Here is a 112,804-nt window from a genome sequence, read left to right as displayed (position 1 = left end):
GACGTGATCCGGGTGGACCACGGCGACTCGATCCCGGACATGGTGCGCAAGGGCCGCGACATCGAGAAGGTGGTGCTGGCGCGTGGTCTGCGGTGGCACCTGGAGGACCGGGTGCTGGTGCACGGCAACCGGACCGTCATCTTCTAGCGCCGGACCACCCGGACGTCCGCCACCTCCAGCAGGCCGTCCAGCGGCACCCGGCCGGTGGTCTGGCGCGGGTCGACGGTGAGTCCGCCGCGGCGCACCGCGTCCAGCAGGTGCTCGGCCAGCGGCAGCACCATGTTGCGGCCCCAGCAGCGCTCGCGGACGTGGCCGAACGGGAGGTAGCCGGGCGCGTGGTCGGGGTCGAGCCCGCGCCAGCGCTCCGGCCGGAACCCGTCCGGGTCGTCCCACAGCGCCGGGTCGCGGTGGCTGAGCAGCGGCAGCAGCAGCACGTCGTCGGCCGCCCCGATCCGCCGGTCCACCGCGCCGAACTCCGGTGACGCGACGCGCAGGATGTTCCAGGACGGTGGCAGCAGGCGCAGCGCCTCGTCGATCAGGTGCCGGTTCGGGGTGTCGTCGTCGAACGGCGCACCGAGCCACAACGCGTTGGTGACGAGCGCCGCGACCGTGAAGCACACCGGCGCGGCAACCCGGCGGTACAGGTACATCGCGAACCGCCGGTCGGGGAAGTTGTCCGCGTCGAGCACCAGCGACGCGAGGTGGGACGTCGGGCCGGAGCCCGGTCGCCACAGCATCGCCGCGCCCGTGGTGACCGCGGCCCAGGTGATCTTCGGGGTGAGTTCGAGCCGGCGGTCCACGAGGACCCGGAACCGGCGGTGCTCCCGGCCGAACACCAGGTCCCGCAGGTAGTTGTGGGCCACGCCCGGCCACCGGCCGACCAGCGCGGCCGGGTCCGGTGTGGGCGGTGTGCCCAGCGCGGCGCGGACGTCGGCGCCGACGGCGCGCATGAGCGCGGCCGACTCGGCACGCGTGACGTGGCGGCCCAGCACGGGTTTGAACGTGGGCCGCTCCTCGGCGTTGGCGGGCCGGGCGCGCAGGAGCGCGTCCATCAGGTCGGGCCCCGCGACGCCGATGGTGTCCGGTTCGAGGCGGAACAGCGGTTCGCCCCGGTGCGCCCGGAAAAGCTCCGCGATGCGCGGCGCGAACACCGTCCGCCGGGTTTTCTCCCCGGTGCGTGCCATTTCGTCCCCCGTCCGGCCGGCCCGCGCCGCCGGTTTCCGCCGGCGGCGCGGGGATTCGGTGGAGATGTCCGTCAGAGCCAGCCGTACCAGGCGTACGCCTTCAGGCTCCGCCGCGGCATGACGCGCTTGACCAGACGCACGAGCGACATGGCCTTCCCCTTTCCTCGAACGGGCGGGAATGGTGCTCTCCCAGTGTTAGTTCCGGGCCGACGACGCGGTCAAGGAACCCGTCCCGTTCGGGCAACGGACCCGTCCCGATCCCCGCACGGCACACCGCATCCCCGCCACACCACCGGAACCTCGACCACACCCGCGATCAACGCGCCCGGCCGGGAGCGCCGCCCGAACACCCCCGCAGCGCGCCGCCGGCCCAGCGCGAGCACCGCCGAAGCACCGCCCACAGCGCCCCGAAGCCTCCGACCGGTGCCGCCGGAGCGCTGCGCGAGCGCCCCCGGAGCACCGCCGAAGCACCGACCGCGTCGACGTAGGCTTCGCCCGTGCGCACCGAGATCACGGACCCGGAGCAGTTCCGCGCCGCCACCGACCTGCGTGGCGCGGTCCTCGTCGGACTCGACCTGAGCGGCGAGGAGTTGCGGGTGCCGTTGGACGGCGCGGTGTTCCTCGGGTGCGCCCTCTCGGCCACCGGGCAGCGCCGCGCGGACGCGGCGGGCGCGTTGGTGTTCCCCAACATCCCCGACGTCCCCTACCGGGTGTACCGGTCGTCGCTCTACACCCCGGCGGAGCTGTTCGCGGGGTTCGACCCCGCCCGGCCCGCGTCGTACGCGGACACCCCGGACGCCCGGATCTACCGGCACACCAGGCAGCAGGGCCACCACCCGGACCCGCTGCACGCGCTGGCCGAGCGGCTGCACGACCACGCGATCACCGAAGCCCTGGCCGAGGTGCTGACCGGCACGCCGGTCGCCGTCATGGGCGGGCACGCGCTGGGCCGCGACACCGCGGGCTACCGGCGGGCCGTCGAGCTGGGCGCGGCCCTGGGCGACGCGGGGTTCACCGTGCTCACCGGCGGCGGTCCGGGTGCGATGGAGGCGGTGCCGCTGGGCGTGCGGGTCGGGGTGGACCGGGAGGTGCTGCGCGACGTCGCGCGGGTGCCCGCGTTCGGCCACGACGCCGAGTCCGTCGGCCGGTGGCTCGCGGCGTTCCCCGCCGACCTGCCCGGTTTCGACAAGCCGCGCACGATCGGCATCCCCACCTGGTTCTACGGCCACGAGCCGCCGAACCCGGCGTGCGAGCGGCACGCCAAGTATTTCGCCAACTCGGTCCGCGAGGACGGCCTGCTCACCGTCGCCACGGGCGGCATCGTCTACACGCCGGGCAGCGCGGGCACCGTGCAGGAGGTGTTCCAGGACTACACCCAGAACCACTACGGCTCGGTCGGTCCGGCCGCGCCGATGGTGTTCCTGGGCACCGACTTCTGGGTGGACGAGGTGCCCGCCGCGCCGCTGGTGCGCCGCCTGGCGCGTGGCCGCGAGGCGGAGCGCTGGATCCTGGTCACCGACGACGTCGCCGAGGCCGTGGCGTTCCTCGGCGACTACGCGCGCACGACGGCCTGATCAGCCGATCGCGCGGCCGAGGCCGTCGAGCACCTCCGCGCCGGGCAGCTTCGCCAGCACGGCGCCGGGCACCAGCAGCTTGCTGCCCCGGACACCGCTGCCGATCACCAGCTCCGGCGCGGCGGCGACCTCGGGCGCGAGCAGCACCGGCCAGTCGGCGGGCAGCCCGATCGGCGTGATGCCGCCGTACTCCATGCCGGTGCGGGCGACGGCCTCGTCCATCGGCGCGAACGACGCGCGCCGCGCCTCCAGCCGCTTGCGCACCACGCCGTTCACGTCGGCGCGGGTGGTGGCCAGCACGACGCACGCCGCGTACCGCACCGCGTCACCCCGCTTGCCGGCGACGATCACGCAGTTCGCGGACGCCTCCACCGGCACGCCGTAATGCGCGCAGAACTCCGCCGTGTCGGCGAGCGCGGCGTCGATCTCCACGACGGAGACCCGGTCGGCGTCGGTGAGGGCGCCCAGCGCGGCGGCGACCGGTGGGGGCACCAGGTCGAGCCGGTCGGCGGCGGGCACGGGGCGCAGGGTTCCGGCGATGGTCCACACGCCGCACATCCTGCCGGCTCGCCTTGACGTTGACGTCACGTCAACCCCTAGCGTGGTCGGCACGAGGAGGTGACGGGGCATGGCCTGGTCGATCGCGCAGGTCGCGCGGATGTCCAAGGTGACGTCGCGGACGCTGCGGCACTACGACGCCATCGGCCTGCTGCCGCCCGCGTGGATCGGCGGCAACGGCTACCGCTACTACGAGCGGGAGCAGCTGTTGCGGCTCCAGCGGATCCTGCTGCTGCGCGACCTCGGCCTGGACCTGGACACGGTGGCCCGCGTCCTGGACGGCCGGCGGCGCGAGGTGGACGTGCTGCGCAACCACGAGCGGTGGCTGCGGGCGGAGCGGGAGCGGCTGGACGTGCTGGCGGAAACCGTCGCCCGGACCGTTCGGGAACTGGAGGGAGGTGAGCAGGGGATGCGGGTCGAGGAGTTGTTCGACGGCTTCGACGCCGACCGGCAGGCGCGGTACGAGGACGAACTCGTGCAGCGCTACGGCGAGGGCGTGCGTGAGCACGTCGCGGAGAGCAAGCGCCGGATGAGCGGGTGGACGAAGCCGGACGCCGAGGAGTTCATGGCGGAGTGGCACGCGGTCGCCGAGGCGATGGGCGCGTTGTTCGACGCGGGTGTCGCGCCGGGCGCGCCGGAGGCGCTGGACGTGACCGAGCGGCACTACCGGTGGATCTGCCGGAGCTGGACCCCAGACCGCGAGTCGTACACGGGCCTGGGCCGGCTGTACGTGGACGCACCGGACTTCAAGGTGCAGTTCGACGCCCACGCCGAGGGCTTGGCGGAGTGGGTTCGCGACGCCATCGCGGCCTACGCGGACGCGCGGCTGTGAAACCCGCGGGGAGGTGCACATCCCCGCGGGCCCACCCGGGCTACAGCCCGAACGCCTTGAGCGCCTCGCGGTTGAACGCGGGCAGGTCGTCGGGGTTGCGGCTGGTCACCAGGGTCCAACCGTGGTGGTCGCAGGTGCGCACCTCCACGTCCGCCCAGTCGCCGCCCGCGTTGCGGATGTCGGTGGCGAGGCTCGGGAACGAGGTCAGCATCTTGCCCCGCACCACGTCGGCCTCCACCAGCAGCCACGGGCCGTGGCAGATGGAGGCGACCGGCTTGCCGGCCGCGACGTGCGCCTTCACGAACGCCACCGCGTCGCGGTCCATGCGCAGGAAGTCGGCGTTCGCCACACCGCCCGGGATGACGATCCCGTCGTAGTCGGCCGGGTCCGCGTGCGCGAACGGCACGTCCACGTCGAACTTGTCGGCGGGTGTCAGGTGGTCGAACCCCTGCACCTGCCCGAGCTTCGGCGCGAGCAGCCTGGGGACCGCGCCCGCCTTCTCGACGTGCTGCCAGGGGTCGGTCAGCTCGACCTGCTCGATCCCCTCCGTGTCGACCAGGAATGCGATCTTCTTCTGTTCGGCCATGCACCTCGGCTACCCGCCGAGGAAATCGCCCAACCACCGACGCACGTCACCCCGATGGGTCAACCAGGACGGCACCAGCTCCAGCCGGCCCGCGGGCAGCGCGGCAGCCGCGGCCTCGGCCACCTCGCGCGGGTGCAGCGGGTCCCGCGTCGCGCCCACCACCAGCACCGGCACGCGCACGGCCCGGAGCAGCGCCCGGTCGGGCACCGCGACCTGGCCGGGCAGCTCGGCGAGCGCGCCACCCAACCGGTCGAACGCCCGCCGCCGCTGCTCCTGGTACTCGGGCGGGCCGCCGACGACGTTGATCGCGTACTCGCGGGCGAGCAGCCGGCGCGGCTCGTCCAGCACGGCCGGCAGCAGCAGGGCGACCCGCTCGAACGCGTCCGGCTCCTCGGCGAGCAGCGCCAGCAGCGCGCCCGCCGTCAGCGACACGCCGACGGCCTGCGTCGCGCCCACCTCGCGGGCGACCCGGCGCAGGTCGGCGGCGATCCGGCGGTAGGTCCAGTACCCGGCGGGCGCGTCCGGCTCGTCGCCGTGCGACGGCAGCGTGACGACGACCTTGGTGCCGCGCAGGCCGGTGGTCGGCAGGCGCATCTCGCCGGGTGTCGCGCCCAGGCCGTGCCCGACGAGGGTGACCGGTGTGCCCGAGCCGTAGGCCCGGTGCGTCACCAACGCGGGCCGCGCTGCACTTCGATCAGCCGCGGGCGCACGTCCACCAGGTAGACCAGCACGGCGACCAGGCCGGCCAACCAGAACATCGCGCCGGGGCCGTTGAGGCTGAACAGCAGCAGCGCGAACGCGCCGCCGCCGGTGATGCCGAGCCACGCGGGCTTGGTGAGCCGTTCGGCCGCGGTGTAGGCGTCCGCGCGCTGGGTGAGGGCGTGGACGAACGCGAAAACGCCCAGGATCAGCCCGGCGTAGTACGCCAGGAGCATGATCCACGCGTCGAGGAAGATCAGGTCCAGGGCCGGGAACTGGAAGGGGGACACGCGCCCAGCCTACGTGCGGTGCGCGCCCGGGGTACAGCCGAAACGGGACGTCCCGGGCAGGACGCCCCGTGGCGGTGCGCTCACTCGGCGGGGTCGGCCGGCTTCTTCGCGGCCGTCGGCCGCGGTGCGGCGGGCTTGCGCGTGGTCGGCGCGGACCGGGCCGCCGACGTGCGGTTCGCGGCCTTGCGGCTGGTGCTGCGGACCTCGTGCGCCACGTCGTCGCCGGCCTCGGAGACGGTCTCGGCCAGCCGGTCGCTCGCCCGGTCCACCTCGTGCGCGACCTTCTCGCCCACCGAGCGGGTGCGGCGGCTCACCTTGCCGAGCACGTCGTCGGCGAGGTCGCGGGCGTCCGAGGCGGCGGCCTCGGTGCGCTTCTGCGCGGTCTCGACGGCCTCCTCCACCTGGCTGAGCGCCTTCTGGAGCTGCGGCTGGCTCTTGAGCCGGTCCAACGCCTCCTGGCCGTGCTCGGCGAGGTACTGGTAGAGGTTCAGCGCGGACTGGGTGTAGGCGTCCACGACCTTGCGCAGCTCGGCCGGGTCGAACCGCTCCTTGAGGTCCTTGAGGTCGGTCGACTCGGCGGCGGTCCGGGCCGCCTCCGCGCGCTCCCTGGTCTTGTTCAGCGCGTCGACCACGGCCTTCGCGGCCAGGTCGCCCGCGCCGAGGGCGGCGAGCAGCGGCGTGCGCGCGGCGGCGACGACCTGCTCGCCCGCCTTGCGCAGCTCTTCGGTGCTGGGGAGGTTCGGCATGTGGCTCACTCCTCGGGCTTGGTTGTGGTGGCGGCGTTCTCCCGCCGGAACGACTCGTAGACGTCGAGCAGCACCTGCTTCTGCCGCTCGGTGAGGTCCGGTGCGGTGGCGATGGCGCCCGCCAGGGCGCCGCCCTCCCGCTGCTCCAAAATCCCGGCCTCGACGTACAGCGCCTCGGCCGAGATCCGCAGCCCCTTGGCGATCTGTTGCAGGATCTCCGCGCTGGGCTTGCGCAGACCGCGTTCGATCTGGCTCAGGTAGGGGTTGGACACCCCCGCGAGCTTCGCGAGCTGGCGCAGCGAGATCTTGGCCGTGCTGCGTTGCTGGCGGATGTACTCGCCGATGTCGCGACCGAGGTCGGCCACCGCCCGGTCGAGCGATTTCCGCCCGCCGGTCTCCTGCTCCGCCGGCTCGTCCACCACCGCGACACCTCCTCGGTCACCACCGACCGTACGCGCGGGTGCTAGCTCCTGCAAGCGCTCTGCTAGCAGTCCGGACGTGGGCTCGCGCACAGGTCTACCGTGGGGTGGTGGTGTACCACGCCGACCGCGCCGCGCACCTCCGCGAGGACCTGGTGGCCACGCTGGTGCAGGCCGGCGTGCTCGCCGAAGGGCCGTGGGCGGAGGCGTTTCGGCAGGTGCCGCGCCACGTCTTCGTGCCCCGGCTGTTCGTGCCCGCCCCGCGGGGCGGCTGGGTGGCGGTGGGTGCCGACCACCCGGACTTCCTGTCGCTGGTCTACCGCGACGACGTGTGCGTGACCCAGCTCAACGGCTCCGAGGCCGCCTGGGAGCAAGCAGCCGCGGACGGTGTCGTGCACGGGGTGCCCACCAGTTCGTCCAGTATGCCGACGATCATGGCCGTGATGCTCGCCGCGCTGGACGCCCGGCCGGGCGACACCGTCCTGGAGATCGGCACCGGCACCGGCTACAACGCGGCGCTGCTCGCCCACGTGCTCGGCGACGGCGCGGTGACCTCCGTCGACGTGGACCCCGACGTGCACGCCCGCGCCGTGCGGGCGCTGGCCGAGGTGGGCCGCCACCCGCGCTGCGTGGTCGGCGACGGCGAGCGCGGCGTGCCGGAGCACGCGCCGTACCGCCGGGTCCTGGGCACGTGCGCGGTGTCCCGCCTCCCGCCCGCGTGGCCGGCGCAGGCCGAGCCGGGCGGTGTCGTGGTGACCACGCTCAACCGCCCGCTCGGCGCGGGGTTGCTGCGGCTGGTGGTGCGGGACGGCGCGGCGACCGGCCGGGTGCTGCGGGAGGACGGCCGGTTCATGCCGCTGCGCGCGCACCGGCAGGCGTGGGCGGACGAGGCGTTGCACCGGGCCCGGCGCGCGCCCGCCGCGATCACGCGACCCACCCCGCTGCCCGCGCGCACCGCGTTGGACCCGCTGTCCGGGTTCGAGTTCTTCGCCGGTCTCGCGTTGCCGGGCGTGGCCGTGGGCCTGGACCCGGTGCGGCTGGTCCACCCGGACGGCTCGTGGGTGCGGCACCGGGGCGCGGTGGTGGACGAGGGCGGGCCGCGCCGGCTGTGGGCGCTCGCCGAGGACGCCCACCGCCGGTGGCGCTCGCTGGGCCGCCCGCGCCGGCACCGGTTCGCGTTCACCGCCACGGCCGCGCGCCAGTGGTTCGCCCTGGACGGCTCGGAGCTGACGTGGGACCTGTGACCGGTCAGTCGAACAGCTCCTCCAGGAAGCTGCGTCGGCGGCGGTGCGGCGGGTACGGCTGTTGCGGGTAGGACTGCGGCGGGTACGGCTGCGGGTACGTCCCGGTGCCGGGCGGCGGCTGGTAGGGCGGCGGCGAACCCGGGTGGGCCGGCTCGTGCGGCCCCGTGTGCGGCACCGCGTGCGGTCCGGTGTGCGGCGTGGACGGTGACGCGGGCGGCGGCTGGTACGGCGGCGGCGCACCGGACTCCGCGGCGGGCGGCGCGTACGGCTGCGGCGCGCCCGGCTCCGCCGCGGGCGGTGCGTACGGCGGCGAACCCGGCTCCGCGACCGGCGGTGCGTACGGGGCGGCTGGTTGCGCGTAGTGCGCGTGCTCGGCCGCGATGATCTGTTCCAGCTCGCCGCCGTCCAGGAACACGCCCTTGCAGTTGTCGCACTGCTCGATGTGGACCGCGCCGCGGGTGATGGTGCGCATCAGGTCCTGGCACTTGGGGCAGATCACGTACCCGAGCGTACGCACGACACAAGGGTGACCATGCCAGCACCAACGGTGACTGGTGGGTCATGATGCCTCCGTGTCCCGATTTCGCCAGCGCGCCGTGCTCCTCGGCTGTGTCCTGACCGCCCTCCTCGCGGCGGCCGGGTTGTTCGTCACGGACTACGGCATCGAGCCCGCCCTGTGGCTGTCCGCGCTCGCGGTGGGCTTCCTCGCCTACCTCGCCGCGTTCGACCCCTGGTTGCAGCGCAAGCGCGCCGCCGGCCTCGCCACGGACGCCGCCCTCGACGCGGCCGTGCGCGAGCTGGCCACGTCGTTGCGCGCGCAGTGGGTGGACGAGTGCCGCGCCCGCGGCCTCGACGACGGCGCGCTGGCCGTGCACTGGAGTTCCGAGCAGGGCAGACCGGGTCGCGGCGACGCCGTCGTGGGCGCGTTCGAGCGACACCCGCGCATGGTGTTCCTCGGCGAGCCGGGCGCGGGCAAGAGCACCATCGCGATGCTGCTCACCCTCGGCCTGCTGGACCGGCACGAGAACGGCCCGGTGCCGCTGCTGCTGTCGCTGTCCACGTGGGACCCGGACCGCGAGGACGTCCGCACGTGGCTGACCCGCCGGCTGTACGAGGAGCACCCGGCGCTGCGCAACACCGAGCTGTACGGCAGCTACGCCGGTGAGCTGCTGGTCGAGCAGCGCCGCGTGCTGCCCGTGCTGGACGGGCTGGACCGCATCGCCGCCACCAAGCGCGCGGACGCGCTGGGCGGGATCAACCGCGCGTTCCCGGTGTCCGCGCAGCTGGTGCTGACCAGCCGCTCGGACGCGTTCGCCGACGCGGGCGTCCCGGTCGCGGGCGCGGACGTGGTGACGCTGCACCCGCTGGACCACGAGGAGGTCGCGGGCTACCTGCGCGCGCACAGCGACCCGGTGACCGCGGCCCGCTGGGAGCCGATCTTCCTGCACCTGCGTGCGGAACCGGACGACCGGCTGGCCGAGGCGCTGTCCACACCGCTCGCCGTGGGCCTCGCGAGCGTGGTGTACGCGGACGGCGAGCCGAGCGAACTGCTCGACCGCGCCCGGTTCCCGGACCGGGCGTCGATCGAGGCGCACCTGGTGGACGCCCTGGTCGCGGGCGCGTTCGGCGACCGCGAGGCGGCGCGGATGGCTCGCGCGAGCCAGGTGTGGCCGAGCGACCGCGCCCGGCGGTGGCTGGTGTTCCTGGCGACGGAGCTGCGGTCGCGCGGCGTCACCGACCTGGCGTGGTGGGAGCTGCGGCGGTCGGTGAACAGCCGGTGGCTCGCGGTGCTCGGCGCGCTCGCCCTCGGCGTGGTCGGCGGTTTCGGCGTCGGCTGGCTGATGGCGTACGCCGGCACGCCGAAGCTCGCGCCCACCACCGGCCTCGTGGCGGGCGTCGCGATCGCCGCCGCCGCCCTGCACGCGGCCCGGGACCGCGCGCCCCGGCCGAAGCTCGGCGCGTGGCGCAGCCTGGTGCTGGTCAGCGGCGTGCTGGGCACGGCGGTCGGCCTGGTGTTCGGCGCGTTGTACGGGTTGGCCGCGGGCCTGGTGGTCGGGCTCGGCCTGGCCGTCGCGGTCGCGTTGCGGTTCGCGCTGGGCAGCAGCGCCGAGCTGAGCCGCCCCACCAGTCCGAAGTGGACGATGGCGCGGGACCGGATCGCGGTGTGGACGGGCTCGCTGGTGCCGGGTGTGGTGTTCGGCGCGGCGGCGGGCCTGGTGTTCGGGCCGAACCGGACCGGCATGGTCGGGCTCGGCCTCGCCTGCGGGCTGATGGTCGGCTTCGCGCTGTCCGCGCTGCACCTGCGCTGGTGGTGGTTCACCGTGGCGCGGGTGTGGCTGGCGCTGCGCGGCAAGCTGCCGTGGGAGCTGACGGTGTTCCTGGAGGACGCCCGCCGGCTCGGCGTGCTGCGGCAGGCGGGCGCGAGCTACCAGTTCCGGCACGTGCTGGTGCAGGAGCGGCTGGCGGGCACGCCGGTCGCGGTGCGGTCAGACGCGTAGCCCCCGCAGCCGGCGGACCGCCTCGTCCAGCACCTCGTCCCGCTTGCAGAACGCGAACCGCACCAGGTGCCGCCACTGGTCGGGGTGGTCGGTGAACACCTGCACGGGCACGCCCGCCACCCCGATCCGCCCCGGCAGCTCCCGGCACAGCTCCGCGCCGTCGGTGAAGCCGAGCGGGCGGACGTCGGCGGTGATGAAGTACGTGCCCTCGCTCGGCCGCACCGCGAACCCGGCGTCGGTCAGCCCCTCCGCCAGCCGCGACCGCTTGTCCTGCAACGACGACCGCAGCCGGGCCACCCAGTCCAGCTCGTGCCGCAGGGCGTGCGCCACGGCCGGCTGGAACGGCGCGCCGCCGACGAACGTGAGGAACTGCTTGGCCGCCCGCACCGCCGACACCAGCCCGGCGGGCCCGCACGCCCAACCGATCTTCCAGCCGGTGCAGTTGAACGTCTTGCCCGCGCCGGAGATCGTCACGGTCCGCTCGGCCATGCCGGGCAGCGTCGCCAGCGGCACGTGCTCGTGGTCGTCGAACACCAGGTGCTCGTACACCTCGTCGGTGATGGCGACCAGGTCGTGCTCGACGCACAGCCGGGCGACCTCGGTCAGCTCGGCGCGGTTGAGCACGGTGCCGGTCGGGTTGTGGGGCGAGTTCAGCAGCAGCGCCCTGGTCCGCGGGCCGACCGCCGCCCGCAGCGCCGCCACGTCCAGGCCGAGCCGGCCGGTGCCGGGCTCCTCGACCAGGCCCACCGCGCGGCGCGTCGCGCCGGCCAGCGCCACGGACGCCGCGTACGAGTCGTAGTAGGGCTCGATCAGCACCACCTCGTCGCCCGGCTCGACCAGGGCCAGCAGGCTCGCCGCGATCGCCTCCGTGGCGCCGACCGTGACCAGGACCTCGGTCTCCGGGTCGTAGCGGGTCCCGAACCGGGCGCGGTGCTCGGCGATCGCCTCCCGCAGGACCGGCATCCCCGGACCCGGCGGGTACTGGTTCAGGCCGCCGTCGATGGACTCCTTGGCGACCGCGAGCATCCCGGCGGGCCCGTCCGTGTCGGGGAAGCCCTGGCCGAGGTTCACCGCCCCGGTGCGGGTCGCCAACGCGGTCATCTCCGCGAAGATCGTCGAGGTGAACGGCCGCATCCTGGTGACAAGCGCTGGTTCCCGCACAAGGTCGAATCTTCACGGACAATGGCGCCGTGGAGCAACTGACCGCGGCCGACCAGCTCAAGCGCCGGGACCTGCGCCGGATGAAGCTCGTCGCGACCGGCTTCTTCCTGGCCGCCACCGCCGTCTTCCTGGTGGCGCTGCTGTTCGAGGCACGCGGACCGGCCTGGATCGGGTACGTGCGCGCGGCGGCCGAGGCGGGCATGGTGGGCGCGCTCGCCGACTGGTTCGCCGTGACGGCCCTGTTCCGCAGGCCGTTGGGGCTGCCCATCCCGCACACAGCGATCATCCCGACCCGCAAGAACACGTTCGGCGACGCCCTCGGGTCGTTCGTCGGGACGAACTTCCTGTCCCAGGAGGTGGTGCGGGACAAGCTGCGGCGGGTCGGCGTGGCGCGGCGGGTCGGCGCGTGGATCGCCGAACCGGAGCACGCCGAACGGGTGACGGCGGAGCTGTCGAACGTGGTGAAGGGCGCGATCAGGGTCCTTCGGGATGACGATGTGCAGGCCATCGTGGAGCAGGCCGTGGTGCGGCGGCTGACCGAGCAGCCGTGGGGCCCGCCGCTGGGCAGGCTGCTCGGGCGCGTGCTCACCGACGGCGCGCACCACAAGCTGGTGGACCTGATGTGCGACCGGGCCTACGACTGGGTGCGCGACAACTACGACCGCGTGAGCGGCCTGGTCACCGAGCGCTCGCCGGTGTGGTCCCCGCGGTTCGTGGACTCCATGCTCGGCGACAAGGTCTACAACGAGCTGCTGAACTTCGCGTGGGCGGTGAAGACCGACGTCAACCACCCGATGCGGCAGGCCGTCGACCACTTCCTGATCGAGTTCGCGGGCGACCTCCAGCACGACCCGGCCACCATGGAGCGCGCCGAGGCCGTCAAGCAGCAGGTGGTGGACCACCCCGACGTGCAGCGGCTGATCGGGTCCGCCTGGGGCACGGCCAAGGGGATGCTGCTGGCCGCCGCCGAGGACCCGTCGTCCGAGCTGCGCAAGCGCATCCGCGAGGGACTGATGTCGTTCGGCGCGCGGTTGGTGTCCGACGAGTCGCTGCGCGCCAAGGTGGACGGGTGGCTGGAGGACGCCGCGGGCCACGTCGTCGGCAACTACCGCGACGAGATCACCACGCTGATCACCGACACCGTGGAGCGCTGGGACGCCGAGGAGACGTCCCGCAAGATCGAACTCCAGGTCGGCCGCGACCTCCAGTTCATCCGCATCAACGGCACGGTGGTGGGCGCGCTGGCCGGCCTGGTGATCTACTCGATCGGGCAGTGGGTGGTGTGACCCGCCCCGGGCGGGGCGGGTCACACCCTCAGGACACGCTCAGCGCCCGGCGCTCGCGGAAGTTGCGCGCCTTCTCGCGGTTGCCGCACACCTGCATGGAGCACCAGGTGCGCGACCGGTTGCGGGACCGGTCGAAGAACGCCCAGAGGCAGCCGTCCGCCTGGCAGATCTTGAACCGCTCCCACGTCCCGAGCACCGCGAGCCGCGCCGCCGCGCCCAGCACCGCGCCCAACGCGTCCTCGCTGGACATCGTCGGCACGCCGCGGCTGAGGTCGACGCGGATCAGGCCCGCGGCCGGGGTGGGATCGGGTCCGTCGTGCCGTTCACCCAGGGTCGCCCGCAACGAGGTGCGGACGGCACGGGCCTCGTCCAGGTCACCCACGGCGCCTAGGCCGCGTTCGGTGACCCACGCGCGCCAAGCGGCCACGTCGTCCAGGACGTCCGTGCCGAGTTCGAGGTCCCGGGTGTTCAGGAAAGCGAGCAGCAGCTCCACATCGTGTTCCGCATCGCCGGCTCGACCCTGCGCGAGAGCCGCGTGGTCCCAGCCGGCCGCCAGACCAGTCACCCCACCACTGTAGGCGTCGCCGGGACGTGATGTGGCGAAGTAACCGTCAACTGATTTTCGTCGGTTAGCCTGCTTGCCCGTTCGGGCGACGGCCGATCGGGCTATGAACCCGGTGTATACACGCTGTGTATAGTCCTGCCCATGTCGATTGGACACACCCTGTTGGGCCTGCTCGAAAAGGGTCCGCGCCACGGGTACGACCTGAAGAGGGCCTACGACGAGCGCTTCGGCCAGGACCGGCCGCTGCACTACGGGCAGGTCTACACCACCCTGTCCCGACTGCTGCGCAACGGCCTGGTGGAGGAGGCGGGCGTCGAGTCGGGTGACGGTCCGGAGCGCAAGCGGTACGCCATCACCGACGCGGGCGTGACCGACGTCGAGCAGTGGCTGGGCACCCCGGAGAAGCCGGAGCCCTACCTCCAGAACACCCTGTACGCGAAGGTCGTGCTGGCCCTGCTGTCCGGGCGGAACGCGGACGACGTGCTGGACGTCCAGCGGGCCGCGCACCTGGGCACGATGCGCGCGCTGACCAAGCGCAAGGCCGACGGCGACCTCGCCGACCAGCTCATCTGCGACCACGCCCTGTTCCACCTGGAGGCCGACCTCCGGTGGCTGGAGCTGACCGCGGCCCGCCTCGGGCAGCTCTCCGCCCAGCTCGCGGGGGTGGGCCGGTGACCGCGCTGCTGGAAGCCGTCGACCTGCGCAAGTCCTTCGGCCCGACCCCGGCGCTGGACGGCGCGGGCCTGAGCGTCCGCGCGGGCGAGGTGGTGGCCGTGATGGGCCCATCCGGTTCGGGCAAGTCGACGCTGCTGCACTGCATGGCCGGCATCCTCACGCCGGACTCCGGCGTGGTCCGCTACCGCGACGTCGAGCTGAGCGCCATGCCCGACGGGCGGCGCAGCGAGCTGCGCCGCACCGACTTCGGCTTCGTGTTCCAGTTCGGCCAGCTCGTGCCCGAGCTGAGCTGCCTGGAGAACGTGGCGCTGCCGCTGCGCCTGGGCGGCCTGAAGCGGCGGCCGGCCGAGGCGCGGGCGCGGGAGTGGCTGGACCGCCTGGAGGTGGCGGACGTGGCGGACAAGCGCCCCGGCGAGACCTCCGGCGGCCAGGGTCAGCGCGTGGCCGTGGCCCGCGCCCTGGTGACCGGCCCGCGCGTGGTGTTCGCCGACGAGCCGACCGGCGCCCTGGACTCCCTGAACGGCGAGCGCGTGATGCAGCTGCTCACCACCGCGGCGAAGGAGACCAACGCGGCCGTGGTGCTGGTCACCCACGAGGCCAGGGTGGCGGCCTACTCCGACCGCGAGGTGGTCGTCCGCGACGGCCGTTCCCGCGAGGTGGAGCCGGCCCGATGACCCACCTGCTCAACTCGGTGGCCCGCTGGGCCCGGCACGCGGTCGCCGCCCGCGCGACCCGCCCCCTGCCCGCCCGTCGCGGCCCGGTCGGGGGACGACGATGAAGAACTGGTTCCCCGACCTGGCGCTGGGCGTCCGCCTGGCGCTCGGCGGCGGTCGCACGTCGTGGGTGCGGCTGGCGCTCACCGCGGTCGGCATCGGCATCGGTGTCGTCGTGCTGCTCGCCGCGTCGTCCGTGCCGACGATGCTCGCCGAGCGCAACGACCGCACCGCGCTCAACCACAAGCAGTACGTCGGCCGCGGCAACGCCGTGACCGGCGACGTGCTGTACCTCAAGACCTGGGGTACGCAGTTCGAGAGCCGCCCGATCTCCGGCAGCTTCGTGCTGCCGAGCGGTCCGGGCGCACCGGTGCCGCCGGGCGTGTCGAGGGTGCCCGGCGTCGGCGAGATCGCCGTGTCACCCGCGCTCGCCGAACTGCTCGACTCCCCGGAGGGCGAGCGGCTGCGCGAGCGCTTCCCGCAACGCCGGGTCGGGGTGATCGGGCAGGACGGCCTCAACGCGCCGAACGACCTGTCGTTCATCGCGGGCGACCGGACCGTGCAGCAGGACGCGAGCACCGCGGTCCGGGGCTTCGGCGGCGACGTGACGCGCCGCACGTTCGACCCGGTCCTGTCGCTGCTGGTCATGGTCGGCCTGGTCGCGCTGCTGTTCCCGGTGCTGGTGTTCGTCGGCATCACCACCCGCCTGGCGGGCGCGGAGCGGGACCGGAGGCTGGCCGCGTTGCGGCTGGTCGGCGCGGGCGCGCAACGCGTGCGGCGGATCGCCGCGGGCGAGGCGTTGCTCGGCGCGCTGGCGGGTCTCGTCCTGGGCGCGGTGGCGTTCGCGGGGGCGCGCCAGTTCACCGAGCAGGTCGAGGTGATGGGCATCAGCGTGTTCGTCGGCGACGCGATGCCGTCGCCGCTGCTTGCGCTGCTCATCGCCGTCCTGGTGCCCTTGCTGGCCGTGGTCACGTCGCAGGTCTCCATGCGGCGCACGGTGATCGAGCCGCTGGGCGTGGTGCGGCGGGCGAAGCCCGTGCGCCGCGTGATGTGGTGGCGGCTCATCCCGGCCGTGCTCGGCGCGGCGGCGTTGATCAGCCAGGCCGGCGAGATGGGCGAGCGCGGCGGTGACGTGTCCGAGACGCTGGTGATCGGCGGCATCCTGCTGCTGATGCTGAGCATCCCGCTGCTGCTGCCGTGGCTGGTGGAGCGCGTCGTCGGGCGGCTGCACGGCGGCGCGCCGTCGTGGCAGCTCGCCGTGCGCCGGCTCCAGTTGGAGTCCGGCACGGCGGCGCGGGTCGTCGGCGGCGTGGCGGTGGTCCTCGCGGGCGGCATCGCGCTCCAGTCGGTGATGGTGAGCGCGGAGACCAAGCTCGTGGACCGGCCGACGAGCAGCACCGACCACTCGCGGATGGTGGTGAGCCTCGACGGCGAAGCACCGCGCGGCACCGCCGACGAGGCCGCCCGCCTGCTGAAGGACTCGCCCCTCGTGCACAAGGTGGACGTGCTCTCGTGGGTGTCGTTCAAGTACGGGGAGGACGACTACACCTCGGCCATGGTCGCGACCTGCGACACGCTCCGCACCCAGGCGAAGCTGGACTCCTGTCAGGACGGTGACTCCTTCTACCTGCGCAACGGCGCGTACACCAACCACGAGCCGGACGCGCCGCCGGGCACCGAGGTGACGGTGATCTGGAACTCCGACGGCGAGCAGGTGACCGGTCCCAAGTGGACGGTTCCGGAGTACCGCGAGGTCGGGCCGCCCGAGGAGTTCGCGCGGCACGCGACCTCGGGGATGCTGCTGACGCCGGGTGCGCTCGCCGGCCTGGACGTGCCGGTCCGCGGCTCGTCGATCATGGTGCGCGTCGACCCGGACCGGTCGGGCGTCGCGGAGGACGTGCGCAACCTGATCGGCCCGATGACGTGGCGCGCCTACGCGTACTACGCCGATGAGAACAACCAGGAAGACCAGGCCAAGCAGTTCCTGAGCATCCGCCGGGCGCTGCTGGCGGGTTCGCTGGCCACGCTGCTGCTGGCCGGGGCGAGCCTGCTGATCCTGGCCCTGGAGCAGGTCCGCGAGCGCAGGCGACCGCTGGCGGTCCTGGCCGCGAGCGGCGTGCCGCGAGGCGCCCTAGCCCGGTCGATGCTGTGGCAGAACGCCCTGCCGCTCCTGCTGTCCGTGCTGGTGGCGGTGGCCGTCGGCGCCGGTCTGGCGGTCCTGCTGCTGCGCGTCGTGGAGCAGCCGATCGTCATCGACTGGGCCGGGGTCGGCCTGCTCAGCGGTGCGGCGGCCCTGCTGGTCGTGGTGGTGACCCTGCTGTCGCTGCCGGCGTTGCGGCGGGCGACGGGCGCGCTGGGCCTGCGCTCGGAATGACGGCAATCCGAACCGCGCGGGCCACGGAAAGGGGTCCTGAACCGTCTCTAAGTACGTGAAGCGCGTGCGATGGGCCACCCCAGGACGTATCCCGGTGCGGACGGGGTGGCTCACGGACCTGGTCCTCGGGGTCCGGCTGGCCGTCGGGGGCAGCCGGACCTCGTGGGCCAGGCTGGCGCTCACCGCGGCGGGCGTCGGGCTGGGCGTGGTGGTGCTGCTGCTCGCCGCGTCGGTCGGGCCCGCCCGCGAGGCCAAGTCGGAGCGGGTGCGTGCCGCCACCCTCGACCTGACCGGGGCCGGGCCGCTGCGGGCGCGTGAGGTCGTGGTGTCGTGGCAGGGCCGCCGCATCACCGGCCTCGAACTGGCCGCCACCGGTCCGGACAAGCCCGCGCCGCCCGGTGTGGCGCGGCTGCCCGAGCCGGGCGAGGTGGTGGTGTCACCCGAACTGCTGAACTTGATCCAGACCGACGACTCGGTGCGCGCCCGCTTCCCGGAGCGGGTCATCGGGGTCATCGCCGACGCGGGGCTGCCGCGTCCCAAGTCGTTGGTGTTCTACGCGGGCCTGGCGCCCGTGCACGCCGACGGCGCGCACCCGGCCGCCGGTTTCGGCGGCGAGCGGCCCCGGTCGGTGCTGCCGCCGGTGTACCGGCTGCTGGTGGCCGCCGCGATCGGGGCGCTGCTCGTGCCGCTGGGCATCTTCGTGCTGGTCGCCACCCGGCTCGGCGCGACCGGCCGCGCCCGGCGGCTGGCCGCGATCCGGGTCGTCGGCGGCAGCCGTGCCCAAGTGCGCCGCATCGCGAGCGGCGAGACGCTGGCGGGCGCTGTGCTGGGCCTGCTGGTCGGCGTGGCGTTGTTCTTCGCGACCCGGCCGCTGGCCAGGTTCATCGAGGTCGAGGGCGTCGGGTTCTTCCCGACCGACCTGCTGCCCGATCCCCTGCTCGGCGTGCTGATCGCGCTCGGCGTGCCGGTGGTCGCGGTGGTGGCGGCACTGGTGGGCCTGCGCTCGGTCGACGTCGGGCCGCTCGGCCACAACACCGCCGCCTCGGTGCCGCCGCGGCGGACGTGGTGGCGGTTCGCGTTGCTGGGCGCGGGTTCGGTGGTGCTGGTCGTGGTGTCCGTCGTGGGCAGCACGGGTCGGGCGATGTTCGACTCGACCACCGCGGGCGCGTTGGGCGTCGGCATCGCGTTGGTGCTCGCCGGCACGGGCGCGGTGCTGCCGTGGCTGGTGGGGCGGGTCGCGGACGGGTTGCGCCCGGAGGGCGTCGCGCCGTTGCTCGCCGTGCGCGCCTTGCGGTCCGACGTGGCCGTGCCACGCGTGGTGTCCGGGGTCGTCGTGGTGCTCGCCGGTTCGCTGGCGCTCCAGGTGCTGCTCGGCGCCGCCGCCCGGTCGGCCGCCGAGACGGCGCTCGACCCCGACGCCGACCGGTGGGTGCTCGCGTTGTCCGACCGCACGCCCGTCCGGTCGTTGGAGGAGGCGATCGCGTTGGTCGGCGGCGTGCGGCGGGTCAGCGAGGTGCGCACGTACGCGCCGCGTGGCGACGTGCGGGCGCTGGTGGTGAGCACCGACTGCGCGGAGATCGCCGAACGGCTGCGGGTGACCGACTGCGTGCCGGGTGTCGCGTACCGGACGGCGGGCGGCGCGGACGTGCCCGCGGCGGGGACGAGCCTGGTCGTCGGGGGGCACCCGTGGGTCGTGCCGCCGCACCGGACGGTGCCGGGCGAGGCGGCCGGCCTGTTCGTGGCGGCCGGGGCGGACCCGGTGCTGGACGCCGTGCCGCCCGCGCAGCTGGTCGTCGTGGGCGACCCGGACCAGGGTTTCGGCGACCGGCTGCTGGCCGCGACGGGGCGCGTGGACCGGGCCGTGACGCTGCCGACGACGGTCGAGGCCGGGCAGGTCGAGTTGTTCACGTCGTTGCGCAGCGGCGTCATCGGCGGGTCCGTGCTGCTGACCCTGCTGGCCGTGGTGGGCCTCGCGGCGGCAGCCGTCGACCAGGTCTGGGAACGCCGCCGCCACACGGCCGTGCTGGTGGCCAACGGCGTGCCGCCGAGGGTGCTGACCGCGGCGGCCCTGTGGCAGTCCGCCATCCCCGCCGCGCTGGGCATCGCCCTGGCCGTGCCGGTCGGGTTGGGCGTGGCGTGGCTGGTGTCGCCGCCGGACCGGTTCCGGGTCACGTGGGTGGAGCTGACGACGACGGCCGCACCGGCGGCGATCGTGGTGCTGGTGGTGGCCCTGTGCACCCTCCCCGCCCTCCGCCAGGCCATCCGCCCCGACGGTCTGCGCACCGAGTAGGCCGCTCCCCACCCCGCGCGGCGGCCGTAGACGTGGCGCGGGGGCGGCCGGTTCCCGAAACCACACCTTCAGGCGGCAACGGGATCCGGCGGAGTCGACGGTTCCTCACAACCGACATGCGAGATCACACCACCGCCGACCTGCTGATCCGCGCCCGCGAGGGCGACCACGCCGCCTGGGAGGAGATCGTCCGCCGGCACGTGCGCCTGGTGTGGGCGGTGGCCCGCTCCCACGGCCTGAGCCACGACGACGCGGCCGACGTCAACCAGACCGTCTGGCTGCTCCTCGCCGAGCACGCCGCCACCATCCGCCGCCCCGACCGGCTGAGCGCGTGGCTCACCACCGCCGCCCGCCGCGAGTCGCTGACCACGCTGAGGCTCCGCGGTCGCGAGCGCCCGGTCGACCTGTGGGACTCGGTCGACGAGGCGCCCACCCCGGAGGACATCGCGATCGCCGACGACACCCGACGCCGGCTGTGGCGCGCCTACCACACCCTCCCCGACCGCTGCCGCCGCCTGCTGCGCCTGCTCGCGTTCGCGCCGGAACTGACGTTCCAGCAGGTCGCGGAGGCCACCGGCATCCCGCCGAACAGCCTCGGCCCCACCCGCGGCCGGTGCCTGGAGGCCCTGCGCCGACGCCTGGCGACGACGGAGGCCGTCCGATGACGCTGCTCGCCGCGCTGGCCGACGTGCTCGACCGCCTCGACCCGCCACCCGCCCGCCTCGTCACGCACGCCCGCGACGCCCTCGCCACCCGCCTCCACGCCGACCCGCTCGACCTGCTCACCGACTCGGCCCGCACCACGCCAGGCGGGATGCGTGGCACCGGCCACCGCACCATGCGCTTCACCGACCTCGACCTGCGCCTGGAACCCACCGCCACCGGCCTGCGCCTGACCGGCCACGCCCCGGCCGGGCACGCCACCGCGCACTGGCCGGGCGGCACGCGGACCACCGCCGTCGACCCGGACGGCTGGTTCCACCTCGACCACGTCCCACCCGGCCCGCTGCGCGTCGTGCTCGACGGCGCCCGCGCCACGCCCTGGTTCGTCGCGTGACCCCGCACGCGCAGGCCCTCGACCTGGTCGAACGGGGCCGCCTGCGAGCCGCCGCCCACGTGCTGGCCGACGCCGACGACCCGGCGGCCCGGCTCACCGCGGCGTGGATCGCGCTGGACCGCGGCGACACCGCGGCGTTCGCCCGGCACCTGGCCACCACCACGTTCACCGGCGCGGACCGGCACCGCGCGGACTGCCTGCGCGGCCTGGCCCAGTGCCGCCGGGGCACACCGGTACCGGCGATCGCGACCCTCACCCGCGCCATCCGGGGACTGCGCGCGACCGGCGACGACCGGTGGCTGGCGAACGCCCTCGTCGGTCGCGGCATCGCCCGCACCCAGGCGCTCCACCTCGGCCGGGCGGACGCCGACCTCACCGCCGCGCACGCCGCGCTGACCGCGCTCGGCGAGCCCGAGCGAGCCGCGACCTGCCTGCACAACAGGGGTTTCACGGCGCTGGTCGCGGGCGACCCGGCAGCCGCGTTGCGCCACTTCGAGGAGGCGACGCGTGCCGGTCTGCGCACCACCCGCCGCCCGGAGGCCCTGGTGGACCGCGCCCACGCGTTGCTGCGCCTCGACCTGGTCCGCGAGGCGCGAGACGTGCTGCACCGCGCCGCGGACCTGCTCGACCGCGGCGACCGGGGCGCCCACCTGCCCGACGCCCTGCTGCTGGCCGCCCGTTGCGCGCTCCGCGACCGCGACCGCCGGACCGCCCGCGCGCTCGCCGAACGCGCGGAATCCCTGTTCCGCGACCAGCACCGGTCCGGCCACGTCCCGGCGGCCCGCGCCGTGGCGATCCGCGCGGGCCGGCCCGGTTCCCGCACGGCCACCGCCGCCGCGTGCGCCCGGCGCGGCCACCACGACGACGCGGCGGAACTCCGCCTGCCCGTCGCGCCGCGCGACGTCCCGCGCGACACCGGCACCCCGCGTGCCCGTGCGATCGGCTGGCTCGCCCGCGCCCGCACCGCACCCACGAGACGCGCGGCCGTGGCGGCGTGCCGGGCGGGGCTGCGGCTGCACCAACCCACCACGTGGCCGGGCACCGAACTGGCGGCGACCGCCCTGGCACACGCCCTGACCGGCGGTGACGCCCGTGCCGCCGTCCGCTGGGCCGAGCGCCGGTCGCACTGCCCCGCGCCCGCCGACACCGCCGCCGCGCTGGCCGGACTCCGCCGCACCACCGACCACCACCGCACCACCGCCCTGGAACGCGAGGTCCGCCGCCTCTCCCTGGCCGCCGGCACCACCACCCCGCCGCCGCTCGACCTCGCGGACCTCACGGACGCGTTGGGTGACAAGGCGATGCTCGTGTTCCTCCGCCACCGCGGCCGGCTGCTCGGCGTGGCGGTGACCGCCGGCCGCTGCGCGCTCCACGACCTCGGCCCGGCCGCCGACGCCGCGCGGCACGCGAAAACCCTGGAGCTGAAGGAAACCCGACCAGCTCTGTCCTACCTGGACGCACTGCTGGCATCGGCGGGCGACCGCCCACTGGTGATCGTCCCCGGTCCCGAACTCGACCAGGTGCCGTGGGCCGCGCTGCCGTCCCTGCACGGGCGTCCGGTCACCACCGCGCCGTCCGCGGGCACGTGGCTGGCCGCGACCCGGCGAAGGCCCTCGTACCGCGAAAAGCTGTGGATTCGCGGACCGGGCCTCCGTCACGCCGATCGGGAAATCAATGCACTCCACCGCGTCCACGGTGGACAAATCGCACACACCGCCGATGCGGCACTGGCTGGAATGGAAAGTGCGGATGTCGTGCACATCGCGGCACACGGCGTTCGACGGACCGACGTTCCGCTGTTGTCCCATTTGCGACTCGCGGACGGCCCGCTCTACGGGTACGACTTCGACCGGTTGGCGAAAGCGCCGTCGCTGGTGGTGTTGTCGGCGTGCGATTCCGGTTTGGCGAACGCGTTGGTGCGGCGGGGCGCGCGGACCGTGATCGCGAGCGTGCGGGCCGTGCCCGACGACCGCGTGGTGGACCTGGCGATCGCCCTGCACGCCCGTCCCGGACCGCCGGCGCGAGCGCTGGCCGAGGCCCAGGCCCGGCACGGCGACCTGGGCTTCGTGTGCGTCGGGGCCGGTTAGGTCGGCTGGAGGGCGGTGACCCGGCGGACGGCCTCGGCCGCGGGCACCCCCTCGTGCCGCAGCCGCGCGAGGTCGGCCGCGACCCGCGGCGCGGCGAACGACGTGCCGCTCCACCGCGCGTAGCCGTACTCGCGTGACTCGGTGAGGCGGACGAAGCTGCTGGTCACGTCCACGCCCGGCGCGATCGCGTCCACCCACGGGCCGCGGTTGGAGAAGTCGGCGTCCGCGCCGACCGCCACCACGGACGGCAACGCGGCCGGCCACACCGGGCGCGTCGTGCCACCGTTGCCCGCCGCCGCCACGACGATGCCGCCGAGCCGTGCCACCTCGTGCCGCAGCACGGGCGGGCACTCGTCGTCGGCGGTGTGGCAGCCGGAGGTGAGCACGACGACGTCCGCGTCGCGTGACGCCCGTAGTCCGCGTGCGACGGTCACGTCGTCGGTGAGACCGAGCGACGACAGCACGCGCTTCGGTCGCACTTGGACACCGGGCGCGTGTTGCAAGAGGACACCCGTGACGAACGTGCCGTGCCCGGCCTGCCGGTCCTGGCCGGGGCGGCCGTCGGCGTCGAGCACCTCCGGCACGCCGGCGTCGAACCACGGCCGGGCGGCGAACCAGGGGTGCGGGTCCAGGCCGGTGTCGAGCACCGCGACCACCACCGGCCACCGCTCGTCGGCGGGCGTGGCCGGCTCGTCCGCGGGCGCGGGCAGCGGTCGGGCCGTGCCGAGCATGATCGGGCTGCCGACGTGCACGTGGTTCGGCGCGACGGCCGGTCCGCCGTCCGCGGCGACCGCCACCGGCTCCGCACCCGGCCGCAGGCGGACGCGCGTGACGCCCCCGGCCGGCTCCTCGACCCGGTCCACCCAACGGCGCAACCGCTCCAGCTCCACCCGGGTGCCGCCCGAGTAGACCAGCACTTCACCCGAACGGAGCAAACACTCCTGCGGACCGCCGGGGTCGTGCACGACCAGCGAGGGCTGTTCCGCCCGCCACCGCTCGGCGAGTTCCACCAGGGAGATGAGGTCGGTTGAGGCCACAAAGGACACCATGCCCGCCGTCCACAGCGGACGCCCGCCGACATCACCCGATCCGCTGAACACGACGGACGGTGTTCACGGACCGGCACGACAGCCCCGGACAGCCGCACCGCACCGCCCTTCCGAGTGGGTTCCGCGCCAGAACGTACGAAAATGCGGTCACCAGTGCTAGACATAGCAGAACGTCGACCTCGAACGGTCCCGTCCCGTTCGCCGTGACCGGAACGGTGGTGATCCACGGTGGCAGTCTCCGACGCGGCGCGCCGCAGCGGATCGCTGCTGCTCCGGGCCCTCGCCGTGGGCGGTCTGGCCACGGCGGCGTGGCTCCTCTGCGGCGGCGCGGCCAACGCCGAAGACCACCCGGAAGCGCCACGAAAGCCGCTCGACCTGGTGAACCTGGTGGTGAACCCGGCCACCGCCCTCCCGGCCGCCGCGCCCGACCCCGTCGCGGTGCCCGACCCCGTCGCGGTGCCCGACCTCGTCGCCGTGCCCGACCCCGTCGCCGTGCCCGCGACCGACCCGGCCACCGCGTCCTTCCCGGCCCCGGCGGTACCCCTCCCGCAGCCGGCCGCGGTGCCCGTACCGGCGCTCCCCCTCCTGGTGACAGCGCCCGCGTCCCCAGCGCCATCGTCCACACCGGACGAGCCCTGGACCACCCAGACCACGGCCGACCCGCTCTGGCCCGCCGACGAGCCGTCCACCGATTTCGACGTCGACCTCGACCCGCCCGTCACCGTCCCCAGCCCCGACCCGGACCCGGTGTCGGACCCTGAATCGGACAGCCTCACCGGCGACTCCGAGGCCACCGGTGCCACTGGTTCCACCGCGGGCTCGGACAGCAGGTCGTCCCGGACGGGCACGGTGTCGAACACCCTGCCGGCCGAGCAGTACGAGGCGAAGGTGGCGGCGAAGAACGTGCTCCGCCCGAGCGCGCCACCGGACTCGGCGACGCCCCCGGACCAGCAGGCCACCGAGCCCCAGCTCCAATCGCGCGCGGTGCCCGAGGCGAAACCGCCGCTCCACCAGGCCCCCGCACCCAGCACGCCCACCCAGCTCCCGCCGCCCGCGGCCGACGACCAACCGGCCAACACGGCAGTGACTTGGGAAAACCCCGAGGCGCCCACGCCGTCCCCCGCGCCCAAGCAGGCACCGGCCGCGCCGACCACGGCGTCGTCGTCCAGCGGCTGCGGTGACAGTTCGAGCGGCCACCGAGGCGGCGTAACCGCGTCCGCGGCGGGGCAGGACGGGTTGACCCCGCCCACCGCGTGGACGGTGGAGCAGCGCGAGGACGCGCCATCACCGGGCAGCATCCCGGGTCTGCCCAGCACGTCACCCGACTGAACAAGACGGCACCGGTCTGCCCGAAACGCACGCCACCCGCCGTCCCAGTCTCTTTCACCCTTTTTCATCCGTATGCACACACCCCCGCCCACCTGGGTGACCCCCATGACTCCCCGTCCCGCCGACCGCGCCCCGGCGGGAACGGGCACGATCCCGTCCGCACACTGCCCCTGTGCCCACGGGATCCCACGGGAACCTGCGGCCGGGGACGCCATCCCTGGAGCGTCCCCGCCGCAGGTCCACGGCCCGCCCATCGGGGCTCCGGCTCAACGAGGGGCTGCGCCGGAGCCCCGATGAGTGGAAATCGAAAACCACCCACCAAGTGCCCCGAGTAACCATTCACCACCCATCCGAGCGAACCTCAACAATCCACACCGGATTCGGGAACTTACGAGATACAGATTTCGTTGCCGGACGAGAGGAAGGCGGCACCCCCGGCGCAGCGCCCACCCCGCAAATCCCCATCCACAAGGCCAGCCACGCCCACCACTCCAACCCCGCAAAATCGCACCCCACCCCGCAGCCCCCACCCCACCGCTCGCACCACAGCCCGCGCCCCGCCCCCACGACGCCACGCTCCCTGCGCCACACCGCAGCCGACCGCGTGTGCCCGCACCGCAAGCGCTCGTGTGCACCGCAAGCCTCGTGCCCACCGCGAGCCGAGGCCCCCCGGTCTCACCGCAAGCCCTCGTGAGCTTGCACCCGCGCACCGACCTCGCGCCGCCCGCTCGCCCCTTCGCCCATACCCGCCCGTCGCCCTGCCAGCGGAACCCGACCAGGAAGCAGCGCCCGTCCCGGGCAGCGCCGACCTCAGGGAGTGCCGGGCCTGGGGAGTGCCGGGCCAGGCGGGCGGTACGGCGATGCCAGCCGAACGGCAGTCCCGCTCCCGCGGGGCGTGCGCGGCACTGCGGCTACCAGCCCGGTCCGCCGGGGTTGATTGAGCGGCGGGGCCGTTAGCCGCCGGAGCTGCGTGGGCGGCAGGCAGCGGGCGGCGAGCGGTCCGCGCGGCAGCGGGCCTGATCGGGCGCGGAGCTGATCGGGGTGCGGGATGGGGCTGGCGGCGCGGAACGAGTCGGGTGCGGAGGCGTGGAGTGCGCCAGGGGGTAGCGCGCTGGTGGGCGGGCGCGCTGGTGGGCGGGCGCGGAGGGGCGAGGCTCGGAAGGGCGAGGGGTGGGTGGCTTAGGCGACGGGCATGGTGGCGTCGGTTTCCGTGGTCACGGCGGTGCCGGCGACGGATTCGGCGACCAGGCCCAGCCGGCGCACGGCCTCCTTCAGCACCTCCGCCGGCAGCACGTACGGCAGCCGCAGCCAACGCTCGAACCCGCCGTGCGCGCCGAACCTCGACCCGGGCGCCAACCGCACCCCGTGGTTCTGCGCCACCACGGCCACCCGCGTGCTGATCGGCGCGTCCAACTCGCACCACACGCTCAACCCACCCGCGGGCCGGCGGAAGTCCCACCGGGGGCAGTGCTCGCGCAGCCCCGCCATCAACACGTCCCGCTGCGCCGCCAGCAGGGCCCGCCGCTCGGCCAGCACCGCGTCGGGGTCCGCCATCAGGTCCGCCAACACCATCTGCTCGAACACCGCCGACCCGAGGTCGAGCGCCGTCCGGGTCGACACGAGCCGGTGCACGACCTCGGTCGACGCCCGGATCCAGCCGATCCGCAACCCACCCCAGTACGCCTTGCTCGCCGAACCCAGCGTAATCACCAGGTCCTCCGCGAACGACGCCATCGGCGGCGGCCCGTCGAGGGGGTCCCCGTCCAAGTCCAGCTCCACCACGGTCTCGTCCACGACCAACGGCGTGCGGGCACGGCGGGCCAGGTCGGCGAGTTCCGCCCGCCCCTCGGCGGCCAACCGGTGGGCGGTCGGGTTCTGGAAGTCCAGCACCAGGTACGCCATGCGCGGCGCGGCCTGGCGGAACGCCGCGGCCATCCCGGGCAGGTCCCAGCCGGTCTCGGTCATGGCCACGGGCACGGGTATGGCGGACACCGCCTTGATCGCGTCCAGCGCGTTGGGGTAACTGGGCTGCTCCACCAGCACCCGGTCGCCGGGCCCGGTGAGCAACCGCAACGCCAACGCCAACGCGTGCTGCGCCCCGCTGGTCACCACGATCTGGTCGGGCGACGTGGGCAACCCACGCGCCTCGTACCGGGCGGCGATGCGTCGCCGCAGGTCGGGCAACCCGTGCTCGTAGTAACCGTGGTTGGCGAGCTGCTCCGGCAACCGCCGCCGCACGCGGTCGAACGCGGCGGGCACCCCGGGCACGGCGGGCGGCGCGGCGCGGGCGAAGTCGACCATGCTGTGCCCGACCAGCGGGGTGTCCGGCACGATCCCGAGCGACCCGCCGGCGGGCAGGCTGATCCACGTCCCGGCGCCCCGCTTGCTGGCCACCAGCCCCTCGGCCCGCAACTGGTCGAGCGCCGCCGTGATCATGGTCCGGCTCACGGGCAACGCCTCGGCCAGCTCGCGCTCGGCGGGCAGGCGGGTGCCGGCGGGCAGGCGGCCGTCGAGGACGAGCATCCGGATGGCGGCGGCCAGGTCCGCCGAGCCCTGGCGGGCGCCGCGACGACGCCACTCGCCGAGGAGGCGGGCGAGCCGGAATCCGGATATACGTCCACCTGGTGGGACGTCGTGGTTCATGAGGCCAATTATTGAACTTTGGCTCTGGAAAACAAAGCCAATGAAATCCGACGATGGCCACATGCTCGCCGCCCTCACCACCGTCCCGGTCTCCGTCGCACCCGCCCGCAGGCTGCCGCAGCTCTTCGCCGGCCTGTTGCTGTACGGCGTGAGTATGGGCCTCCAGATCCGCGCGACGCTCGGCCTGGACCCGTGGGACGTGCTGCACGAGGGCCTGACCAAGCGCACCGGCCTGAGCTTCGGCACGATCACGATCGCCGTGGGCGCGCTGGTGCTGCTGTGCTGGATCCCGCTGCGCCAACGGCCGGGTGTGGGCACGGTCAGCAACGTGGTGCTGATCGGCGTGGCCGTGGACGTGACGCTCGCCGTCCTGCCCGCGCCGACGGACCTGGCACCGCGGATCGGGTTCCTGGTGGCGGGCATCGTGCTGAACGGGCTGGCCGCCGCCGTCTACATCGGAGCACGGCTGGGCCCCGGCCCGCGCGACGGCCTGACGACCGGCTTCTGCGCGCGGACCGGGACCTCGCTGCGGTTGGTGCGCACCGCGGTGGAGCTGACCGTGCTGGCGGGCGGCTGGCTGCTCGGCGGCACGGTCGGCATCGGCACCGTCCTCTACGCCCTGGCCATCGGACCGCTGACCCAGGCGTTCCTGCCGCTGGTCACCTGGTCGAACTCGCGACCCGCCGCCTGACCTCCGGGTAGTCCACGCCGCGGGCGGCGAGGACCTCGACCACCACACCCCGCCCGGACAACAGCGCCAGCACCAGGTGCTCCTTGCCGAGGCTGCCGTGACCGAGGTCGCGGGCCTCGACGATGCTCCGCGTCAGCGCCTGCTTGGCGGCGTCGTTGAACGGCACCCCACCGAACCACCGCCTGCGCTTCACGGGCCGGTCGAGCGCGCCCTCCCCGAACGTCCGCTCGACCGACGCCACGACCTGGTCCACGTCGATGCCGAGCCCGCGCAGGGCGGCGGCGTCGGCGTCGGTGAGCCCGCCCTGGCGGCGGGCGGCGCGGAACGCCTGCTCGACCTCGTCACGCGCCAGGTCGAACGACGCCAGCACCGGCGTGTCGAGCAACGCGAGCAACAGGTGCTCGGGCCCGATCTCGGGTGCCTCGGCGCGCTGCGCCTCCTCGGCCGCCGCGTGGACCGCCATGCGCGCGTCCCTGGTGAACCGCTCGCCGATCATCGACCACCACCCCCGTGCTTCTTGTGGACGGCCTGCCGGGTGACGCCCAGCTCGGCCGCGATCTCCTGCCACGACCACCCCCGCGCGCGGGCGTTGCGCACCTGGACCGCTTCGAGCTGCTCCAGCAGCCGGCGCAGTGCGCCGACCGCCCTCAGCCCGACCCTGGGGTCCTGGTCGCCCGCCGCCGAGGCGAGTTCCGTTGCCTCTGTCATGCCGTCAACTTTGGTTGACAAGAGCCCGTTTGTCAACCCAGGTTGACACATAGGCTCGGCGTCATGCCGGAGATCACCACCGCCGAGCGCGCCGGTGTCGGCGCGGACGGCAGGCCCCGCCCCACCGAGGACCGGGTCGTCGTGCTGCCCAACGCCGTCGTGCTGCTGGACGGGGCCACGTCCCCGACACCCCGCGTCCGGGACGGCGGCTGGCACTCCGCCCGGCTGGCCGCCGAGCTGACGCCCCCGGACGGGGACCTGGACGGGGACCTGGCCGACGAACTGGCCGCCGCGATCAAGCGCCTGGCCGACGCGCACGGCCTGACGCCGGGAGACTCGCCGTCCAGCACCGTCGCGATCGCCCGGTGGACCGACGAGGCCGTGGACGTGCTGGTGCTCGCCGACAGCCCCGTGGCGGTGTTCGGCGAGCACGGGGTGGACGTGGTGGCCGACGACCGGCTGCGCGACCTGCGCGGGAAGGTGAGCAGGGTCACGGACTGGCGCAACCGCGAGGGCGGCTTCTGGGTGGCCGAGGCGGACCCGGCCGCCGCGTACCGGGCGGTGCGGCGGACGTGGCGGCGTGACGCGGTCCACGCGATCGTGCTGGCGACGGACGGCGTCGCGTGCGGCGTGGACGACTACGGCTTGTTCGCGGATTGGCAGGAGGTGTTGGACGTCACTTCCGCGAATGGCCCGGAATCGGTGTTGGACGCGATCCGGGAAGCGGAACGGGGTGATGTCGACCACCGCCGTTGGCCGCGCTCGAAAACACACGACGACCAGGCTTTGGCAGTGGTGCGGTTCCCGTGAGAAAAGCAGAAAACCCCACCCGGGAACCGGATGGGGTTTTCCACTCGAAGTGGTGGCCAGGGGCGGGGTCGAACCGCCGACCTACCGCTTTTCAGGCGGTCGCTCGTACCAACTGAGCTACCTGGCCGGTAGCGGATCGGCCGTGTAGCCGAACTGCCTTGCGACCCAGACGGGACTCGAACCCGCGACCTTCGCCGTGACAGGGCGACGCGCTAACCAACTGCGCCACTGGGCCTTGCTGTACTACGTGCCCCCAACGGGATTCGAACCCGCGCTACCGCCTTGAAAGGGCGGGGTCCTAGGCCGCTAGACGATGGGGACCCGATTCCTCCGGCAGCCTCTTGGGCCGCCTTCGTTCCCAGGCCCTCCACGCTGTCCGGTGGAAGCACGATAAGCATAGGGCACAGTCGCGCGTACTCCAAAACGGGGGTGGCACAACGCGTTGACCTGCGTTTTCCACCCCCGTTCGGGTCACCCGAGCGCCTCCAGCCCAGCGGCGAACGCCTCCCGGTCCCCCGCACCGAGGACGCCCAGCGCCTCCTCGAACCGCTCGTCGGTCAGCCGCTCCGCCTCCCGCCACCGCGCGGCGAGGTCGGCCCGGCCCTCGACGGCGGCCACGAGGGCGTCCACCTCGTCGGGGTGCCAGCCCGTGCGCCGCAGCCGCCCGCGACCGCCGCCGGGGTCCAGCGCGACGGCCTGCGCGACGGTGAGGCCCACGGCGCGCAACGCGGCGAAGTGCAGGCCGCCACGCAGCTCGCGCAACAGCATCAGGGCGTGCCCGAGGCGGGCCGCCGCGTCGTCGGGCCGGTTCGCGCCGCGCCAGCCCTGGAACAGCGGCAGCGCGGACGGGTCGGCCGCGTCGGCGACCGCGAAGCCCAGGTCGGCGAGCCGGCCCGGCCGGTCGGCGGCGGAGAAGGCGTCCCGCGCCCAGTCCCAGCACGCGCCCAGGTACGCCTCGATCGCGCGGGTCGCCGGGAAACCACGGACGAGTGACTTCTCCACCACCCGGGTGGGGAAGATGCCGAGCACGGCGGCGACGACGTCGGCGGGCGGGTCGCCGAGCACGGCCGTGCGACCGCGGAAGTAGAGCGTCCGGGGCGGCAGGCCCACGCCCTGCTCGCGGGCGGCGAGTTCGGTGGAGACCATGAACCGGCCGCCCAGTTCGACCAGGGGCCGCCTGGTCCGTTCCGCCAGAGGAGCCATTTTGTGACAGTGTCACAAAACAGCGGGCCGGGCAATCGCCTCGGCACACCACTCGTCGGTCGCGATACCGGGCAGGACGAACCGCCACATCTCGCGCACCCGGTCCGGGTAGTCGGCGCAGCGCGTGGTGGCGGTGGCGATCAGGCGCGCGCCCAGGACGGCGGCGGTGAGGGTCCGCGCCGCGCCCCGCGGGTCGACGCCGCGCCGCAGCTGGCCCGCCGCGCGGGCCGCGTCCAGCAGGTCGACGAGCACCGCCTCCCAACGCAGGTGCGACGTGGCGAGGCCGACGTGGCCGAACTCCCGGTCGGCGGTGATCCGCACGCCGGCCCGCAGCACGACGTCGTCGGACAGCCGCGCCGCGGCTTCCTCCAGCAGGCCGACCAGGGTGCGCAGGGGGTCGAGCCCGCGGTCCCGCCACGCGCGGGTGAGAACGGGCCAGACGTCGTCCTGCGCGCGGGCGATGGCCGACGCCAACGCCGCCTTGGACGGGAAGTGGAAGTAGAACGCGCCCTTGGTGACCCCGCTGCGGTCCAGGATGGCGCTCAGCGGCGCACCCGCGTAACCCAGGCGGTCGAACTCCTCGGCCGCCGCCCGGAGGATCGCCTGCCGGGTGGCGTGCGCGCGCGGTTGCTGCGGCGTCCGGTGCGGCATCGCGGCTCCGAGCTGTGTGCGGTCGGTGCGCCGCCCAGCCTTCGCCCCCCGGCCGCCACGCGCAAGCGCGGTCCACCAAGCGGACCGCCCGGCCGGGGCGCGTGCCCCGGCCGGGTCCGCGTGCTAGCGCTGCACGGGTGGTGCGCCACCGTCCTCACCCGGTGACAGCCCGAGCATGTCGAGCAGCAGCCGGCAGTCCTCGGCGCTGGTCGCGCCGCGGGCGACGGACAGCCGCGCGCGGTGCACCTGCTCGTCCGAGATCCGCGATGGTTCACCGGTTCGCTGCGCGGGCACCCCACCGCCCGGCCTCGACATGATGTCGTCCTGGTTCCACAGGAACTGACGTACTTCTAGGGACCCGCTCATGACGCCTCCCCGACTTGAGGTTGGCGCGAGGCTAAGCGAGCCCGTCGAACCGCCGCAGCCCCCCGCAGAGTGATTCCAAGGCAACGGAGTGTCACTTTCCGTGCAGACGAGCAGGTGTCAAGCAGGCCGTGATCTGCTTGGCGCGAACAACGAGAGGGTGGACCCATGACCGATCCGGACTCCCGTCCGCAGCCCGACTCCGCTCCGCACCGACCCGCGAACCCCGACGCGGACCGGACCGACCCGGCACCGGCCGCGCCGACCCCGACCGACCCTGCCCAGATCGGGCAGGCACCGATCGGGCAGGCGCCGATCGGGCAGGCACCGGCCGACCCGGCGCCGATCGGGCAGGCACCGACCGAGCCCACCCCGAGCGCCGCGGCGCCCACCGCCGACACCGCTCCCGGCGCCGACCGGCCGACCGCCGACGCGGGACCGGCCACGCCGCCGTTCGACCCGCAGGCGTTGTTCAACACCCTGTCGCTGGCCGAGATCGAAGCCGATATCGAACGGGTGATGAACGACAAGATGACCGAGCTGGACGGGATGCTGGCCGGCCTGGAGGAGCTGGTCGTGCGGCTGGAGGGCGAGATCACGGCCCTGGAGACCCCGCCGGACGATAGCCCTACCCCCTAGGGGTATGGTGGGTGGTGCCAGGACGATCGGAATGAGGGGTCCCATGTCCGTCACCACCACGTACACCGTCAACGGCATGACCTGCGGGCACTGCGTCAGCTCCGTCACCGAGGAGCTGACCGCCGTCGCCGGCGTCACCGGCGTCGACGTGCGGCTCGCCACCGGCGCCGTGACCGTGACCAGCACGCGCGAGCTGTCCCGGGACGAGGTGCGCGCCGCCGTCACCGAGGCCGGTTACGAGCTGGTCGGCTGATGACCGCCGCGGGGACCACGCACCGCGTCGAGCTGGCCATCACCGGCATGACGTGCGCGTCGTGCGCGAACCGGGTCGAGCGCAAGCTCAACAAGCTCGACGGCGTGACCGCCTCGGTGAACTACGCGACCGAGAAGGCGAGCGTCGAGTTCCCGGCGGGCACGGCCGTGGCGGACCTGGTCTCCGCGGTGGAGGCCGCCGGGTACGGGGCGAGCCCGGAGCGACCGGCCGAGGAGCCCCCGGCCGGGCTGGGCGACCGGCTCGCCGTGGCGGCGCTGCTGGGCGCGCCGGTGATCGCGCTGGGCATGGTCCCGGCGTGGCAGTTCCCCGGCTGGCAGTGGGTGTCGCTGGCGCTCGCCACGACGGTCGTGTGGGTGTGCGGCTGGCCGTTCCACCGCGCGGCGGCGGTCAACGCCCGGCACGGCGCGAGCACCATGGACACCCTCGTGTCGATGGGCGTGGCCGTGTCGTACCTGTGGTCGCTGTACGCGCTGGTGTTCGGCGACGCGGGCGAACTGGGGATGCGGCACGGGTTCAGCTTCGTGCCGCGCCCGGCCACCACGGGTGACGTCTACCTGGAAGTCGCGGTGGGCGTCACGGTGTTCCTGCTGCTCGGCCGGTGGCTGGAGGCGCGGTCGAAGCGCCGGGCGGGCGCCGCGCTGCGGGCGATGCTGGAGCTGGGCGCGAAGGACGTGGCGGTGCTGCGGGACGGCGTGGAGGCACGCGTCCCGGTGGCGGCGCTGGCGGTCGGCGACCGGTTCGTGGTGCGGCCGGGCGAGCGGATCGCCACGGACGGCGTGGTGGTCGAGGGCGCGTCGGCGGTGGACCGGTCGGTGGTGACCGGCGAGTCCGTGCCGGAGGAGGTCGGACCGGGCGACCGGGTGGTCGGCGGCACGGTCAACGCGGGCGGGCGGCTGGTCGTGGCGGCGGAACGGGTCGGCGCCGACACGCAGCTGGCCCGGATGGCGCGGCTGGTGGAGCAGGCGCAGTCCGGCAAGGCGGCCGTGCAGCGGCTGGCGGACCGGGTGTCGGCGGTGTTCGTGCCGGTGGTGCTGGGCATCGCGGTGGTGACGCTGGTCGGGTGGCTGCTCGCGGGTCGGCCGCTGGAGTTCGCGGTGACGGCGGCGGTGGCGGTGCTGGTGATCGCGTGCCCGTGCGCGCTGGGCCTGGCGACGCCGACGGCGCTGCTGGTCGGCACGGGTCGGGGCGCGCAGCTCGGCATCCTGGTGAAGGGCCCGGAGGTGCTGGAGTCGACGCGCCGCGTGGACACGGTCGTGCTGGACAAGACGGGCACGGTGACCACGGGTCGGCTGGAGCTGGTGGCGGTGCTGCCCGTGCCGGGCGTGCCGCGTGAGCGGCTGCTGGCGCTGGCGGGCGCGGCGGAGCGGGGCTCGGAGCACCCGATCGCGGCGGCCGTCGTGCGTAGCGCGGAGGCGGAGGTGCCGGCGCTGCCCGCGGTCTCGGGTTTCGCGAACCGCGCGGGCCTGGGCGTGACGGCCGTGGTGGACGGCCACGAGGTGACCGTCGGCAGGCCGGACGACCTGCGGTCCGACCCCCTGGTGGACCAGGAGCGGCACAAGGGGCGCACGGTGGTCGCGGTGGCGGTGGACGGCGAGCCGATCGGCCTGCTGTCGGTGACCGACTCGGTCAAGCCGACCAGCGCCGAGGCCGTGCGCCGGCTGCGTGAACTGGGGTTGCGGCCGGTGCTGCTGACCGGTGACCACCGGGTGGTGGCCGAGGCGGTGGCGGCCGAGGTCGGCGTGACCGAGGTGGTCGCCGGCGTGCTGCCCGCCGAGAAGGTGGCGGTGGTGCGGCGGCTCCAGGCGGAGGGCAGGGTGGTGGCGATGGTGGGCGACGGCGTCAACGACGCGCCCGCGCTGGCCGCCGCGGACCTCGGGCTGGCCATGGGCACGGGCGCGGACGTGGCGATCGAAGCGGGCGACCTGACGTTGGTGCGGGGCGACCTGCGGGTGGCCGCGGACGCCATCCGGTTGTCCCGCCGGACCCTCCGGACCGTTCGGGGAAATCTTTTCTGGGCGTTCGCCTACAACGTGATGGGTTTGCCGCTCGCGGCCCTCGGATTGCTGAACCCCATGCTCGCGGGGGCCGCGATGGCGTTCTCCAGTGTCTTCGTGGTGACCAACAGCCTGCGCCTGCGCGGGTTCCGCCCGGTGAGCGGCTGAAAGATTTCGGCCCAACCCACTCCCCAGGCCCACGTGCACGTGCAACAATCCGAATTGCTGACACACCCCCGGTCAGCGCCTGTGGAGATCCCCTCCGGCCCCCGCGTTCCTCCCCCTGGCGCGGGGGCCTCTCCATGCACACCGTTGTGACGCAGGCCACAGTTCGGGCCGTTCCGCAACTCAACCGTTATCGTTGCGCGGTGGCTCTTTCCCTTGGACGCTCGAAGTCCGGCCGGCACCGCCCCCCGCTCAAGGAGCAGGAGGGGATGCAGCCCGACGACGAACTGACCTCCTACCTGGCGGCGCTGGCCCCGCAGGCGGACGTGGAGACCACCGCCTCCGGCAGCTTCGGCAACGCGCAGGTCTACCAGCTCCGCCTCCAACTGGTGGCGAACGAGCAGTTGAAGGAACTCGCCGCCGAGCGGCAGACGTCGCCGCAGGCGCTGGCCACCGAGTGGGTCATGCAGCGCCTGGAGTGGGAGGCGCGTCAGCGCGGGATGTAGTCCCCGGAAGCCGAACAGGCCCCGCGCTCCGGGTGGAGCGCGGGGCCTGCGTCACGACTGGGGTCAGACCTTGCGCACGTTCTGGGCCTGCGGACCCTTGGTGCCCTGACCGATCTCGAACTCGACGCGCTGGTTCTCCTCCAGGGTGCGGAACCCCTGCCCCTGGATCTCCGAGTAGTGGACGAACACGTCCGGTCCGCCGTTCTCCTGGGCGATGAAGCCGAAGCCCTTCTCGGAGTTGAACCACTTGACAGTGCCCAGTGCCATGTACCTGCCTCCATCGCAGGAAAGCTTGGGGCTGCACCATGCAGCCCCGGCCGTCCCGGGGCGTTTCCCCCACCGCCTGCGGTGGGGGACGCACGCCCGCGTGTCGTTCCGCGAGCGTGAGACACGAACACAGAAACCACGGCCTGCGCTGGTGAGCGTATCGGGTCGACCACGCTCCGCACTACCACCGGATGAAGCCCGGTCCGCTACTTCTCGGTGACCTCCGGCGGGTCGGGCAGCCGCACGCCCGAGTTCCCGATGTTGCGCTCCAGCGCGGACCGCCACTCGCCGGTCGCCACCATCCGCTCGATCGCCGCGCTCACGTCCGACCGGCCCTTCGGGTCCGACTTCGACAGCCCGACGCCGTACCGCTCGGTGGTGAACGGCTCGCCGACCAGCTTGAGCAGCTCGGGGTTCTCCGCGACGTAGCCCGCGAGGATCGCCTCGTCGGTCGTCACCGCGTCCACGTTGCCCGCCAGCAGGCCCGTGACGCAGTCCGAATACTGCCCGTACTCGACGAGCTGGACCTCTTTCGCGAACTCGGACTCCACCTTCCGCGCCGACGTGGAATTGGCGACCGAGCACAGCCGCTTGCCGTTCAACGCGGCGGGCCCGGTGATCTCGGTGTCGGTGAACCGCACCAGCAGGCCCTGCCCGGTCTGGAAGTACGGCCCGGCGAACGCCACCCGCTCCTTGCGCTGCTCGGTGATCGAGTAGGTGGCGACGACGAAGTCCACCCCGCCCTCGGCGATCAGCCGCTCCCGGTCGGCGGACCGGGCCTCCCGCCAGGTGATGCCGGACTCCGGCACGCCGAGCTGTCCCGCCACGTACTTCGCCACGTCGACGTCGAACCCGACGTACTTGCCGTCGAGCCGCCGCTGGGCCATGCCCGGCTGGTCGAACCGGATGCCGATGGTGAGCCGCCCGTCGCGGGCCTTGCCCTCCAGGGTGTCGTCGGGTGCGCCGCCGCAGGCCGCGGTGAACGCCAGGGCGGCCACCGCCGCGGTCGCGGGCAGCAGTCGTCGGAACAGCATCAGCTGCGCACCTCTCGGTGTCGGGGTTGGCGGTGCGGATCACGCACCAGACCCGCACATGCTAGGCACGGCGGTACCGGAAGCGCTGCGATGAAGGTCTCACCGCGATGACCGCCCGGCACGCCACGACCGCCCGGCACGCGGTGCCGGCGGCCGGGTCGGGCGGAGTACCGTGCCGCGGTGGTGTGGTGGCGGCCGGTTGAGACGGCGTGGAACCCGCGCCGCGTAACACCTTTTGCCGGTTGAACGATTCCACGTGACCACCGTGGTGCGTCGTCGGGGGCGGGTGCAGAGGGATGGGCAGGAGCAGGAGAGTCGCGCTCGCCGGCACGGCCGGCGTGCTGGCCGCGACCGGCTTGCTCGCCATGGTGGTCACGGCCGGCGAGCCGAGACCCGTGGACGTGCGCCGGGTTGATCTGAGCCCGGGGCAACCGGGTGTGCTCAGCGCGACGTTCACCACCACCGTGCGGGTGCTGCCGTCGCTCACGGCCGTGCTGGTCGCGCCGCCACCGCGGAAACCCGAGCCGACGCCGGTGACCACGACCACCCAGCCCCCGCCGCCACCGCCGCCCACCGCGACGACCGAGCCCGCGCCGCCGACCACCACGACGACCCCGAAACCCACGCCGTCACGCGGCAAACCGCCGGTCCGGTGCGACGAGGACGACCCCTTCGACCGCGACTGCCCACCATGGGTGTTCCCGCCGCCGTGGGGCGACTGGTGCGACTGGCCGCGCCTGCACGGCACCGGACACCCCGGCCGACCGCCGTGGGGCGACTACGACTGCCTGCACGAGGACGAGGACCGCTAGGGCGTGTCCTCAGAGCGGGTGTGGTCGTTCGCCCCCGAAACTTTCAGGAAGCCTGCCTGAAAGCTAGTGCCACACGAAACTTTCAGGGAGCCTGCCTGAAAGATACGGCCCAGCCCGACCACCGCCTCCCCCGCGCTGGCGGGGGCGGCCCTGGAAGCCATCGCCCCGCGAAACTTTCAGGAAGCCTGCCTGAAAATTAGCGCCCAGCCCGACCACCGCCTCCCCCGCACCGCCGGGGGCGGTCCCGGAGGCCGCCGCCCCGCGAAACTTTCAGGAAGCCTGCCTGATAGTTAGCGCCCCCGCCCCGACCACCACCTCCCCCGCGCCGGCGGTCCCGGGCGGCGCGGGGCAGGTGCTAGCGGTCGGCGAGGCGGTCGATCGCGCCGCCCACCCGGTCCGCGAGCAGGCCCACCGCGCCCACCGCCCGGCTCACCGGGTCGTCCTCCGCGCCACCGAGCGCCTGCGCCCGCCGGTAAGCCGCCTTGACCCGCTCCCACCGCGCCGCCTGCTCGGGCGTGAGCGCACCACGCAGCTCGGCCAGCTTCAACAGGTTCGCCTCCGCACCGGAGGTCAGGGTCTGCGCCTCGCCCGCGTAGTGGTCGTCGACGACGGCCGACAGCTCGGCGTCGTTCATCACCGGCACGACCTTCTCCGCCAGCTTGTTCATGTTGCGGTAGGAGCCCTGGAGCAGGAACGGCGGCTCGGTGCGCGCCGCGTCGGACTGGGCGGCCGACGCGATGTACGCCTGGTTGTTGGCCAGCACGACGTCCCGCACCCGCAACAGCTTCCGCAGCACCCCGAGCACCTGCTCCAGCTCGACCGTCGAGTACGGGTGGGCGAGCTGGTCGGCCCGCACCTCCTCCCCGCGCGCCATCCGCACCAGCAGCTCCACGTCGGCGCGGTCCCGCGTCGACAGCGGCGCGAGCACCGGGTTGGAGGTGAGCGCGTTCTCCACGTAGCTCAACGCGAACAGCTCTTCGCGGCCGGACAGCACGTCGCCGAGGTTCCACACGTCGGCGCGGTTGGCGAGCATGTCGGGGATGCGGAACCGCTGCCCCGACTCGGTGTACGGGTTGCCCGACATGCACACCGCGAACCGCTTGCCGCGCAGGTCGTACGTGCGGGTCTGCCCGTCCCACACGCCTTCCATGCGGCGTTGCGCGTCGCACAGCGAGATGAACTTCTGGAGCAGTTCCGGCGAGGTGTGCTGGATGTCGTCCAGGTAGAGCAGCACGTTGTTGCCGGTCTCCAGCGCGAACGAGATCTTCTCCACCTCGCGCCGCGCGGTGGCGTTCGGCGCGTCCGCCGGGTCGACGCTGGTCACGTCGTGCCCCAGCGCCGGGCCGTTGACCTTCACGAACACCAGGCCGAGCCGGTTGGCGACGTATTCCACGAGGGTCGTCTTGCCGTAGCCGGGCGGTGAGATGAGCAGCAGCAGGCCCATCTGGTCGGTGCGCTTCGCGTCACCCGCCGCGCCGAGCTGCTTGGCCAGGTTGTCGCCGATCAACGGCAGGTACACCTCGTCCAGCAGGCGGTTGCGGACGAACGCGCTCATCACCTTGGGCCGGTACTCGTCCAGCCGCAGGCGCTCCTTCTCACGCGCCACGAGTTCGTTGCGGCGCTGCTGGTAGGCGCGGAACGCGGGCACGCGCTCGGCGCGGAACCGCCGGGTGCGGGCGAGCAGCTCGTCCAGGCGGACGTGCAGCCGCCGCCCCGTGATCCGCGGGTGCGCGCCGAGCAGACCGTCCACAACGGACTCCAGCCGCGCGGGCGCGTCGTACCGCGGCAGGTCCCGGCACAGCTCCAGGGCGATCGCCTCGGGCAGGTCGGGTTCGACCCGGTCGCCGAGGAACGCCTCGTACCAGCCCGCCACCAGCGCGTGGCGCTCGTCCGGGTCGGCGAGCGCCCGCAGGTCGTCCGCGAAGTCCTCGCGGTCGCCCAGGGCGCGGTGGAACTCGTCCACGAGCGCCCGCGCGGCGGCGCTCGTGGCGAAGCCCGCGGGCGTGACGCACAGCTCCTCGAACAGGTACTCGCCGGCGAGCGGGTCACCGGCGTGCTCCGCGATCTCCACGCACAACGCGTCGATCGCGGCGGTGTGGCCGAATGCGGCCCGCGCGCGGCCGAGCGACGCGGCCCGCCGCGCCCACCCCGCGCGGGTGTCCTCGTCGGTCCGCGCCCACAGCAGTTGCGCGGCGGCACGTGCGGACGGCGGGTAACGCAGCACGCCCGCGTCGGCGTGCAGGCGCAACAGCTCGGCGAGGATTTCGGCCCCGTCGTGGTCGTGCACGCCGCGCTCGTAACCCTCGTCCAGGCGGGATTCCGCGACCTGGCGGACGAGGTCGGGCAGCCCGCCCTCGGCGGCGACGGCGTGCAGCCGGTCGACGGGGTGCTCGGCGAGGACGGAAGCGGCCAGGTGCTCCGCCCGGTACACCTCGGCGGTCTCCGAGACCACGAGCTGGTCCCAGAACGGCCGGGTGGCCGCGAAACCGGCGTCGCGGACCGGCGCGCGGAAGTCGGTCCCGGTGATGGCGAACGCCATCCCGTCGCCCTGCGGCACCAGGGTGAGGTCCAGCGGCTGGGTGTTCACCGCGAACCGGTGGCGCCCCAACCGGATGGCCTCGCCGTCGAACAGGTCCAGCCGGTCGCGCAACGCGCGGCCCGCCTCCTGCCGCGCGGCGAGCACCCGGCCGGCCAGCTCCTCGGCCCGCACCGGGTCGCCCAGCTCACGCAGCTCCTCGGCGACACCGCGGACCTTGGCCACCATCGGGTCGGACGCGAAGTAGGTGTTGACCTCGTCCAGCGACCCGAGCGACGCGACGCGCCGGGCGATGCTGCCCAGGACGCGGTCCGCAGACTCGGCCAGCCGGTCGGCGCGGCGGGCCCGCTCGTCCAGCAGCGCCTGCTTGCGCGAGGAGAACGCCTCGTAGACGTCGGTCCGCTTCGCGCCCAGCTGGGCCAGGAAGTCGTCGAACTCGCCGAACCGGGATTCCAGGTTCTCCAGTTGGAGCAGCAGGACGCCCAGCTGCTCGTCGCACCGCTGCGGCGTGTCGGCGACCGCCAACGCGCCGGTGACGGACTGCCCGAGCAACGCGAACTCGGCGGCGAACGCGGCCCGGCCCTCGGTGGCGAGCAGGTCGCGGCGGCGACCGTCCACAGTGGCCCGTGCGCGGTTGAGCCCGCCAAGGACTTCGCCGATGCGCTCCAGGATCGCCGTGCGCACCGTGGCGTCGGCGATGTCGAGCGTGCCGACCACCTCGGTCAGCACCTCCAGGCCGCGTTGCCGCTCGGCCAGCTCGTCGGTGACGGGCCGCGCCTCGGCGACGGTCCGGATCGACTCCGCCTTCGCCACCAGGTCGTCCACCTGGGCGCGGTAGGCGTCGAACGCGTCGGCGCGGGACAGGTGCTCGACGGCGCGTTGCGCCGCCGAGTCCAGCTCGGCGGTCAGCTCGGCGGCCAGGCCGTCGACGCGGGCGAGGTCGGCGTAACGCAGTTCCCGCAACGTCACCAGGTGCCCCTGGGCGGCACGGAGGTCGGCGAGCTGCCGCACCCACGCGTCCGCGCCGCCGGGCACCTCGCCGCGTGCCCGGCGCACCAGCGACGCCACCTGCTCGGCCGCCTCGTCCACCGCGCGTGCCGCCTGGCCGGTCAACGCCTGCACGGCCTCGAACTCGTCCAGCACCTGCTCGGCCGTGGCGCGGACGTCGGCCAGCGGCGCGCGCAGGTCGCCCAGCTCCGGGTCGCCGAGCCAGTGGTAGGTGTCGAAAACCCTGGTGCACGCGGCGATCAGGTCCTCGAACACGGCCTCGGACGGCGCCATCTCCGCCACCAGCCGGCTGACCGACAGGCAGTCGGAGATGCCACGCACCAGGTCCGCGTTGCCGACCTTCTCCAGCGCGCCGGTGCCGACCGGTTGGGCGGCGGCGTAGGCGTCGGACAGGTACGGCGTCTGCCACACCTGCATCGGGTGCACGCGCGTCGGTTCGTCCGACGTGGCGCGGAAAACGACCAGCGTGCCGTCGTCGAACAACGAGAACCCGTGACACACCAACGGGTTCGCCACTTCCTTGCGGATCACGTTGTACGGCAGGAGGAGTGAGCGGCCCTCACGGCGCGCGTGGAACACGTACAGCACGTCTTCGCCGTTGGTGGAGCGGATGACGCGCTCGAACTCCAGCTCGTCCACCTCGGTGTCGAACGTCTTGCCGACGCCCGTGGTGAGGTGGTAGCCGCCGGGGAAGATCAGGCCCTGGTCCTCCGGGAGCCGTTGGCACGCCTGGCCGATGCCGTCGAGCCGCACCACGCTCTTGGTGCGGGTGTTGAAGACCAGGTGCCGCCACGCGGTTTCGTTGTAGGGGCGGATGCGGAGCAGGACCAGCGTGCCCACGCGCGCGTACTCGACGTCGGCGTCGGCCAGCGACTGCAACGGCTCGTCCACCGGCTCGTGGTAGATGCCCTCGCCGGTCTCGGTGTTGTTCTCCACCTTGATGGTGAGGTCGCCGCCGACGGTCTCCACGAAGACCTCGTCCTCGATGGAGATGTGCGGGTGGCGGCCGAGCACGTGCTGCTCGCGGGTGGTCGGCGTCCACTCGAAGTCGTGCGACGGCGGGAAGACGTGGTCGCGCTCGCCGCGGTTGTCCAGGTACTCGACGGTGCCGTCGAGGCCGATCCGCCAGCGCAGCACGCGGATGTCCGACGTGCGCGCGCCGGTCTGGAACACCGCGAGCAGCCTGCCCTCGAACCGGCGCAGCTGCACCAGCCGCGTGTCCCGGTAGTACCGGTACAGCTCGGCGAAGTCCCGCTCGAACCGGGGGTCGCGGAGCAGGCCGGGCAGCTCGTCGCGGGCGTCCTCGAACCGGAACGCGTCGCCGTCGCGGGTGAACCGGTGCAGCGAGAACACGTCGTCGACCGTGGTCTCCGGCTTCAACCCGATGAACACGTTGTAGCCGAACAACATCAGGCCCGACGCGTGCTCGCCGTCGGTGTCGGCGACGGACACCGACACGCAGTCGCGGGGCACGCAGTTGTTCTCCGTGCGGATGCGCTCCGTGCCGAGCAGGGCGAGTTCGGCGCCGCCGAACACCTCCAGCCGCCGCCCGTTCAACGCCTCCGCCCGGCTCGCGAGCCCGGCCGCCTGCTCGGCGAGCCGGGCCTTGAGCACCTCGTAGGTGCCCGCGTCGAGGGTCGCGGTCACGGGCGGGGTCACGCCCGGCCGGCGAGCGCGGCCACCGGGCGCTCGGCGACGCCGAGCCGCTGCGCGGCGGCCAGCAGCTCACGCAGCTTGTCCTCGTCCGGCCCGCCGTTGCCGATCATCTTCAGCAGCACCGCGGACACGGTGAGGTTCTTCAGGTCACCCGTGCCGAACGACGACAGGATCTGCCCGATGTCCTTGGTGAAATCGGCGGAGCCGTTGAGCCACGGACCGGCCAGCGTCTGCGCGACGTCGGAGTGCTCCACGAACCCGTCGATGCTCTTGCCGATGGAGATCGCGCCCACCACGCGGTCGAAGAACATGGCGTCGCCGCCCACGATGTCGATGTCGGCGCTCTCCAGCCCGGCCGCGAGCACCTTCGCCTGCGCCTCGGCCACCTGCCGCTGCACGTCGATCCCGGCGAGCCGGATGTCCTTCTCCGTCTCCAGGCGCAGCCGGTACTCCTCGTGCTCGCGCGTCGCGTCGTCCAGCGCGGCCATCGCGCCCGCCTTGTCGGCCAGACCTTCCGCCTCGCCCTTGAGCTTCTCGCGGATCGCCACGGCCTCCACGAGCGCCTTCTCCCGCGCCACCGCGGCTTCCGCGCGGCCGACCTTCTCGATGGCCTCGGCGTCGCGCTCACGCACCTGCACGTCCGCCAGGCCGTCCGCGGCGGCGTCCGCCTGCTTGCCCTCGGCGAGCCGGATCATGGCCCGCGCGTCGAGTTCGGCGGCCTGCTGGCGCGCCTCGGCGAGCAGCAGCTCCTCGCGTGCCTTGAACTTCGCCGCGGCCTCCGCGGCCTCCGCCGCCTTGATGTCCTTGACCAGGTTCTCCTGCGCCTGCGCCTCGGCCTGGATGACCACCGTCTGCCGCAGCCGCTCGGCCTCCTCGACCGCACGCAGCCGCTTGATGTTCTCCTCCTGCTCGGCCACGGTCTTCTCCACCGCGATGCGCTCGCGCACGACCTCCGCGATGACGCGCTTCTCGCCCTCGACCTCCTTGTCCTTGGCGATGCGCGACAGCTCGGTCTCCCGCTCGCGGCCGATGACCTCGAGCTGGCGGTCCTTCTCGATCCGCTCGGTCTCGATCGCGATCACGCGCTCGCGGTTCTTCTCCGCCACGGCGATCTCGCGGGCCTTGTTCTCGTGCTGGATGCCGAGCTGCTCGTCGGTGCGGATGCCCGCGGTGTTGGCCTTCAACCGCTCCTCGGCCTGCACCTTGGCGATCTCGGCCTCCTCGCGGGCGCGCATGGTCTCCACCTCGCGCCGCTGCTTGATCTCCGCGTCCGCCTGGCGGCGCTCCAGCTCCAGGATCGCCTCGCGCGCCTCGACGTTCTGGCGGGTGATCTCCTTCTGCTCGCCGCGCTGGTACTCGTTGGTGCGCACGTGCTCGATGGCGGTCAGCTCGGTGATCTTGCGGATGCCCTGCGCGTCCAGGATGTTCGACGGGTTGAGCTGCGCCATCGGCGTCTGCTCCAGGAAGTCGATCGCCGCGTCCTCCAGGCTGTAGCCGTTGAGGTCGGTGCCGATCACCTCGATGATCTGGTCGCGGAACTCGTTGCGCTTGGTGTAGAGGTCGACGAAGTCGAGCTGCTTGCCGACGGTCTTGAGCGCCTCGGAGAACTTGGCGTTGAACAGCTCCTGGAGGGTCTGCTCGTCGCTGGCGCGCGCGGTGCCGATCGCCTGCGCCACCTTGATGACGTCCTCGACGGTCTTGTTGACCCGCACGAAGAACGTGATCCGGATGTCCGCGCGGATGTTGTCGCGGCAGATCAGGCCCTCGGTGCCGGCACGCCGGATCTCGATGGTCTTCACCGAGATGTCCATGACCTCGGCGCGGTGCAGCACCGGCAGCACGATCGCGCCGGTGAACGTCACGTCCACCTTGCGCACCTTGGAGATGATCAGGGCCTTGCCCTGCTCGATCTTCCGGAAGAGCCGGCTGACCAGGATCAGCACCGCGATCACGACGACGAGGGCGACGGCGACCAATATGCCGAAACCGGTGGTGATGACGTCCATCAGTGCTCCCCCAGTGGAAGAGTAGGGATCGGGGCGACCCAGAAGAACTCCCCGTCCTGGTCGTAGTCGAAGATCAGCGCTTGGACGCCGGCACGCAGGTCGTCGTTCCCCGGTTGTCGAACTTGGACGATCGCGGACGAGCCGTCGTCGGCGGTGACCTCCGCCTGGCCGAAGGTCGCGGTGACCGTGCCGGTGCGGATCACGCACACGCGACCGACGAAGTCGTTGCGGGACGCGGATTCCACCGTCGGGTACAGGCGGCGCAGCGGTATCACCGCGACCCGCGCGGCGAAGTAGCCGACCACCAGCGCACCGCCGAGCACCGCGTAGTCGTAGCCGTCGACCAGCGCCGCGCCGGTGAGGCACGCGAACCACGCGGACGGCACGAGGAGGGAGAACACCACGCTCGTCGGCACGCCACCCAGCCCGTAGGCCAGTTCGACGCCGCCGTCGAGGTCGACGCCGAACGCGACCAGCAGCCAGAAGAGCAGGACGGCGGCGAGCGGCACGGTGAGGACGACGGTCGGGAAGGCGAGCGCGACTGCGAAGAAGTCCCCCATGCACCCCCCTCGTCGTTCCCGGGACTCTAACCCGGAACATGCCGCCGCACCCCGGAAATGACGGAATGCGTTGGCACGACTACGGGAGCGCGCCGCGCAGGACGGTGCTGATCGCGTCGGCGGGTGCGAAATCGGCGCGCGGGTTGGCGAGCTGGTTGGTGAGCAACCCGTCCACGACGGCCAGCAGCAGCCGCAGGTCCCGTTCCGGGTCGGTCGAACCGAGCGCCGCCACCAGCGGACCGGCCCACTCGGCGATCCGCCGGTGCGCCTCCGCGATGCGCCGCCCCAACTCCGGCCGGACGCCCGCCTCGACGAACACGGCGTGCCGGGCGAGCGTGATCAGCCGTTCGCGCGCCAGCTCGGTCACCACACCGCCGACCGCGGCGGCGAACCCGTCCGGGGTGGCGACGTCGCCCGCGAGCCGTCCCCAGATCTCGGTCTCCCGTTCCAGCAGGCGGTCCACCACGCCGCCGATGAGCGCGTCGCGGGTGCGGAAGAGGTTCGACGTGGAGCCCTGCGACAGGCCGGCCTCGACGTCGACGGCGCGGTGCGTGAGCCCGCGCGGACCGGCCGTGCCGAGCACCCGGATGGCCGCGTCGAGCACCTGGTCGCGCCTGGTCACGTGGACACACTACACCCGTAGTAAATTGCACTACACCTTTAGTACGGTCGTGGTCATGAGAGCAGCGGTCATCGGCGGTGGCATAGGTGGGCTCACCGCGGCCATCGGCCTGCGCCACGCCGGTTGGGACGTCGAGGTCTTCGAGCGTGCGGACGGCCCGCCCACCACCGGCACCGGGCTGGGCATCTGGCCCGACGCCGTCGACGCCCTGGACGGGCTCGGCCTGGGCGACCGGGTTCGGCAGGCGGGTCGGGCGCAGCCGGACGGCGCGTTGCGCCGCCCGGACGGCACGTTGATCGGCGTGCTGAAGGCCGACGTGCGCCTGGTGACCCGGCCCGCGTTGCTCGCGCTGCTGGCGGAGGCCGCGCCGCCGGTGCGGTACGGCACGACCGCGACGTGGCGGGACTGCGACCAGGACCTCGTGGTGGCGGCGGACGGCGTCAACAGCGCCACCCGGCGCGACCTGTTCGGCGTCGACGTGCGGCCGTCCGGTGCGGTCGGCTGGCGCGGCACCGCGGACGTGCCGGTCGCGGCGGGTGGCGAGACGTGGGGCCGGGGCGTGAAGTTCGGCCTGACACCGCAGGCCGACGGCCGCACGAACTGGTACGCGATGACGCCGCCGGGCGTCGACCCGCGCGTGGTGTGCCGGGACTGGCACGACCCGATCCCCGAGGTGCTGGCCGGTGCGGCGGACCCGCTGCGCCACTCCCTGGACTACCTCCCGCCGCTGCCGGCGTACCACCGGGGCAACGTGGTGCTGATCGGCGACGCGGCGCACGCCATGACGCCGGACCTCGGCCAGGGCGCGTGCCAGGCGGTGATCGACGCCGTCACGTTGGCCGGGTGCGCGCGTGCCGGCGTGCCCGCGGCACTGGCCGCCTACGACCGCGTTCGGCGGAAGCGGACGCAGCGCATGGTCCGGCAGTCGTTGGCGCTCAACAGGTTGGCGCGCGTGAGCCGGTTCACCGGCGCTCGCGACGCGGTGCTGAAGGTCGCGTTGACGCTGCTCTAGCGGCGTGGCCGGGACGGCGGCGGCACGACGGGGCCGATCGCGCCGTCCGGCGCGGTGTCCAGGTCCACGACCACGGGCGCGTGGTCGCTGGGACCGGTGCCCTTGCGGGCGTGCCGGTCGACCCATGCGGCGACCACCCGGTCCGCCGCGGCCGGCGAGGCCAGCACCAGGTCGATCCGCATCCCGAGGTCCTGGTGGAACATCCCGGCCCGGTAGTCCCAGTAGGTGAAGACGCGTTCGTCGGGCCAGCGGTCGCGGACGACGTCCCGGAGGGGGAGGTCCAGCAGTCGGCCGAGCGCGGCCCGTTCGGGGGCGGTGACGTGCGTGTGCCCGGCGTAGGCCGCGGGGTCGTACACGTCGGCGTCGGCCGGGGCGATGTTGACGTCACCGCAGACCACCAGCGGACCGTCCTCACCGGCGAGCCGCGACCGCAGCGCCGCCAGCCAGGCGAGCTTGTAGTGGTAGTGCGCGGAATCCGGCGTGCGGCCGTTGGGCACGTAGACGGAGTACACCCGCAGCCCGCCGCAGGTGGCGGCCACCACGCGTGCCTCCTGGTGCGGGAACCCCGGCCCGTCGGGCATCCCGGGCACGACGTCCGCCAGCCCGACCCGCGAGAGCACGGCGACCCCGTTCCACCGGGATTCCCCGTGCGCGGCGAACTCGTAGCCCCGTGCGGTCAGCGGCTCGGCGAGGAGAGCGGTGAACGCGTCGTCGGCGAGCTTCGTCTCCTGGAGGCACACGACGTCCGGTCGGCGCTCGTCCAGCCACGGCAGCAGCCGGGGCAACCGCTGCTTGACCGAGTTGACGTTCCACGTGGCCACCCGCACGCGCCCACGCTAGCCCGGATCATCACCACTCGCCCGCGGCCGGCAGCTCGACGGAGGCGACCCAGTATTCGACGAACTTCCCGTCCGCGACGCGCAGGATGTCGTTGCCGACGAACTCCACGGCCTCGTCGTCCCGCCACCCCCGCCCCCGCCACCGCCCCGCGACCAGCGGCCCTTGCGCGATCGGCCCGACCTCGACCGCGAACGACAGGGGACCCAGCATCGAGTGCGTGGACGAGATCAGCCCGACCAGCTCCCCGCGCCCCCGAACCGTCCGCGCCGGCCAGTACCCGACGAACCCGTCCGCCACCACCTCCTCCGCCACCCCGACCGCACCACACCACAGCTCCTCGATCCACCGGCGGTAAAGGTCAACGGAATCCATGCCCCCGATGCTGCCGGCGCACCGTTCCCCCGGCACGACGATCACCGGTTCGGTCCCGGGGATTCATCAAACCCGGCACGCCTCGCCCGCAAAAACGACCTCGTGCAGCCCGTGGGCCGAAAAATGCCATAATTGCACACACGGCACCGTCGTATCAGATTCGGACCGCTTACTGTGCTAAAATCCACCGCGAACTCGGGAGGGCGCGTTGGACGACCGGCTGGCGGCGATCAAGGAAGAACTGGGGAAACCCTACTTCGAGAACAGCAACGTGCTGCTCTACCAGGGCGACTGCGCAGACCTCATGTCACGCCTGAGCCAACCGGTGTTCGACCTCGTCGTCACCAGCCCCCCGTACAACATCGGGAAGGCGTACGAGAAAATCCTCCCCCTCCCGGAGTACATCGCCTGGTGCGGCAAGTGGATGACGCACATCCACGAGGTAACGCTCCAACAGGGCTCTTTCTGGCTCAACGTGGGCTACGTCGCCGTCCCCGACCGCGGCAAAGCAGTACCGCTGCCGTACCTGCTCTGGGACCAGAGCCCGTTCTTCCTGGTGCAGGAGGTCATCTGGAACTACGGTGCCGGCGTAGCCGCCAAACGTTCCTTCTCGCCGCGCAACGAGAAGTTCCTGTGGTACGCGAAAGACCCCGACGCGTACTACTTCGACCTGGACCCCGTGCGTGACTCGAACGTGAAGTACCCGAACCAGAAGAAAAACGGAAAGATCAAGGTGAACCCGCTGGGGAAGAACCCCACGGACGTCTGGCAGTTCCCCAAGGTCACCTCCGGCGCCAGCCGTTCCAGCAAGGAGCGGACCGCCCACCCGGCGCAGTTCCCGGTGGCCGTGATCGACCGCATCATCAAGTCGTGCAGTCCGCCGTCGGGCCTGGTGCTGGACCCGTTCGTCGGTTCGGGGACGACCTGCGCGGCAGCCCGGCAGAACGGCCGCCTGAGCGTCGGTTTCGACCTGAAGAGCGAATACCTGGACATAGCCGCCGCCCGCCTGGAAGCGTCAGAACAACACCTCTTCTGACCGCTCCCGCCCTGCTTCGTAAATGGTCAGCAGCTGCCGGTTGTCCGCCTCCGCGGCGATGGCCGACTGCTGGCCCGTCTCCGACTTCTGCGCCACCCAGTCGGTGCGGTCGAGCCAGCCGAACCGGATCAACTTGACCTCGGGCCGCCTGCCGGATTCGACCGGCGGCCACTTCTCGAAGTTGACCGCGACGTAGTACCCGTCCTTGGCCTTCTTCCCCCTGCCCGGGTTGTCGACGCCGTAGCTGCGGTTGCCGAAGACCTGGCTGGGATGCGAAGAGGTCTTGATCTCCAGCGAGTACCGGTCGTCGGGGATGTGCACGAGGTCCTTATCCGCGGCCGTGATCTCGGCTCGCCAATCCCCGCTGCCCCTGGCCAGCTCAAGCGGGATCAGCGAGTGCAGGAAGAACCCCATGACCTGGGGTGCGGGCTTGATCTCCTGTCCGATGTAGAACCCACTACCCAGCCGAGACTCGAAGATGGCGGACCAACTACGAAGCACGACATCCACCAGCACCGGCCCGGAGAGAGGATGCTCGGCAAGCAGCGACCGGGTGATATCGACCCACTTGTCAAGCGGCTGCTCGTAGTACGGAGACCCCTCCAACTTGGGCCGCCCGGCCACCTTGCTGGTTCGACCACCCACCCGGGCTTCCCGAACCCAGTCGGGCCAGTCACGAGACGACATGGCACAGGGTTACTACAGTCGGACCAGTCGATCAAGCACTGATTCGCTCCCACGCTCTCAAGCCGCTGCTAATCGCACCCTGCAAAACACGCAGCAGCGAAGCCGTGGCCGCAAGCCCTTCCCGCACCGGCCGTCCGCACGCCGGCAGTGGCGGTGAGCCGGGCGCAAAAGCACAAGCCCGATCCTGAGACACACCAGCCCCAGGCCGGTGACCTGGGGCTGTGGTGGGCCGCCAGGGGCTCAAACCCTGAACCCGCGGATCGCGCATCTTGCTTCAGCAACGCCTGCCGTAGCTTGTCGACATCACCCACTACCTGCATGGTCCCCGATCGCGAACGCCCCTAGTGGATGGTTCGGCGTGGTGGTTTGTCGTCGTTTGTCGGGGGTAAGTCGGGGATTGATCTTGTCACGCGCTCGCCCCGACCACCCCTCTGTGGCGCTACCGCCAGCTTGCCTGCGCCGTGACCAACTCTCGCAACTCCACCGGGGTAAGCCACTGCTTGCCGCGGTGGATCATCCGGTGACAGTTGGCACACAGAACCGCCAGGTCGCTAGTCCGGTTCTTGACCGGCCCGGAGACGTGCAACGGCAGCACGTGGTGCACCTCCGCGTAGCCGGAGCCCCGTTCCCCGTACACCTGCTGGAAGTCGAAACCGCAGACCTCGCAAGCCAGCCTCCGGTGCAGTGCCAGCACTTCCTCGATCTTCTTACGGCGCAACTTCGGGTTCCGCTCACGGGCAAGGTGGCGACGGTAGAGCAGACTGCCCTCGAACAGCTCCTCCTGTTCGTCCGGTTCCGAAGCAGGCACCACGGCGTATCCCTCGCTGGCCCATCGCCCGTCACGGAGCGCCCGGGCCATGAGCCCCATCCCTTCGGGGTCGGCCAGAAACGCCTCCAGCACCTCCCGGTCACGCTTGCCGCCGTTGGTCGGCTTGCTGGCATAGCTCGGATGCCACGCCCGGATGTTCTCAGCCTTGCGAGCGACCGACCCAGGACTCCGGAACCGCTCGTCACGCGACTCCACAGGGTGCACAGGCAGGCTCCGCAGAAGCCGCGACAACTCCACGGCCTCCCGGTGCTCCTCAAGCAGCCGAGTCCACCCCCTGGCTGCCAACACGTCACACACCAAGAGCAACTCGTCCCAAGCCCAGTCAGGGTTACGCATCTTGCGCAGACCGCCCTCCCGCACCCGTGGTCCATCGTCCGACAGCCTACGGATGAGGACCGACGACACAGGCTCCAACACGAAGCCGATCGCACCGATGTTCTCCTGTAACCCCCACCCGGCGAGCGATCGTTAACTTCACCGGCGGCAGTGTCGACGCGTGAGCTTTTGACAGGGACGGCGAACTAGACAGTGCGGAGCAGCACTACCTACAAAACACCGCCTGGCAGTTTTGACTTAGATCACTCCCATTAGCTTCTTTGCTGCATCGACGAGCACCGACGCCCGCTCCGCTACAAAAATATCGAAGTCGTCATCGAACAAGCTCGCAGGGCATAGGGTACGTTCAATAATTTTGGGAGTGGCAGCGCTGTCCATACGACTCCTATAGACACTCGGGGCGACCCCTCCAAGAGTCTTGTTGTCAGCACTCGACATGAAAACAAAGTTTGCGAGCATTCCGATTTCATGGGTGGCACGACCCTGATCACGGAGGAACTTCTTCGGGTAGAGATGATGAAACTCGTTCCGGTTGTAGGCTTGCAGGACCGTCCCGAGACTAATGGGGGTACCCGACACAAAACTGAGCGGCCCCGACTGCGCGATCAAAAGGACGAACACCTTCGTATGAACTGTCGCAACGTTGAATGTCTGCTCGGTGAAAAACCCTGAATCAACCTCGGCAACAACATCAGCCAAAGCCGACCGTTCTCCTCTGCGTAGCTTCGCCGCCTCTTTAATGTCCCGATTCAGGTTCCGAATTACACCCGCACTAAATCGCCGCGAGAAGCACGCGCGCCAGAACCATGTAACCAACGTTCGACGCTGAGCCGCAGTAACCTTCACCTCTTTCCCATCAGGCGCGGCAAAGAACACCGTTAGCGGCACCAGGAGAGCCGGATAAGGAAGATTCCCGAGTGCCTGAATACCTATGTTTGACCGCAGAAAGTCGATCGCCCCTTTGACTCCATTGACCATGTTCGGAAAGTTGTCTCGCACCTTCCCGCCATTGAGTTCAACCAAGGCGCCGGGCGACACGTCACCCTTCACCAGCGCAGCACAACAGCGCAGAAGCAGGTTGGAATCATCACCCATACGATGGAAACCGAAGGGGCGTAGTTCTTCTGCGAAATCCTCGAATTTTTCCTGGAGGTCGAAGTCCTCACTCCACGTCCAGGCGGATAGAAGTTGGAGGATGTCCAACTCCATACCCATACGATTCACACGCTCGAAAACAATTGCAACCTTCGCACGATCATCGGTTTCTACCAGCTGGACTGGAATCGACGCCTGCTGAAAAACGGCCTGCACGGCCCCGATGCGATCCGCGAGTTCGTCATCGAATTCTTTCGTGGCGGTCCTGTATCCGGCAACGTTGAAAAACGCGCCAATCGGAAAGTGTCGAGCAGGGTCAACCTTTTCAGGCGATAGGCAAACAAATTGCGAGTCCTGCAGGTCCTTCTCGGCGTGCAAATCAAAATAGATACTCGTCCAGGGCGCCTCTTCTAAAGCTTCAATATCAGATTGAAAAACACCAAAAATAGACGTCAGACGCTGCTGGCCGTCAAGCACGTAGTCGATGGGTAGATCCGGATCGTGGTCCGGCAACTCGAACGGGCCGAGTTGCCGTTCGGACTTCAATTGTTCTTTTGTGCGCCATAGGATAACGGCACCGAATGGATAACCTTTGTATATGCTGTCCATCAGGAAAGCGACACGATCGGCGTCCCACACGAAGCCCCGTTGAAAAGAAGGGATTCTCAGCCGCCCGCTCGTTACGCGTTCGATCACCTCGCGAATCGAAAGACTGCTCATTTTGACCCTTTCCACTCTGTAGCTGTCCATCCTAGGGCCACAGCCCGCAAGCTTGGCTAGCGACGCGCGGTCATCACAGCAGATGTTGGAACGTTGCGGGGGCCAGCCAACTGATGGATCACCGGCCTACCGGCAACGACGAGCTCTCGACGGACCAGACGTGGACGCTTCTCCGGTAGATGGCGATGTATGCGCGAGGGCCACCTTTGACGACGACCGATGTGAGTGCAGCCAGCGCTACACGTTGGCAAGGCTGTGGGCTGGTCGATGCAGTCAAGGCGTCGAGCTGTCCACAGGCGCGGCAGCCGAGCGCCATGACCAGCCCTGCCAAACCAACACCTCGGCGCTCGTCACGGCTCGGACGCCGGAAGCAGCTCCACAGCACAAGCGCAGCCTGGCCACGCGGTTCCCTGCGGGGGTCGCTGGCCGTGGCCTCACGCCGTTGTGGGACGGCCTCCGGTACCTCGCGTATCGCGCCCGTGGGCCGCCAGGCCCACGTTGGCGCGACCGAGGGCACCGCCGGAGGCCGTCTCACAACGGCTTAAAGGACACGAACTGCCAGCGGCCCCGGAGGGGGCTGTCTTGAAGAAGAAAAGAAACTTTGAACACGGCTACTGCGCGCTGTCACGGCCGCGGTTTGACTGATGTGGAGCGGTGGCTACTGCCTCGTTAGCTTTTGTCGGGCTGCTAGTGCTGGGATGGCGGCGATTTTGCCGGCGGGTAGGTCGTCCCAGTGCAGGCCCTGGGGGCGGCGTGGTGTGTGGCAGTGGACGATGGTGTCGGGTGTGATGATCAGGTCGACGCTGAAGTCGTGTCGGGTCTCGGGTAGCTCGTCGTCTACGACCTGGAGATCGTGCACGGTTGTGGCGATGACGGTGCTAGTGTTGATCAAGCCTGCCTCTTGGAGCAGTGCCATTTCGATATCGGAGTAACCGGCTCCCTTGCCTAGCCGTACGCCACGTCGGTTGACCGCGACGCTGCCGCACACGATCAGGTCGACGGCTCGCATGGCGTCGACCTCGACCGGCTGGCCGATGCGGGTGGCGGTATGGCGGTTGGCGGCTTCCTCCGGTGAGACATCGAGCTGGGCGGGGTCGAGGAGGATGAAGGGTTGTTCACCGGCGAGCCTTGGCACCGCCATGTACAGCAGCTTGCCCTCGCGCAACGCACGGGCGCGGACGGGTTCCTGGGCGGTGTCGGGGACTGCTTTGACCACCTGGGCGTCGCGCCATTGCGGCAGACCCCCCAACCGGTCCGCGGCCTGCTGGGCTCCGTGGAAGAACGGGATGCGTCCATGGACACCGGGTGGCACGGCGTGTTCGTGTTCCAGTAGTGCCCAGACGCATTCGCGGGCGGCCTGTTTGGCCTGGTCAACGTCCGCCATGCTGCCTCCTACCGCGTTGCCATCAGCGACATCATCCGGTCGTAGACATTCTGCACCTCCGGTTGCTGCCGCCATGGCTGCATTTCGCGGCAGGCGTCGAACACGATGTTCAACCCGCCGCCACCCCAGGTCAGCTCGATGACGTCCATCGCTTGGTGCAGCGCCCGGCGGCCTCGTCCACCTTGCCTTGGCGCAGGCGGGCCAGGCTGAGGTTGCCCAGCAGGATGGCTTCGGACTTCGAACGGTCCCGTAGTTGGGCCGCGGTGGTTTCGAGGATGTGCTCGGCCTTCCTCACTTCACCCAGGAACAGGTAGCAGGAACCGGCCAAGCGGCCCTGTTGGGTGGGTGAGAACAGGTCCAGCGCGGCATCGTCGTCATCGATGCGGTCGAAGTGGCTGCCGGCCGCGGTGAGTGCCCTAGGACGCGAGGGAACTGGAGATGTCCGGCAACGTGATCCGGGCTCGGGGCAAGGGTCGAATCGTCAACCGCGGCAAGACCGACAACGCGGTTCGGCCGATCCCGCTCCCCGACTGGTGCGTGGCCATGCTGGTGGACCGCCGGACCAAGGCCGCGAACCTCGACGGCCCGATCTTCCCCAGTACGACCGGCACCATCCGGGAGGCCACGAACGTCCGCAACCGCGCGTGGAAGCCATTCCTGAAGCGCGCGGGCTATGAGTGGGTGACCTTTCGGACCTTCCGGCGCACGGTGGCCACCTTGCTCGACCAAGCCGGCCTCACCGCCCGCGAGATCGCGGACATCCTCGGCCACTCCCGGCCGTCGATGACCCAGGACGTCTACATGGGGCGGCGCTCGCCGGGCCGCGCGGGTGCGGATGCACTGGACACCGTGATCAGCGACAACTCCGCGAAAAACGGGGATAAACCGGGGACCCGATCTTGAGACGCGACAGCCCCAGGCCGGTGACCTGGGGCTGTGGTGGGCCGCCAGGGGCTCGAACCCTGAACCCGCGGATTAAAAGTCCGCTGCTCTGCCAGTTGAGCTAGCGGCCCGCCGTCAAGGCTAGTGGAAGGTGGGCGTCGGGTTCGACACTGGTGACAGACGTGGTGCGGGACACAGTTGTGGCGGCCGGGTGACGGTGTGGTTGCGCCGAGTGCGGCCTGGCAAGGCTTTCGGCGTCGCCATATGTCCTCATTAGACAGCACTTGAACTGCATGAACCCACCGGAAATGGCCATCGGGCCGAATCCGGGAGGTGGTCGCCCTGGACACCCGACCACCGACCGGCAACCAGGCCGCAGCGACCACCCGCGGCACGACCTGCGACTTCCCCGTGACGGCTACGCTGGGTGGCGTGGCGATACCGACTCCCCCGCTGAAGATCGGCCCGTACGCGGTCGACCCGCCGGTGGTGCTCGCACCGATGGCGGGCATCACGAACGTGGCGTTCCGGCAGCTGTGCCGGGAGTTCGGCAGTCCCACCTCGCTGTACGTGTGCGAGATGATCACCGCCCGCGCCATCGTCGAGCGCGACGCCAAGACGATGGAGATGATCACGTTCGGCGAGGACGAGCACCCGCGCTCGCTCCAGCTCTACGGCGTCGACCCGGTCTCCATGCGCGAAGCCGCGAAGATCGTCGTCGGCGAGAACCGGGCCGACCACATCGACATGAACTTCGGCTGCCCCGTACCCAAGGTCACCCGCAAGGGCGGCGGGGCGGCGTTGCCGTACAAGCGGAAGTTGTTCCGGGAGATCGTGCGGGCCGCGGTGCGCGCCGCGGACGGCGTGCCGGTCACCGTCAAGTTCCGGATCGGGATCGACGACGACCACCACACCTTCCTCGACGCCGGGCGGATCGCCGCGGACGAGGGGGCGCAAGCGGTTGCGCTGCACGCGCGCACCGCCGCCCAGCGGTACTCCGGGCAGGCCGACTGGAGCGCCATCGCCCGGTTGAAGGAGGCCGTGCCGGACGTCCCCGTGCTCGGCAACGGCGACATCTTCAGCGCCGCGGACGCCTTGCGGATGGTGGACGAGACGGGCTGCGACGGGGTCGTGGTGGGGCGCGGCTGCCTCGGCCGCCCGTGGCTGTTCGCCGAACTCCAGGCCGCGTTCCGGGGCGAACCCGCGCCGGTCGCGCCGTCGCTGGGCGGGGTCGCCGCGATCCTGGCCCGCCACGCCCGCCTGCTCGCGGCCCACCTCGGTGAGGACAAGGGCGTGCGCGACCTGCGCAAACACATGGCCTGGTACCTGAAGGGGTTCCCGGTGGGCGCGGACCTGCGGCGTTCGCTGGCCATGGTGTCGACCCTGGCCGAGCTGGACGACCTGCTGGGCGCGCTCGACCCGGACGCCCCGTTCCCGGCGGACGCCGAGGGGCCGCGTGGCCGGCAGGGCTCACCGGCGAAGGTCGTGCTGCCCGAGGGCTGGCTGGACGACCCGGAGGACGCGATGACCCCGTCCGCCGAAGACATGCACTCGGGCGGCTGACCCCGTGACGCGCGTCGTGGCGGCGGTCCTCTGCGTCCTCGCGCTGGCGGCCTGCGGAGCGCGGGTGACCGGCACGGCGCGCCCGCTCCAGCTCACCGACGCGGACCGCGAGCAGGTCGGCGGCTACTTCACCGCGCTCAACGAGGCCGGCGCGCAGGGCGTGGCGAAGCAGCGGGAGCTGCTGGCCGACACGCAGCACCCCGACTACCCGCAGGACGGCTGCGAACTGCCCCGCGGCACCATCCGGGTGGAACCCACCATGTCCACCCTGCGTCTCGACCCGAACTGGACGCCGCCGGGCGACGACGAGCACCCGCGGGGAGTGGTCCTGGTGGTGGCCGTCACACTGACCGTGGTCCAGGACGGCACGGAAATCGGTACCCAGATCGGCTCACAGCACATCGTGTTGCTCAACGGCAAGGCGTACGGATTCGCCCCGTGCGCGAACTGACCGCGCAGCACTCTCCGACTTGTTGATCACCGAAAGTCACTAGTTCGGAGCAGTGCGCGGTCAACCAGTCGAGGGAAATCCCCCCTTGACGCGTCCCGCCGGCTCAAGCGCCGCCTCCTACGGGACGACACCTTGGCAAGTAGGGAGGTGAGCGCGATGACCGCACTGCGACCCGAAGTCGCGGACTGCGACCGCGACAGCGGCTCCGTACCGGGCCGGGCGCCGGAGGGCACCGGCCTGGTCCAGCTGCACGAGTCGATCGCCGCGCTGCTCGCCTCCCGGGGGCAGTGGCGGCAGGCGTACCAGCACCTGCGCTCGGCGTTCGACCTGGTCTACGCGGACCAGGACGTGCAGCCGCAGGTCCCCGAGCAGCTCCGCCGCGAGGTGGACCGCCTGCGCCGCGAGCACGCCGAGGCGCGGGAGCAGAGCCTCCGCGACAGCCTGACCGACAGCTACAACCGCCGCTACCTCGACCAGCGGTTGCTGGACATGGTCGCCGACCACGGCTCCACCGCCGACGGGCTGGCCATCGCGTTGATCGACCTGGACTGGTTCAAGCAGGTCAATGACACGTTCGGGCACCTGTTGGGCGACCGGGTGTTGCAGCGCGTGGTCGAACTGCTCCAGGACGGCCTGCCGGAGGACGGGTTCTGCGCGCGTTACGGCGGTGAGGAGTTCGTCCTCGTGCTGCCCGGCGTGACGGCGGTCACGGGCGTGGAGATCGCCGAGGCGGCCCGGATGCGTGTCGAGCGTCACGCCTGGGCCGCGTTGGCACCCGGTTTGCGGGTGACGGTGAGCATCGGGTTGGCTTACGAGCCTCCCGCCGGGGATTCGCCGACGCGTCCCCCGGTCGCTCCCGATCAGCAACTGCTGCGGGCGGACAGCCTGCTCTACACCGCCAAGCAGTCAGGACGGAACGCCGTCGCCTACCGGGAGAACGGCCGGGTGCGCTTGGCGGGCGCCGCCGCGGGGCGGCGGGCGATCGCAGAACCGCGGGTTGCCGGTTACTGAGGTCTAACGGTTACTAGTCCGTTCGGGCGTAAGCCGTTGCGCGCAATCGAGTACCCACACCCCCGGTATCACCGGGAGTGGTCGTCAGGGCTGGCGGTCATCCGTAGTATCGCCGTGGCAAGTGACACGCCGTTGGTGCAACCAATGTGTCCTTGATGTCGTCAACTCGTGATGACGACCCGCTACTGACCGATTGCTGAAGGGAGACCGGGTGCCCGACGAGCCCCGCCGTGGCGGCCCCGGACCCCGAGGTGACCAGGCACCGCACGACGACCAGCCGACCGGCCGCAGGCGTCGTTCGCTGGAGGGCAGCGGTGGTCTGAGCGTCTCCGAGCTGCTGGAACAGCACAGCCGCACGAACCTCCCGCGGCCCGTGCCACCGGACGAGCGCAGACCCGAGCCCCCGGGCGCACCGCAGTCGTCCGGCAGGCGTGCCGCGCCCGACGAGCGCCCGCCGGCCGAAGACCCCACCTCCGCCGGCCGCCGGGCACGTCCCGAAGCCACCGGCCGCCGCGCGAGGCCCGACACCCCGCACGCGCCGGAGAACACGGGCCTCGAACCCACCGGCCGCCGCGCCGCACCGGGCCCGGCCGAGAGCACCGGCCGACGTGCCCGGCCGGACGACGCACCCGGCCGCCGCGCCGCGCCCGTCGACCCGCCCGGCCACGGCGAGCCCACCGGGCGGCGTGCCGTGAACGACGCCGGTCGCCGCGCCGCGCCGGGTCCGGCCGAGAGCACCGGCCGACGTGCCCGGCCGGACGACCACACCGGACGGCGGCCCCACCCCGGCAGCCCGGAGGACGCGGTCCGCCGGCAGGAGCCCGGCACCGGTCGGCGGGCACGTCCCGGCGTGCCGCCACCGCCCAACGGGGACGTCCGTCCCGACATGCGCCGACTGGGCGGCGAGGAAGCCCCCCGCAACGGCGTTCCGCCACGCGACAACGGTTTCGCGCCCGAGGACACCGGACGGCGGGCCGCGTTCCCGCCGGGGGACGTCCGACGTGGACCGGACGAGGCCGAGGGCACCGGCCGCCGGCCGCACCCGGCTCCGGGGCGGCGGTTCGCGGAGGGTCCCGAGGCGACCGGCCGACGTCCGCAGTCCCCGGACGGCCCGCGCCGCCTCGCACCCGACCACGGCCCGGACGGCTCCGGCCCCCGCCGGTTCCCGGACGGCCCGCCCCGCCGCCTCGCCGAGGGCGGACCCGACGGCAGCGGTCCGCGCCGGTTGGCCGAGGGCGTGCCGGGCAACCACCCCGACGCACCGCGCCGACCGGTCGACGGCGGCCCCGGCCGCGTGCCGGACGGACCCGACGTCCCGCCCCGGCGCGTCACCGAACCCGGCCGCCGACCGACCGACGGCCCCGACGCCGGCCCTCGTCGCCTCGCGGAAGGTCCGGACTCCGGTCCCCGCCGCCTGGCCGACGGACCCGCGCCGGACCCGCGCCGCCTGGCCGACGGGCCCGAAACCCCGCCGCGTCGTTTCGCGGAAGGCCCGGACGTGCCCCGCCGCCTGGCCGACCCCGACACCGGACGACGGCCGGTCGCGGGCGGCCCGGACGGCAGCGGGCCCCGCCGGCTCGCCGACCCCGAGGACGGTCCCCGCCGCCCGGACGCCCCCGACGCACCCCGTCGCCCGGTCGACGGCCCCCGCCGGCCCGTGGACGCCCCCGATGGGCCGCGTCGCCCTGCGGACGTGCCTGACGGACCGCGGAGACCCGTGGACGGCCCGGACGGTCCCCGACGCCTCGCCGAAGCCCCGGACGGGCCCGCACGGCGGCCGGAAGGCGGACCGGACGGCAGTGGGCCGCGTCGTCTCCCCGACGCGGAGGGCGACCAGCCCGCCGGTGGCATCTCCGGTCGGCTGGGCGCACCACGCGACCAGGTCGACCCGGCGAGCCTCACCACCGAGATGGAGGCCATCAGCGACGACGTCAAGAAGCGTCGCGAGGTCGACCACACCCTCGCCCGTTTCTCCGCGGTGCACGACGAACTCGCCGAGCAGGAGCGCCTGCGCAAGGAGCGCCGGCAGAAGCTCATGCCGTGGAAGAGCGACCACGACGAGGACGCGACGGTCTACACGTCGTCCGTCGAGGACGACGACGAGGACACGCCCCGTCGACGCGTCCGCACGGTCAAGCACAGCAAGATCGTCCGCGTCATCAAGGTCCTGTCGCTGACGGCCGCCGTGCTGGTGTTCGTCGCGACCGGCCTCGGGTGGGGCGCGCGGATCTACGTGGACAGCAAGTTCACCGAGATCGAAGCGCTCACCACGGACTCCAAGGCGGTGCACGAGGCCGAGAAGCAGTTGGGGGACGAGAACTTCCTCATCGTCGGCTCCGACACCCGCGCGGGCGCCAAGCCGCAGGACGGCGTCGGCGACGAGGGCGCCGAGCCGGGCGCGCGGTCCGACGTCCTGATGCTGGCGCACATCCCGGCCGACCGGAAGCGGGTCGTCGTGGTGTCCGTGCCGCGCGACCTGGTGATCACGCGGCCCGAGTGCGAGAAGTGGGACTACACCACGGGCCAGTACACCGGTGAGGTGCTGCCGCCCGTCCAGGGCGTGAAGTCCAACCAGGCGTACGCCGACGGCGGCCCGAAGTGCGTCAGCAAGTTCATGACCGAACTGACCGGTTTGGACATCAACCACTTCATCTCCGTCGACTTCAACGGTTTCAAGGACATGGTCGACGCCATCGGCACGATCAAGGTCTGCGTGCCGAAGGTGATGGACGACGGCGAACTCGGCATGATCTTCGACAAGCCGGGCCAGTACGAGATCGACGGCCAGAAGGCCCTCGACTACGTGCGCGCCCGCCACGTGAAGGTCGAGGAGCTGGGCGACTACGACCGCATCACGCGGCAGCAGAAGTTCCTGTCCTCCTTGCTGCGCACGGCTTTGTCCAGCGAGATGCTGCTGAGCCCGGTCAAGCTCAACGCCTTCCTCAACGCGTTCGCGTCGGCCACGGTGGGGCAGAACATCGGCGTGAACGACATGTTGACGCTCGCGCAGTCGATGCAGGGCCTCGAAGCCGGGCGGGTCAGCTTCATCACGGTGCCGCACTACACCGACGAGGGCCCGACGAAGTCCAACGACGACAACCTGGAAATGCTGAAGCTGGACGAGACCAAGGCGTTGTTCCAGGCGATCATCGACGGCACGCCGCTGCCGGGCGAGGCGCCGGACGCGGACGCGCCGCCGCCGGCGGGCGAGAAGAAGCCCGCGGGTCCCAAGCAGGGCAAGGTGATCGACCCCAAGGGCGTGAAGATCCAGGTGCGCAACGGCGACGAGGGCAACCCCGGCGCGGCCACGCGGGCCACGAACGCGTTGACGGAGCTGGGTTTCGAGGTCGTCGACCGGGGCGACGCCGCTCCCGCCGGCAAGACCATCATCAAGTACGGCACGGGTGGCGAGGACGCGGCGGCCACGCTCGCGGCGGCGGTGCCGGGCGCCACGCTGGAGGTCGACGAGACGCAGGGCGGCGCGGTGACCCTCCTGATCGGTCCCGGCTGGGACGAGAAGGTCAAGGGACCGGGCAGCGGCGCGGCCGAACCGGGCAAGGCGACGCCGCCGCCGGACCTGCCCGTGGTGAACGCGGCCAAGGACCCGTGCGCCTGACCGTTAGGCCATCTGGACGCCCCGGGTTCACCTCCGGTTCACCCGGGTATGTCGCTACAGCGACAACCTGCACGTAGGCTGACGCCCATGCGTGAGGCCTACCACGACCAGCTCGGACAACTCGCTGACCAGCTCGCCGACATGTGCGGGATGGCCGGTGTCGCCATGGAGCGCGCGACGTCCGCGTTGCTCCAGGCGGACCTCGGGATCGCCGAGCAGGTGATCGGCGACGACGTCAAGATCGACGACGTCCGCGCCAGCATCGAGGAGCAGGCGTACGCGCTGCTCGCCCTCCAGGCGCCGGTCGCGACCGACCTGCGCATCGTGCTCGCGGTGATCCACGCCGCGGAGAGCGTCGAGCGGATGGGCGACCTGGCACTGCACGTGGCGAAGGCCGCGCGCCGCCGGCACCCCAACCACGTGCTGTCGGACACCGTCGAGCCGTACTTCGCCGAGATGGGCCGCATCGCGGTGCACCTCGCGCAGGAGGCCACCGACATCATCCGCACCCAGGACGTCGAGCGCGCGCGTGCGCTGGAGGACGCGGACGACGCGATGGACGACCTGCACCGCCACCTGTTCACGGTGATCATGGACAAGGAGTGGCCGCACGGCGTGCCCTCGGCCGTGGACACCACGCTGCTGGGCCGGTTCTACGAGCGGTTCGCCGACCACGCGGTGTCGGTGGCCAAGCGGACGGTCTTCATCGTCACCGGCCGGATGCCCGGCTACGGCGGCGACCTGGAGGACTGAACCGCTAGGAGAGCAGGCCGTTCAGCTCCTGCGCGAGCTGGGCGGCGATGCGCGCGTTGTCGGCGGGTGCGTGGGTCAACCACTTCCGGCCGTCCTGGCCCTGCCTGGTCTGGGCCAGGTACCGGCCCTGGTCGTTGTCGAACCACGCCACCTGCGGTGCACGCGTCTCCCGGCCGTGCCGACCGCGGACGGTGACCCCGAACTGGCCCGCGCGCAGGCGCGGGCGCTCGAACGTGGCCTCCAGCGCCCGGATCTGGCTGCCCGCGCTGGAGTGCGGTGCCATGGCGCGGGTGAACGTGGCGTCGCCGAAGTCGTCGTCGCGGCGTGGTGGGGGCGGCGGTGCGGACGTCGGCACCGGCACCGTCACCGACTGGCCCGGACCCGGCTTGCTCGGCGGGATCAGGTCCACGACGGTGCGCAGCAACGCCGACGACCGCATGGTGTCGACCTTGAGCTGCCGGTCGTCCAGCACGGCAAGCACCGCCAGCTCACCACGCGCGCCCGCGCGGGCCAGCAGTTGGCGTGCCACGTTCTCCGCGTCCAGCGACGCCACGGCGTTGAGCGAGAACTCGAAGCGCACCAACAGGTTCAGCGCTTCCTCGACCTCCGCCGCGACCCGGCCGCGGCGGGCCAGGCCGCGTGATTCCAGGTCGCGGTAGACGGCGTTGCGGATACCGCGCCGCTCGTCGATCGTCTGGCCCAGGTAGGGGAATTCGAACGGGTAGGGGCGGCTGCCGAGCTTCAGGTCTTCCCAGAGCATGTCGGCCGCCGCGTGGGACAGGGAGAACGAGAACACCGTCACCCGCCGATGACCGGGGGCGCGACCATCGTGCCGTCGCCGAAGACGTCCTCGGTTTCCACCAGGTACGAGGCGGACTTGTGCTCCTTGTCCTCTTCGCCCTGGCCACGGCCGGCACCGGCGCCCATGCCGCCGCCCATGCCCGCGCCGCCCATGCCGCCGCGCGCGCCCGCTGCGCCACCGAGACCACCGCCGCCGGACGGCCCGAAGCCACCCGCGCCGGACCGGCCGGCCTCGCCGAGCATCCCGGACGTGCCACCGGGTCCGAACCCGCCGCCCCGTCCGGCCGCCGCCATGCCGCCCGGACCGCCCGCGCCCGGGACACCGCCCAGGCCGCCACGTCCGCCGCCACCACCGCCACCGCCGCCACCGGGCATCCCGGGTCGCCCGCCACCGGGGAGGCCGGGCGGACGGCCACCGGGGCCGGGTCGGAACGGCGGGTTGGGCCCGGGTCGGGGACCGGGGCCGGGCACGGGGCCGGGCGTCCAGTTGCTGCCACCCGGGCCGGGCCCCTGACCGGGGCCGCCGCCGGGGCCGGGGCCGGGGATCACCGCGGGGCCGCCGGGCGTCCAGCCGGACTGGTTGGTGTTGCCACCCGAGCCACCCGAACCGGGTCCGGGCAGACCCGCCACACCCGTGCCGCCGGTCCCGTTGCCGTTGCCCGTGCCCGTGCCGCCTGTTCCTGTTCCGGTGCCACCGGTTCCACCCGGACCGTCCGGAATGGACGGACGGCCGCCGATGCCGGGTTGGTTGGGGTTGTTGCTCGAATCCCCGCCGCCGGCGTCCATCGGGGGCGGGGGCGAGAAGGCGGGCATGGTCGAGCCGGACTGCTGGAACGAGGTCGACATGTCCGTCATGACCTCGGCCGCGCGCTCGTGCGCCTGCTGCTTCTCCTCGAACTTCTGCTCGATCTTGTCGATCGTCTCCGCCCACTTGAACGGGTTCGGCTCGGCGAAGAACATCTTGTAGGCGTCGGCGGTGCTGAACTCCACCGGTTCCGGCATGTTCGACTTGGCCGCCTCCGCCGCGCGGCTCTGCTCGTACAGCTTGTTGCCGGTCAACTGCGCGCCCTGCGCCGCGTTGCCCGACCAGGTCGCCATGTTGGTGAAGTAGCCCTGCGCCGCGGAGGCCGCCTCGCCCTGCCAGGCGCCCTTGCTCGCCTCGGTCGCCTTCGACAGGTTGTCCTGGAGGTCGACCAGCGTGTTCCCGATCTTGGTCCACGCCTCGCCCTGCTCGTTCGCTGAGCTGGGGGCCATGTTGTCGGTGACCATCGCCTTGAGGCTCTCGTGCGAGTAGCCCATGTAGTGCGACCCGGCCGTGGACATCGGCGGTCGGTAGTTCTCGACCACCTGCTCCAGGTCCTGGCGCTGGTTCTGCTGGTACTGCGCGGACTGCACCTTCCAGCGGAGGTAGTCGTCGATCGTCGCGAACCGGCCGAAGAGCCCGGGGTTCTCCCGCACCGCCTTGTCGTACTCGGCGCGCAGCTCGGCGTCGTTCTCGCCGGCGTAGACGACCTTGGTCGCGTTCGGGTTCTGCGACTGCGGGTTGGGCGGCGTCACGGCGCTACTCCCTCCGGGGTTCGGTGCTTACGCGGGCAGCTTCGGTTCGACAGCGGTGGCCAGGCTCCTGGCGGCCTCGCACGCCTCGTCCGCGGAGGCGGTCGACGAACCGGTGAAGTCGACCCGCGACTTCGCCGTGACCGCGACCGCGACCAGGCAATCGGTCTTGGACAGCACCGCCTTCACACGCTTGGCCTCGTGCTTGCCGATCTTGATGTCGGACGGCTGGGCGTGCTCGCCGAGCGCCACTTCACTGATGCCCTGCGTCGGACGGGTCTTGATCTGCACGGTGGAGGTCGTCTGCCCCCAACGGGCCGAACAGGAGTCGCCCGGTTCCTCCTCGATCTCGGACAGGCCGAACTGACCCGAAACCGCCTTCAGCTCGGCACAGGCGTCGAAGTTCTCCAGAGCGTTGCCGGCCGCGGCGGAGGAAGTCGTCCTCGGCGACGACTCCTCCGAGGTGGTGGTGGAGCCCGCCGTCGCCCCACCGGGCGTCTTCTCCGAACAACCGGCCACAGCCAAGCCCACCAGCGCGACCGACACCACGGCGCGGGCCAGCAGATTCCTGGTCAACTGAATCCCCATCTCAGTAGCGCTTCAAGCCATCGGCCGCAGCGTCATCGACTTCGCGGTAGTTCTCGACCGCCTTCCGCAGTGCGGCTTTGGCGTCCGACAGCGCTGTCTTCAACTCGTCGATCGCGGGAACCATCCCCATGGTGCCCGCACCACCTGTCGCGCTCTCGACGTTGTAGCGGGACATCGACTGCGCGTCAGGGCTGGTGCCGAGCTGAGTGTCCTGCTGGAGGGTCGCGAGGTTCGTGTTGAGCCTGTTCAAGTCCACCTCAGCGTCCTCGATGGCCTTGATGTACGCCTCCGCGCCGGACTGGCTGATGGCGAAGGAGCCGGACTCCGCGGCTTGCTTGAGTCCCTGCATGTTGGCCGTCATGGCGCGCATGGACTGCGCGCTCCACGCTCCCTCTGGCGGCACCACCACTACCCCCTGCGATCATGCGTATCCCACCGAGCACCGTACCGCGCACGTCAGGACATGTCCTCACTATGACGGTGCCCGCCTACCCCCGGTTCCCGGCGACACACGCCGCGTGCCCGACAGCACGCACCAAGAGTGTCCCGGCAACACCGCCGAACGGGGCGAAGCTGCTCCGGCGTGTCGGGAGCAGCGCTTTACCCGGGCAGGCTCGGTTCGGTGGCAACCGCGAGCTTGTCCGCCGCGCACGCCCCGTCCTGCGAAGCGTTCGCGATGCCCACCACATCTACCCGGGACTTGGCGGTCACCGTGCACGAGCTGCCCGCCGCCGGAGCGGTGACGCGCCGGGCCCGGTGTCCACCGACCGTGATGTCGGAGAACGTGGAGTTCGCACCACCCACTGGGCTTCACAGCCGACCACCGCGGTGAGTTCCGCGCACGCATCCCACTTCGTCAACTCCCCGGCAGTCGAAGGCGGAGGTCCGCTGGAAGCGGTCGGGTCATCGGCGGACGGCCGCACGAAACGGGAAGGGCCTCCCCGCGAAGCACGGGGAGGCCCTCACCAACCAGCGAGGATCAGCCGAAACGGCCGGAGATGTAGTCCTCCGTGGCCTTCTGGCTGGGGTTGGAGAAGATCTTCTCCGTGTCGTCCACCTCGATCAGGCGGCCCGGCTGGCCGACACCGAGCAGGTTGAAGAACGCCGTCTGGTCGCTGACCCGCGCGGCCTGCTGCATGTTGTGGGTCACGATGACGATCGTGTACTCCTTCTTCAGCTCGGTGATCAGGTCCTCGATCGCCAACGTGGAGATCGGGTCCAGCGCCGAGCACGGCTCGTCCATCAGCAGCACGTCCGGCTGCACGGCGATGGCCCGCGCGATGCACAGGCGCTGCTGCTGACCACCGGACAGGCCACCGCCCGGCCGGTCGAGGCGGTCCTTGACCTCGTTCCACAGGTTCGCCCCGCGCAACGACCGCTCGGCCACCTCGTCGAGCTTCTTCTTGTTCCGCTCACCCGCGAGCTTCAACCCCGCCACCACGTTGTCGCGGATCGACATCGTGGGGAACGGGTTGGGCCGCTGGAACACCATGCCGATGGTCCGCCGCACCTGCACCGGGTCGACGGTGGACGCGTAGATGTCCTCCCCGTCGAGCAGCACCTTGCCCTCCACGCGGGCGCCGGTGGCCACCTCGTGCATCCGGTTCAACGACCGCAGCACGGTGGACTTGCCGCAACCGGACGGGCCGATGAACGCGGTCACGTTCTTCGGCGGCACGGCAAGCGAAACCCCGTCGACGGCGTGGAACTTGCCGTAGTACAGGTTGAGGTCCTTCACGTCGATGCGCTTGGCCATAACCGCCCGCTCACTTGGTCTTCGGGGCCAGCCACCGCGAGATCACGGTCGCCAGCAGGTTGAACAGCGTGATGATCAGGACCAGGGTGATCGCCGCACCCCAGATCCGCTCGAAACCGGCCTGCGTCGGGTTGTTCCGCTCGGTGGCCATCAGCAGCGGCAGCGACGCCATCGGCCCGTCGAACAGGTTGTAGTTGATGAACGGCGCGTACGCGGCCAGCACCAGCACCGGCGCGGTCTCGCCCATGACGCGGGCGAGGGCCAGCATGACACCGGTCAGGATGCCGGACAGGGCGGTCGGGATGACGATCTTCACGATCGTCTTCCACTTGGGGATGCCCAACGCGTAGGACGCCTCGCGCAGCTCGTCCGGCACGATCTTGAGCATCTCCTCGGTGGTCCGCACGATCACCGGCACCATGAGCAGCACCAGCGCGAGGGACACCGCGAAACCGCTGCGGCCGAAGCCGAACGTCGTGATCCACAACGTGTAGACGAACAACGCGGCCACGATCGACGGCACACCGGTCAGGATGTCGACCATGAACGTGGTGGCGCGGGACAGCTTGGACCGGCCGCCGTACTCCACCAGGTAGATGGCCACGAACAGGCCGATCGGCACGGACAGCAGGCCGCACACGATGCCCTGCACCAGGGTGCCGTAGATGGCGTGGTACACACCGCCGCCCTGCTGTCGGGAAAGCAGGCCGGACAACGACTTCTGCCACCAGTCGGGGTCGAGCACGACGGGCAGGCCGCGCTGCACCACGGTGTAGAGCACCCACACCAGCGGCACGATGGCGACCGCGAAGGCGAGCCACACGAGCCCGGTGGCGATCCCGTTCTTGATCTTGCGGCCGGTGCTGACGCTCTGGAACGTCGGCGGCGTCGCGAGGCGGTTCAGGTCCGCCGTCTCGGTCGTCATTCGTACTCCTTGTGACCGGCGACGATGGACCGGGCGATGGCGTTGACCACGAAGGTCAGCACGAACAGCACCAGGCCCGCGGCGATGTAGGCGCCCGCCGAGCGCGGGTCGTTGAACTCCGGCGCGGCCAGCGCGATCTTGGACGCGAACGTCGCGCCGCCGTCGAACAGGCTCCAGCCGAACGCCGCGTTGGTGGCGCTGAGGATGATCATCAGCGCGATGGTCTCGCCGAGCGCGCGGCCGAGGCCGAGCATCGAGGCGCTGACGTAGCCGGCCTTGCCGAACGGCAGGACGGTGGTCCGCACGACCTCCCACTTGGTGGCGCCCAGCGCGATGGCGCCCTCGATGTGGGCGGGCGGGGTGCGGTCGAACACCTCGCGGCTGACCGCCGTGATGATCGGCAGGATCATGACCGCGAGCACGACGCCCGCCGTGAAGATGGTGCCGCCCAGCTCGATGCTGACGTTGCCCTCGGCGAACAGCGGGAACCAGCCGAGCACGTCGGTGAGCCACTCGCCGACCGGCGTGAGCACCGGCGCGAGCACCAGCAGGCCCCACAGGCCGTAGATGATCGACGGCACGGCGGACAGCAGGTCGATGACGTACGCGAACGGCCGGGACAGCTTGCGCGGCGCGTACTGGGTGAGGAACAACGCGATGCCCAGGGCGATCGGCATCGCGATGAGCAGCGCGAACGCGGACGACACCACGGTGACCAGGAGCAGGTCGAGGATGCCGAACCGCATGTTGTTGACGTCGCCGGTGGACCACTCACGGCTGGTCAGGAAGCTGACCTGGTCCAGGGCGAGCGACGGGATGGCCTGGAGCAGCAAGAACAGGCCGATGGCCCCGATCAGGACCACGATGAAGATGCCCGAACCGGTGGCGAGACCGCGGAAGATCCGGTCGCCCGGCCGGACGTGGGGCGCGTTCTGGTCGGCTTCCGTGGTCGGGGGAATCGGAGCCTCCGTGGCGGGTCGAGCGGCGGGAACGCCCTCGCGGGCACCGGCGTCTCCGGTGCCCGCGGGGCGCTTGGCCACGATGCGGTCGTTCATCGCTATGGCGTCGGCGGTGTGGTCGCCGGCCTGGTCAGGCGATCGCCTTGATGGCGGTCAGGAGCTTGTCCTGGAACGCCTTGGGCACGGGAGCGTAACCGGCGTCGGCGAGACCCGCCTGGCCGTCGGTGGCGGCCACGGTGAGGAACGCCTTCACGGCCTTCGCGGTGTCCGCGTCGTAGCCCTTGGAGCAGACGATCTCGTAGGTGGCGAGCAGCAGCGGGTAGGCGCCCGCGGTGGTGGTGCCGTAGATCGAGTCGAGGTCGAGGACCAGGTCGTTGCCCTCGCCCTTGATCTTCGCGCCGTCGATGGCCTTGCCCACGGTCTCGCTGGTCAGCTCGACCGCGCCCTGGCCGGCGTCGATCTTCGCGATGGACAGCTTGTTGTCCTGCGCGAACGACAGCTCGACGTAGGTCACCGCGCCGTCGACGGAGGCGGCGGCCTGCGCGACACCGGCGGACTTCTCCTTGCCCTCGCCGACACCGCCCTTGAACTGCTTGCCGTCGCCCTGGGTCCACGCGCCCTTGGAGGCGATCTTCAGGTACTTCTGGAAGTTGTCCGTCGTGCCCGACTCGTCGGACCGGTAGACGACCTTGATGTCCTTGTCCGGCAGGGTGGCGCCGGAGTTGAGCGCCGCGATGGCCGGGTCGTTCCACTTCTTGACCGCGCCGTTGAAGATCTTGGCGGTCACCTCGCCGTTGAGCACGAGGTCCTGGACGCCGTCGAGCTTGAAGCCGACCGCGACCGGGCCGAACACCAGCGGCAGGTGCCAGGCCGGGTTGGTGGCGCAGCGCTTGGCCGCGGCCTCCACCTCGCCCTTGTCCTTGGACAGCGGCGAGTCCGTGCCGCCGAAGTCCACCTGGCCGGCGTTGAAGTTCTTCACGCCGCCGCCCGAGCCGGACGGGTTGTACGCCAGGTCGGCGCCCGCGCACTTCTGCTGGTACGCCTGGATGAACGTGTCGATCGCGTTCTTCTGCGCGGAGGAACCCTCTGCGTTCAGCTTGGCCTTGCCGCCGCACTCGACGTCCACGCCCGGCGCCGAGGCGTTGGGCGAGGTGCCGCCGGCACCGGGGGTGTTGTTGTCGCTGCCGCACGCGGTGAGCAGAAGCGCACCGGCCGCGATCAGGCCGACTACGGCGCCGTGCCGCTTGGTCTTCACCTGGGTCCTCCACTGACAGAGCGGATTTCGACTGCGGCGCATCTCGCCGCTCGACACGGACGGTAGGCAGCGAGGGTGGACAAGCGCCCAGGAGCAGATGAACGAGAGGTGAACTCCACACGGGAGGTGACTAGTCACACCGCCATTCGGGTTGCAGCGTGACCTGCACGTTTGCGTGACGTGACGGGTTTGTCACTACTTGGCGTACTGGGCGTCGGAATCCCAGCGCTCGAATCCCAACCGCGTGTACACGCCCAGTGCCGCAGCGTTGTCGGCCTCCACGTACAGCATCACCTCGCGCACGCCCGAACGGCGCAGGTGCGCCAGGCCCGCGAGGGTCAACGCCTTGCCCAGTCCGCCGCCCTGCGCGTCCGGGTCGACGCCCACCACGTAGACCTCGCCGAGTTCCGGCGTGTGCACCTTGGTCCAGTGGAAGCCCAGCAGCCGGCCGTCGGCGGACACGGCGAGCAGGAAGCCCGCCGGGTCGAACCACGGCTCCTCCTCCTTCTGCCGCACGTCCTCGATGCTCATCGCGCCCTGCTCGGGGTGCCAGGCGAACGCCCGGTGGTTGACGTACACCACAGCCGCCTCGTCCCGGCCCGGCTCGAACGCGCGCAACGACACGCCCTCCGGCAGCACCGGCTCCGGCAGCGCCTCGTCCAGCGGCCTGCGCAACCGCAGCAGCTCGCGGACCTTGCGGTAACCCAGCTTCGCGGCCAGCGGCTCGACGCCGGGCAGCCCGCCGTGCGCCCACACCCGCAGCGGCCGGGCGCGTTCGGCGGCGGCGGTGACCAGGGCCGTGCCCACGCCGCGCCGGCGGTGCTCCGGGTGCACGGCCAGCTCCGCCACCTTGTTGTCGTCGGCGTCGCCGAGCAGGTCGAGGTGGAGGTAGCCGACGAGCGTGCCGTCGTCGGCACGCGCCACCAGGTGGTTGCTGCCCCGCGCGCCGGGCCGCAGCCGCAGCAGCACCTGCTCGCCCACCGGCGCGACGCCGTCCGCGCGTTCCGCCGCACCGAGCAGTTCCGCCACCTCGGCGACCAGCTCCGGGGTCGGCTCTTCCCACCACGTCGTTTCCACGGGACCGAAACTACCCCCGGTCAGCCGCGCGGCAGCAGCGCTCCCGGGTCGGTCGCGGGCTCCGCGCGGCGGGCCGCGCCGGGGCGGACCAGCTTGTAGCCCACGTTGCGCACGGTGCCGATGAGCGATTCGTGCTCGGTGCCGAGCTTCGCGCGCAGCCGCCGCACGTGGACGTCCACGGTGCGGGTGCCGCCGAAGAAGTCGTAGCCCCACACCTCCTGGAGGAGCTGCGCGCGGGTGAACACCCGGCCCGCGTGCTGCGCCAGGTACTTCAGCAGCTCGAACTCCTTGTAGGTGAGGTCGAGCGGGCGGCCGCGCAGCCGCGCCGTGTAGGTGGCCTCGTCGATGACCAGCTCGCCGAGCTGCACCGCGCCGTCGCCGCCCGGCCGGGTCGTGCCGCGCCGGGACCGCACCAGCCGCAGCCGGGCGTCCACCTCCGCCGGGCCGCAGGAGGGCAGCAGGATCTCGTCCACGCTCCAGTCGGAGTTCACCGCCACCAGGCCGCCCTCGGTGACGACCGCGACCACCGGCACGGCCACACCGCTGGAGTCGAGCAGGCGGCACAGGCCGCGGGCGCCCGCGAGGTCCGCGCGGGCGTCCACCAGCACCACGTCGTGCGGACCGGCGTCCAGCAACGCGGAGACCTCCGGCCGCAGCGGGCGGACCTCGTGCGGGAGCAGCGCCAGCGCGGGCAGCACCGCCTCGGGATCGGGGTCGGTGGTCAGCAGCAGCACGTCGATGCTCATCGCGGGCCTCCTGGTTCGGGCGGTGCGCGTCACCGACCACGGCGGTCCGAAGTACGGTGACCGGGCCCCGTTGCCTGCGGATGACGGAGACGATACCGGTGCACACGACGAAAGACCCAGGTCAACAGGCCAGGGTCACAGTTGTACCCGCGAGCGTGACCCCCGTCGCGACCACGACGGCCGACGGCGTGGTCCTGCACGGCGTGCGATCAGGGCCGTCACCAGCGGTGACGGACCTGGCGTTCGTGATCGGCCACGGCTTCACCCTCCACACCGGCAAGCCGTTCGTGGCGCGGGTGCTGCGGCGGTTCGCGCGGCACGGCGGCGTGGTGGCGTTGGACTTCCGGGGCCACGGCCGCTCCGGCGGCCGGTCCACGGTCGGCGGCGACGAGGTGCGGGACCTGGCGGCCGGTGTTTCGCTGGCCCACGACCTCGGGTACCGCCGTGTGGTGACGGTCGGGTTCTCCATGGGCGCTTCGATCGCGTTGCGCCACGCCGCGCTGCACGAGCCGCGGCCCGCCGCGGTCGCCGCCGTCAGCAGCCCGTCCCGGTGGTGGGTGCGGGAAACGCCCGCGATGCGCCGGGTGCACTGGCTGCTGGAGCAGCCGCACGGCAGACTCGCCGCCCGCGCGCTCGGCGTCCGCCTCGGGCCGCCGTGGCGGAGCACGCCGGAGAGCCCGCTGGAGGTGGTGCACCGCATCGCGCCCACGCCGCTGCTGATCGTGCACGGCGAGGACGACCACTACTTCGGCCCGGCGCACGCGGTGGCGCTGCACCGCGCCGCGGGTGGCGCCGCCGAGCTGTGGCTGGAACCGCGGATCCGCCACGCGGAGTCCGCGATGACGCCCGCTCTGGTAGACCGGATCGCGACCTGGCTGGACCGCTCGACCGAAGAGGGATCACCCCGATGACCGCCACGCCGCCCGGACGCCGCCCGACGAGGGGCCGCAAGCTGATCATCGCCGCGCTGGTGGTGGTGGGCCTGCTGGTCGCGGCGGACTACGGGCTCGCGGCGGTGGGCGAGTACCAGGTGGCGCAGAAGATGCGCGCCAAGTTCGGCCTGGACCAGGACCCCGCGGTCCGCATCCACGGCTTCCCGTTCACCTTCCAGGCGCTGGCGGGCGACTACCGGGACATCGAGATCAGCGCGAACGGCGTGCCGGTCCGGGACTCGTTGCGGGACCTGGAGATCCACGCGAACCTCTACCACACCCGCATCGGCCTGTCCGACCTGCTCGCGGGCAACACCGCCGACGCGCGGATCGACGAGGTGAAGGGCAGCGTCAAGATCAAGGCGCAGGACCTGAACCGGCTGGTGAACACGGTCACGCCGTTCACCGACATGGCGATCGAGCCGGACACCCGCCCGGAGGCCACGCCGACGCCCGCGCCCGAGCAACCGGAACCGACCAGGGCCGCGGTGAAGCTCAGCGGCAACACCGTGGTGGCCGGGCGCAAGCTGCGGATCACCGCCTACGGCGCGGTGAGCCTGGTCGCGGACGGCCAGGTGGCGGTGTCGGTCAACGACGTGCAACTGGACGACATGTCGTTGGCGGGGTTGAACGAGGTGCTGGGCGTGGTGCGGCACGCGTTGAGCGTGACCATCGACCCCGGCGTGCTGCCGTTCACCGTCACGCCGACCGCGGTCCGGGTGGAGAGCGGCGCGTTGACCGTCGAGGGCACCGTCCACGACATCCCGCTGGACCAGGGCTGAGCCGCCGTGGTCGGGGTGTGGGCGTTGGTGGCGTCGGTCGTGGTGGTCGCGGTCGTCGGGATCACGCGGCACCTCAGGGACGGCCGCGTGCGCACGCGTGACGAGGAGGACGTGGTGGAACTGCCCGAGCCGGTGCGCGCCCTGCTCGACCCGACCACGCCGGTGACGCTGGTGCAGCTGTCCACGACGTTCTGCGCGCCGTGCCGCCACACCCGCGTGGTGCTGGCCGACCTCGCCGCGCGCACCGAGGGGCTGCGCCACGTCGAGCTGGACGTGACGAACCTGCCGGACGTGGTGGCCGGGATGGGCGTGCGGCGCGCGCCGACGACGGTCGCGCTGGACGTGCGGGGGACCGAACTGCTGCGCGTCAGCGGGGTGCCGAAGCGGGACGCGCTGCTGACCGCGTTGCGCCCTTTCCTGCCTGTACCGAACGGGTGAACCTGCGAACTCCCACCCTGTGGACGCCTCTCCCGAGGAGGAGGAAGCACCGGCTACCCTCGTCCGCATGAACGAGCTGCTGACCAAGCGACTCGCGGTCGACCTGTGCCGCGTCCGCAGCAGCCTGTGTCGCGCGGCGAGCTGACCGGGCGGGTCACCCGGCGGTCGGGCGGTCTTGACGGACCACCCCGCCTGCCCCTACCACCGCCTGAAGACGGACTGCCCAGTCATCGTCAGGAGGTCGCCGTGCCCAGAGATTCCCCCCCCAGAGATTCCCCCGTAGATCCGCGCGGCCCGCGGTTCAGCGCCTGGATCACCACCGCCGTGCTCGCCGCGGTGCTGTTGACCGGGTCGTGGCGCCTGCTCGCCGCGCAGGCCGTGTTGTTCGGCCTGTGCGCGTTCGTCTCGCTCCGGCTCAACCCGTGGGGACACCTCTACCGGTTCGCCGTGCAGCCCCGGATCAGGCCGACGGCCGAGCGCGAGGAAGCCGCCCCGCTGCGGTTCGCGCAGGGCGTCGGGTTCGCCTTCGCCCTGGTGGGCACCGTCGGCTACGCCACCGGTCTCACCGCGCTCGGAGTGGTCGCCACGTCCGCCGCGCTGGTCGCCGCGCTGCTCAACGCCGCGCTCGGCCTGTGCCTGGGCTGCGAGGTCTACCTGCTCCTGCGCCGTTTCACCCCAGTCCTCGCACGTCCTCAGTAAGAGATGAAGAAGAAACAGGAGCTGCTCGATGAGCCGTGAAGACGTCCTGGTCTCGGCCGCCTGGTCGGAGGAGAACCTCAACACGCCCGGCGTGGTGTTCGTGGAGGTGGACGAGGACACCACCGCCTACGACGGCGGCCACATCCCCGGTGCGGTGAAGGTCGACTGGAAGAACGAGCTCCAGGACCCGGTCCGCCGGGACTTTGTGGACCGCGCGGGCTTCGAGAAGCTCCTGTCCGCCAAGGGCATCTCCAACGACGACACCGTGATCCTCTACGGCGGCAACAACAACTGGTTCGCCGCCTACGCGTACTGGTACTTCAAGCTGTACGGCCACCAGGCCGTGAAGCTGCTCGACGGCGGTCGCAAGAAGTGGGAGCTGGACGGCCGCCCGCTGGACAAGGAGACCGTCGAGCGGCCCGCGACCGAGTACCGGGCGCAGGACCAGGACCTGACCATCCGCGCGTTCCGCGACGAGGTCGTGGACTCCATCGGCAAGCAGAACCTGGTCGACGTCCGCTCGCCCGACGAGTTCTCCGGCAAGCTGCTCGCGCCCGCCCACCTGCCCCAGGAGCAGGCGCAGCGCGGCGGCCACATCCCCAGCGCGATCAACGTGCCGTGGAGCAAGGCCGCGAACGAGGACGGCACGTTCAAGTCCAACGAGGAGCTGGCGGAGATCTACGGCGAGGCCGGTTTCGACGGCTCCCGCAAGACCATCGCCTACTGCCGCATCGGTGAGCGCTCGTCGCACACCTGGTTCGCGCTGCACGAGCTGCTCGGCCACCAGGACGTGAAGAACTACGACGGTTCGTGGACCGAGTACGGCTCGCTGGTCGGCGTGCCCGTCGAACTCGGTTCCGGCAAGGAGGGCTGATGAGCGACGGTTGCGGCGCGCCCGTGCAGGGCGTGGACATCGAGGTCGGGGACAACGAGGTCGTGCTCACCGGCAAGGTGAGCACGGCGGACGGCCCGGTCGGCGGCGCGTACGTGCGGCTGCTCGACGCGTCGGGCGAGTTCACCGCGGAGGTCGTCTCCTCGCCCGAGGGCGACTTCCGGTTCTTCGCCGCGCCGGGAGAGTGGACGATCCGGGCGCTGCACCGGTCGGGCAACGGGCAGGCGTCGGTGTCGGCCGCGGGCCCGGGTGTCCACCCGGTGTCGGTGGCGGTCGCCTAGCCGCCCGCGAACGCGGAGCGCACGGGTCCGCCCGGCGCTACCCGAGGACCCCTGGCGCGCACTGGCGCCGGGGGTCCCGCCCGTTTTGGGGCGGGGTGTCGCGTCGGCCACCGGATCAGGTCCGGCCGCGGGCGGGGCGTTACGATCGGCGGGTGGAACACTTCTTCACAGGGCTGATGATCCTGGTGGCGCTGGCCGTCGTGTGGTTCGCCGGGTACGTGGTCTACCGGCTGTACTCCGACCAGCGCTGATGACCGAGAACGCACCCGTGCCGGGCAGCGGCGACGCCGCCGTGCGCGCCGCCGCGTCGCGGGCCGAGGTGACCGGGGCCCGCAACCTGCCGCAGTTCGACGACCTGCCGGTGCCTGCCGACACCGCGAACCTGCGGGAGGGCCCGTCGCTGCACGACGCGTGCCTGGCGCTGCTGCCGCTGGTGGGCGTGTGGCGTGGCGAGGGCGAGGTCGTGTACCCGACGATCGACGGCCCGTACCGCTACGGCCAGCAGATCACGTTCGCGCACGACGGCCGGCCGTTCCTGTTCTACGAGGCCCGGTCCTGGCTGCTGGACGCCGACGGCGGCGTGATCCGCCAGGCGGCCCGCGAGACGGGTTTCTGGCGCCCGCAGCCGGACGACACGATCGAGGTGCTGCTCACGCACAACACCGGGATCGTGGAGCTGTACTACGGCAAGCCGCGCACCCAGACGTCGTGGGAGCTGGGCACGGACGCGGTGATCCGCACGGCGACCGCCAAGGAGGTCACCGGGGCGCAGCGCCTGTACGGCATCGTCAACAACGGCGACCTGGCGTACGTGGAGGAGCGCGCGATGGTCGGCCAGCCGCTCCAGCCGCACACGTCGGCGCACCTGAAGCGCATCGTCGGCTGATCCACCCGGGTACCGGCCGCGGGGGAACTCGCGGCCGGGGATTGTTCAACAATCCAACCTGAGGACATATCCTGGTGCCATGCGGCTGCGGCGTTGCGGCACCGATGCGGTGCTGGTCGAGGTGGACTCGCCGGACGAGGTGGAGGCGGTGCGCGCCGCCGTGCGCGCGGCGGCGCTGCCCGAGGTCGTCGAGCTGGTGCCGGCGGCACGCACGGTCCTGATCACCACCCGGCCCGGCGGGCTGCCCGCCGTGCGCCGGGTGCTGGCGGCGGTCGACCCGACCCACCGCCCGCCCGCGCCGTCCCGCACCGCGGAGGTGCCGGTGGTCTACGACGGGCCGGACCTGGCGCTGGTCGCCGAGACGGCCGGCATCTCGCCGGCCGAGGTGGTCCGCCTGCACACGGGCGCGACGTACTCCGTGGCGTTCTGCGGTTTCGCACCCGGTTTCGCCTACCTGACGGGCCTGCCCGGACCACTGCGGCAGCCGCGCCTGGAATCGCCGCGCACGAGCGTGCCGGCGGGCTCGGTGGGCGTGGCCGGTGAGTACACCGCCGCCTACCCGCGCTCGACGCCCGGCGGGTGGCGGCTGATCGGGCGCACCGACGCGCCGCTGTTCGACCCCCGCCGCGACGTGCCCGCCCTGCTCGCGCCCGGCGACCGCGTCCGCTTCCGGGCCGTGCCGTGACCGGCCGCTCGGTCACCGTGCTGCGCACCGGGCCCCAGGCCCTGGTGCAGGACCTGGGCCGCCCCGGCTACGCCCACCTGGGCGTGCCCCCGTCGGGTGCGCTGGACGCGCCGTCGCTGCGGCTGGCCAACCGGCTCGCGGGCAACCCCGAGGACGCCGCCTGCCTGGAGGTGCTGCTCGGCGGGCTGGCGCTGCGCGCCGGGTGCTCGTGCACCGCCGCGGTCGCCGGACCCGCCACGCCGCTGCTGGTCAACGGCGTGGCCCGGGACTCGCCGACGCACCTCGCGCCGGGTGACGAACTGGTGCTGGGCACGCCGGTCGCCGGTCTGCGCGCCTACCTGGCGCTGTCCGGCGGCGTGGCGCTGCCCGCCGAGCTGGGCAGCCGGGCCACCGACCTGCTGTCCGGCCTGGGGCCCGCGCCGCTGGCCGCGGGCGACGTGCTGCCACTCGGCGTGCCGACCGGTGTGCCGACCGGCGCCGACGTGCTGCCACCGGTGCGCGTGCCGGACGAGTTGGTGCTCCCGGTGGTGACCGGTCCCCGCGACGACTGGTTCGACGACGCGGTCGCGCAGTTGCGCGCGGGCCGGTGGGAGGTGTCCGAACGGAGCAACCGCGTGGGTGTCCGCCTCCGCGGCACGGCGTTGCTCCGGACGGCCGCGCGCCAGGGGTGCGAGCTGCCCAGCGAGGGTCTGGTGACCGGTGCCGTGCAGGTGCCCGCGGCCGGTCGACCTGTGGTGTTCCTGGCCGACCACCCGACGACCGGCGGCTACCCGGTGGTCGGCGTCGTGCCGCCGGACGCGCTGCCCGCGCTCGGCCAGGCGCGGCCGGGCACCCGGGTCCGCTTCCGCCCGCACGGCTGAACGGACGCAATTGGTCTAGACCCATTGTCAATCGGGTGGTGACGACCTACGTTCAGACCTGGCCGCCGTGGTTCTCGACTGTCCCTGTCAATCGAGAGGCACAACCCTCATGCGCCGACTAGCCATCGCGCTGGTGGCATTCCTAGCCGCCACCGCCGCCCTCGCCGCACCGGCATCCGCCGCTGCCGGCCTGACCGCGACGTTCACCAGAACCGGCACCACGGCGAAGTTCGTGGTCAACAACCCGACATCGGCCTCCGTCACCGGCTGGTCGATCAAGTTCGACCTGCCCGCCGGCGTGACGGTCAGCGGCGTGCAGAACGCCACCACCACCCAGAGCGGCACCAAGGTGACGCTCACACCCCTGTACTACATCAACACCATCCAGGCGGGCCGCAGCACCGAGCCGTTCAGCCCGTCGTTCACGCTCAGCTCGGCGGTCGACCCGACGTCGTGCACGCTCAACGGCCGCAACTGCGACGGCACGGGTGAGGAGCCGCCGCCGGCCGCACCGGTCACCGCGGACTTCAGCCTGGCCGGCAACACGGGCAAGTTCATCGTGGCCAACAACACCGACACCACGTTGTCCGACTGGTCGATCACCTTCACGCTGCCCGACGGCGTCACCGCGAGCAACGCGAACAACGGCACCGTCACGCAGACCGGCAACGCGGTCACGCTGACCCCGGTGCACTACAACAAGTCCGTGGGCGCGCGGCGGACGACCGAGCCGTACAGCCCGACGTTCTCCCTCAGCCGCGCGGTGGAACCGGTGACCTGCCGGATCAACAACTCCAACTGCGACGGCTCGGCGGACGTCCCGCCGACCGCGCCGGGCGACCTGCGCTCGCCGGTGAAGACGACCAAGACCGTGTCGCTCCAGTGGAACGCGTCCTCCGCCGGCTCGCTGCCGGTCGCGAACTACGACGTCTACAACGGAACCGCGCTGGCCACCACGGTCACCGGCACCAGTGCCACAGTCACCGGCCTCACGCCCAACACCGCCTACTCCTTCACCGTGAAGGCCAAGGACACCAAGGGCAACGTGTCGCAGGCGAGCAACGCCGTCAGCGTCACCACGAACAACCCGGCCGATGACACCCAGGCCCCGACCACGCCGGGCAACCTGCGCAGCACCGGCAAGGACGCGGGCAGCGTGACGCTCGCGTGGGACGCGTCGACCGACAACAACAAGGTCGCGAACTACGACGTGTACCAGGGCGCCACGGTCGTCGCCACGGTCATCGGGACCACGGCGAAGGTCGACGGCCTGTCGCCGTCCACCGAGTACACGTTCCAGGTGAAGGCGCGGGACGTCTACGACAACGAGTCCGGGCTGAGCAGCGCCGTCAAGGTGACCACTTCGGACATCGTGGCCGGTGCCGCGAAGGTCGGCTACTTCGTCCAGTGGGGCATCTACGGCCGCCAGTTCTACGTGAAGAACCTGGACACCAACGGTGCCGCCGCGAAGCTGACGCACATCAACTACGCGTTCGGCAACATCGACCCGAAGAACCTGACGTGCCTCCAGGGCGTCACCAAGGGCACCTCGTCCAACCCGCAGGACCCGAACCAGGGCGACGGCGCGGGCGACGCGGAAGCCGACTACAGCCGGCCGTTCAGCGCGGCGCAGTCCGTGGACGGCGTCGGCGACACCGGCTGGGAGCCGCTGCGCGGCAACTTCAACCAGCTCAAGAAGCTCAAGGCGAAGCACCCGCACCTGAAGATCCTGATCTCGCTGGGCGGCTGGACGTACTCCAAGTATTTCTCCGACGTGTCGGCCACCGACGCGGCGCGCAAGAAGTTCGTGGCGTCCTGCCTCGACATCTACCTGAAGGGCAACCTGCCGACGTACAACGCGGCGGGCGGTCCCGGCACGGCGGCGGGCATCTTCGACGGCGTCGACCTCGACTGGGAGTGGCCGGGCGCGGAGGGCCACCCCGGCAACCACATCAGCCCGGACGACAAGCGGAACAACACCCTCCTCATCGAGGAGTTCCGCAAGCAGATGGACGAGCTGACCAAGACCACGGGCAAGCGCTACCAGCTCACCGCCTTCACGCCCGCCGACCGGGCCAAGATCGACGCCGGGTGGGAGCTGGGCCGGGTCGCGAAGTCCATGGACATCTTCAACGTCCAGGGCTACGACTTCCACGGCTCGGGCAGCGACAACTCGTGGGAGCCGAACCGGACCGGCCACCAGGGCAACCTGTACAAGGACGCGGACGACCCGTACTCGTTCCACTTCAGCGTCGAGGACACCGTCAACGCCTACCTGGAAGCGGGGGTGAGCCCGCGCAAGATCACGGTGGGCCTCGCGTTCTACGGCCGCGGCTGGCAGGGCGTCCAGGACGGCGGGAAGAAGGGCGAGTGGCAGTCGGCGACCGGTGCGGCGCCCGGCCAGTTCCAGGAGGAGGCGGGCACCCGCGGGTACTCCAACCTGCTGGCGAGCGTGCCCAACTGCACCGTGTACCACGACGAACCGGCCGTCGCGACGTCCTGCTTCACCGGCAACGGCGGGCAGTGGTGGACGTTCGACGACACGTGGTCGATCCAGAAGAAGACCGCGTGGATGAAGCAGCGCGGCCTGCTCGGCGCGATGATCTGGGAGATGTCCGGTGACACCGGCACGCTGATGAGTGCCGTCGACAACGGGCTGAAGTAACCCCGACGGGCGCGGTCCCCCCGCGGGGGCCGCGCCCCTCGTCAGTATTCCGACTCGTAGAGGTCGGTCAGCTCGCGGTGCACGTCGGTGGAGTCGGGCAGCGTCTTGCCGTCCAGCGTGTGCACGCGGGTGATCTTGCGGACGCTCGACGTGAGCAGCACGCCGTCCGCGTCGTACAGCTCGTCCACCGCGACCGGCCCGACCCGGACCGCCCAGCCCGCGCGCGCGGCGGCGCGGAACAACGCGGCCTGCGTCGTGCCGGGCAGGATGCCCAGCGCGGCGGGCGGGGTGACCAGTTCCCGGCCGCGCACCACGACCACGGTCGACGTGGGGCCTTCCAGCACGGAGCCGTCCGCCGCCGTGAACACCACCTCGTTCGCGCCGCGCTTCTCCGCCTCCCGCAGCGCCGCCATGTTGACCGCGTAGGACAACGTCTTCGCGCCCAGCAGCAGCCACGGCGCGCGCTCGGCGAGCCCCGGCTCGATGCCCCGCTCCAGGGTCACGGCGGCCAGCCCGTCGGCGCGTTGCGCGAACACCTTCGGCGTGACCTCCACGCCCAGCGCGAACCCGGTGGGCGTGCCGTCACCACCCTCCACGCCCCGGGTGAGGACCAGCTTGAGGGCCATCTCCCGACCGCCCGCCCACTCGCGCAGCACCGCGGCCGCGGCGCGCTCGAACGCGGCGCGGTCCGGCGCGGGCAGGTCCAGCATGGCCGCCGAGCGGGCCAGGCGGTCCAGGTGCGGGCCCAGCTCACGCGGTTCGCCCGCCACGACGAGGACGGTCTCGAAGACGCCGTCACCACGCACCAGGCCGAGGTCGTCCACGCGGATCCGCGGGGCCTCCGGGTCGACCGGTGTTCCGTCCAGCAGGGCGAGCACGCGCATACCGGGAGACTACCCACCCTCTACCATCGGGAACGTGGACACCGCAAGCGGCCGGAAGGCCCTGCGCAAGACGTTGCACGACCGCGGCATGAGGATGACGCCACAGCGCCAGCTCGTGCTCGACGCGGTGCGCGAACTGGAGCACGCCACACCGGAGCAGGTCTGCCGCCGGGTGCAGCGCACCGCGCCCACCGTCAACATCACGACCGTCTACCGGACGCTGGACCTGCTCGACCGCCTGGGCATGGTCCGCCACACCCACCTCGGGCACGGCGCGCCCAGCTACTCGGTGCGCGCGCACGAGCACGTCCACCTGGTGTGCCACCGCTGCGGGCGGCTGGAGCAGGTGCCGTGCGAGCTGCTCGACCCGCTGTCCGGAACACTCCGGGCCGGGCACGGGTTCGAACTGGATGCCAGCCACCTCGCGCTGTCGGGCACGTGCCGCGACTGCTTGAAGGAGATCCCGTGACCTCACCGCTGCTGTCCGCGCCGGGCGCCGTCGCGCCGTTCGAGGACTCGCCCGACCAGGGCGTGCCCTGGCACTTCGGCGACCCGTTCGCCGAGCAACGCGCCGCGGCCCGGTCGGTCGCGGTGTTCGACCGGTCCCACCGGGCAGTCCTGGCCGTGACCGGCGAGGACCGGTTGACCTGGCTGCACTCGCTGACCAGCCAGCACTTCGAGGCGCTCGGCGAGGACCGGGGCAGCGAGATGCTGGTCCTGGACGTGCAGGGGCGCGTGGAGCACCACGCCGTCGTGGCGAACATCGGTGGTGTGGTCTACCTGGACACGGAGGCGTCGACCGCCGGTCCGCTGCTGTCGTACCTGACCAAGATGGTGTTCTGGTCCAAGGTCGAGCCGCGGGACGTGACGGACGAGTACGCCGTGCTCACCGCGGTCGGGCCGGAGCTGCCGGCCGCGCTCGCGGCGGCGGGCGTGCCGGTGCCGGACGTGCTGGGCGTCGCCGGGCTGCCCGGCGGCGGGTTCGTGCGGCGGATGCCGTGGCCCGGTCAGGACGCCGCGGACCTCGTGGTACCGCGTGGCGCGCTCGCCGACTGGTGGGGTCGGCTCACCGGCGCCGGCGCGCGACCGGCGGGGAGCTGGGCGTTCGAGGCGTTGCGCGTGGAGGCGTTGCGGCCCCGGCTGGGCGTCGACACCGACGAGCGGACCATCCCGCACGAGGTGAACTGGATCGGCTCCGCCGTGCACCTGGACAAGGGCTGCTACCGGGGTCAGGAGACGGTTTCCAAGGTGCAGAACGTCGGCCGGCCGCCGCGGCGGATGCTGCTGCTGCACCTGGACGGGACGCGCGAGGTGCGGCCGGAGACCGGCGACCCGGTGCGCTCGGGTGACCGCGTGGTCGGGCGGGTCGGGTCCGTCGCGCTGCACCACGAGCTGGGCACGGTGGCGTTGGCGCTGGTCAAGCGGTCCGTGCCGGTGGAGGAGGAGCTGCTGGTGGGCGCGGAGGACCGCGTCGTGCAGGCGTCCGTCGACCCCGACTCGGTGCCGCCGGACACGCCGGGGCTCGGCCGGGAGGCGGCCCGCAACCTGGGGCGGTAGCGCCCGGTTGTGCCAGGATCACGGCATGTCGCGACCCGGTTCCCACGGCACGCTGCTGACCGTCGCCCCCACCGGGGCCGAGCACGCGAAGGCCGACGTGCCCCAGCTCCCGGTGACCCTCGACGAGCTGGTCGCCACCGCCGAGTCGTGCGAGCGGGTCGGCGCGGCGATGGTCCACGTCCACATCCGGGGCGCGGACACCCGGCCGACGCTCGACCTCGGGCGGTTGCGCGACACCGTGCAGGCGTTGCGCGAGCGCACCGACCTGGTCGTGCAGCTGTCCACCGGCGGTGCGGTGACCGACCCCGAGGCCGACCGGCTGCGGGTGCTCGACGCGTTGCCCGACTCGGCGTCCTGCACGATGGGGACGGTCAACTTCGGCGACGACGTGTTCATGAACCGGTGGGAGTTCATCGTCTCGTTGCACAAGGCGATGCAGGAACGCGGGATCGTGCCGGAGTACGAGATCTTCGACATCGGGCAGCTCGCGACGTTGCGCAGGCTGCTCGACCGGCACGGGTTGCCGGCCGGCGGGAAGGTGCACGTGGACCTGGTGATGGGCGTGCCCGGCGGGATGCCGGGTGACGTGGAGACGTTGGTGGCCGCGTTGCGGCTGCTGCCGGAGGGCGCCTCGTTCTCCGCGACGGGGATCGGGCGGACCACGTTGCCGGTGCTGCTGGCGTCGTTGAGCGCGGGTGGGCACCTGCGGGTGGGCATGGAGGACACGCTCAGCTACGCCAAGGGGCAGCCGGTGCGGGACAACGCGCAGCTCGTGGCGCGGGCCGCGGGGCTGGCGAAGATCGCCCAGCGGCCCCCGCTGACGCCCGCGGAGGCGAGGGAGCTGCTCGGTGTGCGCGGTCCGGTACGGGTTTGAGACAACTTTGGAAGCAGGTATGTGTTGGCGGGTGGGCAGGAACTACCTCAGGATGAGTACGTGATCGAGGTGCGTCCTGGCGGGCGCCGCCGCATCGACCGGGTGCTCGCCCCCGACTACACCGAGGGGATCGAGCGGCTCCCGCTCGCCGAAGTGCGCGCGCTGCGCGACGAGGCCGCCCAGGAGGAGACCGACCTGTCGTACCTGCGGCGGCTGCTGCACGCGCGGATCGACATCGTGCGGGCGGAGCAGGCGCGGCGGACCGACGGCGGTTCGGCGGTGGTGGACCAGTTGGCGACGATCCTGGCGTCCAACGCCGTGGGGCCGGCGACCGGGTTGGGGCGGTACCAGACGCAGGAGCCTTCGCGGGCCGAGGCGCACCGGCGGCACGTCGAGGCGTTGGTGTCGGACGTCGACCTGTCGGACGTGAGCGCGTTGTCGGACGACAAGCTGGAGTTGGCGCTGCGGACGTTCGTGAACGAGGAGGCTTCGGTCTCCGGGCGGCGGCGTGAGGTGCAGGTCGTGGTGGACCGGCTGAACGCGGAGATCGCCGGGCGGTACCAGAGCGGCAGCGCGTCGGTGGACGAGTTGCTGGCGGCGGAGCGCGGGTGGCCCGCGAACCCCGCTCGTCCGGCGGACTGAGTCCCCCGTCGCCTCTCACCTCTCACCTCTCACCCGATCGTGATCTTGCTCCCACTCGAACTCATGTTCGACAATGATCCGTGTCGGGGTGAACCGGAACGGAGGTGATCAGCCCTGGACGTACCAGAAGATGGGATGACCCTCCCGCATCCTGAGCGGTAGCCCTAGCGTGCGGGCATGGGGTACCGCTGGGTCGTGCTCGCCGTGGGTGCGTTGGCGCAGGGGACGAACGCGGCGGTGTTCCTCGGCCTGCCCGCGATCACGCCCCAGTTGCGCGAGCACTTCGACCTGACCCTGACCGAGGTCGGCCTCCTGCTGGGCGCGGTGAACCTGGGCACCGTGCTGACGCTGGTGCTGTGGGGCGTGGCGGCCGATCGGCGTGGCGAACGCGTGGTCATGACGATCGGCGGGGTGGGCGCGGCGGCGTGCCTGGCGTTGGCGGCCCTGGACGGTCCGGTGGTGGCCGGGTTGGCCCTGGTCGGGGTGGGTTTGTTCGGGGCGAGCGTCAACGCGGCGAGCGGCCGGGCCGTGATGACGTGGTTCCCCGCCGACCGCCGGGGTCTGGCCATGGGCATCCGCCAGACCGCGACCCCGTTGGGCGCGGCGCTGACGGCCGCGTTGCTGCCCGCCGTGGCGGCAGGAGCGGGCGTGCCCACGTCGTTCCTGGCGCTGGCCGGCTGCACAGCCTTCACCGCCACGGCAATCGCCACCCTGGTCCGCGACCCACCGTCCACCACCGACCCCGGTCCCACCAACCCCGGCCCCACCAACCCCAGTCCCGCCGGCCCCTCTACCGCCAACCCCACCACCCGCAGCTCCGCCACGACCCGCGGCAAGCCCTCCACCAACCGCAATCCCCTCTCCCGCCGACTCCTCCCCCGCCGCCGCCTTCCCCGCCGCAATCCCCTCTCCCGCCGACCCGCCTCCCACCGCAGTCCGCTCTCCCAGCACAGCGCGCTCTCCCAGCACAGCCCGCTCTCCCACCGCGGCAAGCCGTCCACCAACCAGCCCCGCCTCCTCACCAACCCGGCCCTGCTCCGCCTGAGCACGGCAGGCGCCTTCCTGGTCGTGCCCCAGTTCACCGCGGCAACCCTGATGGTCGAACTGCTCCACAACCACCGCGGCCTGGCCGCGGGAACAGCGGCAACCCTCCTGGCCGCAGCCCAGGTCCTGGGCGGCCTGGGCAGACTCGGGGCCGGCGCCTGGTCCGACCGAACCGGCAACCGCCTGGGCCCGCTCAAAACCATGGCCGCGACAACCGCCGCGGCCTTCACCCTGTGCGCAACCCTGACCCAGGCCCCACCCCCGATCCTGGCCGCAGCCCTGATACCCACCACGGCCCTGGCCCTGTCCTGGAACGGCCTGGCCCTGACCGCCACCGCCGAACTAGCCCCACCGGGCCGCAGCGGCACGGCGCTGGGCATGCAGAACACGGCCAACTACCTGGCAGCCACCATCACCCCACCCTTGGCAGGCTGGCTGGCCACCACCGCGGGCTGGCCCGCAGCCCTATTACTGGCCGCCCTCTCCGCCGCAACAGCCAGATTCCTCCTATCCCGTTTCCACCCAACCCCCATCCACCCCCGGAAGCCATAACTCCCCCATTCCCCACAAAGCCGCACCCCCGAACCCACCCCCTCGGCAATGCCACAAATCCACCACCACCCCATTCCCCACAACACCCACCCCGTCCCGCCCCGAATCACACCCCCGCCCTTCCACCCCCACCCGGCCCCGCCGCCCCGCTTGCCCACCCCGCTTCGCCGCGCCCTCCCACCGCGTCCTCTCACCGCGCCCCCGTCGCGCCCCCGCCGCGTCCCCGCCGCGTCCTCCCACCGCGTCCTCCCACCGCGTCCTCTCACCCGGCACCCCCCGGCGCTCCCTCGCAGGGCACCCCGGCGCTCCTTGCTGGCTCCCTCTCTCGGCATCCCGCCCCAGCGCCTCGCCCTTCCCAGCGCCCTCGCCCCTTCCCAGCGCCCTCGCCCCTTCCCAGCGCCCTCGCCCCTTCCCAGCGCCCTCGCCCCTTCCCAGCGCCCTCGCCCCTTCCCAGCGCCCTCGCCCCGCCCCGGCGCTCCCCCTTGCCGCGACACGCCCGGCCGAAAAAACTTTTGAACTTCTTTTCCGCCCCCGCCACTCGGCCCCGCGGGTGGCGGCGGTCACCCCGCGGAAGCCTCGCCCGCCCCTGCCCCGCTTCGCCGCGGCCCGCGCCCGCCGCCGCCCGCCCTCGCCACTGGCCGCCCCACACCTCAGCGCGGCCCGCCCCCCTGCCGACAGGAACCACCCGGAGACGCCACAGAACCGCCGTGGGCGCGGCGGAGAGCGCTCAGCGCGCGAGACAGAGAGGCGCGGCACATGAGCGCGCCAGAGGAGCCCCGGGGCTGCCGATCAGCGGGGCGGGCGGTCAGCCGTGGCGTTCCCGGCGCGCCAGCTCGGACCAGAAGTCCCGCAGTTGCTCGTAGCGGAGGGCCACTTCCTCCGCGTCACCCGCCTCCAAGGCGTCCACGATGGCGTTCACGTCCTGCGCCGAGGTGTCTTCCAGCAGGTCGTTGTCGTCGATCAGCTGCACCAGGCCGCCGTAGTCGAGTTCGACCGCCGAGTCCGGCGCGAAGTGGTCCAGCCAGCGCGCCGTGTCGGCCAGCACCTTCGCCGGCCCGTCGTCACCCAGGGCCGTGGCCACGACCTTGCGCGCACGGGCGGCCCGACGACGGGCGTCCGACATGGACGCACGCCACGACACCTGGCGCTCCGGGTCGTCGCGCGGGGCCAGCACGATGTGGCGCGCCTCGGGGTCGAACAACGCGAACCAGGGCAGCGGAACGGTCCACGTAGTGGAGATCACGTGCACCGCCCCGCCGGTCAGCTCGGCCATCACCGCCGCCGCCCTGGACTTGACCGCCTCCGGCCGCACGGACAGGGCGGCGTCCTGCAACGGGACGGTGGAGGTGGCCAGGAACCCCACCAGCGCCGCCGCCGACCTGGGCCGCACGTCCAACGGGCAGACCAACGGCGCCGGACCGACCTCCCCCGGCACTTCGGCCGGGCTGAGGGTCAGGACGTCGAACGGGGCGTCGGGCGCCACCGTCCCGTCCGAACGCTCCCCGGGCAGCAGGCGACGTGGCCGGGCCAACTGTGATCGCAACCACAGCTCCCGTTCGCGGGTTCCGGCGTCCGCTCGGCTCAACACCCCGGCATCCAGGGCTTTTCGCACCTGGTGGGCCAACGGTGCGTCAAGAGCCGACAGCGGTTCGTACACCCTGAGGTAGGCGACGAACGGTCGAGGCACCCGCGCATCCTCCCACGGGCAAGATTGGCGGCACGTGTCACGCCTACCGCGTCGCGAGGAACCCCTTCGACACGGTACGGTAGTTACCAGGAACTAGTTGTCGAGACGAGTGGGGCCGCCGTTCCCCCGGCCGCCCCCGTCCCTGTGCGAGGGGGTCGAGCCATGGGGCGCGGCCGTGCGAAGGCCAAGCAGACGAAGGTGGCGCGGGAGCTGAAGTACAGCTCGCACAACACCGACTTTGAGGCCTTGCAACGCGAGCTGTCCGGCGAGGCCGACAGCACACGTCGTAGCGATGATCGCTACGACGACCCGTCGGATGACGATTACGACGACTACCGTCGCTGACGAACACCGCTGACGAGGTCGGGCTGCCGGTTCCGCACCGGCAGCCCGACCTTTGAAGCGGCCCCTAGAACGCCCTGGCGTACTGCTTCGGCGGTGCTGCCTGCGCGCCCAGCTCCTTGGCCGCGTGCAACGGCCAGTACGGGTCGCGCAGCAGCTCCCGCCCGAGCAGCACCAGGTCGGCCGAGCCATCGGCGACGACGCGCTCCGCCTGCCGGGCTTCGGTGATCATGCCGACGGCGCCGACGGGCACCTCCGCCTTCGCGCGCACGGTCTCGGCGAACCGCACCTGGTAGCCGGGCCCGACCGGGATGTCGGCCTTGAGCACGTTGCCGCCGGTCGACACGTCGACCAGGTCCGCACCCAGGGCGGCGACCTCGCGCGCCAGCACGACGCTGTCCTCCTCCGCCCAGCCGCCCTCGACCCAGTCGGTTGCCGAGATCCGGACGAGCACCGGCACGTCGTCGCCGACCGCCTCGCGCACCGCGGCCGTGACCTCGCGGGTCAGCCTGGTCCGGTTCTCCAGCGACCCGCCGTACCGGTCGGTGCGCCGGTTGCTCAGCGGCGAGAGGAACTGGTGCAGCAGGTAGCCGTGGGCGGCGTGGACCTCGACCACCTGGAAACCCGCCTCGACGGCCAGGCGCGCCGCCGCGGCGTAGTCGGCGACCACCTTCGCGATACCCGCCTCGTCCAGCTCGACCGGCGTCCGGAACGTCTCGCTGAACGGCACGGCGCTCGGCGCGACCGGCTGCCAGCCGCCCTCCTCGTCCGGCACGCCGCCGCTGCGTCCGGTCAGCGGTGCGAACGTCGACGCCTTGCGACCCGCGTGACCGAGCTGCACGCCCGGCACCGACCCCTGCGCGCGGATGAACGCCGTGATCGGGCGCCACGCCGCCACGTGCTCGTCACTCCACAGGCCGGTGTCGTCCGGCGAGATGCGCCCCTCCGGTGACACGGCGGTCGCCTCCGACAGGACCAGCCCCGCGCCACCCACCGCACGCGAACCCAGGTGGACGAGGTGCCACTCGTCGGGCAGCCCGCCACTGGCGGAGTACTGGCACATCGGGCTCACGGCGATCCGGTTCGGGAGCGTGACCGATCGGAGGGTCAGCGGACTGAACAGGGCGCTCACGTACGTCTCCTCGGGTGGTTCCGGTACGACATCGGGTCCTTCGGGACCCCTCAACAGGTCCAAGGTCCCGGATCGGACGGGTTGTTCCCGGCGTGACGACCGTCCCACCGCGCGAGAGCAGCACAATTCCATTCGCTCCGGTATTGCGCGTGCATTAGCACGTGATCTTGAATAGGAGGTCCACCCGCAAAACGCCCTACCAGACCGCGTCAGTTACGCCCATTCGGGTGTACTGTCCGCAGCACGTTCGGGGAGACCATCACTTGCCGCCCGACGCGGGTCGGCTCGAAATTGAGTTCCCGCCGGTCACGACAGTAACAGGATCCACATGCTGCCCATGCCGACCACGATGACACCGGATCCAGGGTGGCCCAGCAACAGCCTGCTGGGTCGCCTCCGCGACAACACCCGACAAGAGCTGCTGAACATCGGCACGGTCGTGCGGTACACGGCCGACCGGGAGGTCATCGAGCAGGACGCGAAGGACACTCATGTCCTTCTGCTGCTCGACGGCGTGGTGAAGGTGCAGACCACCGACGAGACGGGCGACACGGCCCTGCTCGCGATCCGGGTCGCGGGCGACCTGGTGGGCGAGATGGCGGCGCTGGACCAGAAACCACGCTCGGCCACGGTCGTGACGTGTGGCGACGTGGTGGCGAAGCTGATCACCAGCGGTGAGCTGATGAGCTTCCTGCACCGGCGCAACGACGTGTTCGTGGAATTGATCGGGATGATCAACGACCGGCTGCGCTGGGCCAACCAGCGCCGCCGCGATTTCCTGTCCCACCCGGCTGCCGAACGGGTGGCCAGAGTGCTCGCAGAATTGGTGCAGACCTATGGCCGGGAAGAGGCCACGGGCTGGACGCTCGGAATTCCGCTGACCAAGGTCGAACTCGCCTCCATCGCCGGGATGAAGCCCCGCACGGCGGAGAAGGCGTTCAGCGACCTGCGGAAGGCCGGCGTGGTGGTGAGCCACCTGCGCCGGGACGTGCTGGTGCCGGACCTGGCGGGCCTGCGGAAGTTCGCCGGCATCTAGGTCTAGTCCGCAATTCTGCGGTATTCGCCCCCGGTGCGGTACTACACAGTGGCTCCGCACCCCTCGGCGGCCGACCCGGTCGCCGAACCGCACCACGTCGAAAGGGCGATGCCGATGAGCCCAGCCACCTTCCGACGCAGCCTGCTGGTGTGCTGCGACCTGCGGCGTTACGGCGCGGCGGACGACCAGCTCCAGCGCGAGTTGCAGGAACTGCTCGTCCGGTGCCTGGACCGGGCGGGCGAGGCGGCCGGACTGGACCGGTCGACGTGGCAACGCCAGGCGAAGGGCGACGAGGAATGGGCCGTCCTCCCACCGGACAGCCCGGAACACCTCGTCGTGGATTCCTACGTGCGCGCGCTGAACGCGGAACTCACCTACGCGAACAGGTACCGCGTGCCCGAGGCGCGGGCGCGTATGCGACTCGCCGTCCACCACGGCGCGGTGGTGGACGGCGCGAACGGATTCCCCGGTCAGGATTCCGTGTTGGTCTCACGTCTGCTCAACAGCGCGCCCGCGCACGCAGCGCTGGAACAATTCCCGGACGCGGACCTGGTGGTGGTGCTGTCGGAAATCGTCTACACCACCCTGGTCCGCGCCGGGCACACCACACTCCGCCCCGGAGATTTCCGCCGGGTGGAAGTGGCTGAGAAAACTTTTCAGGGACACGGCTGGCTGTGGATCCCGAACGGTGACGCCCACGCGTTGGACCTTGACCTGGACCAGCCCACCGCCCATGAGCCGACCGTACGCCAGCACGCCGTGGCGTCCGGCGGTTCGATGGTGGTCCAGGCGGGACGCGACGCACAGGTGCCGAGTTCCCCATGGCCCGCCATGAACCCCGGGCGCAACGACCAACGCTCCCACCCCGACCCCACCTACCGCCCGGACGGTGGAACCGACCGCTAGCCGCGGGGGGAGCCCGGGTCGACGCGGATCGACGCGGGGCCGACCCGAGTCGACGCGGGCGCGGGGCCCAGGCCGGACCCGGCTCGACACGGGTCCGACCTGGGTTCGGCCCGACCGCCACCCGCTCGCGGCCCGCCACCCGCTCGCCCGCAGCCCGCCGACCACCGAGCCGCCGCTGACCCGCTCGCCCGTCGCCCGCTCGCCCGTTGACCGCTGCGGGCCAGCCGCCGCGGGCCGCGGGCCGCCGTGCAGTTGAGAGCTAATTTTCAGGCAGGCTTCCTGAAAGTTAGCCACCCCTGTATCTATCAGGCAGGCTCCCTGAAAGTTTCGTGCACCAGATCTATCAGGCAGGCTCCCTGAAAGTTTCCGCCCCGCCCGGGGTCAGCGGTCCGGAGGGCGGAGGAGGGTGAAGGCGAACGCGGCGTCCGCTGGGCGGCCCGCTGGGTCGTGGCACCACACGTCCAGCCGCACGGCGCCCGGGGTTGAGTAGGCGTTCAGGCTTGCCGCCCGGCACGTGCGCGGCTCGGAACCCGTCGTCGTCACCTGGACCGACGCCGTCGGCCAGACGATGCGGTTGCCCAACGTCGAGTAGGTGATCGTGTACCGCCCGGTCACCTCGTGCGTGACAACCGGCGTCTCCCCATTGCTGCTGAACACCCGATCCAACCCCCCAGCCGCGGTGACGGTCGCGTACCCGGCCGGTGTGCCGTCCCCGGACAAACCGGTCCCCACGACATGACTCGCCTGCCACGCGGTGTCCCGGTCACACGACACCCGCAACCGCACGCCGTCAGCCTCCGCCGTGCCGCCCCCACGGCAACGCGCGAACCCACCGACCGGCGTCACCTGGACGAAACCCGCCGCGCCACCAGGCACCACGACCTCGTACTCCCCGACGCCCAACCGCGTCACCCCCTCCGACGACGACGTCACCGCCGGCCCCGTCCCCAGGTACACGTGGAACGGCAAGTCCTTCCCCACCCCGGCCGGCCCGTAGCAGTTCACCCCGACCACACCGTCCGGGCCGTCCACCGCTTGATCCCGCACCACGCACACATCAGCCACCTGCGAGATCGCCGTGACATGCGCGACCGCGCCCACCACCCCCAAACCCGGCATCCGCACCGCGTACTCGCCCACCCCGGTCCGCAACACCGACGCCTTCCGCGCCCACCACGCGTCGTTACCGGGCAGGTGACCGCTCCACGTCGACCACTGGTGGTTCGGGTGCACCTGCACCGGCACGCCCAACGCGTACCCGTACTGGTAGACCTGCGCATAGCCCCAACCCGGCCGGGCCGGACCGGGGTCGGCGGGCTGGAGCGGGCCGAGGGCTTCGGACTCCAGCAGCGGTGGGCGGTACGCCGCGACGCCGAACTGGAGGTCGGCGGGCCGACCGGCGTCGTCCAGGCACTGCACGTCCACCCACACCTCGTTCACCGGGTACGCGAACGCGTTCCAGTTGGCCGTGTAGCAGTGCCCGGCCCCGGTCGCGCCGGACAACACCGCACCACCCCGCGTCCCGACACCCTTGACGAGCACGCGGTACTGCCCGAGCCCGAGCCGGTTGAGCGCGAACGCCCCGCCCGTGCTGTTGAACGACCGCCCCGGGTCGATCCGCAGGTCGGGCGCCACGCCCGTGGTCTGGGCGTACGCGCCGACCGTGCCGGCGGGCGGACCGCCCTCGGTGTAGCCGGCCGCCCACCGGGTGTCGGCGGTGCACTGGACGTGCAGCACCGCACCCGTGACGCCCTCCGACCGGCAACGGGCATCGCCCGGCCCGTACGGGGTGACCTGCACGTAGCCCCGGCCCGTGCCGACCGCGAGGTCCGCCTCGTACCGACCGGGACCGACCCGGCGCACCGGCGCGTCCGGACCGATCACGGTGGTCCGGCCGGACGGTTCGGCGAGCAGCAGGGTGAACCGGGTGTTGACGGGCGTGCCGTCGTTGGCGCACGCGACCAGGACCACCTGGTCCTCACCCACGGGCCCGTTGTCCCGCACCACGCAGCCGACCGGCTGCGGCGGCTGGTGGAACGTGGGGGTGGCGTGCGCGACGGCCGTGCCGGACGCCTGACCCGGCAGCCGCAGCCGGTACACGCCGGTGTCCTGCCGGGTGACCCGGATCGGCCGCGGCGTGCCCCACTGCCAGGTGCCGATCAGGTCGGTCTCGACGCCGACCGCCGAGTCCGCCGGTTCGACGCGGGCGTAGGCCCACTTCGCGGCCGGTGGCGGAGCCGGGGTGGTTGGTTCCGGAGTCGCTTCCGGAGTCGGTTCCGGAGTCGGCGGGACCGGGGGAGGCGAGGCCGGCTGCGGTGTGGCCGCGGCCTGCGGGGCCACAGCAGGTGGGGTGGTCGGTGGCGTGGTCCGGGGTGGAGCGGTGGCGGTGGGAGGGGGCGTGAGCGTGGCGACGACCGGCGCCACGTCCGGCGGCTCCGCAGTCGACGGGGCGGTGGTCCCGCCGGGGAGCGCGGGCGGTGCCGCGGTGGGCGTGGATGTCGGCGGCAACGCGCCGACCTGCACCGGGTCGGGCGCGGTGGCCAACACGGCGATCACCGCCGCCGCCACGAGCCCCACCGCGCCCGCCGCCACGCGCACCAACGCGGGATTCTCCTGCGTCAGCCGGGTCACGGCGTCCACGCCGGGCATGGCCGCCAGACGCGCACCGACCGCCCCGAGAACGCCACGCGGAGCGGCCTCCGCGCGATCGGCGAGCGCATCCAGCCCCACGCCCTGGGGGGCGGCGGTCGCCGCACCCGCACCGACCACACCCGACCCGCCGCGAGGGGACTCCCCGCCACGACCCGCGAAACCCAGCGCGGTGCGCCGGTCCTCCTCGTCCGGCAACCCGAGCAGACCGGGGCCGAGCGCCCAACGCGCGTAATCCCGCGCATCCCGCTGCCGTTGCCCGCACACCGCGCACATCTCGGCATGTGCCAACACCACGTCCGGCTGCTTGGGGTCGAACGGCCGGTCGGTCAACGCCGCCAGCACTTCACACCTCTCCCGACCCACACGCGTCATCACGTACGCGGCAATCGCTTTGCCCGCCGCACGCCGACCACGGTCCAACTGGCGATCGGCCTGACTGCGCCGCACGCCCAACGCCTCGGCGAGTTCCGCGCCCACGACCAGGTGGTCGGAACCCAGCGTGAGCCGGATGTGCGCCGCCACCACGGGCCGCAGACCCGCCGGCACCCCGGCCAGCGAGTCCGACAACACGGCACGCACCCGGTCGCGGGACACCAGGTCCTCGACCTCCTCCGGCACGACGGCGGAGTCAGGCACCTCGCGGTCGGAACGGCGGCTCTGGTCGGTGTAGTGGGCCTTCAGCACGTTGCGGGCGATGCCGGTGAGCCACGCGTCCAGGTCACGCGGGTCCTGGCCGTTGCGCAGCCCCTCCAGGGCCCGGACGACGACCTCGCTCACCACGTCGTCCACGTCCTCGGGCCGGTCGACCCGGTTGCGGACGTACGCCCGGGTCTTCCCCTGGCAGCGCGAGAAAAGCTCGCGCCGCGCGCCGCTGTCACCGGCCCTCAGCCGGTGCAGGAGGGATAACTCTCCGTCGGCCATCATCGTGACCATCTCCACTCGCGCGGGAACCGTTACGCGGTAAGCACGTGCGCCGCGAGCAACGCGATCTCCCCCACCCGGCCGCGAGTTCACCCGTTCAGAGCAACTTGAGCCCGACCACACCGATCACGATCAACGCCAGGCACACCAACCGCGCCGGGGCGGCGCTCTCGCCCAGCGCCACGATCCCGACCACCACGACACCGACCGCGCCGAGCCCGACCCACACGGCGTACGCGGTGCCCAGCGGCAGGTCGCGCACGGCGGTGGTGAGCAGGGTGAAGCTGACCACGGCCGCCACGACCCCGACCACCGACGGCCACAGCCGGGTGAACCCCTCGGAGCGCTCCAACGCCGTCGCCCACACCACCTCCAGCAACGCCGCCCCGACCAGCAGCAGCCACGGCACCTAGGCCACCACCCCGGCGTCGACGAGGATCGACGCGCCGGTGACGTTGCGCCCGCCGTCACCCGCGAGGTGCGCGACCATCGCGGCCACGTCTGCGGGATCGCAGTACCGGCCCAGGGCGGTGTGCACGCGTTCGCCGTCGGCGTCCGGCCCGTCCGCCGGGTTCATCCCGGTGTCCGTGGAGCCGGGTTGGACGAGGTTGACCGTGATGCCGCGCGGACCGAGGTCGCGGGCGAGGCCCTTGGTGAGGCCGATCAACGCGGACTTGCTCATCGCGTAGGCCGCCCACCCGGGCGTGGGCACCCGCTCGGCGAGGCTGCTGCCGATGGCGATGATCCGGCCGCCGGACCGCAGGTGCGGCGACGCGGCTCGCGCGAGCACGAACGCCGCCCGCGCGTGCACGGCCATGAGGTGGTCGAGTTCGTCGTCCGTGACGTCCTCGAACGGCCCGTACGCGGCGATGCCCGCGTTGCTCACCACGATGTCCAGCCCGCCGAACGCCTCGACGGTCCGGTCCACGGCGGCACGCAGGGCGTCGGGGTCTGCCGAGTCGGCGCGGACCGCGATGCCGCCCACCGCGGCTGCCACGGCCCGTGCGTGGTCGGCGGAGCCGAGGTAGGTGATGGCGACGCGCGCGCCGTCACGGGCGAGCCGGTCCGCGATCGCCGCGCCGATGCCCCGGCTGCCGCCGGTGACCAGGGCGGTCCTGCCGTCGAGTGGTCCCATGTCGCCCCCAAGTAGCGGAATCAATTCCGGTTATGCACTCTAAGCGGAACTGGTTCCGGATGTCTACGGGTTAGGGTGACGCCCGTGAGCGAACGGGCCGACGCCGCCCGCAACCGGGCGAAGATCCTCGCCGCGGCAGCGGAGATCGTGGCCGAGCGGGGGATCGAAGGGCTCGGCATGGCCGAGGTCGCGGCGGCCTCCGGTGTCGGCGTCGGCACGCTCTACCGCCGCTTCGGCGACCGGTCCGGCCTGGCGCACGCCCTCGTCGACGAGTCGGAGCGCGAGTTCCAGCAGGCGTTCCTCACCGGCCCGCCGCCACTCGGCCCGGGAGCACCCGCCGCCGACCGCATCCGCGCGTTCCTGCACGGCCTCGCCGATCGCACGCTCGCGCAGCTCGACCTGCTGCTGATGGCGGAGACCACCGGTCCGCTGGCCCGGTTCGGCGGCGCTTACGAGGTGTACCACCGGCACCTGGCCGTGCTGATCGGGCAGCTCCGGCCCGACCTGGACGCCGCGTTCACGGCGGACGCCCTCCTCGGCCCGCTGGCCGCCAACCTGATCACCCACCGCCGCTACCCGGCGGACCGCCTCAAGGCCGGGCTGGACGCGCTGCTGGGTTAGGAGCTGTCCTCAGAGCCCGAGCGCGGCCCGGACCGGCCCGGGGGACCGGCCGGCGGTCGGGCAGGCCCTAATTTTCAGGCAGGCTCCCTGAAAGATAGCCCGCCCCGTATCTATCAGGCAGGCTCCCTGAAAGTTTCGCGGCGGCGGCGGCCTCCAGGACCCGCCCCGGCGCGGGGACCCACACCCCTCTTCGAGGGCAGGCCCTAGTCCCAGCCGCCGCGGCGGCCCTGCTTGGTTTGGGCCCGGCGCTTCTTCGCGGCGATGCGGCGTTCCTGCGAGCCCTTCGTGGGCTTGGTCGCCCGGCGCACCGGCGGTGGCGCGGCGGCGGCCTCGCGGAGCAGCCGGGCCAGCCGCTCGCGGGCCGCGGCGCGGTTCTGGAGCTGGGCGCGGTGCTCGCTCGCCGTGACGGTGAGGACCCCGCCGACCAACCGGTGCGCGAGCCGGCCCAGCATCCGCTCGCGCAACCACCCCGGCACGGACGGCGAGCCGGCCAGGTCGAACGACAGCTCGACCCGGCTGTCCGCCGTGTTCACGCCCTGCCCGCCGGGACCGGAGGACCTGGAGAAGCGCTCGCCCAACTCGGCCGCCGGCACCACCAGCGTCCGCGTCACCACCAGGTCCTCGGCCACCCGAACAGGTTAGAACGTCACCCCCGGCACCGTCGCCACCTTTGCCAGCTCCGCGAACGTGAGCGGCGCTTCCGGGCCGGTCGTGTTGGCCATGTGGTCGCTGTTCACGGCGGTCACGCTGAACACGGTCTCGTCGGACGCCTGGACCATCACCGTCCGCGCGCGACCTTCCAGGTACTGGTAATCGACCTCCAGGACCGGCCGGTCGGCGACCTGGCGCATCGTGCAGCTCGTGTGCGTGCGGTCGCCGATCGAGCAGGTGAACGCCTGCGCGTTCAACGCCATCACCACCTGCCCCTTGCGGTCGCCCGTCAACGCCGTCACGGCCTTGTAGCCGCCCTGGCTGACGAAGAACTCCCACGCGCCGGCGGGGTTGTCCGGCAGCCCCTCCGCCGGCACGTCCGGCAGCGCACCGGACGACGCGAGCAACGCCGTCAGCTCGGCGGCGCGTTGCGCGGTCGGCACCTTCGGCGGCTTCGGCGGCTTGAGCACGTCGGGTGGCGGCGCGACCGGCGCGGTGCTCCGCGGTGGCGTGTCGACGGGCGGGCGGGGGTCGGTCGACAGGGTGGCCGACCCGACCGCGACGCCCGTGGTCCCGCTGGAGCCGACCATCGCCGGCACGCACACCGCGGTGACGGCGGCGAGCGCGGCCACCGAGGTGGCGGCCCGGCGCAACGCCACGCGGCGGCGACCGGCACGCCGCACCGCGGCCAGGTCGAGTTGGAGCGGTGGTTCGCCGTCGAAGGCCGTTTCCAGGACCTGCCTGATGTCGGTCACAGCTGCTCCTCCAGTACGGGTTGGCCGAGAAGCCGCCGAAGCGCGGCGAGTCCCTTCGCCGCTTGGCTCTTCACGGTGCCTTCGGTCCGACCGAGGAGGCGGGCGGTTTCGGCGACGGTCAGGTCCTCCCAGTAGCGGAGCACCACGACGGCGCGCTGGCCCGGTGGCAGTGCGGCGAGCGCGTCACGCACGTCGAAGTCGGCGGGCGCGTCACCGCGGGTCGGGGTCTCCGGCGGTGCGGCGACGACGGTCTCCCGCCGGCGGAACCCGCGGCGGGAGTCGTCGATGGCGGCACGCACCAGGACCTTCCGCGCGTACGCGTCGACCGACCCGTCACGCCGCACGCGCGGCCACGCCACGTACAGCTTGGCCAGCGCCGTCTGCACCAGGTCCTCCGCCCGGTGCCAGTCGCCGCACAGCAGGTACGCGGTCCGCCGCAGCACCAGCGCGCGGGCGGCCACGAACTCGCCGAAATCGCGATCGCGTTCCACTCGCCCTCCCTCGGTCGCCGCTTGGTACGGAGCGGCGGACCGGGGAGGTTGCCTCGTGCGCCGAAATCGCGGTCTAGCGCTTGACCGCGTTCAGGAAGGCGGTGAAGGACGCGCCGGGAACCCGCAGGTGCCCCGCGTGCGGTGCCTTGGAGTCACGCACACCGACCACGGCGGTCGTCCGGGCGACCTCGACGCACTGGCCGTTACCGGCGGACCGCGACGACTTCCGCCAAGCCCAGGATTCGCTCATGGTGCCAGCTCCTTTCGGGGGAATCGATCACGGACGTCGCCTAGCGCTTGACCGCGTCGAGGAAGGCGACGAAGGACGCGTTGGGGACCTGCAAGTGCCCCGCGTGCGGGGCCTTCGAGTCACGCACACCAACCACTGCGGTCGTCCGGGCCACCTCGACGCACTGGCCGGCACCGGCGGACCTGGATGACTTCCGCCAAGCACCCAACTCGCTCATGAGGCCAGCTCCCTTCGGATGGAATCGATCAGCGACAACGACTTCCGCTCGGGCAACGCCAGCTCCATGAGCCGGCGAGCCACTGCGGTGTACTCGTCGATGTTGCCACCATCATCCCGATAACTACCACCAGTCCGGTCCTCCAGGTAGACCACACCGGGGTCCCGTTCGATCGGGAACTCCAGCAGCGTGAAGGAACCGTGCAGCGATGGGTGCGCGCCCACCGAGTACGGCAGCACCCGGATGACGACGTTCGGGCGCTGGGCGAGCGTCTTCAGGCGGTCGAGCTGTTCAACGGCGACGTCCCGGCCGCCGATCTCCTTTCGGAGGATCGCCTCGTCCAGCACGACGTCGACGTGCAACGGGCCTTCGGTCCGGTCGAGCGCCTCCTGCCTCCGCATCCGGAGCCCGACCAGGTCCGCCAGCAGATCGTCCGACAGCTCGGTGAAGTGGCCTCTGATCGCGGCTTCGGCGTAGCGGCGGCATTGCAGGATGCCGGTCACCACGACGGCGTCGTAGGTGAATATGCGACTCGCACCCTGTTCAAGCCCGAGGTAGAAGTCGAACCCCGGCGGGAGGCTGGCCAGATCATCCGACTCGAACACCACCGGGGACGTGCGGACTTGGACGATCAACTCGCAGAACGTCTCCACCAACTCGGGCGCACCGTAGAACGGCAGCAGCAATTCCACGTCGGGTAGCTTCGGGAGATTGCGCCCGGTCTCGAAGTGCCCGATCCGGCCCTTGGTCGTGTCGATCCGCTTGGCCGCGTCGGTCTGGTGCAACCCCGCCGCCTCACGCAGGCGCTTCAGCTCGAACGCCAGGTACCGGCGGATGACCGTAGGCGTGGTCGACAACGACATCTGCCCGGAATCCTTTCACCCGATTTGCGTACACGTTCAGTAGTCCGAATTCCTGTAGTCAGATCTACAGTAGGCACTACTCGCGAGCCCGACTAAGCGAAACCATCCCACACCACGCGCCGAGTGCTGCCGCAAACCACCCGGAAGTGGGCGATCCGAGGAGAACGCGATGACCGATCACCGGGGCGCGGCGACGCCCAGCCGACTCAGCCTGACCCTCGCCGGGAACGTGCCCGTCACGCTGCGCGGCACGACCAGCGGACGGCTGTTCGTCACCATCGACCACGAGGTCGAGATCCTGCTGGAGGAATCACACCTGCGCGCGCTCACCGCGCAGGCGGGCACGGCGCTGCGTGACGCGGCGGCCGTCGACGCGGCCGAGCAGGTGGTCAGCGACGTGTGGGACGCGGGCGCCCAGGCCCGCACCGCCGCGGCGGCGGCCCGGGAACGGGCGGAGGTCGCGCGCCGGGCGGGCGCGGACGCCGAGGCGGAGCAGGCGCTCGAAGCCGCCCGCCTGGCGCTCGAAGCCGCCGACCGCGCGCAGCACGCGGTGCGCGCGGCCTTCGACCTCATGGACGAGGCCGACGAGGCCACGCGCGACGCGGTGCGCGCGGCGGCGGGCGGGTACTAGAACCGGGGGTGGTCGCCGACCAGCGCGGTGGCGGTTTCCGTCCGGCTGACCTCGCCGAGGACCCACGCGGGGACGTGGCGGGCGGTCAGGACGGCCAGCGAGCGGTCCACGTCCTCCGGGGACACGACGGCCACCATGCCGATGCCCATGTTGAACGTCTTCTCCATCTCCTCGCGCTCCACGCGACCGCGCTGGGCGATCAACGCGAACACGGGAGCCGGGGTCCAGGTGCCGCGGTCCAGGCGCGCGTGCAGCCCCTCCGGCAGGACGCGCGCCAGGTTCGCCGCCAACCCACCGCCGGTGATGTGCGCGAACGTGCGCACGTCGGCCTCGGCGGCCAGCGCCAGGCAGTCCTTCGCGTAGATGCGCGTGGGCTCCAGCAGCTCCTCGCCGAGGGTGCGGCCGAACTCCTCCACGTGCCCGGACAACGGCATCCGCGCGATGTCCAGCAACACGTGCCGGGCCAGCGAGTAGCCGTTGGAGTGCAGCCCGGACGAACCCATGGCGATCACCACGTCGCCGTCGCGCACGCGCTCCGGCCCGAGCATCGCGGACGCCTCCACGACGCCCACGCCCGTGCCCGAGATGTCGTAGTCGTCCTCGCCCATCAGGCCCGGGTGCTCGGCGGTCTCGCCGCCCAGCAACGCGCAACCCGCCTGCACGCACCCCTCGGCGATGCCCTTGACCAGCGCGGCCACCTTGTCCGGCACGACCTTGCCGACCGCGATGTAGTCCTGGAGGAACAACGGCTCCGCGCCGCACACCACCAGGTCGTCCACGACCATCGCGACGAGGTCGACGCCGATCGTGTCGTGCTTGTCCAACGCCTGGGCGACGGCGATCTTCGTGCCGACGCCGTCCGTGGACGACGCCAGCACCGGCTCCTTCCAGCGGTCCAGGCGGAGCTTGAACAGGCCCGCGAAACCGCCGATGCCGCCGAGCACCTCGGGGCGGTGCGCCTTCGACGCCCACGGCTTGAGCTTCTCCACCGCCTCGTCACCCGCGGTGATGCTTACTCCGGCGGCGGCGTAAGTGGCCTTGGCGGTGTCGGTCACGTCACTGGCTTCCATTGTTCTGCGGGCATCCATTTCAGGGCCGTTGAAGGGCGTCCTCGGCACCGTACCCGTTCGGCAGCACGGGAGCGGCCGAGCCCGCGACGCCCCGGATGCCCTCCAGCAGGTGCTTGCCGATCAACGCGTCCTCCGGCAGCGGGATCGGGTACTCGCCGTCGAAGCACGCCGCGCACAGCCGCGACCTGGGCTGCTCGCTCGCCGCGACCAGCTGCTCCAGCGACACGTAGCCCAGCGAGTCCGAGCCGATGGACCGGCGGATGCCGTCGTTGTCCAAGCCGTTGGCGACCAGTTCCGCGCGGGACGCGAAGTCGATGCCGTAGAAGCACGGCCACTTCACCGGCGGCGACGCGATCCGCACGTGCACCTCGACCGCGCCGGCCTCGCGCAACATGCGGACCAGCGCGCGTTGCGTGTTGCCGCGCACGATGGAGTCGTCCACGACGACCAGCCGCTTGCCCCGGATCACGTCCCGCAACGGGTTGAGCTTCAACCGGATGCCGAGCTGCCGGATGGTCTGCGACGGCTGGATGAACGTGCGGCCCACGTAGGCGTTCTTGACCAGCCCCGACCCGTACGGGATGCCGCTGGCCTGCGCGTACCCGATGGCCGCGGGCGTGCCGGACTCCGGCACGGGGATCACCAGGTCCGCGTCCACCGGGTGCTCCTGCGCCAGGCGGCGACCGATCTCGACCCGCGTCGCGTGCACGCTGCGACCGGCGATCGTCGTGTCCGGGCGGGCCAGGTAGACGTACTCGAAGATGCAGCCCTTCGGCTCCGGGTTCGCGAACCGGGACGACCGCAGGCCGTTCTCGTCGATGGCGATCAGCTCGCCCGGCTCGACCTCGCGCACGAACGACGCGCCGACGATGTCCAGCGCCGCCGTCTCGCTCGCCGCCACCCAGCCGCGCTCCAGCCGGCCCAGCACCAGCGGGCGCACGCCGTGCGGGTCGCGTGCCGCGTACAGCGTCGACTCGTCCGAGAACACCAGGCAGAACGCGCCGCGCAAGGTCGGCAGCAGTCGCATGGCGGCCTGCTCGATGCCGATGTCCGCGGCCTCCGCCGCGAGCAACCCGCACACCAGGTCGGAGTCCGTGGTCGCGCCGTGGCCGGTGTCCACACCGGCCTCACGCGCGCGGGCCAGCAGCTCGGCGGTGTTGACCAGGTTGCCGTTGTGCCCCAGCGAAAGGCCGGAACCGGTGGCCGTGGTGCGGAACGTCGGCTGCGCGTTCTCCCACGTCGTGGAGCCGGTGGTGGAGTAACGGCAGTGGCCGACGGCCACGTGACCGCGCAGGCTGGACAGCACCTGCTCGTCGAACACCTGGCTGACCAGGCCCAAATCCTTGAAGACGACGACCTGGCTGCCGTCGCCGACCGAGATGCCGGCGGCCTCCTGACCCCGGTGCTGCAACGCGTACAGGCCGTAGTAGGTGAGTTTGGCGACCTCTTCGCCGGGCGCCCAGACACCGAAGACACCGCATTCCTCGCGGGGCTCGTTCTCTTCGGTGTCGGTGCGGCCGGTTGCTGACTGGTCGGTGACCACCGAGTGCTCCCTAGCGACGCGGGCAGGCTGCAACCCGAGTGTAAGGCGAACGGGGGGTGAACCACCCCCATCAAGCACGGCGGTAAGTGACCAAACGCACCCCGCTCAGTCCAGTTTGAGCACGCTCAGCAGGCTCTGGTCACCCACCGCGTCGAGCGGCAGCCTGCCCCACAACCCGTAGTGCACGAGCAGTGCCTCACCGGTGACCTGGAGGTCCGCCTCCACGCCCGGCCACGCGGTGCGCAACTCCGGCACCGCGCCGGGTGCGAGCGTCACCACCCACGCCTCCGGGACGTCGGTCAGCCGGACCAGCACGGTGCCCCGCGCGTCCGGCGGCACGTCGGTGGCGTACTTGGCGGCGAGCAGCGTGCCCAGCGACTCCTCGATGCCGTCCACCGCGAAATCCGCGTCGCCGTCGACGAGCTTGCGCAACGCGGCCTGGGCGTCCCAGCGGCGGAGGTCGAGTTCGTGCGCGATGCGGCGGTGCCACACCCACGCCAGGTCGGGGGCGGCGGGCGAGAACGTCCACGCCGGGCGGTTGCCGGGTACCTCGGGCAGCACGCGCGCGGCTAGCGCGAGTTGTTCGTCCAGGTACGCCAGCGGCGCGACGCCGGTGGGCGGCGGTGGCAGGCGGAGCTGGACGGTGCTGCCGCTGCGCAGGTACTCCAGGGAGGTCTGGAGGAACCGGCCGACGTGCAGGGTCAGTTCGGTGAACGTCCAACCGGGGCAGCTCGGCACCGGCGCGGCGGGGTCGGCCTCCCCGACCGCCGCGCGGAACAACGCCGACTGCTCGGTGAACTTCTCGGTCCACCGCTGGGTGGTCCAACTTCCGGACACGGGCTGCCTCCTGTGGGGGATCGGGGTCATCGTGCCGTACGTGCTTTCGCGTGGTTCGGGTTCCCGGGAACCGGTGATCCGGAGCCTGCGTCGCACTGGGCAGGGCTCTAGCGGCACGAAGGGTGGGGGACCGTGTTCGGTGTGCGACCAGAGACGTTGCGCGCGGCGTCCAAGGAGTTCCACGACGGGGCGGACGCCGCGGGCGACGGGGCTGAGCTGATCTCCATGCTGAGGCTTGACGCGGACGCGCTCGGGCAGGTTCCCGCGGCCGCGGAGTTCGTCGACGCGCTGGCCCGGTGGAGCGGTGAGCAGTCCGACGACCTGCGGCGGGGAGCGGCCTGGTACCGCGACGCGGGTGACGGGCTGACCGAGAACGCCGACACCTACCAGCGTGCCGACGACGATTCGACCACCTCGTTCCGCGACATCGAGGGAGGGCTCGCGTGAGCCGCGACACCTGCTGCCGGGAAGGAGCCACCGCGTGAGCTACGCAGACCCCGAGGTCCTGTACGGCCAACTCGCCGCGGGTGACGCGGGCCGCGTCGCCGCGGCGGCCGACCCGATCACCGGCGCGCGGAGCGCGGTGGGCCGCGCGGGCGACGCCGTGACCTCCGGCGGCAACACCGCCACCGCCACCTGGCAGGGCGGGTCCGCGCAGAAGTTCGCCACGCGGGCCGAGTTGTCCAGCCGGTCCGCCGCCGTCGCGGGCGAGCGGCTGGGCGCGGGCGCGGAGATCGTCCAGGCCGCTTCCCGCGCGTACGCGCAGATGCGGGGCAGCGCGGACCAGCTCATCGACTTCTGGCGCGGCCGGTCGCCCGCGCTGGACGAGGCGCAGACCCGCGAACTGGCCGCGAAGGTCAACGAACAGCTCAACAACGTCAAGAACGGCTACGAGAACGCACTGCGGTCCTACGCGTCGGCGTTCGCCAAGGTCCGGCCCGGCTTCCAGGAGACCGCGGGCAAGGACGCCGGCTGGTCGAACGCCGTGCGGGTCATGGGTTCCGCCGCCGCCACCGTCCCCGGACCGGGCACCGATCCCAAGCAGGTCGCCGCGTGGTGGAAGTCGCTCACCAAGGAGCAGCAGGACGAGTTGCTGCGCACCAGGTTCCAGGAACTCGGGCAGCTGCGCGGCCTGCCGTCCGACGTGCTGGACCACGCCAACCGCGCCCGCATCCAGGACGACCTCCAGCGCTTCGGCGCGGAGCGCGACCGGTTGCAGGAGCAGATGGACGAGCGGGCGCGTGAACTCGGCCTGGACCCGAAGAAGTCGGGCGACCTCACGAAGCTGTTGAACGACCCGCGGTACGCGTCGTTGTCGGAGCAGCGCCAGGAAGCCGCCACCAAGGCCGAGAACGCGGAGAAGGTGCAGAAGAGCATCGCCGACGCGGAGAAGCTGGCCAAGGAAAAGGGTTGGTACAAGCCGGACGGCACGCCCGACGTCCGGATCATGGCGTGGGACCCGTACGGCCCGCGTGGCGACGGCGCGACCGCCATCGCGTACGGAAATCCCGACACGGCAGCCAACTTGGCAGTGTGCGTGCCGGGCACGGGGTCCACTTTGGACAGTTTTTCGGTGGACCAGGCGGGGAACCTGCGGCACGCCATGGGCGCCGACGGCAATGCCACCATCCAGTGGCTGGGTTACGACGCGCCGGGCTGGTCCATCGGTGAGGTCGACAACCCCGCGCAGGCCAAGGAAGGCGGAGCGAACCTGGTGGCCGACGTCGCCGGGTACCGCGCGGCGGGCGTGCCCGGTCAGCACCTCACCGTGATCGGCCACTCCTACGGCTCCACCACGGTCGGCTACGCCGGGATGAACGGGCTCGCCGCGGACGACATCGCGTTCGTCGGCTCGCCCGGTGTCGGCGCGTCCAACGCCAACCAGCTCTCGGTGGGACCCGGCCACGTGTACGCGGGAGCCACCGAGCACGACCCGGTGGTGCAGGGCACCAGTTCCGACTGGTTCACGGCGGACGGGTCGTCCGTCGGGCCGTACGACGACCGGTTCGGGGCGAAGGTCTTCGGCACCACCGACGGTGCCAACGCGCTGGGCGCGCACTCGCAGTATTACCACCCGGGTTCGGAGTCGGTGGACAACCTGGCCAAGATCGCCACCGGCAACGGCGGCTCGGTGACCGACCAGAAGTGGTACGACTCGCCGCTCGGGCCGTCGCTGCCGGGGTCGCACGTGCCCGGTCTCGGGCCGGTGGTCGACGGTATCGGGGGCACGGTCGCCGGGACTGCCGAGTTGGTCGGGGACGTGGGGACCGGTCTCTACGACGCGGGGCGGGAAGCCGTGCGCGGCAACTGGTCCGAGGCTGGGACCGGGTTGGTGAACACCGGCAAGGAGTTGGTCAACGACACGGTGGACGTTGTCGTTGGAGGGGTGGGGGACGTCGTCGAGTTGGGGCGGGACGCGGTGGAAGGGGTCAAGGGGGCCTGGGACAAGACTGTTGGGTCCTGGTTCTGAGGCTTGGCCCTTCAGCGGCTTCGGCAAGACGTGACGGTGGTTTGCACCCCGCGCTGGTCGAAGCCGCTCTGGTCCGACTGCTTCACCTTGCACGTGACCCGGTCCCCGACGCGTACCCCGTCGGGGAGCTGGTCGAGGTTCGCGATCCTGGTCGAGATCGGCTCCAGGGACTTCGGCTCGTCCTGGTCGATCTCCAGGTTCGCGTACGGCGGTTCGGTCCTGCCCATGGAGTCCTGGCTCGGGTTGAGCCGCGTCACCTTGAACGCGACGTCGCCCTCCCACTCCTTGCCGCCGCTCCCGCACGCGGCCAGGAGGAAGCCTGACAACGCGATCGCTGAGATGAGCTTGAGCGCATTCACCCGATCGAGCTTAGGTGGTGCGGAGGGCTGTCAGAGCTGGAAGCGCAGAAGTGGCAGGTGGGCTGACAAGTCGGCCCGACTCCCCGAAGCGGTGACCCGACCGGACTCCACCGCGTCCGCCCACGAGAGTCGGCCGGTGGCCAGTTCCAGCCACGTTCGCGGGTCGGTTTCCACCACGTTCGGCGGCGTGCCCCGGGTGTGCCTGAGCCCGGCCACGCACTGGATCGCCGCGAACGGCGGGACGCGGACCTCGACGCTGCGACCCGGTGCCTGGTGTTCCAGGGTCCGCAGGCTCGTTTTGACCGCCGCGGCCAGGACCGGGCGGGGAGGCTGGTCCGCCTCGCCTGCCAGCCACGGCAGGGTTTCGCTCACGGCGGCGCGGGTTTCCTCCGCGGACGGCGGTTTCTGGGGCACGGGTGTCCACGGTAGTCGAGGGGCGCGAGAGGAGCTGCCGGGGAAGAGCTGCCGGGGAAGAGCTTAAAAGCGTCCTCGCCGGACGGGCAGACCGCCAAGGAGTTTGAAAGAGCCGTCGTGTTCTCCCCGTATGGCCTGGTCAGAGACAACCACCCTCGTTCCCTGGGCGCAAGCGAAAAGCGTGCTTGCGCCCAGGGAACGAGCGCGGTTCGCTGGCGCGCAGGCCATACGGGGAGAACACGACGGGGGGACTGGTGTGTGGCAAGCCCCCACCGCGTGTGTGCGGAGTTCCAGTCCGCTTTGGCTCAGGAGGCGGAGCGGACGGCTTCTGCCAGTAGTTCCTCCACCTGGTGCGTCAGGCGGCGGGCGTCGGTGGGGGTGAAGGTGCTCCACGGGGCGGAACCGTTGGAGGAGCGGCGTTGTTGTAGGTAGCGGCCGTCTTCTGTGTCGAAGAAGGCCACTACGCGGTCCGGGCGGCAGCGTTTTCCGTACTTGTCACGGGCTGCCGCGCCGAAGTTGCCGGTGTGGACCAGGCCGGTGAACATCTTGACCAACGTGGTCGCGTCCTCCTGCCGGACGCCGTGGTTGCGCAGTGACGCCTCAAGGCTTTTCGGTGAGCCGTCGGAGTTCTTGACCGCTGCTTCCAGGTCCTCGCTCGGCATGGTCACCGAGTGGCCGGTGCCGGCGGGGTGGGTGGGTAGCGTGCTCAGCACCGCGGTGGGCAGGCCGGTGCCGGCAGCTCTGCGGAACGTGAGCTGGTCGTCAGCCAGGGTGGCCACCGCGCCGTGGTCGCCGTTCGCCACGGCCAGCACGCGGATGCTGCGCCCCACCCAGACGCGGCCGTCCACCTCGCGCTCCGGGCGGAAGAAGAGGCGGAGCAGGTAGTCGAGTTCGGGGTGCAGGCCGGTGGGACCGCCCAGACCGCGTGCGCCGATCGACTGCCAGACGCGGCGTTCCAGGTCCGCCCGCTCCTGGTGCGACTTGCCCGGTGACGGAACTTTGATCACCAGTGGCATGGGGCCCAGGTTCAGGCGTTCCCACAGCACGTCGAACTCCTCGGCGGAGAGGGTGATGGGTTCCCTCTCGGCCGGCCCCCCGAAATACGTCACTGCTGCTCCAGGTCCCAGGTCCGAGGTCCGATGCGGTCCAGGCCAGGTCCCGGAAGCGGGACCTGGCCTGGTGTCGTGTCGCTTCTACTTCTACTGCTGCGGCGTCTCGCCGATCACCGGCGGTGCGACCAGGCGGTCGTCACCGAACACGTTGTCTGCCTCGACCAGGTAGTCGGCCGACTTGTGCTCGATGTCCTCCTCGCCGTTCTGGCCCCGACCCGCACCATGACCGCCCGCACCCGTGCCGGTGCCGGTGCCGGGAGCACCCGGGCGGCCCGGGGCGCCGTTGAAGGCGCCGGGAGCACCGGGGGTGCCGGGGGCACCGGGAGTCGCGGGGCCGAAGCCGCCGGGGGTGGGGAGGGGGCCGCGGCCGGGGGCCGTGTTCTGGCCGCCGGGGAGGCCGTTGCCGCCGGGAGCGCCGGGCAGGCCGCCGCCGCCCGGTGTGGGGCCGAAGGGTCGTCCGAGGGGGTTGCCGTTCGGGCCGCGGGGCGGCAGTTGCGGGCGTCCGCCCTGGTTCGGCGGGAAGGCCGGGGGCTTCCAGTTGACCGGCGGGTGGCCGCCGTTGGGCGGGGGCACCGGCAGGTTCGGCGGCTTGGGCAGCGGCGGTGGGGTCGGGTTGGGGTTCTGCGTGGGTGGCGGCGTCCACGACGGGACGGTCGTGCCGCCACCGCCGCCCGGCGGCGTGAACGGGGGCGGTGGGGGTGTCGGGCTCACCGGGGGCGGTGGGGTGATCGGCGTGGGGTTCGGGGTCGGCGTGGGGTTCGCCCACGACGTCCTCGTGGTGCCGTCGCCCGGCGGCGTCCAGGTCTGCTGGCTGGTGTAGTTCGCGCTGCTCTGGTTGTAGCTGCCGGGGCCGCCGGGGGGCGGGGTGTCGATCACGACCTGGGGCGGCGGGACGAACTCGCCCAGGGTGCCGCTGTTCCACTCGCTGTTCGACTGGTAGTTGTTCATCACCTCGACGGCCTTGGCCTCGGCGTTCTCCTGCGCCGCTTCCTGGGCCTCGTGGTCCTGCTGCTGCTTGATGACGTGCATCATGCCGACCGGGCCGGTCAGCGCGCCGGCGATCTTGTCACCCACGGACGGCGCCTCGGTGGTGACCTTCACCGGCTCGGGCATCGACTTGCGGGCGTCCGCCACGTACTCGCCCTGGAGCTGCGCGGACGTCTTCATCGTGTCCGAACCCTGCTTCGCGTCACCCGCCCACTGGGCGAGCGGCGACAGGGCGGCCTGGGTCTCCTCGGCCGTGGAGCCCTCCCACTTCGCGCCGAGCTTCGCCAGCGCCGCGTGGATCGACTCGTCCACCTCGGCCAGCGCCTCGGACAAACCCTTCCAGCCGTCCTCCACCGGACGAGAGGCGGCGACACCCGGCCCCTCGTTGATCATGCGGTGCAGATCGGGGTGGGCATAACCACGCCAGCGGTGGTCACCCATCGTGTTCGCCCCCCTCGGGCTCAGTTGTTGTTGATGCGGCCCCAGGCCGCGACGTTGTCACCCTCGACGCGGCGGTAGTCCGCCTCGATCGCCGTGAGCTGGTCCACCACGCCCCGCAGTTGCTGCCGGTACGCCAGGATCGCCGTGAACGCCGCCGAGTCGCCGCGCTCGAACGTGTCCCGGTTGAACGCGTCCGCGGTTTCCTTGCTCACCGGGTCACCCGCCCACGGGTGGGCCTCCAGCGCGTCCATCGCGTTGCGGATCACCGGCTCCAGCCGGTTGAGGGCGTCCATGAACACCTTGCGCGCCTCGGGGATCGCAGACGGGTCGACGCTCAGCTTCTGCTGCGTCCCGCTGTACTCCGGCGGCGTCTTCGCAGACCCCCCGCCACCACCATCCGCGATGAACACGACACACCCTCCTCAGTGCTGCACACACCCCATCGTGCGCATGACTTTAACTCTGATGCGTGACGATGGTCTGCGGTTCCGCGTGCTAATGGACCAGTTTGCTCGTCTTACTTGGCCATCAGGTTGGTCATGACGGCGCCGGCGACCTGTGGCGCCAGCGCGCAGAGCTGGTCGATCGGCGTCTCGCCGAAGCTCGCGACGTTCGCGTTCACCATCTGCCCGTCGGACACGTCCACCGCCACGGTGCACGCGGGCCCCGTGGTCTTGGCCTTCACCAGCACCGCCGGGAAGCCGCCGACCTCCAGCTTCTCCGCCTCGTCCCGCTTGGCGCTCTCGGTGTAGAACTCGATGCCCTTGTCGACGATGACGGTCGTGCCGACGATGTACTTCCCGTCGCCCCGGTTGTAGTGGCACGTCGACCAGTTGAAGATCGGCACGGTCCCCTTCTGCGGCGGCTGGTCCGCGCCGAACTCGGTCCGCTGCGCCTCGGTGAGCATGGTGCACGGGTCGAGGTCCCGGACGTTGATCGTCTTCGGGCGCTTGGCGGGTGACTTCGCCGTGCTGGTGGTGCCGGTGGTGGTCGTGGCCTTGCCGGAGGTGGTGGTGCCGGCGGTGGGTGAACCGGTCGTGGTCTGGGAGCAGGCGGCCAGGAGCAGCACTGCGGCGAAGATCGGCACGGCACGGCGCATGACGCCCAACGTATCCGATCGGTGGGCACGGAGCGTCGCGAACGACAGCACCGGTGTCACTCCATAGCTGCCTTGTCGGGTGACCCGGTAGCGGAAATTCTCGAACTGCCGCCGTCCTGACCCCGGGGAGGAGTCATGCGCTCACGGGCGATCGCGCTCGTGGCGGCCCTGGCGCTGGTGTGCGCCGTGCCCGCCGCCACCGCCGAACCGGCGGACTCGCGGTTCACCACCGACTCGACACCGGGCGCCACGTCCGCGGTGCCCGACTGGCGGATGCAGTCCGGTGCACGCGTCACCGGCGACGGCGCGGCGATCTCCACCGCCGGCTACGCCGACGGGGGCTGGCTGACCGTACCCGCCCGGTCCACCGTGCTCGCCGGGCTGGTCGCCAACGGCCGGTACCCCGACCTCAACCGGGGCGACAACCTCAAGCTGGTCGACCCGGCCGACTTCGCCGTGCCCTGGTGGTACCGGCGGGAGTTCCGGGCCGAGCCCGAACCGGGCACGCACACGTTCCTCCGGCTCAACGGCGGCGTGATCGCGCGTGGCGAGGTGTGGCTCAACGGCACGCTGGTCGCGGGCGCGGACCGGGTCGTCGGCGCGTACCCGACGCACGAGTTCGACGTCACCGGCCTGCTCCGGGACGGCGTCAACGCGCTCGCCGTCCGCGCCTCGCCCGCCAACCCGGAGCGCGAGGACCTGGCGATCCACTTCATCGACTGGACGCAGCTGCCGCCCGACCGCAACCAGGGCCTGTTCCGCCACGTGGAGTTCGCGGCGAGCGGACCGGTGTCGTTGCGCCACCCGCGTGCCACGGCCGACCTGCCGCTGCCCAGCCTCGCGTCGGCGACCGTCACCGTGGAGGTGGAGGCGCGCAACAACACCGACGCGCCGGTG

The 112,804-nt window shown here is 72.0% G+C and carries 116 protein-coding genes and 4 tRNA genes (2 of these 120 running past the window's edge); 53 read left to right on the top strand and 67 right to left on the bottom strand.

Features of this window, described 5'->3' with window-relative positions; translation table 11 throughout:
• Positions 1-147, top strand: partial view of a formyltetrahydrofolate deformylase gene (gene purU, locus KZQ38_RS01465; protein ID WP_219437594.1) — the final stretch only. Its footprint begins 729 nt before the window's first position; only the last 147 of its 876 coding nucleotides appear in the window; the start codon falls outside the window, past its left edge; it ends in the stop codon at positions 145-147.
• On the opposite strand, the gene KZQ38_RS01460 is transcribed toward purU, so the two are convergent.
• Positions 144-1,184, bottom strand: a complete 1,041-nt coding sequence (locus tag KZQ38_RS01460; protein ID WP_219437592.1) for a cytochrome P450 — start codon at positions 1,182-1,184, stop codon at positions 144-146. The two genes, purU and KZQ38_RS01460, sit on opposite strands and share 4 nt — an antisense overlap.
• A gap of 71 nt (positions 1,185-1,255) precedes the next feature.
• Positions 1,256-1,333 carry a tryptorubin family RiPP precursor gene (locus KZQ38_RS37435; protein WP_219439253.1) on the bottom strand — a complete coding sequence of 26 codons (78 nt, stop codon included), beginning with the start codon at positions 1,331-1,333 and terminating at the stop codon, positions 1,256-1,258.
• 348 nt (positions 1,334-1,681) lie between these two features.
• Here KZQ38_RS37435 and KZQ38_RS01450 point away from each other — a divergent pair, with 348 nt between their 5' ends.
• The gene (locus KZQ38_RS01450; protein ID WP_219437590.1) at positions 1,682-2,758 is read left to right on the top strand and encodes an LOG family protein; all 1,077 of its coding nucleotides are present in this window, start codon (positions 1,682-1,684) and stop codon (positions 2,756-2,758) included.
• Here the strand turns inward: KZQ38_RS01450 and KZQ38_RS01445 are convergent, their stop codons facing one another.
• Positions 2,759-3,307, bottom strand: coding sequence for a YbaK/EbsC family protein (locus tag KZQ38_RS01445; protein ID WP_372452197.1), 549 nt, complete (start codon positions 3,305-3,307; stop codon positions 2,759-2,761).
• Positions 3,308-3,386: 79 nt separating this feature from the next.
• On the opposite strand from KZQ38_RS01445, the gene KZQ38_RS01440 reads away from it, so the two are divergent.
• The gene (locus KZQ38_RS01440; RefSeq protein WP_219437586.1) at positions 3,387-4,148 is read left to right on the top strand and encodes a MerR family transcriptional regulator; all 762 of its coding nucleotides are present in this window, start codon (positions 3,387-3,389) and stop codon (positions 4,146-4,148) included.
• Positions 4,149-4,188: 40 nt separating this feature from the next.
• Here the strand turns inward: KZQ38_RS01440 and KZQ38_RS01435 are convergent, their stop codons facing one another.
• The 5 genes from KZQ38_RS01435 to KZQ38_RS01415 all read right to left on the bottom strand — a co-directional run bounded on the left by KZQ38_RS01435 (position 4,189) and on the right by KZQ38_RS01415 (position 6,891).
• Positions 4,189-4,734 carry a type 1 glutamine amidotransferase domain-containing protein gene (locus KZQ38_RS01435; RefSeq protein ID WP_219437584.1) on the bottom strand — a complete coding sequence of 182 codons (546 nt, stop codon included), beginning with the start codon at positions 4,732-4,734 and terminating at the stop codon, positions 4,189-4,191.
• Positions 4,735-4,743: 9 nt separating this feature from the next.
• A complete protein-coding gene (locus KZQ38_RS01430) occupies positions 4,744-5,403 on the bottom strand; it encodes an alpha/beta fold hydrolase (RefSeq protein ID WP_219437582.1) in 660 nt (219 codons plus the stop codon).
• Positions 5,400-5,693 (bottom strand): DUF2516 family protein, encoded by a 294-nt coding sequence (locus tag KZQ38_RS01425; protein ID WP_257900687.1) that lies wholly within the window; start codon positions 5,691-5,693, stop codon positions 5,400-5,402. The genes KZQ38_RS01430 and KZQ38_RS01425 overlap by 4 nt, the downstream gene beginning before the upstream one ends.
• A gap of 110 nt (positions 5,694-5,803) precedes the next feature.
• The gene (locus tag KZQ38_RS01420) at positions 5,804-6,469 is read right to left on the bottom strand and encodes a hypothetical protein (RefSeq protein ID WP_219437580.1); all 666 of its coding nucleotides are present in this window, start codon (positions 6,467-6,469) and stop codon (positions 5,804-5,806) included.
• A 5-nt stretch (positions 6,470-6,474) separates the two neighbouring features.
• On the bottom strand, positions 6,475-6,891 hold the full coding sequence (locus tag KZQ38_RS01415; protein ID WP_308258194.1) for a helix-turn-helix domain-containing protein: 417 nt from the start codon (positions 6,889-6,891) through the stop codon (positions 6,475-6,477).
• A gap of 107 nt (positions 6,892-6,998) precedes the next feature.
• On the opposite strand from KZQ38_RS01415, the gene KZQ38_RS01410 reads away from it, so the two are divergent.
• The gene (locus KZQ38_RS01410) at positions 6,999-8,132 is read left to right on the top strand and encodes a methyltransferase domain-containing protein (RefSeq protein WP_308258193.1); all 1,134 of its coding nucleotides are present in this window, start codon (positions 6,999-7,001) and stop codon (positions 8,130-8,132) included.
• 4 nt (positions 8,133-8,136) lie between these two features.
• Here the strand turns inward: KZQ38_RS01410 and KZQ38_RS36870 are convergent, their stop codons facing one another.
• The gene (locus KZQ38_RS36870) at positions 8,137-8,649 is read right to left on the bottom strand and encodes a TFIIB-type zinc ribbon-containing protein (RefSeq protein ID WP_308258192.1); all 513 of its coding nucleotides are present in this window, start codon (positions 8,647-8,649) and stop codon (positions 8,137-8,139) included.
• A gap of 55 nt (positions 8,650-8,704) precedes the next feature.
• Here KZQ38_RS36870 and KZQ38_RS01400 point away from each other — a divergent pair, with 55 nt between their 5' ends.
• Positions 8,705-10,630, top strand: coding sequence for an NACHT domain-containing protein (locus tag KZQ38_RS01400; protein ID WP_308258191.1), 1,926 nt, complete (start codon positions 8,705-8,707; stop codon positions 10,628-10,630).
• Here the strand turns inward: KZQ38_RS01400 and KZQ38_RS01395 are convergent.
• A complete protein-coding gene (locus KZQ38_RS01395) occupies positions 10,619-11,791 on the bottom strand; it encodes a pyridoxal phosphate-dependent aminotransferase (RefSeq protein WP_219437575.1) in 1,173 nt (390 codons plus the stop codon). The genes KZQ38_RS01400 and KZQ38_RS01395 overlap by 12 nt on opposite strands.
• Before the next feature lie 80 nt (positions 11,792-11,871).
• On the opposite strand from KZQ38_RS01395, the gene KZQ38_RS01390 reads away from it, so the two are divergent.
• Positions 11,872-13,077 (top strand): DUF445 domain-containing protein, encoded by a 1,206-nt coding sequence (locus tag KZQ38_RS01390; protein ID WP_257900684.1) that lies wholly within the window; start codon positions 11,872-11,874, stop codon positions 13,075-13,077.
• A 28-nt stretch (positions 13,078-13,105) separates the two neighbouring features.
• On the opposite strand, the gene KZQ38_RS01385 is transcribed toward KZQ38_RS01390, so the two are convergent.
• On the bottom strand, positions 13,106-13,642 hold the full coding sequence (locus KZQ38_RS01385; RefSeq protein WP_308258190.1) for a CGNR zinc finger domain-containing protein: 537 nt from the start codon (positions 13,640-13,642) through the stop codon (positions 13,106-13,108).
• A 141-nt stretch (positions 13,643-13,783) separates the two neighbouring features.
• Between KZQ38_RS01385 and KZQ38_RS01380 the strand changes: the two genes are divergently transcribed.
• The 7 genes from KZQ38_RS01380 to KZQ38_RS36865 all read left to right on the top strand — a co-directional run bounded on the left by KZQ38_RS01380 (position 13,784) and on the right by KZQ38_RS36865 (position 22,838).
• Positions 13,784-14,317 carry a PadR family transcriptional regulator gene (locus KZQ38_RS01380; protein ID WP_219437571.1) on the top strand — a complete coding sequence of 178 codons (534 nt, stop codon included), beginning with the start codon at positions 13,784-13,786 and terminating at the stop codon, positions 14,315-14,317.
• Positions 14,314-14,991 (top strand): ABC transporter ATP-binding protein, encoded by a 678-nt coding sequence (locus KZQ38_RS01375; RefSeq protein ID WP_219437569.1) that lies wholly within the window; start codon positions 14,314-14,316, stop codon positions 14,989-14,991. Before KZQ38_RS01380 ends, KZQ38_RS01375 begins: the two co-directional genes overlap by 4 nt.
• A 100-nt stretch (positions 14,992-15,091) precedes the next feature.
• Entirely contained in the window at positions 15,092-17,404 is a 2,313-nt protein-coding gene (locus KZQ38_RS01370) for an FtsX-like permease family protein (RefSeq protein WP_219437567.1), read from the top strand.
• A gap of 94 nt (positions 17,405-17,498) precedes the next feature.
• On the top strand, positions 17,499-19,694 hold the full coding sequence (locus KZQ38_RS01365) for an FtsX-like permease family protein (RefSeq protein WP_219437565.1): 2,196 nt from the start codon (positions 17,499-17,501) through the stop codon (positions 19,692-19,694).
• Positions 19,695-19,810: 116 nt separating this feature from the next.
• Positions 19,811-20,359, top strand: coding sequence for an RNA polymerase sigma factor (locus tag KZQ38_RS01360; RefSeq protein WP_219437563.1), 549 nt, complete (start codon positions 19,811-19,813; stop codon positions 20,357-20,359).
• Positions 20,356-20,751 (top strand): hypothetical protein, encoded by a 396-nt coding sequence (locus KZQ38_RS01355; RefSeq protein ID WP_219437561.1) that lies wholly within the window; start codon positions 20,356-20,358, stop codon positions 20,749-20,751. Before KZQ38_RS01360 ends, KZQ38_RS01355 begins: the two co-directional genes overlap by 4 nt.
• On the top strand, positions 20,748-22,838 hold the full coding sequence (locus tag KZQ38_RS36865; RefSeq protein ID WP_219437558.1) for a CHAT domain-containing protein: 2,091 nt from the start codon (positions 20,748-20,750) through the stop codon (positions 22,836-22,838). The genes KZQ38_RS01355 and KZQ38_RS36865 overlap by 4 nt, the downstream gene beginning before the upstream one ends.
• Here KZQ38_RS36865 and KZQ38_RS01345 read toward each other — a convergent pair.
• A complete protein-coding gene (locus KZQ38_RS01345) occupies positions 22,835-23,875 on the bottom strand; it encodes a S8 family peptidase (RefSeq protein WP_308258189.1) in 1,041 nt (346 codons plus the stop codon). The genes KZQ38_RS36865 and KZQ38_RS01345 overlap by 4 nt on opposite strands.
• A gap of 240 nt (positions 23,876-24,115) precedes the next feature.
• Between KZQ38_RS01345 and KZQ38_RS01340 the strand changes: the two genes are divergently transcribed.
• On the top strand, positions 24,116-25,216 hold the full coding sequence (locus KZQ38_RS01340) for a hypothetical protein (protein ID WP_219437556.1): 1,101 nt from the start codon (positions 24,116-24,118) through the stop codon (positions 25,214-25,216).
• 1,179 nt (positions 25,217-26,395) lie between these two features.
• Here the strand turns inward: KZQ38_RS01340 and yczR are convergent.
• Positions 26,396-27,859 (bottom strand): MocR-like transcription factor YczR, encoded by a 1,464-nt coding sequence (gene yczR, locus KZQ38_RS01335; RefSeq protein ID WP_219437554.1) that lies wholly within the window; start codon positions 27,857-27,859, stop codon positions 26,396-26,398.
• A 40-nt stretch (positions 27,860-27,899) separates the two neighbouring features.
• Between yczR and yczE the strand changes: the two genes are divergently transcribed.
• Positions 27,900-28,550, top strand: coding sequence for a membrane protein YczE (yczE, locus tag KZQ38_RS01330; RefSeq protein WP_257900558.1), 651 nt, complete (start codon positions 27,900-27,902; stop codon positions 28,548-28,550).
• Here the strand turns inward: yczE and KZQ38_RS01325 are convergent.
• The gene (locus KZQ38_RS01325; protein ID WP_219437552.1) at positions 28,519-29,046 is read right to left on the bottom strand and encodes a Clp protease N-terminal domain-containing protein; all 528 of its coding nucleotides are present in this window, start codon (positions 29,044-29,046) and stop codon (positions 28,519-28,521) included. The genes yczE and KZQ38_RS01325 overlap by 32 nt on opposite strands.
• Positions 29,043-29,258 (bottom strand): helix-turn-helix domain-containing protein, encoded by a 216-nt coding sequence (locus tag KZQ38_RS01320; RefSeq protein WP_219437550.1) that lies wholly within the window; start codon positions 29,256-29,258, stop codon positions 29,043-29,045. Before KZQ38_RS01320 ends, KZQ38_RS01325 begins: the two co-directional genes overlap by 4 nt.
• 63 nt (positions 29,259-29,321) lie before the next feature.
• Between KZQ38_RS01320 and KZQ38_RS01315 the strand changes: the two genes are divergently transcribed.
• On the top strand, positions 29,322-30,068 hold the full coding sequence (locus KZQ38_RS01315; protein WP_219437548.1) for a protein phosphatase 2C domain-containing protein: 747 nt from the start codon (positions 29,322-29,324) through the stop codon (positions 30,066-30,068).
• A gap of 50 nt (positions 30,069-30,118) precedes the next feature.
• On the opposite strand, the gene KZQ38_RS01310 is transcribed toward KZQ38_RS01315, so the two are convergent.
• The 6 genes from KZQ38_RS01310 to KZQ38_RS01285 all read right to left on the bottom strand — a co-directional run bounded on the left by KZQ38_RS01310 (position 30,119) and on the right by KZQ38_RS01285 (position 32,288).
• Positions 30,119-30,195: transfer RNA gene (locus tag KZQ38_RS01310), tRNA-Phe, on the bottom strand.
• Between the two features lie 34 nt (positions 30,196-30,229).
• Positions 30,230-30,303 (bottom strand) — tRNA-Asp (locus KZQ38_RS01305).
• A 13-nt stretch (positions 30,304-30,316) separates the two neighbouring features.
• Positions 30,317-30,389: transfer RNA gene (locus tag KZQ38_RS01300), tRNA-Glu, on the bottom strand.
• Positions 30,390-30,539: 150 nt separating this feature from the next.
• Positions 30,540-31,271 (bottom strand): SCO6745 family protein, encoded by a 732-nt coding sequence (locus KZQ38_RS01295; protein WP_219437546.1) that lies wholly within the window; start codon positions 31,269-31,271, stop codon positions 30,540-30,542.
• 12 nt (positions 31,272-31,283) lie between these two features.
• A complete protein-coding gene (locus KZQ38_RS01290) occupies positions 31,284-31,922 on the bottom strand; it encodes a ScbR family autoregulator-binding transcription factor (RefSeq protein ID WP_219437544.1) in 639 nt (212 codons plus the stop codon).
• A 123-nt stretch (positions 31,923-32,045) separates the two neighbouring features.
• Positions 32,046-32,288, bottom strand: a complete 243-nt coding sequence (locus tag KZQ38_RS01285) for a hypothetical protein (RefSeq protein ID WP_121010399.1) — start codon at positions 32,286-32,288, stop codon at positions 32,046-32,048.
• Between the two features lie 165 nt (positions 32,289-32,453).
• On the opposite strand from KZQ38_RS01285, the gene KZQ38_RS01280 reads away from it, so the two are divergent.
• From KZQ38_RS01280 to KZQ38_RS01265, 4 genes are all read left to right on the top strand, one after another.
• Positions 32,454-32,924, top strand: a complete 471-nt coding sequence (locus KZQ38_RS01280) for a RodZ family helix-turn-helix domain-containing protein (protein WP_219437542.1) — start codon at positions 32,454-32,456, stop codon at positions 32,922-32,924.
• Between the two features lie 43 nt (positions 32,925-32,967).
• A complete protein-coding gene (locus KZQ38_RS01275; protein ID WP_219437540.1) occupies positions 32,968-33,177 on the top strand; it encodes a heavy-metal-associated domain-containing protein in 210 nt (69 codons plus the stop codon).
• The gene (locus tag KZQ38_RS01270) at positions 33,177-35,360 is read left to right on the top strand and encodes a heavy metal translocating P-type ATPase (RefSeq protein ID WP_219437538.1); all 2,184 of its coding nucleotides are present in this window, start codon (positions 33,177-33,179) and stop codon (positions 35,358-35,360) included. Before KZQ38_RS01275 ends, KZQ38_RS01270 begins: the two co-directional genes overlap by 1 nt.
• Before the next feature lie 200 nt (positions 35,361-35,560).
• Entirely contained in the window at positions 35,561-35,863 is a 303-nt protein-coding gene (locus tag KZQ38_RS01265; RefSeq protein WP_219437536.1) for a hypothetical protein, read from the top strand.
• A gap of 63 nt (positions 35,864-35,926) precedes the next feature.
• Here the strand turns inward: KZQ38_RS01265 and KZQ38_RS01260 are convergent, their stop codons facing one another.
• A complete protein-coding gene (locus KZQ38_RS01260) occupies positions 35,927-36,130 on the bottom strand; it encodes a cold-shock protein (protein WP_015105489.1) in 204 nt (67 codons plus the stop codon).
• A gap of 206 nt (positions 36,131-36,336) precedes the next feature.
• Entirely contained in the window at positions 36,337-37,164 is an 828-nt protein-coding gene (locus KZQ38_RS01255) for a glutamate ABC transporter substrate-binding protein (protein WP_219437534.1), read from the bottom strand.
• 296 nt (positions 37,165-37,460) lie between these two features.
• On the opposite strand from KZQ38_RS01255, the gene KZQ38_RS01250 reads away from it, so the two are divergent.
• Positions 37,461-37,976: a hypothetical protein gene (locus KZQ38_RS01250; protein WP_219437532.1), complete on the top strand. Its 516-nt coding sequence runs from the start codon at positions 37,461-37,463 to the stop codon at positions 37,974-37,976.
• Between the two features lie 355 nt (positions 37,977-38,331).
• Here KZQ38_RS01250 and KZQ38_RS36860 read toward each other — a convergent pair whose 3' ends face one another.
• From KZQ38_RS36860 to KZQ38_RS01230, 4 genes are all read right to left on the bottom strand, one after another.
• Complete coding sequence (locus KZQ38_RS36860; RefSeq protein ID WP_219437530.1) at positions 38,332-43,167, bottom strand: DNA repair ATPase; 4,836 nt, start codon at positions 43,165-43,167, stop codon at positions 38,332-38,334.
• 8 nt (positions 43,168-43,175) lie between these two features.
• A complete protein-coding gene (locus KZQ38_RS01240; protein ID WP_219437528.1) occupies positions 43,176-45,182 on the bottom strand; it encodes an SPFH domain-containing protein in 2,007 nt (668 codons plus the stop codon).
• Positions 45,182-45,742 (bottom strand): hypothetical protein, encoded by a 561-nt coding sequence (locus KZQ38_RS01235; protein ID WP_219437526.1) that lies wholly within the window; start codon positions 45,740-45,742, stop codon positions 45,182-45,184. The genes KZQ38_RS01240 and KZQ38_RS01235 overlap by 1 nt, the downstream gene beginning before the upstream one ends.
• 79 nt (positions 45,743-45,821) lie before the next feature.
• On the bottom strand, positions 45,822-46,364 hold the full coding sequence (locus tag KZQ38_RS01230; RefSeq protein ID WP_219437524.1) for a TetR/AcrR family transcriptional regulator: 543 nt from the start codon (positions 46,362-46,364) through the stop codon (positions 45,822-45,824).
• Between the two features lie 55 nt (positions 46,365-46,419).
• Between KZQ38_RS01230 and KZQ38_RS01225 the strand changes: the two genes are divergently transcribed.
• The gene (locus KZQ38_RS01225) at positions 46,420-47,376 is read left to right on the top strand and encodes an FAD-dependent monooxygenase (RefSeq protein WP_219437523.1); all 957 of its coding nucleotides are present in this window, start codon (positions 46,420-46,422) and stop codon (positions 47,374-47,376) included.
• On the opposite strand, the gene KZQ38_RS01220 is transcribed toward KZQ38_RS01225, so the two are convergent.
• Together KZQ38_RS01220 and KZQ38_RS01215 are read right to left on the bottom strand one after the other, a co-directional pair.
• Positions 47,373-48,203: an exodeoxyribonuclease III gene (locus tag KZQ38_RS01220; RefSeq protein ID WP_219437521.1), complete on the bottom strand. Its 831-nt coding sequence runs from the start codon at positions 48,201-48,203 to the stop codon at positions 47,373-47,375. The genes KZQ38_RS01225 and KZQ38_RS01220 overlap by 4 nt on opposite strands.
• 22 nt (positions 48,204-48,225) lie before the next feature.
• A complete protein-coding gene (locus KZQ38_RS01215; RefSeq protein ID WP_219437519.1) occupies positions 48,226-48,588 on the bottom strand; it encodes a nuclear transport factor 2 family protein in 363 nt (120 codons plus the stop codon).
• A 208-nt stretch (positions 48,589-48,796) separates the two neighbouring features.
• On the opposite strand from KZQ38_RS01215, the gene KZQ38_RS01210 reads away from it, so the two are divergent.
• Positions 48,797-49,624 (top strand): DNA-methyltransferase, encoded by an 828-nt coding sequence (locus KZQ38_RS01210; protein WP_219437517.1) that lies wholly within the window; start codon positions 48,797-48,799, stop codon positions 49,622-49,624.
• Here KZQ38_RS01210 and KZQ38_RS01205 read toward each other — a convergent pair.
• The 6 genes from KZQ38_RS01205 to KZQ38_RS01180 all read right to left on the bottom strand — a co-directional run bounded on the left by KZQ38_RS01205 (position 49,604) and on the right by KZQ38_RS01180 (position 54,970).
• The gene (locus KZQ38_RS01205; protein WP_219437515.1) at positions 49,604-50,311 is read right to left on the bottom strand and encodes a ScaI family restriction endonuclease; all 708 of its coding nucleotides are present in this window, start codon (positions 50,309-50,311) and stop codon (positions 49,604-49,606) included. The two genes, KZQ38_RS01210 and KZQ38_RS01205, sit on opposite strands and share 21 nt — an antisense overlap.
• A gap of 439 nt (positions 50,312-50,750) precedes the next feature.
• Positions 50,751-51,557 (bottom strand): HNH endonuclease, encoded by an 807-nt coding sequence (locus KZQ38_RS01200; RefSeq protein ID WP_219437512.1) that lies wholly within the window; start codon positions 51,555-51,557, stop codon positions 50,751-50,753.
• 156 nt (positions 51,558-51,713) lie between these two features.
• Complete coding sequence (locus KZQ38_RS01195; RefSeq protein WP_219437510.1) at positions 51,714-53,321, bottom strand: DUF262 domain-containing protein; 1,608 nt, start codon at positions 53,319-53,321, stop codon at positions 51,714-51,716.
• A gap of 628 nt (positions 53,322-53,949) precedes the next feature.
• Complete coding sequence (locus tag KZQ38_RS01190) at positions 53,950-54,675, bottom strand: 5-formyltetrahydrofolate cyclo-ligase (RefSeq protein WP_219437508.1); 726 nt, start codon at positions 54,673-54,675, stop codon at positions 53,950-53,952.
• A gap of 8 nt (positions 54,676-54,683) precedes the next feature.
• On the bottom strand, positions 54,684-54,824 hold the full coding sequence (locus tag KZQ38_RS01185; protein WP_219437506.1) for a hypothetical protein: 141 nt from the start codon (positions 54,822-54,824) through the stop codon (positions 54,684-54,686).
• Positions 54,806-54,970: a hypothetical protein gene (locus tag KZQ38_RS01180; RefSeq protein WP_219437504.1), complete on the bottom strand. Its 165-nt coding sequence runs from the start codon at positions 54,968-54,970 to the stop codon at positions 54,806-54,808. The genes KZQ38_RS01185 and KZQ38_RS01180 overlap by 19 nt, the downstream gene beginning before the upstream one ends.
• A gap of 143 nt (positions 54,971-55,113) precedes the next feature.
• Between KZQ38_RS01180 and KZQ38_RS01175 the strand changes: the two genes are divergently transcribed.
• Positions 55,114-55,578: a site-specific integrase gene (locus KZQ38_RS01175; protein WP_219437501.1), complete on the top strand. Its 465-nt coding sequence runs from the start codon at positions 55,114-55,116 to the stop codon at positions 55,576-55,578.
• A gap of 34 nt (positions 55,579-55,612) precedes the next feature.
• On the opposite strand, the gene KZQ38_RS01170 is transcribed toward KZQ38_RS01175, so the two are convergent.
• A tRNA-Lys gene (locus KZQ38_RS01170) sits at positions 55,613-55,688 on the bottom strand.
• 280 nt (positions 55,689-55,968) lie between these two features.
• Between KZQ38_RS01170 and dusB the strand changes: the two genes are divergently transcribed.
• The 5 genes from dusB (at position 55,969) to phoU (ending at position 62,951) form a co-directional block, all read left to right on the top strand.
• Positions 55,969-57,120 carry a tRNA dihydrouridine synthase DusB gene (dusB, locus tag KZQ38_RS01165; protein ID WP_372452212.1) on the top strand — a complete coding sequence of 384 codons (1,152 nt, stop codon included), beginning with the start codon at positions 55,969-55,971 and terminating at the stop codon, positions 57,118-57,120.
• A gap of 4 nt (positions 57,121-57,124) precedes the next feature.
• Positions 57,125-57,571 carry a hypothetical protein gene (locus KZQ38_RS01160; RefSeq protein WP_219437499.1) on the top strand — a complete coding sequence of 149 codons (447 nt, stop codon included), beginning with the start codon at positions 57,125-57,127 and terminating at the stop codon, positions 57,569-57,571.
• Positions 57,572-57,727: 156 nt separating this feature from the next.
• A complete protein-coding gene (locus KZQ38_RS01155) occupies positions 57,728-58,582 on the top strand; it encodes a GGDEF domain-containing protein (RefSeq protein ID WP_219437497.1) in 855 nt (284 codons plus the stop codon).
• Between the two features lie 211 nt (positions 58,583-58,793).
• Positions 58,794-62,198: an LCP family protein gene (locus KZQ38_RS36855; RefSeq protein ID WP_219437495.1), complete on the top strand. Its 3,405-nt coding sequence runs from the start codon at positions 58,794-58,796 to the stop codon at positions 62,196-62,198.
• 87 nt (positions 62,199-62,285) lie between these two features.
• Complete coding sequence (gene phoU, locus KZQ38_RS01145) at positions 62,286-62,951, top strand: phosphate signaling complex protein PhoU (RefSeq protein WP_219437493.1); 666 nt, start codon at positions 62,286-62,288, stop codon at positions 62,949-62,951.
• A gap of 4 nt (positions 62,952-62,955) precedes the next feature.
• Here phoU and KZQ38_RS01140 read toward each other — a convergent pair whose 3' ends face one another.
• From KZQ38_RS01140 to KZQ38_RS01095, 10 genes are all read right to left on the bottom strand, one after another.
• The gene (locus tag KZQ38_RS01140) at positions 62,956-63,753 is read right to left on the bottom strand and encodes an ESX secretion-associated protein EspG (protein WP_219437491.1); all 798 of its coding nucleotides are present in this window, start codon (positions 63,751-63,753) and stop codon (positions 62,956-62,958) included.
• Positions 63,750-65,309 carry a hypothetical protein gene (locus KZQ38_RS01135; RefSeq protein WP_219437489.1) on the bottom strand — a complete coding sequence of 520 codons (1,560 nt, stop codon included), beginning with the start codon at positions 65,307-65,309 and terminating at the stop codon, positions 63,750-63,752. The genes KZQ38_RS01140 and KZQ38_RS01135 overlap by 4 nt, the downstream gene beginning before the upstream one ends.
• 27 nt (positions 65,310-65,336) lie before the next feature.
• Entirely contained in the window at positions 65,337-65,882 is a 546-nt protein-coding gene (locus tag KZQ38_RS01130) for a DUF3558 family protein (RefSeq protein ID WP_219437487.1), read from the bottom strand.
• Between the two features lie 13 nt (positions 65,883-65,895).
• Positions 65,896-66,264, bottom strand: coding sequence for a hypothetical protein (locus KZQ38_RS01125; protein ID WP_257900557.1), 369 nt, complete (start codon positions 66,262-66,264; stop codon positions 65,896-65,898).
• Between the two features lie 609 nt (positions 66,265-66,873).
• Entirely contained in the window at positions 66,874-67,650 is a 777-nt protein-coding gene (gene pstB / locus KZQ38_RS01120; RefSeq protein ID WP_219437485.1) for a phosphate ABC transporter ATP-binding protein PstB, read from the bottom strand.
• A gap of 10 nt (positions 67,651-67,660) precedes the next feature.
• The gene (gene pstA, locus KZQ38_RS01115; RefSeq protein WP_219437483.1) at positions 67,661-68,575 is read right to left on the bottom strand and encodes a phosphate ABC transporter permease PstA; all 915 of its coding nucleotides are present in this window, start codon (positions 68,573-68,575) and stop codon (positions 67,661-67,663) included.
• Entirely contained in the window at positions 68,572-69,630 is a 1,059-nt protein-coding gene (pstC, locus tag KZQ38_RS01110) for a phosphate ABC transporter permease subunit PstC (RefSeq protein ID WP_257900556.1), read from the bottom strand. Before pstC ends, pstA begins: the two co-directional genes overlap by 4 nt.
• Positions 69,631-69,664: 34 nt before the next feature.
• On the bottom strand, positions 69,665-70,789 hold the full coding sequence (pstS, locus tag KZQ38_RS01105) for a phosphate ABC transporter substrate-binding protein PstS (RefSeq protein ID WP_219437481.1): 1,125 nt from the start codon (positions 70,787-70,789) through the stop codon (positions 69,665-69,667).
• Positions 70,790-70,984: 195 nt separating this feature from the next.
• Positions 70,985-71,866, bottom strand: coding sequence for a mycothiol synthase (gene mshD / locus KZQ38_RS01100; RefSeq protein WP_219437479.1), 882 nt, complete (start codon positions 71,864-71,866; stop codon positions 70,985-70,987).
• A gap of 20 nt (positions 71,867-71,886) precedes the next feature.
• Positions 71,887-72,612 (bottom strand): response regulator transcription factor, encoded by a 726-nt coding sequence (locus tag KZQ38_RS01095; protein WP_219437477.1) that lies wholly within the window; start codon positions 72,610-72,612, stop codon positions 71,887-71,889.
• Between the two features lie 155 nt (positions 72,613-72,767).
• Here KZQ38_RS01095 and KZQ38_RS01090 point away from each other — a divergent pair, with 155 nt between their 5' ends.
• From KZQ38_RS01090 to KZQ38_RS01045, 11 genes are all read left to right on the top strand, one after another.
• Positions 72,768-73,523 carry an alpha/beta hydrolase family protein gene (locus KZQ38_RS01090; protein ID WP_308258188.1) on the top strand — a complete coding sequence of 252 codons (756 nt, stop codon included), beginning with the start codon at positions 72,768-72,770 and terminating at the stop codon, positions 73,521-73,523.
• Complete coding sequence (locus KZQ38_RS01085; protein WP_219437473.1) at positions 73,520-74,326, top strand: LmeA family phospholipid-binding protein; 807 nt, start codon at positions 73,520-73,522, stop codon at positions 74,324-74,326. The genes KZQ38_RS01090 and KZQ38_RS01085 overlap by 4 nt, the downstream gene beginning before the upstream one ends.
• 6 nt (positions 74,327-74,332) lie before the next feature.
• The gene (locus tag KZQ38_RS01080) at positions 74,333-74,764 is read left to right on the top strand and encodes a TlpA family protein disulfide reductase (protein ID WP_219437471.1); all 432 of its coding nucleotides are present in this window, start codon (positions 74,333-74,335) and stop codon (positions 74,762-74,764) included.
• A 19-nt stretch (positions 74,765-74,783) separates the two neighbouring features.
• On the top strand, positions 74,784-74,909 hold the full coding sequence (locus KZQ38_RS35770; RefSeq protein WP_257900938.1) for a putative leader peptide: 126 nt from the start codon (positions 74,784-74,786) through the stop codon (positions 74,907-74,909).
• A gap of 179 nt (positions 74,910-75,088) precedes the next feature.
• Positions 75,089-75,463 carry a DUF4395 domain-containing protein gene (locus KZQ38_RS01075; protein ID WP_372452196.1) on the top strand — a complete coding sequence of 125 codons (375 nt, stop codon included), beginning with the start codon at positions 75,089-75,091 and terminating at the stop codon, positions 75,461-75,463.
• A gap of 28 nt (positions 75,464-75,491) precedes the next feature.
• Positions 75,492-76,337 (top strand): sulfurtransferase, encoded by an 846-nt coding sequence (locus KZQ38_RS01070; protein WP_219437467.1) that lies wholly within the window; start codon positions 75,492-75,494, stop codon positions 76,335-76,337.
• Positions 76,337-76,636 carry a DUF1416 domain-containing protein gene (locus KZQ38_RS01065; RefSeq protein ID WP_219437465.1) on the top strand — a complete coding sequence of 100 codons (300 nt, stop codon included), beginning with the start codon at positions 76,337-76,339 and terminating at the stop codon, positions 76,634-76,636. Before KZQ38_RS01070 ends, KZQ38_RS01065 begins: the two co-directional genes overlap by 1 nt.
• 250 nt (positions 76,637-76,886) lie before the next feature.
• Entirely contained in the window at positions 76,887-77,522 is a 636-nt protein-coding gene (locus KZQ38_RS01060; RefSeq protein WP_219437463.1) for a heme-binding beta-barrel domain-containing protein, read from the top strand.
• 79 nt (positions 77,523-77,601) lie between these two features.
• A complete protein-coding gene (gene pxpB / locus KZQ38_RS01055; RefSeq protein WP_219437461.1) occupies positions 77,602-78,207 on the top strand; it encodes a 5-oxoprolinase subunit PxpB in 606 nt (201 codons plus the stop codon).
• Positions 78,208-78,224: 17 nt separating this feature from the next.
• On the top strand, positions 78,225-79,067 hold the full coding sequence (locus KZQ38_RS01050) for a 5-oxoprolinase subunit C family protein (RefSeq protein ID WP_443706231.1): 843 nt from the start codon (positions 78,225-78,227) through the stop codon (positions 79,065-79,067).
• Between the two features lie 109 nt (positions 79,068-79,176).
• Complete coding sequence (locus tag KZQ38_RS01045; RefSeq protein WP_219437457.1) at positions 79,177-81,732, top strand: glycosyl hydrolase family 18 protein; 2,556 nt, start codon at positions 79,177-79,179, stop codon at positions 81,730-81,732.
• A 41-nt stretch (positions 81,733-81,773) separates the two neighbouring features.
• Here the strand turns inward: KZQ38_RS01045 and KZQ38_RS01040 are convergent, their stop codons facing one another.
• The gene (locus KZQ38_RS01040; RefSeq protein ID WP_219437456.1) at positions 81,774-82,616 is read right to left on the bottom strand and encodes an aminodeoxychorismate lyase; all 843 of its coding nucleotides are present in this window, start codon (positions 82,614-82,616) and stop codon (positions 81,774-81,776) included.
• Positions 82,617-82,650: 34 nt separating this feature from the next.
• Between KZQ38_RS01040 and KZQ38_RS01035 the strand changes: the two genes are divergently transcribed.
• The 5 genes from KZQ38_RS01035 (at position 82,651) to KZQ38_RS01015 (ending at position 87,285) form a co-directional block, all read left to right on the top strand.
• Entirely contained in the window at positions 82,651-83,085 is a 435-nt protein-coding gene (locus KZQ38_RS01035; RefSeq protein WP_308258187.1) for a Fur family transcriptional regulator, read from the top strand.
• Positions 83,082-84,173, top strand: a complete 1,092-nt coding sequence (gene ygfZ, locus KZQ38_RS01030; protein WP_219437455.1) for a CAF17-like 4Fe-4S cluster assembly/insertion protein YgfZ — start codon at positions 83,082-83,084, stop codon at positions 84,171-84,173. The genes KZQ38_RS01035 and ygfZ overlap by 4 nt, the downstream gene beginning before the upstream one ends.
• A gap of 25 nt (positions 84,174-84,198) precedes the next feature.
• Positions 84,199-85,047, top strand: a complete 849-nt coding sequence (locus KZQ38_RS01025; RefSeq protein ID WP_219437454.1) for a beta-keto acid cleavage family enzyme — start codon at positions 84,199-84,201, stop codon at positions 85,045-85,047.
• A 60-nt stretch (positions 85,048-85,107) separates the two neighbouring features.
• Entirely contained in the window at positions 85,108-85,689 is a 582-nt protein-coding gene (locus tag KZQ38_RS01020) for an RsiG family protein (protein WP_219437452.1), read from the top strand.
• Positions 85,690-85,866: 177 nt separating this feature from the next.
• On the top strand, positions 85,867-87,285 hold the full coding sequence (locus KZQ38_RS01015) for an MFS transporter (protein WP_219437450.1): 1,419 nt from the start codon (positions 85,867-85,869) through the stop codon (positions 87,283-87,285).
• Between the two features lie 805 nt (positions 87,286-88,090).
• On the opposite strand, the gene KZQ38_RS01010 is transcribed toward KZQ38_RS01015, so the two are convergent.
• Positions 88,091-88,972 (bottom strand): DUF8083 family protein, encoded by an 882-nt coding sequence (locus tag KZQ38_RS01010; RefSeq protein WP_219437448.1) that lies wholly within the window; start codon positions 88,970-88,972, stop codon positions 88,091-88,093.
• A 162-nt stretch (positions 88,973-89,134) separates the two neighbouring features.
• Between KZQ38_RS01010 and KZQ38_RS01005 the strand changes: the two genes are divergently transcribed.
• Positions 89,135-89,317, top strand: a complete 183-nt coding sequence (locus tag KZQ38_RS01005; RefSeq protein WP_219437446.1) for a DUF3073 domain-containing protein — start codon at positions 89,135-89,137, stop codon at positions 89,315-89,317.
• Positions 89,318-89,381: 64 nt separating this feature from the next.
• On the opposite strand, the gene KZQ38_RS01000 is transcribed toward KZQ38_RS01005, so the two are convergent.
• Positions 89,382-90,446, bottom strand: a complete 1,065-nt coding sequence (locus tag KZQ38_RS01000; RefSeq protein WP_219437444.1) for an NADH:flavin oxidoreductase/NADH oxidase — start codon at positions 90,444-90,446, stop codon at positions 89,382-89,384.
• A 349-nt stretch (positions 90,447-90,795) separates the two neighbouring features.
• Here KZQ38_RS01000 and KZQ38_RS00995 point away from each other — a divergent pair, with 349 nt between their 5' ends.
• Positions 90,796-91,482: a Crp/Fnr family transcriptional regulator gene (locus KZQ38_RS00995; protein WP_257900554.1), complete on the top strand. Its 687-nt coding sequence runs from the start codon at positions 90,796-90,798 to the stop codon at positions 91,480-91,482.
• A gap of 114 nt (positions 91,483-91,596) precedes the next feature.
• A complete protein-coding gene (locus KZQ38_RS00990) occupies positions 91,597-92,388 on the top strand; it encodes a hypothetical protein (RefSeq protein ID WP_219437439.1) in 792 nt (263 codons plus the stop codon).
• A 381-nt stretch (positions 92,389-92,769) separates the two neighbouring features.
• On the opposite strand, the gene KZQ38_RS00985 is transcribed toward KZQ38_RS00990, so the two are convergent.
• The 3 genes from KZQ38_RS00985 to KZQ38_RS00975 form a co-directional block, all read right to left on the bottom strand.
• Positions 92,770-95,964 carry a sigma factor gene (locus KZQ38_RS00985; RefSeq protein ID WP_219437437.1) on the bottom strand — a complete coding sequence of 1,065 codons (3,195 nt, stop codon included), beginning with the start codon at positions 95,962-95,964 and terminating at the stop codon, positions 92,770-92,772.
• A 94-nt stretch (positions 95,965-96,058) separates the two neighbouring features.
• Positions 96,059-96,370, bottom strand: a complete 312-nt coding sequence (locus KZQ38_RS00980; RefSeq protein WP_219437435.1) for a DMT family transporter — start codon at positions 96,368-96,370, stop codon at positions 96,059-96,061.
• Positions 96,371-97,096: an SDR family NAD(P)-dependent oxidoreductase gene (locus KZQ38_RS00975; protein WP_219437433.1), complete on the bottom strand. Its 726-nt coding sequence runs from the start codon at positions 97,094-97,096 to the stop codon at positions 96,371-96,373.
• Between the two features lie 84 nt (positions 97,097-97,180).
• Here KZQ38_RS00975 and KZQ38_RS00970 point away from each other — a divergent pair, with 84 nt between their 5' ends.
• Positions 97,181-97,717 (top strand): TetR/AcrR family transcriptional regulator, encoded by a 537-nt coding sequence (locus tag KZQ38_RS00970; protein WP_219437431.1) that lies wholly within the window; start codon positions 97,181-97,183, stop codon positions 97,715-97,717.
• A gap of 203 nt (positions 97,718-97,920) precedes the next feature.
• Here KZQ38_RS00970 and arfB read toward each other — a convergent pair whose 3' ends face one another.
• From arfB to KZQ38_RS00940, 6 genes are all read right to left on the bottom strand, one after another.
• Positions 97,921-98,346: an alternative ribosome rescue aminoacyl-tRNA hydrolase ArfB gene (gene arfB, locus KZQ38_RS00965; RefSeq protein WP_219437429.1), complete on the bottom strand. Its 426-nt coding sequence runs from the start codon at positions 98,344-98,346 to the stop codon at positions 97,921-97,923.
• Positions 98,347-98,355: 9 nt separating this feature from the next.
• Complete coding sequence (locus tag KZQ38_RS00960; RefSeq protein ID WP_219437427.1) at positions 98,356-99,123, bottom strand: hypothetical protein; 768 nt, start codon at positions 99,121-99,123, stop codon at positions 98,356-98,358.
• On the bottom strand, positions 99,120-99,614 hold the full coding sequence (locus KZQ38_RS00955; RefSeq protein ID WP_219437425.1) for a SigE family RNA polymerase sigma factor: 495 nt from the start codon (positions 99,612-99,614) through the stop codon (positions 99,120-99,122). Before KZQ38_RS00955 ends, KZQ38_RS00960 begins: the two co-directional genes overlap by 4 nt.
• A 73-nt stretch (positions 99,615-99,687) precedes the next feature.
• Complete coding sequence (locus KZQ38_RS00950; RefSeq protein ID WP_219437423.1) at positions 99,688-99,864, bottom strand: DUF397 domain-containing protein; 177 nt, start codon at positions 99,862-99,864, stop codon at positions 99,688-99,690.
• 40 nt (positions 99,865-99,904) lie between these two features.
• Entirely contained in the window at positions 99,905-100,081 is a 177-nt protein-coding gene (locus KZQ38_RS00945) for a DUF397 domain-containing protein (RefSeq protein WP_219437421.1), read from the bottom strand.
• Entirely contained in the window at positions 100,078-100,944 is an 867-nt protein-coding gene (locus KZQ38_RS00940) for a helix-turn-helix domain-containing protein (RefSeq protein WP_219437419.1), read from the bottom strand. The genes KZQ38_RS00945 and KZQ38_RS00940 overlap by 4 nt, the downstream gene beginning before the upstream one ends.
• A gap of 169 nt (positions 100,945-101,113) precedes the next feature.
• Here KZQ38_RS00940 and KZQ38_RS00935 point away from each other — a divergent pair, with 169 nt between their 5' ends.
• Positions 101,114-101,575 (top strand): hypothetical protein, encoded by a 462-nt coding sequence (locus tag KZQ38_RS00935; protein ID WP_219437417.1) that lies wholly within the window; start codon positions 101,114-101,116, stop codon positions 101,573-101,575.
• Here the strand turns inward: KZQ38_RS00935 and purM are convergent.
• The 3 genes from purM to KZQ38_RS00920 all read right to left on the bottom strand — a co-directional run bounded on the left by purM (position 101,572) and on the right by KZQ38_RS00920 (position 105,025).
• Positions 101,572-102,645 (bottom strand): phosphoribosylformylglycinamidine cyclo-ligase, encoded by a 1,074-nt coding sequence (gene purM, locus KZQ38_RS00930; protein ID WP_257900553.1) that lies wholly within the window; start codon positions 102,643-102,645, stop codon positions 101,572-101,574. The genes KZQ38_RS00935 and purM overlap by 4 nt on opposite strands.
• 19 nt (positions 102,646-102,664) lie before the next feature.
• Positions 102,665-104,188 carry an amidophosphoribosyltransferase gene (gene purF, locus KZQ38_RS00925; RefSeq protein ID WP_219437415.1) on the bottom strand — a complete coding sequence of 508 codons (1,524 nt, stop codon included), beginning with the start codon at positions 104,186-104,188 and terminating at the stop codon, positions 102,665-102,667.
• A gap of 105 nt (positions 104,189-104,293) precedes the next feature.
• Complete coding sequence (locus KZQ38_RS00920) at positions 104,294-105,025, bottom strand: maleylpyruvate isomerase N-terminal domain-containing protein (RefSeq protein ID WP_219437413.1); 732 nt, start codon at positions 105,023-105,025, stop codon at positions 104,294-104,296.
• A gap of 141 nt (positions 105,026-105,166) precedes the next feature.
• Between KZQ38_RS00920 and KZQ38_RS00915 the strand changes: the two genes are divergently transcribed.
• Positions 105,167-105,472: a DUF2563 family protein gene (locus tag KZQ38_RS00915; RefSeq protein WP_308258186.1), complete on the top strand. Its 306-nt coding sequence runs from the start codon at positions 105,167-105,169 to the stop codon at positions 105,470-105,472.
• Between the two features lie 34 nt (positions 105,473-105,506).
• The gene (locus KZQ38_RS00910; protein WP_219437409.1) at positions 105,507-107,495 is read left to right on the top strand and encodes an alpha/beta hydrolase; all 1,989 of its coding nucleotides are present in this window, start codon (positions 105,507-105,509) and stop codon (positions 107,493-107,495) included.
• 11 nt (positions 107,496-107,506) lie between these two features.
• Here KZQ38_RS00910 and KZQ38_RS00905 read toward each other — a convergent pair whose 3' ends face one another.
• From KZQ38_RS00905 to KZQ38_RS00880, 6 genes are all read right to left on the bottom strand, one after another.
• On the bottom strand, positions 107,507-107,854 hold the full coding sequence (locus KZQ38_RS00905; RefSeq protein WP_219437407.1) for a hypothetical protein: 348 nt from the start codon (positions 107,852-107,854) through the stop codon (positions 107,507-107,509).
• 30 nt (positions 107,855-107,884) lie between these two features.
• Positions 107,885-108,268 (bottom strand): sterol carrier family protein, encoded by a 384-nt coding sequence (locus tag KZQ38_RS00900; RefSeq protein WP_308258185.1) that lies wholly within the window; start codon positions 108,266-108,268, stop codon positions 107,885-107,887.
• A gap of 305 nt (positions 108,269-108,573) precedes the next feature.
• Positions 108,574-109,377 carry an ESX secretion-associated protein EspG gene (locus KZQ38_RS00895; RefSeq protein WP_219437405.1) on the bottom strand — a complete coding sequence of 268 codons (804 nt, stop codon included), beginning with the start codon at positions 109,375-109,377 and terminating at the stop codon, positions 108,574-108,576.
• 90 nt (positions 109,378-109,467) lie between these two features.
• Positions 109,468-110,808, bottom strand: coding sequence for a PPE domain-containing protein (locus KZQ38_RS00890; RefSeq protein ID WP_219437403.1), 1,341 nt, complete (start codon positions 110,806-110,808; stop codon positions 109,468-109,470).
• A 20-nt stretch (positions 110,809-110,828) separates the two neighbouring features.
• Positions 110,829-111,218, bottom strand: coding sequence for a transcriptional regulator (locus KZQ38_RS00885; protein WP_219437401.1), 390 nt, complete (start codon positions 111,216-111,218; stop codon positions 110,829-110,831).
• Between the two features lie 107 nt (positions 111,219-111,325).
• Entirely contained in the window at positions 111,326-111,907 is a 582-nt protein-coding gene (locus tag KZQ38_RS00880) for a DUF3558 domain-containing protein (RefSeq protein ID WP_219437398.1), read from the bottom strand.
• Between the two features lie 135 nt (positions 111,908-112,042).
• Between KZQ38_RS00880 and KZQ38_RS00875 the strand changes: the two genes are divergently transcribed.
• Positions 112,043-112,804, top strand: the 5' end (the start) of a protein-coding gene (locus KZQ38_RS00875; RefSeq protein WP_219437396.1) for a glycosyl hydrolase 2 galactose-binding domain-containing protein. 1,839 nt of this gene lie beyond the right edge of the window; the window shows 762 of its 2,601 coding nt (coding positions 1-762); its start codon is at positions 112,043-112,045; its stop codon lies beyond the right edge, outside the window.

Origin of the sequence: Saccharothrix obliqua (assembly GCF_019375475.1) — a bacterium.
Lineage (GTDB): Bacteria > Actinomycetota > Actinomycetes > Mycobacteriales > Pseudonocardiaceae > Actinosynnema > Actinosynnema obliqua.
This window is presented reverse-complemented; position numbering and strand designations above follow the sequence as displayed.

Coding starts and splice junctions, on each gene's coding strand:
- KZQ38_RS00945 (WP_219437421.1), bottom strand. CDS start 100,081: ATGAGCGAGTTGGGTGCTTGGCGGAAGTCATCCAGGTCCGCCGGTGCC.
- phoU (WP_219437493.1), top strand. CDS start 62,286: ATGCGTGAGGCCTACCACGACCAGCTCGGACAACTCGCTGACCAGCTC.
- KZQ38_RS01125 (WP_257900557.1), bottom strand. CDS start 66,264: ATGCGCGCCATGACGGCCAACATGCAGGGACTCAAGCAAGCCGCGGAG.
- pxpB (WP_219437461.1), top strand. CDS start 77,602: ATGCGGCTGCGGCGTTGCGGCACCGATGCGGTGCTGGTCGAGGTGGAC.
- KZQ38_RS00990 (WP_219437439.1), top strand. CDS start 91,597: ATGAGCCCAGCCACCTTCCGACGCAGCCTGCTGGTGTGCTGCGACCTG.
- KZQ38_RS01440 (WP_219437586.1), top strand. CDS start 3,387: ATGGCCTGGTCGATCGCGCAGGTCGCGCGGATGTCCAAGGTGACGTCG.
- KZQ38_RS01295 (WP_219437546.1), bottom strand. CDS start 31,271: ATGGCTCCTCTGGCGGAACGGACCAGGCGGCCCCTGGTCGAACTGGGC.
- KZQ38_RS37435 (WP_219439253.1), bottom strand. CDS start 1,333: ATGTCGCTCGTGCGTCTGGTCAAGCGCGTCATGCCGCGGCGGAGCCTG.
- KZQ38_RS00935 (WP_219437417.1), top strand. CDS start 101,114: ATGACCGATCACCGGGGCGCGGCGACGCCCAGCCGACTCAGCCTGACC.
- KZQ38_RS01315 (WP_219437548.1), top strand. CDS start 29,322: ATGCCGGAGATCACCACCGCCGAGCGCGCCGGTGTCGGCGCGGACGGC.
- KZQ38_RS00880 (WP_219437398.1), bottom strand. CDS start 111,907: ATGCGCCGTGCCGTGCCGATCTTCGCCGCAGTGCTGCTCCTGGCCGCC.
- KZQ38_RS01275 (WP_219437540.1), top strand. CDS start 32,968: ATGTCCGTCACCACCACGTACACCGTCAACGGCATGACCTGCGGGCAC.
- KZQ38_RS01025 (WP_219437454.1), top strand. CDS start 84,199: ATGTCGCGACCCGGTTCCCACGGCACGCTGCTGACCGTCGCCCCCACC.
- KZQ38_RS01285 (WP_121010399.1), bottom strand. CDS start 32,288: ATGAGCGGGTCCCTAGAAGTACGTCAGTTCCTGTGGAACCAGGACGAC.
- KZQ38_RS01205 (WP_219437515.1), bottom strand. CDS start 50,311: ATGTCGTCTCGTGACTGGCCCGACTGGGTTCGGGAAGCCCGGGTGGGT.
- KZQ38_RS01045 (WP_219437457.1), top strand. CDS start 79,177: ATGCGCCGACTAGCCATCGCGCTGGTGGCATTCCTAGCCGCCACCGCC.
- KZQ38_RS00940 (WP_219437419.1), bottom strand. CDS start 100,944: ATGTCGTTGTCGACCACGCCTACGGTCATCCGCCGGTACCTGGCGTTC.
- KZQ38_RS01040 (WP_219437456.1), bottom strand. CDS start 82,616: ATGCGCGTGCTCGCCCTGCTGGACGGAACACCGGTCGACCCGGAGGCC.
- KZQ38_RS01195 (WP_219437510.1), bottom strand. CDS start 53,321: ATGGACAGCTACAGAGTGGAAAGGGTCAAAATGAGCAGTCTTTCGATT.
- KZQ38_RS01325 (WP_219437552.1), bottom strand. CDS start 29,046: ATGATCGGCGAGCGGTTCACCAGGGACGCGCGCATGGCGGTCCACGCG.
- KZQ38_RS01320 (WP_219437550.1), bottom strand. CDS start 29,258: ATGACAGAGGCAACGGAACTCGCCTCGGCGGCGGGCGACCAGGACCCC.
- KZQ38_RS01360 (WP_219437563.1), top strand. CDS start 19,811: ATGCGAGATCACACCACCGCCGACCTGCTGATCCGCGCCCGCGAGGGC.
- KZQ38_RS00950 (WP_219437423.1), bottom strand. CDS start 99,864: ATGAGCGAATCCTGGGCTTGGCGGAAGTCGTCGCGGTCCGCCGGTAAC.
- KZQ38_RS00975 (WP_219437433.1), bottom strand. CDS start 97,096: ATGGGACCACTCGACGGCAGGACCGCCCTGGTCACCGGCGGCAGCCGG.
- KZQ38_RS01255 (WP_219437534.1), bottom strand. CDS start 37,164: ATGCTGTTCCGACGACTGCTGCCCGCGACCGCGGCGGTGGCCGCCCTG.
- KZQ38_RS01015 (WP_219437450.1), top strand. CDS start 85,867: ATGGGGTACCGCTGGGTCGTGCTCGCCGTGGGTGCGTTGGCGCAGGGG.
- KZQ38_RS00995 (WP_257900554.1), top strand. CDS start 90,796: ATGACACCGGATCCAGGGTGGCCCAGCAACAGCCTGCTGGGTCGCCTC.
- KZQ38_RS01095 (WP_219437477.1), bottom strand. CDS start 72,612: ATGAGCATCGACGTGCTGCTGCTGACCACCGACCCCGATCCCGAGGCG.
- KZQ38_RS01240 (WP_219437528.1), bottom strand. CDS start 45,182: ATGGACGTCATCACCACCGGTTTCGGCATATTGGTCGCCGTCGCCCTC.
- KZQ38_RS01420 (WP_219437580.1), bottom strand. CDS start 6,469: ATGCCGAACCTCCCCAGCACCGAAGAGCTGCGCAAGGCGGGCGAGCAG.
- KZQ38_RS01370 (WP_219437567.1), top strand. CDS start 15,092: ATGAAGAACTGGTTCCCCGACCTGGCGCTGGGCGTCCGCCTGGCGCTC.
- KZQ38_RS01070 (WP_219437467.1), top strand. CDS start 75,492: ATGAGCCGTGAAGACGTCCTGGTCTCGGCCGCCTGGTCGGAGGAGAAC.
- KZQ38_RS01185 (WP_219437506.1), bottom strand. CDS start 54,824: ATGGACGTCATCGAGCTGACCTGGGGTGGCGGCGGGTTGAACATCGTG.
- KZQ38_RS01290 (WP_219437544.1), bottom strand. CDS start 31,922: ATGCCGCACCGGACGCCGCAGCAACCGCGCGCGCACGCCACCCGGCAG.
- KZQ38_RS01270 (WP_219437538.1), top strand. CDS start 33,177: ATGACCGCCGCGGGGACCACGCACCGCGTCGAGCTGGCCATCACCGGC.
- KZQ38_RS01280 (WP_219437542.1), top strand. CDS start 32,454: ATGACCGATCCGGACTCCCGTCCGCAGCCCGACTCCGCTCCGCACCGA.
- pstC (WP_257900556.1), bottom strand. CDS start 69,630: ATGAACGACCGCATCGTGGCCAAGCGCCCCGCGGGCACCGGAGACGCC.
- KZQ38_RS01235 (WP_219437526.1), bottom strand. CDS start 45,742: ATGGGGGACTTCTTCGCAGTCGCGCTCGCCTTCCCGACCGTCGTCCTC.
- KZQ38_RS00985 (WP_219437437.1), bottom strand. CDS start 95,964: ATGATGGCCGACGGAGAGTTATCCCTCCTGCACCGGCTGAGGGCCGGT.
- KZQ38_RS01005 (WP_219437446.1), top strand. CDS start 89,135: ATGGGGCGCGGCCGTGCGAAGGCCAAGCAGACGAAGGTGGCGCGGGAG.
- KZQ38_RS00890 (WP_219437403.1), bottom strand. CDS start 110,808: ATGGGTGACCACCGCTGGCGTGGTTATGCCCACCCCGATCTGCACCGC.
- KZQ38_RS01460 (WP_219437592.1), bottom strand. CDS start 1,184: ATGGCACGCACCGGGGAGAAAACCCGGCGGACGGTGTTCGCGCCGCGC.
- yczR (WP_219437554.1), bottom strand. CDS start 27,859: ATGAACCACGACGTCCCACCAGGTGGACGTATATCCGGATTCCGGCTC.
- KZQ38_RS01215 (WP_219437519.1), bottom strand. CDS start 48,588: ATGGATTCCGTTGACCTTTACCGCCGGTGGATCGAGGAGCTGTGGTGT.
- KZQ38_RS01380 (WP_219437571.1), top strand. CDS start 13,784: ATGTCGATTGGACACACCCTGTTGGGCCTGCTCGAAAAGGGTCCGCGC.
- KZQ38_RS01155 (WP_219437497.1), top strand. CDS start 57,728: ATGACCGCACTGCGACCCGAAGTCGCGGACTGCGACCGCGACAGCGGC.
- KZQ38_RS01190 (WP_219437508.1), bottom strand. CDS start 54,675: ATGGCGGACGTTGACCAGGCCAAACAGGCCGCCCGCGAATGCGTCTGG.
- KZQ38_RS01225 (WP_219437523.1), top strand. CDS start 46,420: ATGAGAGCAGCGGTCATCGGCGGTGGCATAGGTGGGCTCACCGCGGCC.
- KZQ38_RS01060 (WP_219437463.1), top strand. CDS start 76,887: ATGACCGAGAACGCACCCGTGCCGGGCAGCGGCGACGCCGCCGTGCGC.
- pstA (WP_219437483.1), bottom strand. CDS start 68,575: ATGACGACCGAGACGGCGGACCTGAACCGCCTCGCGACGCCGCCGACG.
- purM (WP_257900553.1), bottom strand. CDS start 102,645: ATGGAAGCCAGTGACGTGACCGACACCGCCAAGGCCACTTACGCCGCC.
- KZQ38_RS01175 (WP_219437501.1), top strand. CDS start 55,114: ATGTCCGGCAACGTGATCCGGGCTCGGGGCAAGGGTCGAATCGTCAAC.
- yczE (WP_257900558.1), top strand. CDS start 27,900: ATGAAATCCGACGATGGCCACATGCTCGCCGCCCTCACCACCGTCCCG.
- KZQ38_RS01065 (WP_219437465.1), top strand. CDS start 76,337: ATGAGCGACGGTTGCGGCGCGCCCGTGCAGGGCGTGGACATCGAGGTC.
- KZQ38_RS01250 (WP_219437532.1), top strand. CDS start 37,461: ATGGGCAGGAGCAGGAGAGTCGCGCTCGCCGGCACGGCCGGCGTGCTG.
- pstB (WP_219437485.1), bottom strand. CDS start 67,650: ATGGCCAAGCGCATCGACGTGAAGGACCTCAACCTGTACTACGGCAAG.
- KZQ38_RS01260 (WP_015105489.1), bottom strand. CDS start 36,130: ATGGCACTGGGCACTGTCAAGTGGTTCAACTCCGAGAAGGGCTTCGGC.
- KZQ38_RS01355 (WP_219437561.1), top strand. CDS start 20,356: ATGACGCTGCTCGCCGCGCTGGCCGACGTGCTCGACCGCCTCGACCCG.
- KZQ38_RS01435 (WP_219437584.1), bottom strand. CDS start 4,734: ATGGCCGAACAGAAGAAGATCGCATTCCTGGTCGACACGGAGGGGATC.
- KZQ38_RS01085 (WP_219437473.1), top strand. CDS start 73,520: ATGACCGCCACGCCGCCCGGACGCCGCCCGACGAGGGGCCGCAAGCTG.
- KZQ38_RS01390 (WP_257900684.1), top strand. CDS start 11,872: ATGAAGCTCGTCGCGACCGGCTTCTTCCTGGCCGCCACCGCCGTCTTC.